The organism is Gilliamella sp. Nev6-6 (assembly GCF_001690605.1).
Classification (GTDB): domain Bacteria; phylum Pseudomonadota; class Gammaproteobacteria; order Enterobacterales; family Orbaceae; genus Gilliamella; species Gilliamella apicola_C.
In genome coordinates this window covers 1-115,343 of sequence record NZ_LZHP01000018.1, presented here as the reverse complement: position 1 = coordinate 115,343, position 115,343 = coordinate 1, and the positions used below count along the sequence as shown (strand labels likewise).

95 protein-coding genes and 2 pseudogenes are annotated in these 115,343 nt (G+C 36.7%); 62 read left to right on the top strand and 35 right to left on the bottom strand.

The annotated features are described in order from the left end of the window. Positions 1 to 126 precede the first annotated feature (126 nt). From A9G42_RS03060 to A9G42_RS14625, 8 genes are all read left to right on the top strand, one after another. Complete coding sequence (locus tag A9G42_RS03060) at positions 127 to 594, top strand: hypothetical protein (RefSeq protein ID WP_065652615.1); 468 nt, start codon at positions 127 to 129, stop codon at positions 592 to 594. Then, complete coding sequence (locus A9G42_RS03055) at positions 591 to 1,118, top strand: DUF2247 family protein (RefSeq protein WP_065652614.1); 528 nt, start codon at positions 591 to 593, stop codon at positions 1,116 to 1,118. Before A9G42_RS03060 ends, A9G42_RS03055 begins: the two co-directional genes overlap by 4 nt. A gap of 40 nt (positions 1,119 to 1,158) precedes the next feature. Beyond that, a complete protein-coding gene (locus tag A9G42_RS03050; RefSeq protein WP_065652613.1) occupies positions 1,159 to 1,677 on the top strand; it encodes a hypothetical protein in 519 nt (172 codons plus the stop codon). 2 nt (positions 1,678 to 1,679) lie between these two features. Further along, positions 1,680 to 1,868: a hypothetical protein gene (locus tag A9G42_RS03045; protein WP_065652612.1), complete on the top strand. Its 189-nt coding sequence runs from the start codon at positions 1,680 to 1,682 to the stop codon at positions 1,866 to 1,868. A gap of 10 nt (positions 1,869 to 1,878) precedes the next feature. Beyond that, entirely contained in the window at positions 1,879 to 2,241 is a 363-nt protein-coding gene (locus A9G42_RS03040) for a hypothetical protein (RefSeq protein ID WP_065652611.1), read from the top strand. 10 nt (positions 2,242 to 2,251) lie between these two features. Further along, a complete protein-coding gene (locus A9G42_RS14630; protein WP_176700883.1) occupies positions 2,252 to 2,359 on the top strand; it encodes a hypothetical protein in 108 nt (35 codons plus the stop codon). A 111-nt stretch (positions 2,360 to 2,470) separates the two neighbouring features. Next, positions 2,471 to 2,719, top strand: coding sequence for a hypothetical protein (locus A9G42_RS03035; protein ID WP_179854590.1), 249 nt, complete (start codon positions 2,471 to 2,473; stop codon positions 2,717 to 2,719). Positions 2,720 to 2,734: 15 nt separating this feature from the next. Beyond that, positions 2,735 to 2,848 (top strand): DUF6911 family protein, encoded by a 114-nt coding sequence (locus A9G42_RS14625; RefSeq protein WP_442903187.1) that lies wholly within the window; start codon positions 2,735 to 2,737, stop codon positions 2,846 to 2,848. Positions 2,849 to 2,999: 151 nt separating this feature from the next. Here the strand turns inward: A9G42_RS14625 and A9G42_RS03030 are convergent, their stop codons facing one another. Next, complete coding sequence (locus A9G42_RS03030; protein ID WP_065642530.1) at positions 3,000 to 3,269, bottom strand: IS3 family transposase; 270 nt, start codon at positions 3,267 to 3,269, stop codon at positions 3,000 to 3,002. Between the two features lie 560 nt (positions 3,270 to 3,829). Between A9G42_RS03030 and A9G42_RS03025 the strand changes: the two genes are divergently transcribed. The 9 genes and pseudogenes from A9G42_RS03025 (at position 3,830) to A9G42_RS02985 (ending at position 13,878) form a co-directional block, all read left to right on the top strand. Further along, entirely contained in the window at positions 3,830 to 4,843 is a 1,014-nt protein-coding gene (locus A9G42_RS03025; RefSeq protein ID WP_218057818.1) for a 3-oxoacyl-[acyl-carrier-protein] synthase III C-terminal domain-containing protein, read from the top strand. After that, complete coding sequence (locus tag A9G42_RS03020) at positions 4,840 to 5,847, top strand: NAD-dependent epimerase/dehydratase family protein (protein WP_065652608.1); 1,008 nt, start codon at positions 4,840 to 4,842, stop codon at positions 5,845 to 5,847. The genes A9G42_RS03025 and A9G42_RS03020 overlap by 4 nt, the downstream gene beginning before the upstream one ends. 1 nt (position 5,848) lies before the next feature. After that, complete coding sequence (locus tag A9G42_RS03015) at positions 5,849 to 6,655, top strand: MBL fold metallo-hydrolase (protein WP_065652607.1); 807 nt, start codon at positions 5,849 to 5,851, stop codon at positions 6,653 to 6,655. Next, positions 6,652 to 7,941: a F390 synthetase-related protein gene (locus A9G42_RS03010; RefSeq protein WP_065652606.1), complete on the top strand. Its 1,290-nt coding sequence runs from the start codon at positions 6,652 to 6,654 to the stop codon at positions 7,939 to 7,941. The genes A9G42_RS03015 and A9G42_RS03010 overlap by 4 nt, the downstream gene beginning before the upstream one ends. Continuing rightward, complete coding sequence (locus A9G42_RS03005; protein ID WP_218057820.1) at positions 7,938 to 8,558, top strand: phosphatase PAP2 family protein; 621 nt, start codon at positions 7,938 to 7,940, stop codon at positions 8,556 to 8,558. Before A9G42_RS03010 ends, A9G42_RS03005 begins: the two co-directional genes overlap by 4 nt. Before the next feature lie 10 nt (positions 8,559 to 8,568). Further along, positions 8,569 to 9,674: pseudogene (locus A9G42_RS03000) on the top strand (sterol desaturase family protein). After that, entirely contained in the window at positions 9,664 to 10,788 is a 1,125-nt protein-coding gene (locus tag A9G42_RS02995) for a fatty acid desaturase family protein (protein ID WP_065652605.1), read from the top strand. The pseudogene A9G42_RS03000 and the gene A9G42_RS02995 overlap by 11 nt, the downstream one beginning before the upstream one ends. Further along, positions 10,788 to 11,909: a fatty acid desaturase family protein gene (locus A9G42_RS02990; protein ID WP_065582084.1), complete on the top strand. Its 1,122-nt coding sequence runs from the start codon at positions 10,788 to 10,790 to the stop codon at positions 11,907 to 11,909. The genes A9G42_RS02995 and A9G42_RS02990 overlap by 1 nt, the downstream gene beginning before the upstream one ends. Before the next feature lie 391 nt (positions 11,910 to 12,300). Beyond that, entirely contained in the window at positions 12,301 to 13,878 is a 1,578-nt protein-coding gene (locus tag A9G42_RS02985; RefSeq protein WP_065652604.1) for a hypothetical protein, read from the top strand. 679 nt (positions 13,879 to 14,557) lie between these two features. Here the strand turns inward: A9G42_RS02985 and tuf are convergent. From tuf to parE, 10 genes are all read right to left on the bottom strand, one after another. Further along, complete coding sequence (tuf, locus tag A9G42_RS02980; protein WP_065582082.1) at positions 14,558 to 15,742, bottom strand: elongation factor Tu; 1,185 nt, start codon at positions 15,740 to 15,742, stop codon at positions 14,558 to 14,560. 70 nt (positions 15,743 to 15,812) lie between these two features. Continuing rightward, positions 15,813 to 17,915, bottom strand: a complete 2,103-nt coding sequence (fusA, locus tag A9G42_RS02975; protein WP_065566565.1) for an elongation factor G — start codon at positions 17,913 to 17,915, stop codon at positions 15,813 to 15,815. Between the two features lie 108 nt (positions 17,916 to 18,023). Next, complete coding sequence (gene rpsG, locus A9G42_RS02970) at positions 18,024 to 18,494, bottom strand: 30S ribosomal protein S7 (RefSeq protein ID WP_034915550.1); 471 nt, start codon at positions 18,492 to 18,494, stop codon at positions 18,024 to 18,026. Between the two features lie 100 nt (positions 18,495 to 18,594). Next, positions 18,595 to 18,969 (bottom strand): 30S ribosomal protein S12, encoded by a 375-nt coding sequence (gene rpsL, locus A9G42_RS02965; RefSeq protein ID WP_034883792.1) that lies wholly within the window; start codon positions 18,967 to 18,969, stop codon positions 18,595 to 18,597. 310 nt (positions 18,970 to 19,279) lie between these two features. Beyond that, entirely contained in the window at positions 19,280 to 20,590 is a 1,311-nt protein-coding gene (locus tag A9G42_RS02960; protein ID WP_065652603.1) for an NCS2 family permease, read from the bottom strand. A 179-nt stretch (positions 20,591 to 20,769) separates the two neighbouring features. Continuing rightward, positions 20,770 to 22,344: a TerC family protein gene (locus A9G42_RS02955; protein ID WP_065582218.1), complete on the bottom strand. Its 1,575-nt coding sequence runs from the start codon at positions 22,342 to 22,344 to the stop codon at positions 20,770 to 20,772. 141 nt (positions 22,345 to 22,485) lie between these two features. Then, positions 22,486 to 23,931, bottom strand: coding sequence for a TrkH family potassium uptake protein (locus A9G42_RS02950; protein WP_065652691.1), 1,446 nt, complete (start codon positions 23,929 to 23,931; stop codon positions 22,486 to 22,488). Positions 23,932 to 23,945: 14 nt separating this feature from the next. After that, positions 23,946 to 24,809 (bottom strand): co-chaperone DjlA, encoded by an 864-nt coding sequence (gene djlA / locus A9G42_RS02945; RefSeq protein ID WP_065652602.1) that lies wholly within the window; start codon positions 24,807 to 24,809, stop codon positions 23,946 to 23,948. Next, entirely contained in the window at positions 24,809 to 27,037 is a 2,229-nt protein-coding gene (gene parC / locus A9G42_RS02940; protein WP_065652601.1) for a DNA topoisomerase IV subunit A, read from the bottom strand. Before parC ends, djlA begins: the two co-directional genes overlap by 1 nt. Positions 27,038 to 27,064: 27 nt before the next feature. Beyond that, positions 27,065 to 28,954, bottom strand: a complete 1,890-nt coding sequence (gene parE, locus A9G42_RS02935) for a DNA topoisomerase IV subunit B (protein ID WP_065652600.1) — start codon at positions 28,952 to 28,954, stop codon at positions 27,065 to 27,067. A 289-nt stretch (positions 28,955 to 29,243) separates the two neighbouring features. Between parE and A9G42_RS02930 the strand changes: the two genes are divergently transcribed. From A9G42_RS02930 to ubiA, 5 genes are all read left to right on the top strand, one after another. Then, entirely contained in the window at positions 29,244 to 30,746 is a 1,503-nt protein-coding gene (locus A9G42_RS02930) for a hypothetical protein (RefSeq protein WP_065652599.1), read from the top strand. 268 nt (positions 30,747 to 31,014) lie between these two features. After that, positions 31,015 to 33,471 carry a DMSO/selenate family reductase complex A subunit gene (locus A9G42_RS02925; RefSeq protein ID WP_065652598.1) on the top strand — a complete coding sequence of 819 codons (2,457 nt, stop codon included), beginning with the start codon at positions 31,015 to 31,017 and terminating at the stop codon, positions 33,469 to 33,471. A gap of 21 nt (positions 33,472 to 33,492) precedes the next feature. Then, a complete protein-coding gene (locus tag A9G42_RS02920) occupies positions 33,493 to 34,107 on the top strand; it encodes a DMSO/selenate family reductase complex B subunit (protein WP_065652597.1) in 615 nt (204 codons plus the stop codon). A gap of 83 nt (positions 34,108 to 34,190) precedes the next feature. Further along, the gene (locus tag A9G42_RS02915) at positions 34,191 to 34,748 is read left to right on the top strand and encodes a TorD/DmsD family molecular chaperone (RefSeq protein ID WP_082211794.1); all 558 of its coding nucleotides are present in this window, start codon (positions 34,191 to 34,193) and stop codon (positions 34,746 to 34,748) included. Positions 34,749 to 34,906: 158 nt separating this feature from the next. Next, a complete protein-coding gene (ubiA, locus tag A9G42_RS02910) occupies positions 34,907 to 35,734 on the top strand; it encodes a 4-hydroxybenzoate octaprenyltransferase (RefSeq protein ID WP_065652596.1) in 828 nt (275 codons plus the stop codon). Between the two features lie 254 nt (positions 35,735 to 35,988). Here ubiA and A9G42_RS02905 read toward each other — a convergent pair whose 3' ends face one another. Beyond that, entirely contained in the window at positions 35,989 to 37,866 is a 1,878-nt protein-coding gene (locus tag A9G42_RS02905) for an SLC13 family permease (RefSeq protein WP_082211791.1), read from the bottom strand. Positions 37,867 to 38,126: 260 nt separating this feature from the next. Between A9G42_RS02905 and A9G42_RS02900 the strand changes: the two genes are divergently transcribed. Next, positions 38,127 to 39,848 (top strand): thiamine pyrophosphate-dependent enzyme, encoded by a 1,722-nt coding sequence (locus A9G42_RS02900; protein ID WP_065652595.1) that lies wholly within the window; start codon positions 38,127 to 38,129, stop codon positions 39,846 to 39,848. Between the two features lie 105 nt (positions 39,849 to 39,953). Here A9G42_RS02900 and edd read toward each other — a convergent pair whose 3' ends face one another. Together edd and A9G42_RS02890 are read right to left on the bottom strand one after the other, a co-directional pair. Continuing rightward, a complete protein-coding gene (gene edd, locus A9G42_RS02895; RefSeq protein ID WP_065652594.1) occupies positions 39,954 to 41,759 on the bottom strand; it encodes a phosphogluconate dehydratase in 1,806 nt (601 codons plus the stop codon). Between the two features lie 46 nt (positions 41,760 to 41,805). Continuing rightward, positions 41,806 to 42,336 carry a gluconokinase, GntK/IdnK-type gene (locus A9G42_RS02890; protein ID WP_065652593.1) on the bottom strand — a complete coding sequence of 177 codons (531 nt, stop codon included), beginning with the start codon at positions 42,334 to 42,336 and terminating at the stop codon, positions 41,806 to 41,808. A gap of 586 nt (positions 42,337 to 42,922) precedes the next feature. On the opposite strand from A9G42_RS02890, the gene purL reads away from it, so the two are divergent. Continuing rightward, on the top strand, positions 42,923 to 46,825 hold the full coding sequence (gene purL / locus A9G42_RS02885; RefSeq protein WP_065652592.1) for a phosphoribosylformylglycinamidine synthase: 3,903 nt from the start codon (positions 42,923 to 42,925) through the stop codon (positions 46,823 to 46,825). Positions 46,826 to 46,898: 73 nt separating this feature from the next. Here the strand turns inward: purL and A9G42_RS02880 are convergent, their stop codons facing one another. After that, entirely contained in the window at positions 46,899 to 47,984 is a 1,086-nt protein-coding gene (locus A9G42_RS02880) for a 3-deoxy-7-phosphoheptulonate synthase (protein WP_065588156.1), read from the bottom strand. 460 nt (positions 47,985 to 48,444) lie between these two features. Beyond that, the gene (gene aroB, locus A9G42_RS02875) at positions 48,445 to 49,524 is read right to left on the bottom strand and encodes a 3-dehydroquinate synthase (RefSeq protein ID WP_065652591.1); all 1,080 of its coding nucleotides are present in this window, start codon (positions 49,522 to 49,524) and stop codon (positions 48,445 to 48,447) included. Between the two features lie 120 nt (positions 49,525 to 49,644). On the opposite strand from aroB, the gene A9G42_RS02870 reads away from it, so the two are divergent. Together A9G42_RS02870 and glnB are read left to right on the top strand one after the other, a co-directional pair. After that, positions 49,645 to 51,249, top strand: coding sequence for an NAD+ synthase (locus A9G42_RS02870; RefSeq protein ID WP_065652590.1), 1,605 nt, complete (start codon positions 49,645 to 49,647; stop codon positions 51,247 to 51,249). A 23-nt stretch (positions 51,250 to 51,272) separates the two neighbouring features. After that, positions 51,273 to 51,611, top strand: coding sequence for a nitrogen regulatory protein P-II (gene glnB, locus A9G42_RS02865; RefSeq protein ID WP_065583287.1), 339 nt, complete (start codon positions 51,273 to 51,275; stop codon positions 51,609 to 51,611). Positions 51,612 to 51,617: 6 nt separating this feature from the next. On the opposite strand, the gene A9G42_RS02860 is transcribed toward glnB, so the two are convergent. Further along, entirely contained in the window at positions 51,618 to 52,241 is a 624-nt protein-coding gene (locus A9G42_RS02860; RefSeq protein ID WP_065588578.1) for a hypothetical protein, read from the bottom strand. A 317-nt stretch (positions 52,242 to 52,558) separates the two neighbouring features. Here A9G42_RS02860 and A9G42_RS02855 point away from each other — a divergent pair, with 317 nt between their 5' ends. Together A9G42_RS02855 and A9G42_RS02845 are read left to right on the top strand one after the other, a co-directional pair. Next, complete coding sequence (locus tag A9G42_RS02855) at positions 52,559 to 53,185, top strand: TfoX/Sxy family DNA transformation protein (protein ID WP_065567133.1); 627 nt, start codon at positions 52,559 to 52,561, stop codon at positions 53,183 to 53,185. A 520-nt stretch (positions 53,186 to 53,705) separates the two neighbouring features. Beyond that, a pseudogene (locus tag A9G42_RS02845) lies at positions 53,706 to 54,245 on the top strand (ketose-bisphosphate aldolase); the annotation flags it as partial. A 209-nt stretch (positions 54,246 to 54,454) separates the two neighbouring features. Here the strand turns inward: A9G42_RS02845 and agp are convergent. From agp to A9G42_RS02790, 11 genes are all read right to left on the bottom strand, one after another. Then, positions 54,455 to 55,720 (bottom strand): bifunctional glucose-1-phosphatase/inositol phosphatase, encoded by a 1,266-nt coding sequence (gene agp / locus A9G42_RS02840; protein WP_082211785.1) that lies wholly within the window; start codon positions 55,718 to 55,720, stop codon positions 54,455 to 54,457. A 104-nt stretch (positions 55,721 to 55,824) separates the two neighbouring features. After that, entirely contained in the window at positions 55,825 to 56,991 is a 1,167-nt protein-coding gene (gene nagA / locus A9G42_RS02835) for an N-acetylglucosamine-6-phosphate deacetylase (protein WP_065652589.1), read from the bottom strand. Further along, complete coding sequence (gene agaF, locus A9G42_RS02830) at positions 56,981 to 57,418, bottom strand: PTS galactosamine/N-acetylgalactosamine transporter subunit IIA (RefSeq protein ID WP_065652588.1); 438 nt, start codon at positions 57,416 to 57,418, stop codon at positions 56,981 to 56,983. The genes nagA and agaF overlap by 11 nt, the downstream gene beginning before the upstream one ends. Positions 57,419 to 57,428: 10 nt before the next feature. Then, on the bottom strand, positions 57,429 to 58,322 hold the full coding sequence (locus tag A9G42_RS02825) for a PTS system mannose/fructose/sorbose family transporter subunit IID (protein ID WP_065652587.1): 894 nt from the start codon (positions 58,320 to 58,322) through the stop codon (positions 57,429 to 57,431). Further along, positions 58,312 to 59,097 carry a PTS N-acetylgalactosamine transporter subunit IIC gene (gene agaW, locus A9G42_RS02820; protein ID WP_065652586.1) on the bottom strand — a complete coding sequence of 262 codons (786 nt, stop codon included), beginning with the start codon at positions 59,095 to 59,097 and terminating at the stop codon, positions 58,312 to 58,314. The genes A9G42_RS02825 and agaW overlap by 11 nt, the downstream gene beginning before the upstream one ends. 13 nt (positions 59,098 to 59,110) lie before the next feature. After that, a complete protein-coding gene (gene agaV / locus A9G42_RS02815; RefSeq protein ID WP_065652585.1) occupies positions 59,111 to 59,599 on the bottom strand; it encodes a PTS N-acetylgalactosamine transporter subunit IIB in 489 nt (162 codons plus the stop codon). 46 nt (positions 59,600 to 59,645) lie between these two features. After that, positions 59,646 to 60,812 (bottom strand): SIS domain-containing protein, encoded by a 1,167-nt coding sequence (locus tag A9G42_RS02810; RefSeq protein WP_065652584.1) that lies wholly within the window; start codon positions 60,810 to 60,812, stop codon positions 59,646 to 59,648. A gap of 48 nt (positions 60,813 to 60,860) precedes the next feature. Continuing rightward, a complete protein-coding gene (gene agaR / locus A9G42_RS02805) occupies positions 60,861 to 61,643 on the bottom strand; it encodes a transcriptional repressor AgaR (RefSeq protein ID WP_065652583.1) in 783 nt (260 codons plus the stop codon). Between the two features lie 658 nt (positions 61,644 to 62,301). Then, a complete protein-coding gene (locus A9G42_RS02800; RefSeq protein WP_218837745.1) occupies positions 62,302 to 63,459 on the bottom strand; it encodes an ABC transporter permease in 1,158 nt (385 codons plus the stop codon). Further along, positions 63,456 to 64,595, bottom strand: coding sequence for an HlyD family secretion protein (locus A9G42_RS02795; RefSeq protein WP_065652582.1), 1,140 nt, complete (start codon positions 64,593 to 64,595; stop codon positions 63,456 to 63,458). Before A9G42_RS02795 ends, A9G42_RS02800 begins: the two co-directional genes overlap by 4 nt. A gap of 58 nt (positions 64,596 to 64,653) precedes the next feature. Further along, entirely contained in the window at positions 64,654 to 65,151 is a 498-nt protein-coding gene (locus A9G42_RS02790; protein ID WP_065652581.1) for a MarR family winged helix-turn-helix transcriptional regulator, read from the bottom strand. Between the two features lie 283 nt (positions 65,152 to 65,434). Here A9G42_RS02790 and nirB point away from each other — a divergent pair, with 283 nt between their 5' ends. The 4 genes from nirB to cysG all read left to right on the top strand — a co-directional run bounded on the left by nirB (position 65,435) and on the right by cysG (position 70,688). Then, complete coding sequence (gene nirB / locus A9G42_RS02785) at positions 65,435 to 67,963, top strand: nitrite reductase large subunit NirB (RefSeq protein WP_065652580.1); 2,529 nt, start codon at positions 65,435 to 65,437, stop codon at positions 67,961 to 67,963. Continuing rightward, positions 67,960 to 68,292: a nitrite reductase small subunit NirD gene (nirD, locus tag A9G42_RS02780; protein WP_065568425.1), complete on the top strand. Its 333-nt coding sequence runs from the start codon at positions 67,960 to 67,962 to the stop codon at positions 68,290 to 68,292. Before nirB ends, nirD begins: the two co-directional genes overlap by 4 nt. 24 nt (positions 68,293 to 68,316) lie before the next feature. Beyond that, positions 68,317 to 69,084 carry a nitrite transporter NirC gene (nirC, locus tag A9G42_RS02775; RefSeq protein ID WP_065652579.1) on the top strand — a complete coding sequence of 256 codons (768 nt, stop codon included), beginning with the start codon at positions 68,317 to 68,319 and terminating at the stop codon, positions 69,082 to 69,084. Positions 69,085 to 69,314: 230 nt separating this feature from the next. After that, positions 69,315 to 70,688 (top strand): siroheme synthase CysG, encoded by a 1,374-nt coding sequence (gene cysG / locus A9G42_RS02770; RefSeq protein WP_065652578.1) that lies wholly within the window; start codon positions 69,315 to 69,317, stop codon positions 70,686 to 70,688. Positions 70,689 to 70,867: 179 nt separating this feature from the next. Here cysG and A9G42_RS02765 read toward each other — a convergent pair whose 3' ends face one another. From A9G42_RS02765 to narX, 3 genes are all read right to left on the bottom strand, one after another. Next, entirely contained in the window at positions 70,868 to 71,890 is a 1,023-nt protein-coding gene (locus A9G42_RS02765) for a DUF4272 domain-containing protein (protein WP_065652577.1), read from the bottom strand. 261 nt (positions 71,891 to 72,151) lie between these two features. Continuing rightward, complete coding sequence (narL, locus tag A9G42_RS02760) at positions 72,152 to 72,805, bottom strand: two-component system response regulator NarL (protein WP_065568421.1); 654 nt, start codon at positions 72,803 to 72,805, stop codon at positions 72,152 to 72,154. A gap of 3 nt (positions 72,806 to 72,808) precedes the next feature. Next, positions 72,809 to 74,629: a nitrate/nitrite two-component system sensor histidine kinase NarX gene (gene narX, locus A9G42_RS02755; RefSeq protein WP_179854589.1), complete on the bottom strand. Its 1,821-nt coding sequence runs from the start codon at positions 74,627 to 74,629 to the stop codon at positions 72,809 to 72,811. Positions 74,630 to 74,848: 219 nt separating this feature from the next. On the opposite strand from narX, the gene rplU reads away from it, so the two are divergent. The 4 genes from rplU (at position 74,849) to cgtA (ending at position 77,653) form a co-directional block, all read left to right on the top strand. Continuing rightward, positions 74,849 to 75,157 carry a 50S ribosomal protein L21 gene (gene rplU, locus A9G42_RS02750; protein ID WP_034948580.1) on the top strand — a complete coding sequence of 103 codons (309 nt, stop codon included), beginning with the start codon at positions 74,849 to 74,851 and terminating at the stop codon, positions 75,155 to 75,157. 15 nt (positions 75,158 to 75,172) lie between these two features. Beyond that, positions 75,173 to 75,433, top strand: a complete 261-nt coding sequence (rpmA, locus tag A9G42_RS02745; protein ID WP_034915250.1) for a 50S ribosomal protein L27 — start codon at positions 75,173 to 75,175, stop codon at positions 75,431 to 75,433. 88 nt (positions 75,434 to 75,521) lie between these two features. Then, complete coding sequence (locus A9G42_RS02740; RefSeq protein ID WP_065652575.1) at positions 75,522 to 76,487, top strand: DMT family transporter; 966 nt, start codon at positions 75,522 to 75,524, stop codon at positions 76,485 to 76,487. Beyond that, entirely contained in the window at positions 76,487 to 77,653 is a 1,167-nt protein-coding gene (cgtA, locus tag A9G42_RS02735; RefSeq protein ID WP_065652574.1) for an Obg family GTPase CgtA, read from the top strand. Before A9G42_RS02740 ends, cgtA begins: the two co-directional genes overlap by 1 nt. 670 nt (positions 77,654 to 78,323) lie before the next feature. Here the strand turns inward: cgtA and smrB are convergent. Together smrB and nth are read right to left on the bottom strand one after the other, a co-directional pair. Continuing rightward, the gene (gene smrB / locus A9G42_RS02730) at positions 78,324 to 78,863 is read right to left on the bottom strand and encodes an endonuclease SmrB (protein ID WP_065583299.1); all 540 of its coding nucleotides are present in this window, start codon (positions 78,861 to 78,863) and stop codon (positions 78,324 to 78,326) included. 5 nt (positions 78,864 to 78,868) lie between these two features. Beyond that, positions 78,869 to 79,507, bottom strand: a complete 639-nt coding sequence (gene nth, locus A9G42_RS02725; RefSeq protein WP_065583300.1) for an endonuclease III — start codon at positions 79,505 to 79,507, stop codon at positions 78,869 to 78,871. 281 nt (positions 79,508 to 79,788) lie between these two features. Here nth and putP point away from each other — a divergent pair, with 281 nt between their 5' ends. The 11 genes from putP to adk all read left to right on the top strand — a co-directional run bounded on the left by putP (position 79,789) and on the right by adk (position 90,831). Then, positions 79,789 to 81,276, top strand: a complete 1,488-nt coding sequence (gene putP, locus A9G42_RS02720; protein WP_176700498.1) for a sodium/proline symporter PutP — start codon at positions 79,789 to 79,791, stop codon at positions 81,274 to 81,276. Positions 81,277 to 81,328: 52 nt separating this feature from the next. Continuing rightward, a complete protein-coding gene (gene tyrS, locus A9G42_RS02715) occupies positions 81,329 to 82,600 on the top strand; it encodes a tyrosine--tRNA ligase (RefSeq protein WP_218058022.1) in 1,272 nt (423 codons plus the stop codon). 4 nt (positions 82,601 to 82,604) lie between these two features. Continuing rightward, positions 82,605 to 83,471, top strand: a complete 867-nt coding sequence (gene pdxY / locus A9G42_RS02710; protein ID WP_065652573.1) for a pyridoxal kinase PdxY — start codon at positions 82,605 to 82,607, stop codon at positions 83,469 to 83,471. A 59-nt stretch (positions 83,472 to 83,530) separates the two neighbouring features. Beyond that, on the top strand, positions 83,531 to 83,971 hold the full coding sequence (locus tag A9G42_RS02705; protein WP_065583304.1) for a helix-turn-helix domain-containing protein: 441 nt from the start codon (positions 83,531 to 83,533) through the stop codon (positions 83,969 to 83,971). Positions 83,972 to 84,056: 85 nt separating this feature from the next. Continuing rightward, positions 84,057 to 85,166: a flavodoxin-dependent (E)-4-hydroxy-3-methylbut-2-enyl-diphosphate synthase gene (gene ispG / locus A9G42_RS02700; protein ID WP_065583305.1), complete on the top strand. Its 1,110-nt coding sequence runs from the start codon at positions 84,057 to 84,059 to the stop codon at positions 85,164 to 85,166. Positions 85,167 to 85,190: 24 nt separating this feature from the next. Beyond that, positions 85,191 to 86,468: a histidine--tRNA ligase gene (gene hisS / locus A9G42_RS02695; protein WP_065652572.1), complete on the top strand. Its 1,278-nt coding sequence runs from the start codon at positions 85,191 to 85,193 to the stop codon at positions 86,466 to 86,468. Positions 86,469 to 86,484: 16 nt separating this feature from the next. Next, positions 86,485 to 87,210, top strand: coding sequence for a YfgM family protein (locus tag A9G42_RS02690; protein WP_065588879.1), 726 nt, complete (start codon positions 86,485 to 86,487; stop codon positions 87,208 to 87,210). A gap of 25 nt (positions 87,211 to 87,235) precedes the next feature. Then, positions 87,236 to 88,408: an outer membrane protein assembly factor BamB gene (gene bamB, locus A9G42_RS02685; RefSeq protein WP_065588878.1), complete on the top strand. Its 1,173-nt coding sequence runs from the start codon at positions 87,236 to 87,238 to the stop codon at positions 88,406 to 88,408. A gap of 17 nt (positions 88,409 to 88,425) precedes the next feature. Continuing rightward, positions 88,426 to 89,892 carry a ribosome biogenesis GTPase Der gene (gene der / locus A9G42_RS02680; RefSeq protein ID WP_065652571.1) on the top strand — a complete coding sequence of 489 codons (1,467 nt, stop codon included), beginning with the start codon at positions 88,426 to 88,428 and terminating at the stop codon, positions 89,890 to 89,892. Positions 89,893 to 89,895: 3 nt separating this feature from the next. Beyond that, positions 89,896 to 90,147, top strand: a complete 252-nt coding sequence (locus tag A9G42_RS13130; protein WP_082211779.1) for a YfgJ family double zinc ribbon protein — start codon at positions 89,896 to 89,898, stop codon at positions 90,145 to 90,147. 39 nt (positions 90,148 to 90,186) lie between these two features. Next, complete coding sequence (adk, locus tag A9G42_RS02675) at positions 90,187 to 90,831, top strand: adenylate kinase (protein ID WP_065652570.1); 645 nt, start codon at positions 90,187 to 90,189, stop codon at positions 90,829 to 90,831. A 289-nt stretch (positions 90,832 to 91,120) separates the two neighbouring features. Here adk and ybeD read toward each other — a convergent pair whose 3' ends face one another. After that, complete coding sequence (gene ybeD, locus A9G42_RS02670; RefSeq protein ID WP_065568404.1) at positions 91,121 to 91,387, bottom strand: DUF493 family protein YbeD; 267 nt, start codon at positions 91,385 to 91,387, stop codon at positions 91,121 to 91,123. Between the two features lie 201 nt (positions 91,388 to 91,588). On the opposite strand from ybeD, the gene gss reads away from it, so the two are divergent. The 15 genes from gss to A9G42_RS02595 all read left to right on the top strand — a co-directional run bounded on the left by gss (position 91,589) and on the right by A9G42_RS02595 (position 114,734). After that, complete coding sequence (gene gss, locus A9G42_RS02665; protein WP_065652569.1) at positions 91,589 to 93,463, top strand: bifunctional glutathionylspermidine amidase/synthase; 1,875 nt, start codon at positions 91,589 to 91,591, stop codon at positions 93,461 to 93,463. A gap of 285 nt (positions 93,464 to 93,748) precedes the next feature. Next, entirely contained in the window at positions 93,749 to 95,314 is a 1,566-nt protein-coding gene (locus tag A9G42_RS02660) for an SrfA family protein (protein ID WP_065652568.1), read from the top strand. Between the two features lie 9 nt (positions 95,315 to 95,323). Next, a complete protein-coding gene (locus tag A9G42_RS02655; protein WP_065652567.1) occupies positions 95,324 to 98,350 on the top strand; it encodes a virulence factor SrfB in 3,027 nt (1,008 codons plus the stop codon). Next, a complete protein-coding gene (locus A9G42_RS02650) occupies positions 98,347 to 101,019 on the top strand; it encodes a putative virulence factor (protein WP_065652566.1) in 2,673 nt (890 codons plus the stop codon). Before A9G42_RS02655 ends, A9G42_RS02650 begins: the two co-directional genes overlap by 4 nt. Before the next feature lie 113 nt (positions 101,020 to 101,132). Then, positions 101,133 to 102,146, top strand: a complete 1,014-nt coding sequence (locus tag A9G42_RS02645) for a hypothetical protein (RefSeq protein ID WP_065652565.1) — start codon at positions 101,133 to 101,135, stop codon at positions 102,144 to 102,146. 12 nt (positions 102,147 to 102,158) lie between these two features. Continuing rightward, positions 102,159 to 104,123, top strand: coding sequence for a vWA domain-containing protein (locus tag A9G42_RS02640; protein ID WP_065652564.1), 1,965 nt, complete (start codon positions 102,159 to 102,161; stop codon positions 104,121 to 104,123). Positions 104,124 to 104,127: 4 nt separating this feature from the next. Continuing rightward, positions 104,128 to 104,844 carry an ABC transporter ATP-binding protein gene (locus tag A9G42_RS02635; RefSeq protein ID WP_065652563.1) on the top strand — a complete coding sequence of 239 codons (717 nt, stop codon included), beginning with the start codon at positions 104,128 to 104,130 and terminating at the stop codon, positions 104,842 to 104,844. A 3-nt stretch (positions 104,845 to 104,847) separates the two neighbouring features. Then, positions 104,848 to 106,071 (top strand): ABC transporter permease, encoded by a 1,224-nt coding sequence (locus A9G42_RS02630; protein WP_065652562.1) that lies wholly within the window; start codon positions 104,848 to 104,850, stop codon positions 106,069 to 106,071. Further along, the gene (locus A9G42_RS02625; RefSeq protein ID WP_218837744.1) at positions 106,028 to 107,653 is read left to right on the top strand and encodes an SUMF1/EgtB/PvdO family nonheme iron enzyme; all 1,626 of its coding nucleotides are present in this window, start codon (positions 106,028 to 106,030) and stop codon (positions 107,651 to 107,653) included. Before A9G42_RS02630 ends, A9G42_RS02625 begins: the two co-directional genes overlap by 44 nt. After that, a complete protein-coding gene (locus tag A9G42_RS02620) occupies positions 107,653 to 108,342 on the top strand; it encodes a hypothetical protein (protein ID WP_065568395.1) in 690 nt (229 codons plus the stop codon). The genes A9G42_RS02625 and A9G42_RS02620 overlap by 1 nt, the downstream gene beginning before the upstream one ends. Before the next feature lie 2 nt (positions 108,343 to 108,344). Next, entirely contained in the window at positions 108,345 to 108,827 is a 483-nt protein-coding gene (locus A9G42_RS02615) for a hypothetical protein (RefSeq protein WP_065652561.1), read from the top strand. Positions 108,828 to 108,885: 58 nt separating this feature from the next. Beyond that, positions 108,886 to 110,292, top strand: coding sequence for a VWA domain-containing protein (locus tag A9G42_RS02610; RefSeq protein WP_065652560.1), 1,407 nt, complete (start codon positions 108,886 to 108,888; stop codon positions 110,290 to 110,292). Between the two features lie 119 nt (positions 110,293 to 110,411). Then, the gene (locus A9G42_RS02605) at positions 110,412 to 111,797 is read left to right on the top strand and encodes a VWA domain-containing protein (protein WP_065652559.1); all 1,386 of its coding nucleotides are present in this window, start codon (positions 110,412 to 110,414) and stop codon (positions 111,795 to 111,797) included. Between the two features lie 119 nt (positions 111,798 to 111,916). Continuing rightward, on the top strand, positions 111,917 to 113,368 hold the full coding sequence (locus tag A9G42_RS02600; RefSeq protein WP_065652558.1) for a VWA domain-containing protein: 1,452 nt from the start codon (positions 111,917 to 111,919) through the stop codon (positions 113,366 to 113,368). 427 nt (positions 113,369 to 113,795) lie between these two features. After that, entirely contained in the window at positions 113,796 to 114,734 is a 939-nt protein-coding gene (locus tag A9G42_RS02595; protein WP_065652557.1) for a hypothetical protein, read from the top strand. 16 nt (positions 114,735 to 114,750) lie between these two features. On the opposite strand, the gene A9G42_RS02590 is transcribed toward A9G42_RS02595, so the two are convergent. Then, positions 114,751 to 115,343, bottom strand: a 593-nt coding sequence (locus A9G42_RS02590) for an IS3 family transposase (protein ID WP_065652556.1), incomplete at its 5' end; no start/stop codon positions are given.

The following is a 115,343-nucleotide window of genomic DNA, read 5'->3' as shown; positions in this document are numbered from 1 at the left end:
CCATCCCGAGTGGCTCAATCAAGGCGCCCTCCGCGATTAGTTGGAAACTCGGCTTGATATATCCACCATTAGATATATAACACACACGGTGTAAAACCGATATGTGTTAATGCTGATCCATTAGGGTTGATTAAGATTGAAAATAATGGGTTTGAGGGCATTGCCGGAAAAGGGGCTGCAAGCAAAAGTGCTGGGAATCAAACAATATCTAATGATATTTTAAATAATCCAAGAGTTGGTTATGGTGAAAAAGGTACGGGAAGTGGTAATAAAATAGATCAAATTCCTAATAAACCAGTACTAGATGTTGATGGAAAACAAATAACTGTTTATTCAGAAAAACCAAAACCAGTGGCTGTTCAAGAATTTCCACCCACTGCTAAATCGCATGGATTTAATGACATTATCGATAATTATGCAGGTCAAGCTACAAAAATAAACTTGAATAAAGGGGCAACACTATATCAATTAGAAGGAAGTCTGAATGGTGTTTCAGGTAGATTTGAATGGATAGTAGATCTTAAGTTAGGAGGTGTAAGCCATCGTATGTTTGTGCCAAATGGAAAAATTAATGGGAAACCGTCTAAACCATGATAAATAAAATTTTTAATGAACTTAAAAAGTTTAATATAGTTGACTGGGGAGTACTTTATTTAGGATGTAAAGGTCTCCCTATAGGCATGTTATCCCCTAAAGATATTAGTGATTTTGCAAGCGAGCAGTTAGCTACTATAGAATTGGGTGACGCTTCATTTATGCTTGTTTCTGAATTGTCTTTTTGTACAGAAATAAACGATGAAATCATTGATATAATTAGTAAACTTTGTGATTTGAATAATGTTGATTTAACCCTTTCTAAGAAAAAATGGGTTGTATTTGCCATAAAAGAATGCATGAATCATTTACCTAAAGATAGTTTATACGGGTTATTAGAGCTAAATGATTTTTGGAATGAATGGGGTGAACCAAATAATAGCCCAAATATAATTCAAGGTGTTAACAATAGCATGACTCCAAATGAATATTATTCTGATAAAAACTATCTAACAATTATATCAAATTATAATTTATGGATAAAAAAAGAATTAAATGAATTAGGAATTTATTCCTTGCGTTAATCCGCAAGGGAATCTTAATGAATATGATACTATCGGTCGCTTGATAGCGGTAAAAGATAACGAGAATGTGTTAGGTTGGGAATATAACAAAAGTAATCAACTCACAGCCGAGCACCAAAACTGGGCGACTATTCGCCATCGCTACGATGAAAACACCGGCTTACTCAATGGCACTAAACTGCCCGATGGGCAATGGTTAGAATATCATTACAATCAGGGTCAGCTAATGGGGATGACACTCGACCACCAGCCATTAGCCACTTTTCGTTGGGATAAACAAAGGCGAGAGTGTGAACGCCGTCAGGGTAATGGACTAGTTAACCGCTATGATTATGATAATTTAAGCCGATTAACTCACCATCAAATTTTTCATGGTTTTGATTTTGATTCACAGCGTAGCCCAACGCCTCTGTGGCAACAAGATTATGGTTATCAGGCGGATAATCAACTTAGCCAAATTCGGGGAAATGCAGCCAGAGAATATCAATACGATGCCATAGGCCAGTTAACTTCGGTGGGTAAGCCTGAACATCATCAAACGCTCACGCTCGGCTCTTAGCGATGTTACACTATGATGCTACGGGCAAATTGCTGAGTGACACCAAAACCTATATTGCCAAAGGCAATCGCCTAACGTTTTTTGGTGATAAACACTTTGAATATGACCGCTTTGGTAACCTAATTGCGGAAAAAGGGTTAGATAAAATAATTGTTATAAATAAATCAGGAAGTATAACTAGAATGAAGTGAGATAAATATAATGGCAATCGATATAACATGTTATACAAAACTAGATAAAGAATTTTTGAATAAAAAAATTAATAAGATAAAAACAAAATATAATAATATTTTTGATAGATCATATGTGATTTATTTGGCTTTACCCGTTTTAGAACGAGAACAATTAGAGCTTATTAGTGATGAGCAGAAAAGATACAGTCAAGAAAGTAAGTTATTAATTGCTGAAGAATTTGGTTTAAAAGGTGCTAGATCATATTTTATGGTATCAGTAAATGATAAATCCTTTCCTGAAATGAATACATCAGAAATTGCAGATCTATTACGCTCAGAGCTAGGAAATGAAAATATCATTGTATTGCTTAATGGTGAAGAATTAATTTAATATTTTTCTCGTGCCTGTTGATTTTAGAGTATTAACGCCAGCTAACCAAAAAATTCTTATAAATTATGCAAAAACACTACCAAAATCACTGCAAGATAAAATTATTATTATGAGGTAATGACATGGGAGCTAGTATTTTTTTAGTAAAGATGAATCTATTGAAAAACCTGAGGATAGATTCACCTCTGCATTTATTCATAGTAGCTATTGGGATTCATTTGGCGATCTGTTGGATAAGGTCTTTTTGCCAAGTTACCCTAAATTACACAAAGTAATTAAATCTGAAGAAGGTGAGTATTTAAAGTTTTATTCATTTGCTGAATTAGATAAAGAGCAATTTAACCAAGCAGTTAAATTAATAAGGGAATATATTGCCAAACAAAAGAACCCAACGGAATGGCAAAAGGTGGCACAAGTTGTGTGGGTAGAAATAGCAGAACCATACATTATCCAAGATAAGCGTTACCAAAAGACTTAAGGGAGGTTTATTCTAATGTTGGATAAACCTTTTGCCCTCGCTTCTATAACTAAAGATTTTTCTTTAGTTGTTAAGGCGTTTAGTGAGTTTTTACAAACAGGGAATGTTAGTGGAGATCTACAGTGTTAATTTGCTCCCCCACTAAATGAGGATCCTCTTATTATTTTTTAGATCTGCATCGCAAGTTTAATAATGGAATAGCAGCACATTTTTAAACGAAAAATTAAGGGGTAAGTGTTTTTTTTAATTAGACGGGAGGCAAGTAGCCTAACGAAGAATGTCATCGTTGATTATTATACCAACAGGCATAAGCCGAAAAAGCGCACTGTAACTGAGTCATGGCGTTGAAACGTTGGCCTTTTACAAACTCTGTTTTAATTGTTTTCAATGTCGCATCGGCTACTGTATTGCCATCAGGACTTCCTTTCTTGTTTAATGAATGTGTGATATTAAATACCTTAAAACAATCCTCTAATAACCAGTTATCAAACTCTGCCGTTTTATGTTTACCAACATGATAACCGATAATTTGTCTATCGGGTAAATTCACCAAAAACACATAAATAATGCCAACGTTGATTAATGCGTATATAAGTTAAATTTGCAACAACAATTTGCTTTTTATCATCTACGTCAAATTGCCGTTGTCAATGATTCTTTTTGGCTGTTTGATTCACTTCTGTATTATGAGGTTTATAACGTTTAATGATGTTATTTTGATACGCACAATAAGGATTTTATTACCCGAGCAATAACTTTTGTTCTTATGGACTGTGATTATCTTTTGTTTTAAATAAGCCACTTTAACGGGCTTACATTATCCAACGGTCCCATGCTGATGGTGTCAAATTATATTCTGCAACGATTTCACAACGTGATTTACCGTGTTGATAAAGATTGATGATTTGGTATTTAAAATCATCATTGAATGTTCACTTTTTTCGTTTAATCTTATTCATATTAGTTTCTTTTTTAATTGTGGTAAGTTTACCTTATCTCTTATAAAAAGTGTGGGCCGACCCACTAATAACCTGTAGTTTAAAAAAAGTTTATTAGAATTAAATAGAGTACTATAATAATTGGCAAAAGATAGTTTTTGGAGTATATCTTTTGTTAAAAAACAATGAAGTGCTAAACAAAACGGTAATCCCTATTAAAATTATTTCAACCGGTATTGCTTTACCGCCAAATAAACTTGATGCGGACGAATTAGATAAAAGGCTGAATAAACCTGCTGGTTATTCGCTTAAGCGTTCAGGTATCCTTTATCGCTATCACGCTGATCAGCAATTGAGTCAAGCCGATTTAGCCGCCCAAGCGATTAATGATGCTATAATGCGTTGTGATATAGACGCAAAATCGATTGACTTATTAATTTCAGCTTGTGCACTTCCTATCCAAGCCCTACCATATACCGCAACCCATATTCTAAAAGCCAGTTCACTTTCCAAAAATATTACCTGCTTTGATGTTAATGGCAGTTGTGTGAGCTTTATTTGTGCGTTACAAGTTGCTGCTGGGCTATTAAATTCTGGTGCTTATAAGCGAATCGCTATTGTTTCGGCAGATTTGGCTTCACGAGGGTTAGATTGGCAAGATGAAGAATCTTCATTTATCTTTGGTGATGGAGCTGCTTGTGCTATTGTCGAACAAGGTGATGGTCGCAGTGGTATTCTTTCTTGTTTGTTAGAGACTTATACCGATGGTATTGATCTATGTGAAATTCGCGGTGGAGGTAGCCGCCGAAATCTTAGAACAGGGATGGATGAAACTGATTGCCTTTTCCATATGCAGGGTAAGCCGTTATTTAAACTGGTATCATCGTTAATTGAGCCATATTTAGCTCGCTTATTAAATCGAGCTGGTTTAACTCTTGCCGATATTGCTACGGTTATTCCTCATCAAGCTAGCCATTTGTCTTTGGAACATATGCGTAAACGACTTAATGTTTCAAGTGACGTGCTAATTGATATCTACCGCTTTCGCGGTAATCAAGTGGCCGCTTCGATACCTAGTGCATTGCATGAAGCAATAATAACTAAACGATTTAATTCTGGTAAACCTGCCATGTTAATAGGTACTGCTGCTGGGGTTACTTTAGGGGGAATGATTTTATTGCCATGAGATTTTTAGTTACTGGTGCGACCAGTGGTTTAGGTCGTAATGCAGTTGAGTGGTTGCTTAAACAAGGTCATCAAGTGCATGCAACAGGGCGCAATAATGAGGTGGGGAAGCAACTTGTTGCGCTAGGTGCTACGTTTACTCAGCTTGATTTAGTCACGGCGAGCAAAATGGATTATCACCAATTATTGAGAAATTGTGATATAGTTTGGCATTGTGCTGCGTTATCATCCCCTTGGGGTAACTATGAATGGTTTTATCAGGCTAATGTTTTAGTGACCTCACAATTAGCCGATATTGCAGGTCAACTTGGGATTAAGCGCTTTATTCATGTATCCACACCATCGATCTATTTTGATTTTAAATCCCAACATCATATTTCTGAAGAATATCGAGCTAAACGCTTTGCTAATCATTATGCTGATACCAAATATCAAGCCGAACAGCATATTCAAACATGTGTTACACGCTATCTTGAAACCATTTACCTAATATTAAGACCAAGAGGTATATTTGGGCCACATGATCGTGTGATTATTCCTCGTATGCTCGCGTTATTAAAACGTACTGATGGTATATTATATTTACCAGCAGGAGGGCAAGCTTATTTGGATCTCACCTTTGTGTTAAATGTAGTTTATGCTTTATTTTTGGCCTCAACTCAACAGAAAATATTGTCGGGTGAAGCCTTTAATATTACTAATCAACAACCATGTCAGCTTAATCAATTATTAAAGGCGTTGTTAACTGATCAATTGCAACTCGATTATAAAATTCGCTCACTCCCTTATCCACTACTTTACGGTATCGCTACTGTGCTTGAGGGGGTATCGGCTTTAACTCATAAAGAACCACTACTAACGCGTTATAGCGTTGGTACATTATATTTTGATATGACTTTAAGCCAACAGCAGGCGATTAAACGTCTAGGTTATCAACCTTTATATGATCTTAATGAAAGCATTGTGCTGACAGCGCGCTGGTTGCAGGAAAGTGGAATGGTATAAGATGGCTAAAATAATCCCATTTAAAGCTGGATACTGTACTCATATTGCGTGTATGGTTATGCGGGGGGCTGGATTTCATGTTTGCCAGTTTCCGGCACGTGCTTGGCTAATTGAGGTTGATGGCTATCGCTGGTTGTGGGATACTGGATATGCTGATTATTTTCAACAATATACCCAATCTGGCATATTCAAACTTTATCAAAAAACCACCCCAGTTTATCTAAAGCAAGACGAATCATTAAAAGCGCAATTTGTGACTTTGGGTATTGATCTTGCCAGTATACAAAATGTGATTATCTCACATTTTCATGGTGATCATATTGCGGGATTGAAAGATTTTATTCACAGTCGTTTTATTTGTTCCCAAAAAGGTTGGCAAACGGTCAAACCGCTACATGGCTTTTTTGCCCTTAAGCAAGGTTTTGTTCCCGATCTTGTTCCTGATGATTTTGAACAGCGTGTTAGTTTTTTAGAACAATTTGAGTGTTGCACTTTAGCACCTGAATTATCTCCTTTTACGCATGGCTATATTTTACCTAATAGCAAAAGGCAGGTAATTTTAGTGCCTTTACCTGGTCATGCAGTTGGTCACATTGGCGCATTTATTTTGACTGATGAGGGGTGGACACTTTTGGCTAGCGATGCTGCATGGGTTAAAGCTAATTATAAAGAGTTAAAAAAGCCGTCTCGTTTGGCGCAACTCATTATGGACGATCCACGTGCCTATCATCAAACCCTTAATCAACTACACCAACTTTCTTATCAACCTAATGTTACCATTTATTTAAGCCATGAGGATGAACAATGAGGCTACTAAAAATACTTTGGTATTATTGGCGCACCAAACGCTTAACATTTAGCTGCCGAGCTGATCTTGAAGCATATCAACGTAAACAATTAGAAAAATTTAAACAGCGTGTATTAAGCAAAAGCCCTTACTTTAGTCGATTTATTGAACAACCTTTTGATACTTGGCCACTGATGAACAAACAATTGATGATGGCGAATTTTGATCAAATGAATACCGCAAATCTTAATAGCCAAGCGTTATTGGCATTAGCCCAACAAAGCGAGCAAAAGCGCGATTTTAGCGCCAAAATGGGTAAGTTTAGTGTGGGATTATCTTCAGGAACTTCAGGGCAACGAGGGATTTTTGTGGTTAGTCCAAAAGAACAACAAATTTGGGCTGGAGGCATACTGGCAAAAATGTTGCCACGCGGGCTATGGAAAGAAGAACGTGTTGCACTGTTTTTAAGAGCTGATAATCATCTTTATCATAGTACTAACAGTCATCGATTGACCTTTCGTTTTTACGGGTTGTTTGATAATTTTCAACAACAGATCCAATCGCTGGATGACTATCAACCAACTATTATTATTGCCCCTGCACAGGTACTGCGCGCTCTTGCAACTGAAAAACTCAACGACAAGTTAACTGTCAATCCTATTTTAGTCATATCTGTCGCAGAAGTGCTCGAAGAACAAGATAAAAAACTTATCAAACAAGCGTTTAATCAGCTCGCTGAAGTTTATCAAGCCACCGAAGGATTTCTTGCTGCAACCTGTCCACTAGGCACTTTGCATTTAAATGAAGAGTTTATCTATATTGAACCTCATTGGTTAGATGAAGATCGTTTTATGCCAATTATCACCGATTTTACTCGTCAAACGCAGCCTATCGTACGTTATCAATTAGATGATATTTTAGTTCGTAGCCAAACGCCATGCCAATGTGGCTGGCAAGGAATGGCGATTTCACATATTGAAGGACGATGTGATGATCAGCTTGTATTAACAGATCAACATGGGAAACCATTAACCATTTTTGCTGATTATTGCAGTCGAGTAATAGCCAATACCTTACCGCTAACCTGTGATTACCGCCTGATTCAGCACAACGATCAATGTATTGAACTCATTGGCAGTTGCTCAAAAGAACAGTTAAGCCAGTGTCAGCAGGCATTAACGGCTCATTTTATTCAACAAGGTGCCAAGGTTGACGCGCTAATCTGGAAGCTTACGCCAGTTGTTACACTACCCAAAGCCTTTGCACAAAAAAGACGGCGGATCATTCGTGAGCGAGGTAGCCAATGAAGTTAATGAAGTCTTGTCTTATACGATTAGCTTATTTATTGCTCGGATGGCTTAGTGTGGGGGTATTTTACCGTAGTGCGGGTGAGCTACAAGGCGAGCCGACACTACTTACCCCTTCGATAATTGACCAATCGATTGCCTTTACACCTCATGCTATTTGGTTTTATCTTTCGTTCTTTTTGATCATCCCAATTTGTTTTTTAGTCGCTCCTTATCATCGCTTACTTTGGATGTCTATCTGTTTTATATTAAGTGGCTTTCTTGCAGGGATTTGTTACCTTATTTTTCCGACCTCGATGGATTTTCCTGTCGATACTGGTACTTCAATCAGTTCTTGGCTATTAGCTAAACTGATTGATATTGATGTTCCTGTTAACTGCTTTCCTTCGTTACATATTACTTTAACCTTGCTTGCAATTTGGGGGAGTTTAGATAAGTGTCATCCTCAGCGTAATATATTATTGGTATTGTGGGGCATTGCAATTGCTTTTTCAATTATCCAACTTAGGCGGCACTTGTTTGTTGATTTTCTTGGTGGGATCGCATTAGCGTTGATGGTGGGATATGGTGTGCGTTACGGATCTTCTTATTTAATTAAACAAAATTTAGAACAATAGGAATCTTATTATGTTGGATTTAGTTTTACCTTTTGTGATAATGTTAATCTTGATTGTTGCAGAAGCTTTCGTTTTACAATATATAAAAAAAGTAACCGTTAACTGGTCTGATATTATTTTTAATTTAAACTCAGGGCATTTAATGCTTTGGTTGTTTCGTGGGCTTGAATTAGTCTGCTACCATTTTTTTATACGCATTTTAGTTTTAATCTGTTTATCCATGTGCCGATCATTTTAACTTGGATATTTACCTTATTGGCTTGGGATTTTGGTTTTTATTGGGAACACCGTTTACATCATAAAATACCACTATTGTGGGCAATTCACATGGTGCATCATCAAGGCGAACATTTTAATTTATCTTTAGCTATCCGTAATTCGTGGTATTCATCGCTTACTTCAATCCCATTTTTTGCCTTATTGGCTATTGCAGGTGTTCCAACACCAATTTTTATTGCCGTGTCGATCTTTCATTATTCGATTCAATTTTTTAATCACAATGCTGTTACCCCACAATTAGGTATATTAGAAAAGATTTTGGTTACTCCAACGCATCATAAAGTCCATCATCTTAAAGACTATTATTATGCTAATCATAATTTTTCAGGGTCATTTATATTCTGGGATAAGTTTTTCGGTACGTTTGAAACAACGCCTGTCGATAAAACGATTACCTATGGTAGCCATGGCATTATGTCACAAAACCCTTTTTGGGCTAGCATGTTACCTTTTATGGCATTATTCAACATTCCTTATTCCCCTAGTTTATCCCGTTATCGCTTACCGCATGGTTTATTAGTGAGTGGTGGCTTATTTCTATTTGGCTTGGTATTAAGCTACGTCTATGATTATGGCTACGGTTACCATAATGTTACCATGACGCAGTATCTATTATTTGGCTGTTTGGTATTGGGTAGTATTGCCTTAGGAGGCATGGCGGAAGGCAAACATTGGGGAATAGTTAGTTGGTTTGTCTTGTGCTGGTTAATCCCTCTATTTTTTGCCATCTTTTGGCAATGGCCACCATTTTACTGGCTATTATTTGCAGGCTTGATGACAATACATGGCTCAATCACTTATGTTATGTGGCTTATAGGAAAATATCATGCCAACTAAACCATCACCTAAGTTGCACTACACCAATAATGATGAACCATTTCATCAAGAATTAATGGCAGAAGCTGAAGCTTATTTGGCTCAAAAAGGCGATCATCGTTTTGCTAATAGCTCATTATTGTTTAAGAATTTCTTATTATTATTCCTTTGTGCTGTATGTTATTTCTTCAGCTTACATCAAGTGACTATCGGGTTATTTGCGCTTTATTATTTTGGTTTTGTTATGTCAGTCATGCTAGCCAATATTAATGCACAACATGATGCTTGCCATAATGTTTTTTTTCGAACTCGACTAGCAAATCACATTTTTGGGCGATTGGTGACATTACCTTTGGGTATTGATCCACATTATTGGCAAGTTAGGCATGTTGATTATCATCATATTTATCCTAATATCGACAAATACGATCTTGATATGGAAGAGAATGGTGTCTTTCGCCAATCGCCATTTCAAAAATGGTACCCACACATGCGATTTCAGTCGTTTTATTGGCCTTTTATTGCTGGGTTATCATTACCTTATATTGCATGGGTATTTGATTGGTCTGATCAATTAGGTAAAACTGCGCTAGCATCAGACAAAAAAAACTTAACCAGTCTAACAGGATGGGGGGTATTTTTAGGTAGCAAAATTTTGCATTTCATCATAGCCCTAATGCTACCGATACTTATTTTATCTTCGGCGGATATTAGCTGGTATGGTGTAATATCGGTTTATCTTATCACACAAATGCTTTCATCTTTAATTGTTGTATGCTTACTCTTAGGGACACATTGGGTCGATCCAGCATTTTATACAGCACCCAAAGATGGCAAAATAGAGCATGGTTGGTATTACCAGCAATTTACTACCTGTTGTGACTGGTACCCATCCCCCAAAATATTTAACGAATTATTAGGTGGGGTAAATTTACATCTTACTCATCATCTGTTTCCTGGGTGGAGCCATCGCCACTATCCAGCATTAATGCTAATTGTTGAACGATTAGCACAAAAGTATCAATTACCTTATCGCAGGTTAGGCTATCTTGAGTTACTCACTCAACAGCAACAATTTATCCGTAAAATGGCACAAAATCCGAATAAACAAACTTCCTATTCAGAGTCAGACTAATGCAAAAGCCACAATCACAGCCGCAACCACAATCACAACATCCCACACTACGGTTTAGTAATGAGCAAGATATATTATTGCGAGAAGCATTAAATACGGCAGCAAAAGATTATTTACTTTCCCAAAATGATCATCGTTATGCAAATAGTGGCATGTATTTAAAGTTAGGTTTACTCTTAGTTCTGTGTATAGGATTTTACTGTTGCGCGCTTTTTCAACAATCAGCATATCTATTCTCTCTTTGCTATTTTATGTTTAGTTCGCTCGCCCTACTATTAGCGGTTAATGTGGTGCATGACGCATCACATAATGTATTTTTTAAATCAAGCAACGCAAATACTTGGCTTAATCGACTAATTACCATTCCACTTGGGATTGATCCAGAATGCTGGCGTATTCGTCATGTTGTGCAGCATCATCCTTTTACTAATATTGAACATTATGATCTAGATATTGAGTATAATGGCGTGCTTAGGCAAACACCTTTCCAAGTGCACCATTGGTTTATGCGTTATCAGCATTATTACTGGCCATTAGTGGCAGGAATGACCTTTCCTGCAATTATTTGGTGGTTTGATTGGCAAGATCGGTTAGGCTTAAATTTTAATAAAAACAAATTTACCCATCATGGCATAGTTGGTTGGTTTGCCTTTTTGGTTATTAAGGCTTTACATGTTAGTTTGGCTATTGTTATTCCAATATATATTTGTCCTCAATTTAGTTTATGGTTTATTCTCATTGTCTATGGTTTAAGTCAATTTTTTGCTTCACTGATTTTTGTCATACTGATTCTTGGCACCCACTGGGCAAAAGCGACTTTTTATCAAGCGCCCGAACTTGGTCTTATGCCACATGGTTCGATACAACATGTATTTAATACTACGCTTAATTGGCGATTAAAGTTTCCCATTTTAGAATATTGGTTAGGTGGATTAAATTTACATCTAACTCACCATATATATCCTGGTTTCAGCCATCGTCACTATCAACACCTGACGAAAATTATTCAACAAATTGCCAAGCAACATCAGATTGATTATCACGAAATTACTTTGTATGAACTATTTGTACAACAGCAAGTCTTTTTAAAAAAAATGGGAAAAGCACAGCGGATGGATTGATTGTAACTTTACATAAACATTTGATTTTATTATTAAAATGCCAAAATAAAAACTTCAATAAAATCAATGGGTTTTCTGACTGATTTTTAAACGGAAAATAAACTTATTTTGTAAATTATGTTGTTTTAGGTGTTTTAGCATTTGTTGTTATCAATAACTTTTTTTAACAGCAAAATTTAAAATACTCAAAATACAGCTATTTTAACCTATCCTAATACTAGAAAAATCACGAAAATACAAAAGAACAAATCGGCTTCTTTTTTCTATTTTTTTACAAAAAAGCACCCAAAGCACTAGCCAAGATTTTTTTTTGCAGTTATACTCTTATCGATTAAAAAGTTCATCAAGTGAGCAGATGATTATAAAAAAGTTAAAGAAAACAAAAAGTTAATTGACTGGTGGTACAAAATGCAGTATCATCTTTGGCATCAGGCATCAGGCATCAGGCATCAGGCATCAGGCATCAGGCATCAGGCATCAGGCATGTCAGTTTTATGTCTTAAATCTCTCAAATAACAACAAAATCCGAGTTTTTAAACCTAACTCATTTGGGTTACCAAACCTTACGACTAAAGCGACGTCGTTTTTCACAAGCTTAAAGCCTAAGCTAACTAAAAAAATAACATTGGTTTTATTTTCACAATTGGCAATTTCTAGCTATGCTCATTCGGCACTTAGTGCGACCACAACTCATGTTATTATAGGCAATGCGCCTGAGGTTATCGCGTTATCCAGTGCAGATAAGCAAGGTTTTACGGTGAATGGTATTTTTTATAGTGAAGCCAGTGGTAATATAAAAGCGAGTGAAATTAAAGAGTTTGACGGCAATTTAACGTTTAATGATTTTACTATTTCAAAATATGATTCCAAGAATTTGGATAAAGTGAAAAATTACCGTGATATTGATGGCGATAATGCCGATCCGAGCGTTCCGTTTAAATTAGAAACGACCTATTATTGGTGGTATGACAATACAGGAAAACGGATAGAGGGTGATGATAAGAAAAAAATCATAGGTTGTGGCAGTGGTTATGCAATGCCATTAAAACTCATCATTAAAACTAATGTCAAAACGTATTCAGCGTATGGGATCCCAAAAGAAAGTGAACCTATTGCTCTAGCCAAAACGTATCAGATAGCGCCCATATCACAAATTTGTTATGCAAAACCAAATTCCACAATTGTTCACCCAGAATATCAATGGATTGGAATGGATTTAGCAACTGGCGCCTATTATTTTAATCGGCCCGAATATTCCAGTAGACATCCACTTGTGGGTGGTGGTTATACTCAGGATTATGTACCAAATTATGGTTTTAAAGCAAAACCTACAGTTTCATTAAGCACTTTCCCAACAACAGGGTTTCCAGGTGCAAAATTTCAGTTAGTTATGACGGGGGCTCAAACCGACTATCGTTACCAAGTGGTGAGTAATTCAGGTGGAGCCGTTTCTATTGATCAAGATGGTATAGTAAAACTGAATAATAAGCCTTCGGGGCGTGTTACAGTAAGAGCGATCTTAAAAAGAGATACATCAGTCATTCATGATTATCATTTTAGTCCAACTTCTATTTGGGGGGTGCCACAAAATTTTAGCGGAGAATTTGAGGCTGTGAAACAACACTGTGGAGGATTACAAAATATGTTGAGTCGTGCTCAATTAACTAATTCTCCTCGATATGATGGTGATACCGCAAAATTAGGTTTTGATGAACTTACTCGTTCTAATAGTTATACCCGAGCAATAGGTGATTCAATTTTTAGTGAGTGGGGATGGACGACAAAATCATCTTATCCTGATTCAGAATGGCAAGAATATTATGCACCGCCTAATTTTACCTCTAGATACTGGACCTCTGATTCACAGGTAGTTGACGGAAAGCTAATTTCCCATGTTGTACATAATCATGATGGTTTTATTGCTATGCTTGAGGATTATTGGAAAGGTTATGCCGTTTGTAAAGAATAAAAGCATTTTGAATGTGATATAAATAAAATGATATGTAGAATGTTTCGCTAACAGTGAAAGTGAAAGAAAAGCTAAAATTCCAACGCAATTATGGCGGTGTGCTGTTGTTCCATGAAGAGTTTTTTTGCACGCTAATAATCAATCAACATATATTTTAACGTAAATACTTAGGCACAAATAAAAACTAAAATTTTATGATGCTAAGGAGGCGCTAAAAATAGGTAGATTTTGGTGTATGCATTTCTTTATGCGAGTATAAGCAAGCGTTTGTTAGAAGAGTTGAAAAAACGGTTTGGGCTATTAGCTTGTTGGCAATTTTAACTTAATAATTTATGAAAAATAGTTATATCGACATACCACGAAGGATGCTTAGCGAACGCAGTGGAAAAATGAGGTAATGAGCTTGTTGGTAGCGCACGATCATTCGAAGTTAATAAAGAATACTAGAAAAGCAACTAATGTTTATTTATGATTGATTATAAATATAGCTAATCTTGGTAATAGGGGATCTTTTCGAAAAGAACTGATTTTGGCTTTATCGGAAGTTGAAACAATAGGTTACATCGGGCTTGATATTTTTTTATAAAATAAATAGCGGTTATCCAAAAAGTGCACACTGTGCACTTTTTGATTGATGGTAAAGAGTAACAGTTGGTTACTCTTTATAGTAGCAGGCAGATTACTTAATAACTTTAGCAACCACACCAGCACCAACAGTACGACCACCTTCACGAATCGCAAAACGTAAACCTTCAGCCATCGCGATAGGGTGAATTAATGATACTGTCATTTTGATGTTATCACCAGGCATTACCATTTCTACGCCTTCTGGTAATTCAATCGTACCCGTTACGTCAGTTGTACGGAAGTAGAACTGTGGACGGTAACCTTTGAAGAATGGCGTATGACGACCACCTTCATCTTTACTTAAGATATACACTTCTGATTCAAAATCAGTATGTGGAGTGATTGAACCTGGTTTTGCAAGTACTTGACCACGTTCGATTTCTTCACGTTTTGTACCACGTAGTAATACACCAACGTTTTCACCCGCACGACCTTCGTCAAGTAATTTACGGAACATTTCAACACCAGTACAAGTGGTTTTAGTTGTTGGTTTGATACCCACGATTTCAACTTCTTCACCCACTTTGATTACACCGCGTTCAACACGACCAGTTACTACTGTACCACGACCTGAAATTGAGAATACGTCTTCAATTGGTAATAGGAATGGTTTATCAATATCACGCTCTGGCTCTGGAATATAGCTGTCTAATGCTTCAGCTAATTCAACAATTTTGTCTTCCCATGCTGCTTCGCCTTCTAATGCTTTAAGCGCTGAACCACGGATTACTGGTGTGTCATCACCTGGGAAATCGTATTGAGATAGAAGTTCACGGACTTCCATTTCAACTAATTCTAATAACTCTTCGTCATCAACCATATCACATTTGTTTAAAAATACGATGATGTAAGGAACACCTACTTGACGACCTAAAAGGATGTGCTCACGAGTTTGTGGCATAGGACCATCAGTTGCCGCTACGACTAAGATAGCACCATCCATTTGTGCCGCACCAGTGATCATGTTTTTAACATAGTCAGCATGGCCTGGGCAGTCTACGTGCGCATAGTGGCGAGTTGGTGTATCGTATTCAACGTGTGAAGTATTGATGGTGATACCACGTGCTTTTTCTTCTGGTGCGTTATCGATTTGATCGAATGCACGAGCTTGACCGCCGTATTTTTTAGCAAGAACAGAAGTAATTGCTGCAGTTAAAGTTGTTTTACCATGGTCAACGTGGCCGATTGTACCAACGTTAACGTGGGGTTTTGTACGTTCAAATTTTTCTTTAGACATCTTAATGTTCCTTTATTAAATCACTTCCCTTATGTTATTAAGGGAAGCGTTACTTTATTTAGATAAATAATTATTTCGCTTTACGAGCTTCAATAATTGCTGTTGCAATATTTGTTGGTGCTTCATTGTACTTCAAGAACTCCATAGAGTAAGAAGCACGACCTTGTGTTTGTGAACGTAGGTCTGTTGCATAACCAAACATTTCTGAAAGTGGAACTTGTGCTTTTACTGTTTTACCAGTTGCAGTATCTTCCATGCCTTCGATCATACCGCGACGACGGTTTAAGTCACCGATAACATCACCCATATAATCTTCAGGAGTTTCAACTTCTACTTTCATAATCGGTTCTAAAAGCACTGGTTTTGCTTTCATAAAGCCGTCTTTAAATGCCATTGAACCAGCAATTTTAAATGCCATTTCTGATGAGTCGACATCATGGTAAGAACCATCAAAGATAGTGACTTCAACATCAACAATTGGGTAACCAGCAAGAACACCGTTTTTCATTTGTTCTTGACAGCCTTTATCAACTGCGGGGATGTATTCTTTAGGAACCACACCACCAACAATTTCGTTGTTGAATTTGTAGCCTTCGCCGCCTGCTTCTAATGGCTTGATTTTTAACCATACATGACCATATTGACCACGACCACCAGATTGGCGAACAAATTTACCTTCTTGTTCTACTTCATTGCGAATTGTTTCACGGTAAGCAACTTGTGGTTTACCAACATTTGCTTCCACTTTAAATTCACGTTTCATACGGTCAACGATGATTTCTAAGTGAAGCTCACCCATACCAGAAATAATAGTTTGACCTGATTCTTCGTCAGTGTGAACACGGAATGAAGGATCTTCTTGCGCTAATCGACCTAAAGCAAGTCCCATTTTTTCTTGGTCAGCTTTTGTTTTTGGTTCAACAGCAACCGAGATTACTGGCTCTGGGAACTCCATTCTTTCAAGAATGATTGGTGCGCTTTCAGCACAAAGTGTATCACCAGTAGTCACATCTTTAAGACCGATAGCCGCTGCAATGTCACCTGCGCGAACTTCTTTGATTTCTTCACGTTTGTTAGCGTGCATCTGAACGATACGACCAAAACGTTCTTTTTTATCTTTAACTGAGTTAAGAACGGTATCACCAGAGTTAACAACGCCTGAGTACACACGGAAGAATGTTAAGTTACCAACAAATGGGTCAGTTGCAATTTTGAATGCTAATGATGAGAATGGTTCATCATCACTTGAATGACGTTCCGCTGCTTCACCATTTTGTAATTCACCTTTGATTGCTGGTACATCGGTTGGTGCTGGTAGATATTCAATAACGGCATCAAGCATAAATTGAACACCTTTATTTTTAAAGGCACTACCACAAGTTACTAAGATGATTTCGTTAGCAAGCACGCGCTCACGTAGTGCTGCTTTGACTTCTTCTTCAGTTAACTCTTCACCACCAAGGTATTTTTCCATTAACTCTTCACTTGCTTCAGCAGCAGTTTCTATTAAGAATGAGCGCCATTCTTCAACTTGCTCAACCATATCTGCTGGTACATCTTCGTAAGTGAATGTTACGCCTTGGTCGGCATCATTCCAGTTGATTGCTTTACGTTTAAGTAAATCAACCACACCAGTAAATGCTTCTTCTGCACCGATTGGTAAAACTAAAGGAACAGGAACGGCGGCTAAACGGGTTTTGATTTGATCAACAACACGTAAGAAATTAGCACCCATACGGTCCATTTTGTTTACAAATGCGATACGTGGAACTTTATATTTATTTGCTTGGCGCCATACTGTTTCTGATTGTGGTTGAACACCGCCTACAGCACAATAAACCATAACTGCACCATCAAGTACACGCATAGAACGCTCAACTTCGATTGTGAAGTCAACGTGTCCCGGGGTGTCGATAATGTTGATGCGGTGTGGTTCAAATTGTTGACCCATACCAGACCAGAATGCAGTTGTTGCTGCAGATGTGATAGTAATACCACGTTCTTGTTCTTGTTCCATCCAGTCCATGGTCGCTGCGCCATCATGAACTTCACCAATTTTGTGACTTACGCCAGTGTAAAACAAAATACGTTCAGTTGTTGTTGTTTTACCTGCGTCAATATGCGCACTGATACCAATATTACGGTAACGTGCTATGGGGGTTGTACGAGCCATATTAATCCTCTATTTAGAATCGTTTGCTTAACAAAATATCATTTAAGTAGACTGAAAGCAGATAAGGACAATCAGTCTTAATTCAAGTTATTTGTGTAAATAACTTGATTACCAACGATAGTGTGCAAACGCTCTATTAGCTTCAGCCATACGATGAACATCTTCGCGTTTTTTCACAGCGGTACCTTTGTTTTCAAAAGCATCCATAAGTTCATTCGCAAGGCGTAGAGCCATTGATTTATCGCCACGTTTACGTGCAGCATCTACAATCCAACGCATTGCAAGTGCATTACGACGAACAGGGCGCACTTCAACAGGAACTTGGTATGTAGAACCACCAACGCGACGAGACTTAACTTCTACAGTTGGTCTTACGTTATCTAATGCAACTTCGAAAGCTGCTAAGTGGTCTTTTCCACTACGCTCAGCTAATTTATCAAGAGCCGAATATACGATTGATTCTGCGATAGATTTTTTACCATCTATCATTAAAATATTTACAAATTTCGCCAGTAACTCTGAACCGAACTTCGGATCAGGAAGAATTTTTCTTTGACCGACAACATGACGACGTGGCATTGGAATACTCCGTTTATATGTTATAAATTTTTCAGGTTTACCCAAAACTCAAATGAGTTAAATGGAATTATATAGTTTGGCCTTACTTAACGGAGTTCCATTAAGCTTTAGGTCGTTTAACACCGTATTTAGAACGGCTTTGTTTGCGATCTTTAACACCTGCGCAGTCTAATGCACCGCGAACAGTGTGGTAACGCACACCTGGTAAGTCTTTAACACGACCACCACGGATTAAAATTACACTGTGCTCTTGTAAGTTGTGACCTTCACCACCGATATAAGAAGTTACTTCAAAACCGTTAGTTAAACGTACACGACACACTTTACGTAATGCTGAGTTTGGTTTTTTCGGTGTAGTTGTGTAAACACGAGTACAAACACCGCGTTTTTGCGGGCATGCTTCAAGGGCAGGGACGTTACTTTTCGCTTCCTTTAGTGCTCTTGGTTTGCGTACCAGCTGATTAATTGTTGCCATTAATAAGCTCCTGATTAATTAAAATAAATTTAAAATTGCTTTTTAGATACGTAATTAATAACTGTAGACCAAAACCTATGTATATAAGTTTTGGGTCGCAAGATTCTAGACCCCAGGGGAAATAATGTCAAGTTTTTGCTAATATTAAGTGTTTGATCTAGAGTTTAATTCTTATTGAAGGTCATCATTTTTTTAATGAAAAGAGGGTAGGTTTTTATACTGATATTCATAAGCAAAAATAGATCAATATCTGTATTAGCCGTTTTGACAAATGCTTATTCCCCATTGCAAGTCACAATGGGGAGTTGTTTTAATGATGATCGATAAAGATAAATTTTAAAGCAAATAGTAACGCAAAAATAATTACGCAAAGATTGAGCTCTTTAAATTTACCTGTAAAGGTTTTTAGCACTACGTAAGAGATAAAGCCTAGTGCAACACCTTCTGTAATAGCAAAGGCAAAAGGCATCATGATTGCGGTGATAAATGCTGGTGTTGCCTCGGTTAAATCAGGCCACTTAACTTTAACCAAGCTTGAAACCATTAAAATGCCAACAAAGATAAGGGCGCCTGAAGTTGCATAACTTGGTACTAAATGGGCTAGTGGCGATAAAAAGGCCACGGCTAAGAATAATATACCGACTACCACAGCTGTTAAGCCTGTGCGACCACCGACTGAAATACCAGCCGAACTTTCGATATAGGTTAATACTGATGATGTACCAAATAATCCCCCTAAAGAAGAGCTAAAGCTATCAATTAATAGCGCTTGACGCATTTTAGGGAATCGGCCTTTTTCGTCGCTAATTCCGGCTTTATCGGTTAATGCTAAAATGGTGCCCGATGAGTCGAATAGGCTGACAATCATCACAGAAAAAATAACACCCATAATGCCGATATTAAGCGAACCTGCTAGATCAACATGACCAACAACGCTGGTCACACTTGGTGGCATAGATACAATACCTTGGTAACTGATATTAGGATCTAGCCATAGTGCCAGTAATGTCACAACTAAAATCGAAATTAATACCGCAGCATGAAAGTTGCGAGCCGCTAAAATAACAATGATGAAAAAACCTAGTGATCCTAATAGGACTTTAAGCGATAAGATATTCCCCATCGTTAAGAGTGTGGAAGGTGAAGCAACCACAATACCCATGTTTTGAAAGCCCATAAAAGCAATAAATAGTCCAATACCGGCACTAATACCTATACGTAAACATTGTGGAATATGTTCAATTAACCAGTGGCGGACTTTAAAGAGTGACAACATAAAAAAGATTAAAGAACCCCAAAATATGGCGCCCATACCAATTTGCCAAGAATAGCCCATTGCACCACACATGCCATAGGCAAAAAAGACGTTAAGCCCCATTGCTGGTGCAAGTGCTATTGGTAAGTTAGCAAATAGGCCCATTAAAATCGTCGCCAACGCAGTAATTACACAAGTTAGTACAAATACCGCAGATTTATCCATACCGGTTGCTGATAAAATGGATGGATTAACGAAGATGATATACACCATAGTAAGAAAGGTTGTACATCCTGCAATTATTTCCGTACCGATAGTTGTTTTTTTTTCTTTCAATTGAAACAGTTTTTCGAATATTGAATTCATAAGTTAAGGCCTAATTGGATTGATAAGTAATCATAAATGTTGATAAACAGTGCTAGCTTTTTTACCAAAAAGTAAAAATAAAAAAGATGAGGAGTTATTGCTCCACATCTTCAGAGGTGTTGCCACATTATTATTGCCAGTTATTTATTTTGGTCAAGCGTTATTCTGGCTATACTGTATTACAATGCGCCAGAATCGAGTTTATTTAACGTAATTTTTACTTTCAGAATTCTGTGGCTTTCTATTTCGGCTACTTCAAATAGATAATCGCCAATTTGAATGGTTTCGCCAACATTGAGTAAATGCTGCGCTTTTTCCATTAACAGTCCTGCCAAGGTATGATATTCGCGCTTATCATCAATCGGTATTGGTACAAAACGAATGAGTTCCTCAACTGGAATATAACCATTCGCAATCCAGCTATTATCATCTAAGCATTGAATATCATGTTTAGCATCAATTTCCTCTTCTTCTGTTGGGAAATCGCCTGCAATGGTTTCAATAATGTCTGTCACCGAGACAACCCCTTGCATTGAACCAAATTCATCAACCACGAAAGCAAAATGGGTTTTAGCCTTTTTAAATTGTTCTAGTGCAACCAGTAACGATACCGTTTCTGGAAAGATTAAAGGTTGTTTGATAAGTGAGTGAATATCGATTGGTGCTTTACTTTGTAGCACATCTTTTAAAAGATCATTAACTTGGATAATGCCTAATGGTTCATCAATCGAGTCATTATCCGTGACTACTAAGCGTGAATGAGGATTATCAAAAATTTCTTTTATGATGACATCTCGATTATCATTGATATTAACCATATCAACATCAAGCCTAGATGTCATGATACTACTGACGGAACGTTGCGCTAGGCCAAGCACTCGCTCAACCATGCTCAGTTCTTGATGATTAAATACCGAGACTTTTTTATTGGCATCTGACACCACATCAATGGTGTGGGTATCGGGATCTTCTTCTGCATCACCTTTTAATAAGTGTAAAATTGCTTCGGCAGTGCGTTCACGTAATGGTTTTTTATTTAATGCTTTGCGGCGGTTAAAAATGGCTAATTGGTTGAAAAACTCAATCATAATTGAGAATCCAATTGCGGCATACAAATAACCTTTTGGAATCATAAAACCAAAACCTTCGGCAACTAGGCTAAAGCCAATCATTAATAAGAAGCTCAAGCAGAGAATGACAATCGTTGGGTGAGCGTTGACAAAATAAGCCAATGGTTTACTTGCCACCATCATAATGCCAATGGCGATGCAAACAGCAATAATCATCACAGGAATATGTTCAACCATTCCCACAGCGGTAATCACCGAATCAAGTGAGAACACCGCATCAAGTACGACTATTTGGGCTACAACAGTCCAAAAGTGAGAGGTTTTTTTCGGTTTTCCGTCTTCGTGTGACGCACCTTCAAGGCGCTCATTGAGCTCCATTGTGGCTTTAAATAGTAAAAATATCCCCCCGATTAACATAATCAGTTGGCGTGCATTAAAGTTGATTCCAGATATTGAAAATAATGGTGTAGTGAGTGTAACTAACCAACCCGTGAACATTAATAATAACACTCGGGTAATTAATGCAAAGGCAAGGCCTGTAATGCGGGCTTTGTCTCGTTGATGGGGTGGAAGTTTCTCGGCAAGAATGGCAATAAAAACAATGTTATCAATACCAAGGACGATTTCAAGTACAACCAGAGTGGATAAGCCAATCCAGATTGTAGGATCCATGATCCATTCCATATGTCAGGTGATTACCTCTAATAAATACAGCACATGCTGCCCAGTAATTCTGTCTGTAATTGGCTAAATAATCAATAAAATATTTGTAAATTTGTGTATTTTGTCAAAAATTTTCAGGAAAGCATGTGTTTTAGTATAAAATCAGCTTCGCCAAAACGTTGGGGTGAATAAAACTAATAAAGTAAATATTTCTAATCGGCCAAATAACATATCAACCACCATCACCCATTTAACGATATTACTGACGTTAGCAAAGTTATCACTGACACTACCGAGACCAACACCTAAGTTATTGAGTGATGAGGCCACAATATAAAAAGAGTCAGTGGCATCAATACTTGTTGCCATAATAATAAATAGGCTAACTAAAAACACTAAGGTATAGGCCGAAAAAAAGCCCCAAACTGCTTCGATAATTCGTTCTGGAACCACTCGATTATTTAATTTTAAAGTATAGATGGCATTGGGGTGAATTAAGCGTTTAAGTTCGCGGGATCCTTGCATAAATAAAAGTAGTACGCGAACCACTTTTAAACCACCACCTGTTGAACCTGCACAGCCACCAATAAATGATGCGCATAACAAAAAGATGGGTAATGATGATGGCCATGTATTGATATCATCCACAGTAAAACCAACGGTGGCAACTATCGATACAACTTGTAATACTATCTTATCTATACTGAGTTTTCGCTCTGATTGGTAAAAATAAATACCAAATGCACAGATTGCAATTAGCACAATGAGAATAAAGATGAACGTTCTAAATTCTTGATCTCGCCAGTAAACCTTAATAGAAAATCCGTTTAATGCGGCAAAATGTAGAGCAAAGTTACAACCTGATAAGATTAAAAACAGGGTGATAATGTAATTGATTGTAGCACTATTAAAATAAGCAAGGTTATTGTCATGCGTTGAAAATCCACCCATCGATATTGTTGAAAAGCTATGTGAAATGGCATCAAAGGCATTCATTCCAGCTGCCCATAAACAAACAGCACAAAGCGTGGTCAGTAAAATATAAATTGACCAAAGTGTTTTAGCCGTTTCGGCAATACGAGGGCGCATTTTGCTATCTTTTTGTGGACCGGGAATCTCTGCTCGGTAAAGTTGCATTCCCCCAACACCCAATAATGGTAAAATGGCGACAGCTAAAACGATAATCCCCATACCACCAAGCCATTGTAGTAATTGCCGATAAAAAAGCAGGGCTTTAGGTAGGTGATCTAATTTAACAATGGTTGTTGCGCCAGTTGTTGTTAGGCTTGAGAATGATTCAAAAAAGGCGTTAGTTAAATTTAAATTAATATGTGTGTCAAAAATAAACGGAAATGCGCCGATTGTACCTAACACCACCCAAAATAGTACGACGATAAAAAAGCCTTCACGCGTGCTCAGTTCATGGCGATGGTGGCGATTTGGTAGCCATAATAAACAGCCTAATATCAATGCGGCAAAAAACGATCGCACAAAGATTGCGCCAGCACCATCACGATAGATTAAAGCAACAAGTGCTGGTAGCAACATAAATACCGATAACAGGGCAATTAATAACCCGATAATTCGCAGGATTGAGCGCCAATGCATCATGATAAACGTCTCTATTTAAAACCACGAGACGTTTTGATAAGATCATAAGCGGCTTGGATTTCTTGCGCACGTTTTTTAGCTGCTTCTAGCATCTCTTTAGGTAAGCCCTTTGAAACTAATTTATCGGGATGATGTTCATTCATTAATTTTCGATAAGCCCTTTTGATTTCGGGAATTTCGGCGGTAGATTTAACGCCTAATATTTTGTAAGCATTTTGTAGATCTGATTGTGATGAGCGATTTTGGTAACCGCCATAGTTATTATTATTGCGTTGATATTGATCATATTGGTGCTGGCTACGTTGATTTTGTTGGTAGCTGTAATTATTTTGGTGGAAATGGTAACTGCCCATCATCATTTGGATATATAGTGCCATTTTTTGATGAGAAATATTTAATTCATCTGCCACTATCAACAGGATTTGTTGTTCTTTATCATCCAACACACCATCGACTAATGCTGCTTGAATCAACTGTTCACAAAAAATATTTAATACGTTGCGTCTAAAACGGTATTGAGTATAAAGCTCTTGAAGGCGTGATCGTAGCGGGTAATTACTGGCCTTGCCACGATTAAATGAGTCTTGGGCAAGTTTTCGGCTGCTACTATTAAGTTGTAGTCTATCCATAAATTGGCTTGCAAGATTTATATCATCTTGTGTGACAACGCCTTTCGCTTTACTTAAATGGCCTAGCACTTCAAAAACCACCGTTAAGTAAAGTTCTGGATTTGCTTTGGTTTTTTGTTCGGTCAATTTATTACAAAAAGTTTGGTAAAGCATTGGTCCAACAAATAGCCCTAGTATAAAGCCCCACCCCGTTTTTAATATAAGGCTTAATACAAAGCCGGTGATCATTGTCCAGATAAAAGACATTATTTGTTTACCTCAATTCGATCTATTTTTTGTAAACCCCGTGGTAAGGTGCTTCCTTTACGTGCGCGTTCTGCCCTAAATTTTTGTAAATCAACAGGGTTTAACGTAAGTTTGCGTTTACCGACATATAAGGTTATCGATGTTTCTGGTGTAATTAATAGTAGATAAGCAAGGCTATCATCAGCACCTGCAAGAGATACAATTTTATTCCCTTTGCCTTTAGCAAGTTCAGGTAGATCTTTTACAGGAAAGATGAGCATTCGCCCAGCTTGAGTAATAGATAGTAGTAAGCTATCTTCAGATGTAATTTCAATTGGTGCAAGTATTTTTGCCTCTTTCGGTAAATTGATAATCGCCTTACCATTACGATTACGAGCAACTAAATCACTAAATTTACAAATAAAGCCATACCCAGCGCTTGAAGCAAGTAACAATTTTTGATTATCCTCTTGGCTCATCACTATATGTTCAACCGTTGCGTTAGCGGGGAGCGCTAATTTTCCCGTTAATGGTTCACCTTGACTTCTAGCCGATGGTAATGTGTTTGGCTCGATAGCATAACTGCGACCAGTTGAATCGAAAAAGATAACGGGTTGATTGCTTTTACCTTTAGCGGCTGCTTTAAAATTATCACCTGCTTTATAGCTTAAACCAGCAGGATCGATATCGTGACCTTTTGCCGTTCTTACCCAGCCCATTTCGGATAAAATCACGGTAACAGGCTCTGATGGTGTTAATTCTTGCTCACTCATTGCTTTTGCTTCACTACGTTGAACCATGGGTGAGCGACGTTTGTCACCATATTTTTCGGCATCTTCTTGTAACTCTTTTTTAATCAGGTTACTCAGTTTTTTAGGCGAAGATAACAAGGCTTGCAAGTGATCGCGCTCTTTTGCAAGATCACTCTGTTCGCCTTTAATGCGCACTTCTTCAAGTTTGGCTAATTGGCGTAGTTTTAGTTCTAAAATTGCCTCGGCTTGAATGTCGGTTAAGGCAAAACGGTTAATCAGCTCTTTTTTAGGCTCATCTTCATGGCGAATAATTTCAATCACTTCGTCAATATTCAAAAATGCAATCAATAAACCATCAAGAATGTGCAGTCTTTTTAATATTTTATCTAAACGATAATTTAAGCGACGCGTAACAGTATTTTTACGATACTCTAGCCATTCAGTAAGAATCTCAATCAAGCCTTTGACTGACGGGCGGTTATCAAGCCCAATCATATTCATATTAACGCGGTAACTTTTTTCGAGATCGGTGGTTGCAAATAGATGATTCATCACTTGTTCTAAATCGACTCGATTTGAACGTGGCACAATCACTAAACGAGTTGGATTTTCGTGATCCGACTCATCGCGTAAATCTTCAATTAAAGGTAGCTTTTTAGCTCGCATTTGAGAAGCAATTTGTTCTAGGATTTTAGCGCCTGACACTTGATGAGGGAGATCTGTAATCACAATATCTCCATCCTCTTTTTTCCAAACCGCACGCATACGAATTGAGCCACGCCCTGTTTTATAGATTTTCGCGATATCATCAGGTGGCGTAATAATCTCAGCTTCGGTCGGAAAATCAGGCCCTTGTATGTGAGCCATTACTTCGCTTAAAGTTGCATTTGGATTGTCTGCCAGCATAATTGCCGCATTTGCCACCTCACGAATATTATGTGGAGGAATATCGGTTGCCATACCAACGGCAATACCCGTTGTACCATTTAATAAAATATTCGGTAGTCTGGCTGGCAACATTTTTGGCTCTTGTAAAGTACCATCAAAGTTTGGTGTATAATCAACCGTTCCTTGCCCTAACTCACCTAATAATAATTCAGCATATTTCGATAAGCGAGATTCGGTATAACGCATAGCGGCAAATGATTTAGGATCATCTGGCGCCCCCCAGTTACCTTGTCCATCAACTAATGGATAGCGATATGAAAATGGTTGTGCCATCAGTACCATAGCTTCATAACAGGCACTATCACCATGCGGATGATATTTACCAAGCACATCACCTACGGTACGTGCTGATTTTTTAAATTTTGCTTGAGCATTTAGACCTAGCTCTGACATGGCATAGACAATGCGTCGTTGCACGGGTTTAAGGCCGTCACCAATAAACGGTAGTGCGCGATCCATAATGACATACATTGAGTAGTTTAAATAGGCGCTTTCGGTAAAGGTACGTAGCGACTGGACTTCTACTCCGTCATGAGTTATCTCACTCATTATTGTTCCTCTAAATCATTCTGTTTGTTAGACATCAAGTTCAACTTGATCGCCTTTTTCTTGTAGCCATTCGCGGCGATCTTCTGCGCGTTTTTTGGCAAGTAACATATCCATTAATGCCATCGTTTGCTCACTATCATCAAGCGATAGCTGTACTAAACGGCGCGTATTGGGATCCATTGTCGTTTCTCGTAGTTGCAGAGGGTTCATTTCCCCTAAACCTTTAAAACGTTGTACATTTGGCTTACCTTTTTTGCGTTTAAGTTGCTCTAAAATACCTTCTTTTTCTTCTTCATCAAGCGCGTAATAAACTTCTTTACCCAAATCAATACGATAAAGTGGTGGCATCGCAACAAAGACATGCCCATGTTCAATCATGGTGCGGAAATGACGAACAAATAACGCACAAAGTAAAGTGGCAATATGTAGTCCATCAGAATCGGCATCGGCTAAAATACAGATTTTGCCATAACGTAACTGGCTCAAATCATCACTATCTGGATCGATACCGATAGCAACCGAAATATCATGAATTTCTTGTGATCCAAGCACCTCGTCAGATGACACTTCCCAAGTATTTAAAATCTTACCTTTAAGTGGCATAATGGCTTGAAACTCACGGTCTCGCGCTTGTTTGGCTGAACCACCGGCAGAATCCCCTTCCACTAAAAAAAGCTCAGTACGGCTTAAATCTTGCGATGAACAATCCGCCAATTTACCCGGTAAAGCAGGTCCACTGGTTAATTTTTTGCGGATAACTTTTTTAGACGCCTTTAAGCGTTTTTGCGCACTCGAAATGACCATTTCGGCTAGTAATTCGGCTAATTGTACATTTTGATTTAGCCAAAGACTAAATGCATCTTTCACAATAGCCGAAACAAAAGCTGCACATTGCCGTGAAGATAAGCGCTCTTTAGTTTGACCTGCAAATTGCGGCTCTTGCATTTTGACCGAAATCACATAAGCACAGCGTTCCCAAATATCATCGGCAGTTAATTTTAAGCCTCGTGGTAATAAATTGCGGAATTCACAAAACTCACGCATAGCATCTAACAATCCTTGGCGTAAACCATTAACATGTGTACCGCCTTGAACGGTTGGGATTAAGTTAACGTAACTTTCGGTCAATAGATCTCCACCTTCGGGTAACCAAAGTAGCGCCCATTCTACCGCTTCCGTTTCACCAATATGGTTGCCAGTAAAGGGGGTATCGGGTAATAGTGAGTAACCACTAACAGATTCCATTAAATAGTCTTTTAGACCGTCTTGATAACACCAACGTTGCTCAGTATTGTTAATTTTATCTTTAAAGATAATTTCAAGCCCTGGGCACAGCACTGCTTTGGCTTTTAATAAATGAGACAATCGAGGAACAGAAAATCTTGGTGAATCAAAATATTTTTCGTCTGGCCAAAAATGGACTTTGGTGCCTGTATTGCGGCGCCCACAAGTGCCAGTAACGTGTAGATCCTCAACTTTGTTGCCATTTTCAAACGCGATTTCATACACTTGCCCGTCACGATGAACAGTAACATCAACGCGTTTTGATAATGCATTGACAACTGAAATGCCGACACCGTGTAAACCGCCCGAAAATTGGTAATTCTTGTTAGAAAATTTACCACCAGCGTGTAAACGACAAAGTAATAGCTCAACGGCTGGCACGCCTTCTTCTGGGTGAATATCAACAGGCATACCTCGACCATCGTCGATAACTTCTAATGAGTTATCTTCATAAAGTGTCACTTTGATTTTACGAGCATGGCCAGCGATCGCTTCATCAACACTATTATCAATGACTTCTTGCCCTAAATGATTTGGACGACTTGTGTCAGTGTACATTCCAGGGCGATGGCGAACAGGATCAAGGCCTTTTAATACTTCAATATCAACGGCGTTATAAGTGGGTTGTGGCATAATGTTTCTATTTATCCGAATAAATGGGCTTATTATAACAACCTTTCATAAATAAGACCAAGGTCAATGGTAAAGGTAGTTAATCAAATCATCATCAAATCTAATAAACTTAAATAGACAACGTTAAGTTATAAAATTTATTAATAAATAAGAAAAATATTGCTAATAAAATAGACAAAAGCATTTATAATCCAATTTAACTATCATTATTTAATGGCACAAGTTTGAGGCGTTAATATCAATGATTGTTAATAAAATACTAATATGAATATATGGGAAGGAAATAAAAATGTTAAAAATAATCACTTACCAGCGGTGGCAGTCAAGCTATAATTATCAGTATCTTGTTATTTTATTTTTTGTTTCAACATTTTCTTCTGTATGTGTTTTACTTAAATCGTATTGTTATAACGTAAAGGCGATATTGCGTCATTTTATATTAAGCCTATTTTTAATTACGTGCCATATTCATTATGCCAGTGCATTATCAGCCACAACAACACAAGTGATACATGGGAGCGCTCCCTATCTTACTTTTGATGGTGGTGTCACCAAAGGCAATATTCAAGCGCTATTAGGCATCAGACTATCCGATGGGCGTGAGTATGTGCCTAAAAATGGGGAGTCAAATTTCTATCCAAATGCTACGGTTGTGGATAATTATTATACAATTGAATTGCCGAGTAATGCAGATTCGTTTGATGGTATTCAAACATTAGTCCCCATTCCCAAGATGGACAATTATTCAGTTATTGAATTAAGCAAGATAATCGGTGGCAATAATTTGTTGGATGATGATGGGGATAGTTATGGCAATATAACAGGTACTTTAGATGCTTTTTTGTATGATCGAAATAGTGATTATCTTACCCGTATCGTTAAGAGCCATTCTACAGATAAATTAGACCTTTGCTCTTTGTATGTGTTAACACTTTCCATAGATGATGCTCAACTGTCAACTCAATATGGCATACCAAAGGCAAGGGATTTCGATCATGTGAGTCAAACTTACTATTTAAAAGCGAAAAATGGAGTGCGCACTTGTTATGCAAGCCCACCAGCTAGATATGGTGGTGGGGAGGGGCCAAACTGGGTGCGAGGGTTAGGTTTTCTGGTGGTAAATAGCCATATTCCAGAGGAAAACTTTCCGACAACGGGTTCAAATGGGCTCAGTTTTCATTTAGGGTTAGGCGGTGTCACGCCAGAACAGGTCATTGATGCTAATGGCACAACCGTTTCAGCCGTCAGTGGTAGTAACTCAGCGACATTATTATTAAGCACTGAAAACAGTGAGTTAAAAATAACGTTAAAGGGGCCAAGTAAAGCCTCGGATAAAAAGAAATTTAGTCCCTCATTATTTAAACTTTACGCCGACAGTAACCACAGCCAGTTATTGTATAGCTTTAAGATAGAACGTTGGTATCTAGCAAATCCAGATGATTCTGGTGACGGCTCTTATGATGAAGCTCAAATATTCTGCGATAGTTTAGGAAGTCGTTATCGTATACCGAGTGTTGGGGATTACACCAATGCGAATAGCTCTGATTGGCATTGGGGGGTGCCAGGGCAAGGAAATTATAACCTTCGCCAAGTTAGCTACAAAAGTGGTGAAAGGTGGATAGGGGGGTTATTTAATGAGTGGGGTGATTTTACTTATGGGTCGGGTAGAGGCGACGATTGGCTCGATGATGAATATTGGGCTGCTGATAAGTTTGGTGTTGATGCATCTGGAGGTGTTCGTTTAAATAATGGCCCTTATGCTTACGCTATAACGGCATGTGTAACGCCTTAAAAAGAGGGGGTTACGTTGCTGAAATTAACATCACTATTGACGGCGTGAGCCGTCAAGTTTAGTAAACTACACATAAGATCTGTTATTTTATAAAGGAATAATAAAAGTCTTTCATATTAATGGATTATATTTAAAAAAACTGTTGAGAAAGATGGACAGTGACCTCGATACTAGTAAACATTAGTGGCTAATTTATTTCCGTTTTAGTTTATTTATTCACCTTTTAGTATTATTATCAACTGATCCCATATAAATATCAGGGAAACATGTGAGTAAATTAAAAAATAAAATAAGTCGATACACTTTTTCACAAAAAACAATAACAATCAGTGACGTAGTAGCAATAACCAGTAAAATACAACTGCCCTTTACCGACGCCAAATCTGACATCGTAGTTACTCATAGCCCAGTTTTTCATCCTCACCCTATTCATAAAGAAAAGATTATTTATAGTGCGTGTTTAGTTAACTGCGGTAGCCGTTGTCCTTTAAAAGTCCATGTAAAAAACGATATTATTACTAAAATAGCGTCAGAAGATGGGGTAAATGATTCCGTCTTTGGGTTGCACCAAATTCGTCCTTGCCTTCGAGGCAGAGCGGTTCGTTGGCGAACTTATGATCCTGCTCGCTTAAAGTACCCAATGTTACGAATTGGTAAACGTGGTGAAGGTAAATTTAAACGTATTTCGTGGCATGAAGCAATTAATTTACTTGCAAATAAACTTAAATATACGATTAATCAATATGGCAATGAAGCAATTTATTACCAATATGGCTCAGGAACAACCGGCGCTAATCTTTCAGGGCGTAATGCATGTCAGCGTTTTTTAAGTATCATTGGTGGCCATTTAAATTACCATGGTGATTATTCTAGCGGCCAGATTTCAGCTATTCGGCCTTATTTGTTTGGTCATGCTAAAGAATCTTTACTGGATCAGATCAAGCATTCTGATTTAGTGGTTATGTTTGGACATAACATTGCCGAAACTCGAATGTCAGGCGGTGGGCAAGTTACCGAGCTTTTTCATGCATTAGCGCAAAGTCATGCAAGGGTGATTATTATTGATCCTCGTCGTAGCGAAAGCGTGGTGGCGTATAATGCTGAGTGGATCCCGATTATTCCCGGTACTGATGCGGCATTAGTTGCGGCAATAGGCTATACATTACTTGAGCAAGATCGTATTGATGAGGATATGCTTAATCAATACTGTATTGGGTGGAATGCCGATTCTTTGCCTGATAGTGCACCGCCTTATAGTGATTATAAGTCTTACCTTTTAGGTTTAGGCTATGACAGAACACCTAAAACACCAGAATGGGCAGCTAAAAAAACAGGTATTTCAGCAACACAAATTCGTAAGCTCGCTATGGATATTGTTGATGCTAAAGCTGCTTGGATTTCGCAAGGTTATGGTGTGCAACGTTGGCAAAATGGTGAACATACCGCGCGAGCCATTATGATCTTACCAATTATTACGGGGCAATTTGGTAAACCAGGCACTAACATTGGAACTTGGGGTGGGAGCGTTGTTTATCCTATACCTAACTTTAATTTACCGAATCCAATAAAAACCAGTATTCCTTTCTTTTTGTGGACGAAAGCGATTGAAGATGGACCAAGCATGACTGCTAAAAATGCCTACCTTAAAGGTAAAGATAAATTGGATGTGGGAATCAAATTTATCTGGAATTATGCGGGTAATGTACTGGGAAATCAACATTCAGATCTCAATCGTACTCACCAGATTTTGCAAGATGAGTTAAAATGTGAATTTATTCTTGTTTGGGATACACATATGACGGCATCAGCTAAGTATGCTGATTTATTATTACCTGATGTGTCATCGGTTGAGAATAATGATTTGATTAATAATTCTTATTCATCTGGGGCATATTGTTACCTTATCCGTATGCAAAGTGCTATTAAACCGCTTTGGGAAAGCCGCCCTGTTTATGATGTATTAAGCGAATTGTCTGAGAAAATGGGGGTAAAAGACAAATTTACCGAAGGTCGTACTCAAGAGCAGTGGATAGCACATTGTTATGAACAATTGCGAAAACGTGATCCGCATTTACCGCCTTTTGCTGATACCGATGGCATGGGGATTATCGATCGCAAACTTGTCGATAGTGATAGCCAAATTGGATTAAAAGCTTTTAGAGATGATCCCATTAAAAATCCATTAACTACCCCGTCAGGAAAAATAGAAATCTATTCAGAAACGTTAGCGAACATTGCCAATGAATGGGAACTTGATGTGCAAGATGTGCTGTATCCTATTCCTGCCTATTTACCAGCGATTGAAGGCAGTGAAGATAAATCTAAACGTCAACAATACCCGTTGCAACTTATTGGATTTCATACCAAAGGGCAATGCCATTCTACTTACAGTAATTTACCACAATTGCGTGAAGCTGTCGCTAACCGTATTTGGATTAATCCATTTGATGCTGAACAACGGCAAATAAAACATGGACAATTAGTTGAAGTTTATAACGATCGCGGTCGGTTGCATATTGTTGCTAAAGTTACGCCAAGGATATTACCAGGTGTTGTTGCGATTCCCCAAGGAATGTGGGCAAAAAATAATGCTGAAGGGGTTGATATTGGCGGTTGCATTAATCGTTTAACATCATTGCGTCCAACGGTGCTTGCTAAAGCAAATCCACAGCATACCAACTTGGTTGATGTCAAACCAGTATCAGATACGTGTTTAGCGTTATAAATAAAAGGACGGATAATAAAAATGCAATATGGATTTTATATTGATTCTTCAAAATGTACGGGTTGTAAAACTTGCCAAGTGAGTTGTAAAGATGAAAAAGATAATGCTTTAGGCGTCCGTTTTCGCCGTGTTTATGAATATGGTGGTGGTCGTTGGCAGCAAGTTGATAATCTTTGGCAAAATGATACTTTTACCTATTATTTGTCTATCGCATGTAATCATTGCGAACAACCTGCTTGTGTGCAGAGTTGCCCAACGGGGGCAATGCATAAACGTTCACAAGATGGCTTAGTGGTTGTTAATCAAGACATTTGCATGGGGTGCCGAAATTGTGAAACCCACTGTCCATATGGAGCACCACAATTTGATTATCAAAAAAAGGTCATGTCAAAATGTGATGGTTGTTATGAACGTGTTGCCGAGGGATTAAAGCCTGTTTGTGTTGAGTCATGCCCACAGCGAGCTTTAGATTTTGATGAAATTGAAACGCTACGCCAGCACTATGGCGAACAATGCGATATTGCACCACTACCAAGCTCACAGCTCACTAAGCCCAATATTGTAATAAAACCCCATGCACAAGCTAAGATGTCTGGCGATACCTTAGGTAAAATACTTAATCCTGAAGAAGTATAAGTAATATGTCATAATTACCACGGGTTTTTTTGGGGGGGTATCAGTGTAACTAACTGATAGAATCGTTCTAAGGAGATATTTATTTGGATAAGTTAGTTTCTATCACATTAGCCAAACTACTTGGTATGTTTCTTTATTATCCACCCAATAGTAAAGTTACTACATCATTAACGCAGGCCTTATTACATATTAACCATTTAGCCCCATGGAAAGATTCTATCCTTATTTATGAGCAGTGCCATATATTAGCTAATCAAATTGATAATCCAGATCTTAATTACCAATTTTCATTATTATTTGAAGGACAGGGAACAATGCCTGTACCCCCGTGGGGTTCATTTTATTTGGATAAAGAAAACCTATTGCTAGGAAAATCACTAGAAAGCTATCGTCAATTTCTGCAACAACATGGGGTAAAACTCAATACAGGAATAAACGAGCCAGAAGATCAATTTGGATTAATGCTTATGGCATACGCTATGTTGTTGGAAAATAATCACCATGTAACGGCAAAACAATTAATTGATGAACATTTGTTAAGTTGGTCATCAGCCTATTTAAAAAAGCTACAGAAAAGCCAGATTAGCCCATTTTATCAAGCGTTAGCGGTAATTGCTGAGCAATATTTACACATGCTGTGATTAACATCTTACGCAAACCGATTCAATCTAATGTGGTTATTTTGGGCAAATATTCATTGGCATCACTCATTGGGTATAACTTGCCATACCATAACATTGCAGCTTTTAGCGTAATCGGTATAATCGCTATTATGATTTATTTAAAATAGATATTATTAATGTTAGCTTATTTACAACTCATGCGATTGGATAAGCCAATTGGATCATTGCTTTTACTCTGGCCCACACTTTGGGCTATTTGGCTTACGGGTCATCCATCTACTTATATTACTATTATTTTTGTGCTTGGCGTGTTTGTTATGCGCTCGGCAGGTTGTGTCGTGAATGATTATGCCGATCGCCACTTTGATGCACACGTTGAGCGAACAAAAAACCGCCCCCTTGCTCGAGGTGCATTAACCGAAAAAAACGCACTATGGACGCTATTGGTCTTATTACTGATAGCGCTTTGTTTATTATTAAATTTAAATAAGCTGTCATGGCTAATTGCTTGCTTTGCGTTACTTACCGCACTCATTTACCCTTTCATGAAGCGTTACACCCATTTACCACAAGTCACCTTAGGCCTCGCATTTAGTTGGAGTATTCCGATGGTATATGCAGCAACCATTGAACAGTTCCCCTTAACGTGCTGGATACTTTTCTTGACTAATATCTGTTGGACAATTGCTTACGATACCCAATATGCGATGGTTGATCGTAATGATGATATAAAAATTGGCATCAAATCCACAGCTATTTTATTTGGCAATTATGATAAATTAATTATTGGATTATTACAGATAATATCTGTTATTGGCTTGTTATTTATTGGTTTAATCAATCAGTTATCGCTGATGTTTTATATGGCTTTATTATTGGTTATAGGACTACTTATTTACCAACAATGGCTAATAAAAAATCGAGATAGAAACAAATGTTTTAGTGCCTTTATGAATAATAATTATGTTGGTTTTATTATTTTTTTAGGCTTGTTGTTTGCTTGACAATGAGCCGTAAACTAGATCGCTCGTGAACAGAGGTTAACAAGTGCAGTATAAATCACTTAAAAAACTTAATAAAATCAATGTTTTTTCTGACTTTTTTTGAGGGTAAAAATGCTTTATTTTAAAAGCTAGTATGGTTTCTGAAGCCCTCATCAATATCTTATTATATCAGCAAATCTCAAAATACTCGAAACAAAGCAACACTAAATACTCTCCATATATCACATTTGCTTTTAATAAAAAATCGTTCAGTTTTAAAATGGCAAGAATATTGGCACTAGTGCAATATCAACTGCCATCACCAAAAACGTTAATGGCACGCCAATTTTGACAAAATCTCCAAAGCTATAGCCTCCAGGTGCTACTACCATGGTTTTAATTGGTGAAGACACTGGCGTAATAAATGACGCTGATGTTGCAATGGCTACCGTCATAGCAAATGGGTATGGCGAATAGCCAAATTTTAATGCTAAATCAATAGCAATTGGTGCAATTAAAATGGCTGTTGCGGTATTGGATATAAATAAGCCAATTGTTGAGCATAATAAAAAAATAAATGTTAGTACCATATAAGGACCAAAATGGCGCAGGTGGATTTCGAGCCATGCGGATATAAGTGATATCCCTCCTGTTTTATTGAGTGCTAGTGCAAAGGGCATCATACCAATGATTAAAATTAATGTTGGCCAGTGGATTGCTCGGTAAGCGCTGGCCATGTCAATGCACCGTGTTGCACCCATTAATAAGCAGGCAATGAGTGCAGCTACGACATTTGGTACAATACCTGTAACCATTAATAGAATCATTATGGCTAAATTAATTAATGCTGCATATGCCTGTGAACTTGCTGGTGCGACATCATCAATATCTGATGGGTAATCTAATACAACAAAATCGCTTGTTCGTGTTTGTAGTTTTTGGATCGATCCCCAGTCACCACACACTAATAATGTATCGCTCATTTCTAGGCGCTCTTGGAATAAGTTGTTGGTTTCAACAGGGGCATGATTGCGCCAGATGCCAATGACAGTTAAGAAATATTTTCCCCTAAAATTAATTTCATTGAGTGTTTTACCACATAATGTTGATTCTGGTAATAGTGCAACTTCGGCCATGCCGACTTCTTTAACTTGTTCTGAAAAATATTCGCCACGTAATATTTTCGGTTCAAGGTTATTGGTGGTTAAAAAAGTGCGGTAGTCGGCTTCAGAATGCGACATGTCAAGTAATAGAATGTCATTTTCACGAAATTCAGTTGAGCCATTAACGGGGATTAGTACTTTTTGGAATTTTCGCCAGCGCTCAATACCAATCACATTTACGCCGTGTTCACTACGTAGATGTAAACCATCGATAGTGCGCCCCACAAAAGGTGAGCCAGCGAGTATTTGTGCTCGGTGTGCACGGCCAATTAATTTATAGTCTCGAATTAAATCGGTTATTTTTCGCCTTTGTGGCTGGGTATTGGTGGGGGAGGCTTGTTCCGCTGAGAGTAACCAATTTCGAGTTAATACACAGTAAATGATCCCAACTGCTAAAACACCTAAACCAATTGGTGTAATTGAAAAAAAACCAAATTCAGTTAGTTTAAAGTGGCTCAGTTCACTGTTGACAACTAGGTTGGGGGCTGTGGCCACTAAAGTCATCATGCCACTAATTAAAGCAGCAATACAAAGTGGCATCATTAATTTTTTTACATGAATGCCAGTGTGATTAGCAATGCTGATAGCAACAGGGATGAAAATAGCAACAACGCCTGTTGAGCTCATTACTGAGCCGAGCAAGGCAACGCCTAACATGATATAGATAATAATACGGATATCGTTTTTGCCTGCTATTTTAAGAATATACTCGCTCATTTTGTATGAGATACCTGTTCTTACAAGGCTTTCTCCAATTATAAATAATAATGCAATTAGGATTATGTTGGGATCACTAAAGCCTGCTAATGCTTCTGATGGCGTGAGTACGCCAGTGATGGTAATGGCTGTAATTGTCAGTAATGCAATAATGTCCATTCTTAATTTGCTCAATGAGAATAGCATAATTGCAATAAACAATAATAAGCAGACAGTAATCAGTGGCGAATATTGGGAAAAAGAGCTCGGTAAAAAGGCTGTAATCGATGACATTAAATTATGTCCAGATGGCGATTGTTCCACGGAATATCACTCTATTGTTTCGAGAAGATTTTCGACATAATACCTTGGTTTATTGCAATAGGGAATATCTTCACACAAAGTTTGTTATGCAATAAGCAGATAAGCGTTCTGTTCATTGCTTGTTTTTAGCATTTCTTGCTGTTTATTTTAAAGGCTATTCGCGTTATTTCAAAGTGGGTGTAATTTATACGGATGAGGTAAGTCATTGAGCGAACTTTTGAGGAGAGAGTATGTCATCAAAAAAAACAGTAGCACAAATTATAGTTGATATTTTAGCTGAGGCGGGTGTTAAACATTGCTATGGTATTGTGGGTGATACGTTAAATCACATCACCTCAGCCATTAAAAGAAGTGATATTCAGTGGGTGCATGTTCGTCATGAAGAAGTTGGTGCTTTTGCTGCAGGAGCTGAAGCTTATTTGACCGATCAAATCACTGCTTGTGCTGGCTCTTGTGGGCCAGGCAGTTTGCATTTTATTAATGGTATTTATGAAGCACAACGCAATCGAGTTCCTGTTATTTTGTTAGCAAGCCAGCTTGTTACTTCACAGCAAGGAACAGATTTCCCACAAGAAGTTGATTTTGAAACGTTATATAAAAATTGTTCTGTATTTTGCCGGCAAATCAATGATCCTACTCAAGTAAGAGAAATCACTACAGCAGCCATTCAAACAGCAATTAACCAACGAGGAGTAGCCGTTTTAGTTATTCCGTATAATGTGAGTTTAGAGAAAGTGGAGGATAATAGCCACCGTAAAATTTATCATCCTCACCCTATTATTCGTCCATCAGATCAAGAACTTAGCAAAATTGCCAGTATGCTAAATAAAAATAATAAAGTGACTATTTTTGCAGGTCAAGGTGTCTATGAAGCTCATGATGAGCTCATTGCTTTAGCTCATAAATTAAAATCGCCTATTGTACATACTTCGAGAGCTAAAGATTTTGTTGAATATGATAACCCTTACAATGTTGGCATGACAGGAATGTTTGGCGTTGAGTCAGGAACCACCGCAATAAAAGAGTGTGATGTACTTTTAATGTTAGGTGCTGATTTTGCATGGTCACAATTCTACCCAGATAAGGCTGCTATTATTCAAGTTGATATTGATGCAACTCACCTTGGACGGCGGCATCCTGTTGATATCGGTGTAGTTGGGAGTTGTAAACCGACTTTGGCAACACTGCTACCTTTAGTTGATGAGAAACAAGATGATGAGTTTTTAGGGTTATGCCAAAAATTGTACACCAAATCAATGAAAAAATTGAATAAAAAAACGATTCCTTCTCGCTCAACCATTCATCCTCAATATTTAACTGAACTTATTGATAAATATGCAACTGATGATGCTGTACTTTGTGCTGATGTCGGTTCGGCAATGGTTTGGGCTTGTCGCCATTTTAATACCAATGGCAAAAGACGCACCGTAATCAGTTTAAAACATGGCACAATGGCTAATGCGATGCCACAAGCTTTAGGGGTACAAAAAGCATTTCCAAATCGGCAAGTGCTCTCCTTGTCAGGCGATGGCGGTATAAGTATGTTGCTGGGCGATTTATTAACCACAATTCAAGAACAGTTACCTATAAAAATTATTGTACTAAATAATAGCTCGCTTAACTTTGTTGAATTAGAGCAAAAATCGGAAGGGTTAGTTGATCACTATACTGACTTACAAAATCCTGATTTTGCAAAACTTGCTGATTCAATTGGCCTTTTTTCTATCAGGGTGGATGATTCTGATTTACTTGAGTCTGCTGTGCAATCATTTTTAGCTCACTCTGGTCCAGCGTTATTAGATGTTAAAACCAGTGCTAATGAACTTGTTATGCCCCCTGAAATCCACGCATCGCAAGTAATGGGAATGGCACTTTATGGTGTCAAAGCCTCATTACATGGAAAAATGGGGGACGTGGTAAATTTATTGGTAGATAATTTTATTAAGAAATAATTTATTTATACCGATAAATTTATTTATAAAGAAGTTTCAGCTAATACCTAATTTTTAGTCTATTTTCTTAAGATTTCTGCCACTGTATGTGGCAGATTAAGCATATTAAAAGCTAACCGCACCTTCTTCTGCGGTAGTTAAATTTTCTCTGATAATGGTAAATAGTTCTCTTCCATAACCAAGATGCGAATCGGTTAATTCGAAAGGATAAGGTGTACGTTTAGCTAATTCAGCTTCGTCAACTAATAGAGTTATTTCACCTGTTTGCCCATTTACACGGATCATGTCGCCATTTTGTACTTTACTAAGTAAACCGCCATCATAAGCTTCAGGGGTAACATGGATCGCTGCTGGAACTTTTCCTGATGCGCCCGATAATCGACCGTCAGTTAATAATGCAACTTTGTAACCTTTATCTTGTAGCACACCTAGCGGTGTTATCAATTTGTGCAATTCTGGCATACCAATAGCTTTGGGTCCTTGATAACGTACAACAACCACACAGTCTTTATCTAACTTACCGGCCTTATATTCAGCATCTAAATCATATTGGCTATTAAAAATGACCGCAGGTGCTTCAATAATTTGATGTTCAGGCGCAACTGCTGATGTTTTCATTATTGCACGGCCAAGATTGCCAGACATCACTTTTAATCCGCCATGTGAATTAAACGGTTTTTGGATTGAGGCAATCACGCTATCATCTAATGATTTTGTTGGGCCGTTGCGAAAAATGAGTTGACCATTTTCTAAAATAGGCTCTTGGGTATAACGGCTAAGTCCATGCCCTACCACGGTTTGTACATTTTCGTGTAATAAACCTCCTGCCAATAATTCTCTAACCAATAAAGATGTGCCTCCAGCAGCTTGAAAATAGTTGATATCAGCAGGTCCATTTGGGTAAATTCGACAAATTAAGGGGACTACGGTGGATAGATCTGAAATATCATCCCAGTTAATGATAATTCCCGCAGCTTTAGCCATGGCTACAATGTGCATAGTTAAATTGGTTGATCCCCCAGTGGCAAGTAATGCCACTAAACCATTAATAATCACTTTTTCGTCAACCATTTTACCAACGGGCATATAATTACCCGATTGGTTCGTTAGGCGAGTGATCTGTTTAGCAGCAGCATTGGTTAACTCAAAACGCAATGCTGTTTCAGGATGAACAAATGCCGCGCCTGGTAAATGTAACCCCATTAATTCCATTACCATTTGGTTGCTATTGGCTGTACCATAAAAGGTGCAAGTGCCACTAGTATGGTAAGAGGCTGATTCAGACTCAAGCAAATCTTCACGCGAAGCTTTACCTTCCGAATAAAGTTGGCGGATACGCACTTTTTCTTTATTTGATAGTCCTGATGGCATTGGTCCTGCAGGAACAAAAATGGCAGGTAAATGCCCAAAAGTTAATGCACCAACCAATAAGCCAGGCACGATTTTATCGCAAATGCCAAGGTATAGTGCGCCATCAAACATATTATGTGAAAGCCCAATTGCTACCGACATGGCTATGACATCACGACTCATTAATGATAATTCCATTCCAGGTTCGCCTTGAGTTACCCCATCGCACATGGCCGGCACGCCGCCAGCCATTTGACCAACAGCGCCAACTTCGTGAAGTACTTTGCGTATTTGTTCAGGATAGCATTCGTAAGGCTTGTGCGCTGAAAGCATATCATTGTAGGAATTAATAATGCCAATATTACTTTTTAAGATGTTTTTTAGATCGTTTTTATCATCAATACAACAAGCCGCAAAACCATGGGCTAAATTACTGCATGGCAAACTAGAGCGGGTGACTTTTTTACTCGTCGCGTGTTCTATTTTTTGTAAATAAGCTTGGCGAGTCGCTTTAGATCGCTCAATAATACGTTGAGTTACAGCTTGAATGATGCGATTCACATTAACCTCTTAAATTATCATTGTTATCTTTTCAATTTTATTTATATTATTCACAGTTACATATTGAACGTATGACTTGCTCTGTATCATTGACAACATCAGTTAATGGTTGCTCAATGTTAACCGTATAGACACTTTTTTCATGAATCGTTGGCTCTTCTAGCGTGTCAAATTGTGATTGTAGCATTCCGCTTTTTTGGTAATGGCCTTTACGTTTAGCTAATCGCTTAGCAATGACATCATAGCTTCCTTTTAGATAAATAAAGTGAATGTTTTTATTTTCACCACGAATAATATCTCGGTATTTTCGTTTTAACGCTGAGCAGATAATAATTGAAACATCATTAACATTGCGCATTGCAAATGCGGCATTGCTAATTAGGTTAAGCCAAGGCATTCGATCTTCATCGTTTAATGGTGTGCCATTTCGCATTTTTAAAATATTGGCTTTAGGGTGCAAAAAATCGCCATCTAAAAAAGACGCATCAAGGTTATAAGCTACTTGCTTGGCAACCGTTGATTTACCACAACCTGACACACCCATTAATACAAAAATTGGTTTATCTTGTGTTGTCATAGTAAACTCTTCCACCTATTTTGTTACTGGTAACATGTTACAAATTAAGATTTTTTTTGCAATTTAAAAAAGTTTATTTTGTGATCTGGATCGAGTTTTTCTTTTTATTTTTAAATAGATAGACCTTTTGCTGTTTCAGAGGCTATCAAATAATATGTATGACAATCTAGGATTGATTGTTTAGTCAAAATTAAAAGAAACTAAGATAAATATCTCTGTTAAATCGCCTTGCTGTTAATCGAGCTGCAAAGTTCAAAACAATGGGGGGTTTTACTTATTTTTTGTAAAAAATATTCAGGATACTATACCATTTTACCGGTGGAGATAATGTATTACATCAACTTCAAATTAACAACTTATAACGAGCAAGGAAAGTAATTGCACAATGGCTAACCATTTATTACATCCTAAAGTGGTTGTGCTTATTTAGACTTGAGATACACCAGTAACTCCTCTTTTTATACTTAACCATCTATTTGTCTGAGTCTTTTTGGTAAAATCAATGTTTTAAATAGCCACGCTGTTCACTTTCTTTTATAATGTTGTTCTATTTTTGCCTATGTTTAGCTTAAAAAGAGTAATTAGCATGAAAATTTTAGCTGGTTCTTCTGCTTTATCTGCATTTCGTATAAGTAAAATCCTATCTGTTTGCCGTGAAAAATCCATCCCCGTTATTAATATTGACGCGCAATATATTCATTTTATTGATCTGTTTAAAGATTTAACGAGTGATGACCAGTTGACGCTTGATAAGTTATTGCAATATGGCCCTAAATCAACGCAAGTAAATGGTGAGCATAAAACCCAAAGACAACTCTTTTTAGTGGCGCCTCGTGCCGGAACGATTTCACCTTGGTCATCAAAAGCAACCGATATCGCGCATAATTGTGGGTTAACGCAGGTTCATCGAATTGAGCGGGGTATTGCGTATTATGTTGAAATGGGTAGCCCTTTTACTCAAGTACAGCAAGTCGCTTTTGAAAGCTTGATTCATGATCGCATGATGGAAACGGTATTTACGGATTTTGCTCAAGCAGAAAAATTATTTAAAGCCGATAAACCAGCACCAGTAACGGTAATTGATTTATTAGGACAAGGTCACCAAGCATTAAACGAAGCAAATCTTAAATTAGGATTAGCATTAGCCCATGATGAAATTGATTATTTGGTTGAGAATTTCCAAAAATTAAACCGTAATCCAACGGATATTGAACTTTATATGTTTGCTCAAGCAAACTCTGAACATTGTCGTCATAAGATTTTTAATGCTGACTGGATTATTGATGGTGTGAAGCAACCCAAATCATTGTTTAAGATGATAAAGAATACTTTTGAACATACGCCAGATTATGTGTCATCCGCTTATAAAGATAATGCCGCGGTTATGGACGGATCTAAAGTCGGGCGTTTTTTTGCTGATAATGACAATCAAACTTATCGATATCATCAAGAATTTGCTGATATTTTAATGAAAGTTGAAACGCATAATCACCCAACAGCCATATCTCCTTGGCCAGGAGCTGCAACGGGAAGTGGTGGTGAAATTCGTGATGAAGGGGCAACGGGAAGAGGTGCTAAGCCCAAAGCAGGATTAGTCGGATTTTCCGTTTCTAACTTACGCATTCCTCATTTTGAACAGCCTTGGGAACAAGATTTTGGTAAGCCTGATCGTATTGTTAGCGCGTTTGATATTATGATGGAAGGTCCGCTTGGTGGTGCTGCTTTCAATAATGAATTTGGGCGACCAGCTCTATTAGGGTATTTTCGTACCTATGAAGAAAAGGTTAATAGCCATAATGGTGAAGAGCTTCGCGGTTATCATAAGCCTATTATGCTAGCAGGCGGTATTGGTAATATTCGCCATGAACATATTCAAAAAGGTGAGTTTCCTGCAGGCTCTAAATTGATTGTTTTAGGTGGCCCAGCTATGAATATTGGGCTTGGTGGTGGCGCGGCTTCATCAATGACATCTGGTCAGTCGGATGCGGATCTTGATTTTGCTTCTGTTCAGCGAGATAACCCAGAAATGGAACGTCGTTGTCAGGAAGTTATCGATCGTTGTTGGCAACTTGGCGAAGATAACCCTATCTTATTTATTCATGATGTGGGCGCAGGTGGTTTATCTAATGCGATGCCCGAACTGGTTAGTGATGGTGGCTGTGGGGGGCAATTTGAACTCCGCAAAATACTTAGCGATGAACCCAGCATGTCACCGCTAGAAATTTGGTGTAATGAATCACAAGAGCGTTATGTTCTTGCTATTCATCCCGATAAATTAGCGCTGTTTGATGAACTCTGTCAGCGTGAACGAGCACCTTATGCCGTTATTGGTGAGGCAACCGTCAATAAAGCTGTGATTTTACATGACGAACATTTTAATAATAACCCGATAGCTTTGCCGTTAGATGTTTTATTGGGAAAAACACCAAAAATGTTACGTGAGGTGAAATCTAGGCAAGCCGAAGGCGATCGTTTTTCCACATCGGATATTAATTTATATGATGCCGTAAAGCGTGTGCTACATTTGCCCGTTGTAGCGGAAAAAACATTTTTAATTACGATTGGTGACCGTTCTGTAAGCGGTATGGTTGCTCGAGATCAAATGGTTGGACCTTGGCAAGTACCCGTGGCCGATTGTGCTGTTACAACAGCAAGCTTTGATAGCTATTATGGTGAAGCCATGTCAATGGGTGAGCGAGCGCCAGTAGCCTTACTTAATTATGCCGCGTCAGCACGTTTAGCTGTTGGTGAGGCAATTACCAATATTGCGGCGACCAATATTGGTGATATTAAGCGTATTAAGCTTTCGGCTAACTGGATGGCAGCAGCTGGGCATCCAGGCGAAGATGCTGGTCTTTACCAAGCAGTTAAAGCTATTGGTGAAGAGTTATGCCCTGCATTAGGCTTAGCCATTCCAGTTGGTAAAGATTCCATGTCAATGAAAACCACATGGCAACAAGATGGTGAGCAGAAAACGGTAACCTCACCATTGTCGTTAGTGATTTCTGCATTTGCTCGCGTGGAAGATGTGCGCAAAACCGTCACACCACAACTTGATACAGATGAAGATAATTTATTATTATTTGTTGATTTATCAAAAGGTCATCAAGCATTAGGTGCAACCGCATTAGCACAAGTTTATCGTCACCTAGGGCAAAGAACGGCTGATGTTCACGATGCCAAAGAATTAGCTTCTTTTTATCAAGCTATCCAAACGTTAATAGCTAAAAAATCTTTACTTGCTTACCATGATCGTTCCGATGGTGGTTTATTGGTTACTTTGGCAGAAATGGCATTTGCTGGGCATTGTGGTATTGATGTTGATATTTATTCCCTTGGTCGTGATGTGATTGCTTCTTTATTTAATGAGGAGCTAGGCGCAGTTATTCAAATTCGAGGCAGTGATTTAGATGAAGTCATGAATTGCTTTAAGCAGTTTGGGCTTTCTCATGCTATTCATCAGTTAGGATCGGCTAAAGCTGGTCAGCAATTCATTGTGCGTAATAATACCTCGATGGTATACAGCGAATCACGTTCAACTTTAAGAACATGGTGGGCAGAAACGACATGGCAGATGCAACGCTTACGAGATAATCCTGAATGTGCAGATCAAGAACATCAAGCTAAACAGAATGAAGACGATCCGGGCTTGAATGTGAAGCTTACCTTTGATCCAATGCAAGATATTGCCGCGCCTTATATAGCCAAAGGGAGCAAACCGAAAGTGGCAATTTTACGTGAGCAAGGTGTTAATTCTCATGTTGAAATGGCTGCTGCATTTGATAGGGCTGGCTTTGAAGCAGTCGATGTGCATATGACAGATTTACTTTCAGGTCGCATTACGCTTAGCCAATTTAATACACTGGTGGCTTGTGGCGGTTTTTCTTATGGTGATGTTTTAGGGGCTGGTGAAGGCTGGGCTAAATCAATTTTATTTAACGAAAAAGTACGTGATGAATTTGAGCAATTCTTCCATCGTCAAGATACCCTATCACTAGGGGTTTGTAACGGTTGTCAGATGATGTCGAATTTAAAGGATTTAATTCCGGGCGCTGATTTGTGGCCTCGTTTTGTACGCAATTTATCCGAGCGTTTCGAAGCGCGCTTTAGCTTAGTGCAAATTCAACCTAGCCCTTCATTATTCTTTACTGATATGAATGGCTCACATATGCCAATTGCGGTTTCACACGGGGAAGGGCGTGTTGAGGTCTGCGATGATAGTCATCTTCACAAATTAGAAACCTCTGGATTAATTGCAGTACGCTATATTGACCACTTTGGCAAAGTAACTCAACAATACCCTGCCAATCCAAATGGCTCGCCAAATGGTATTACTGCCGTAACATCCAAAGATGGACGTGTAACCATTATGATGCCACATCCCGAGCGAGTATTTAGGACTGTGACCAATTCATGGCATCCTGATAACTGGGGCGAAGATAGTCCTTGGATGCGAATGTTCTGTAATGTGCGTAAGCAACTTGGGTAAGTTCAGTTCACACTAAAAACAATATCGCCGATGATAACATCGGCGATTTTTTTATGATTGTTGTTTACAAAGATTAAGCTTGCGCTGATTGTTTTTGTCTTTGAGTTAATGACTTAGCTAACCGGTTATTCATTTTTTGTAATAATTGTTCAGTTGTTTCCCAACTAATACAAGCATCAGTAACAGACACACCATATTTCAAGTTTTCTTGTGGTTGCTCTGATGGTTGATTCCCTTCAAATAAATTACTTTCAATCATCACACCAATAATGGAATTATTACCTTTTTCGATTTGATCAATAATAGTATCAGCAACAATCGGTTGGTTACGATAATCTTTATTAGAATTGGCATGGCTACAGTCAATCATTAAATTAGGTAATAAACCTGCCTTTTGCATTTGTGTTTCACACACTGCGACATTTTCAGCATCAAAATTAGGTGTTTTACCGCCACGTAAAATAACATGTCCATGCGGATTACCCATAGTTTGTAATATTGTAACCTGCCCTTGTTGATTAATACCAACAAAGCGGTGCGCCATAGATGCAGATTTCATTGCATTAATTGCCACATCTAAGCTACCATCGGTTCCATTTTTAAAACCAACCGGCATGGATAGCCCTGAAGCCATTTCTCGATGCGTTTGGGATTCAGTTGTTCTTGCTCCGATTGCTGACCAACTAATTAAATCACCAATATATTGCGGAGTATTAGGATCTAACGCTTCGGTTGCAATTGGTAAACCAATTTTAGTGATATCCAGTAGTAATTTACGTGCTTTTTTTAATCCATGTTCAATATCAAATGAACTATCCATATGAGGATCGTTAATCATACCTTTCCAACCCACGGTTGTTCTAGGTTTTTCAAAATAGACACGCATGACGATAAATAAATTATCTTTCACTTCGTCCGATAGCTTTTTTAATTTATGTGCATATTCAAGTGCTGCCTCAGTATCATGAATAGAGCAAGGACCACATACGATAAGCAATCGATGATCTCGACGCTCTAAAATATCAACGATAGTTTGTCTTGATAAGGCAATTTGGTTTTCTAGATCGTGGGATAACGGGTAAAGCTGTTTTATTTCTTCAGGTGTGATTAACATGTGTTCATCTTTAATTCGGACATTATTTAGCGTATCTTTTAACATTTTGCTTTCCTTGTTAAAACCATTTAAATATTTTATATGTAAAATATTAATTACATAGACGACTAGTATGTAAACACAAAATTACATAATAGTAAATAAAATTCTTATTGTTTGCTTAGAATAAAGGAAATTTATTGTGGTTATATTATGTAAAGTAAAATAAAAAATAGTTTATATGAAATCAATCAAATAAAAGTAAGTGTAATTGTAAACTTATTTTTACATCTGATGGGGTTGTTCATTTTTGTTTATCTAATTTTTTCAAGGAATAGTTTATTATCGCTATTTAGCATTACATAGGGTAGTGATAATCATGTATTGAATGTAACACCTGTTAGTAATATTAAAGTCTGTTCATCAACACAACTAAATAATTGCTTATTTAGTTGTGTAAAGCAATTTCAGGTAATGACTATGTTTCAGTAAAAAATTAATACGTATTCAATTAATCAGTATAAGGCTAGCTGCTCGAAATAGAATCTAAAACTAGGTTTTTACCAATTCCATCGATTACTTCAGCATGGCCAATCTTAGTTGGTATAACTAGCCTTAACTGTCCCGAGATCACTTTTTTATCGCGCATCATATGTGGAAAGTAGGACTCAATAGACATTTGTGATGGTCTTACGACAGGAAGTTTTGCTCTTATTAAAAGGTTTTTAATGCGAGCTATTTCAGCATCTGTTAATTTACCTAATCTTTTGGCTGTTTGCGCTGCCATTAACATGCCAACACTGACTGCTTCACCATGTAGCCAGTTTCCATACCCTAGTTCTGCTTCAATAGCGTGACCATATGTGTGACCAAGGTTTAACAGTGCGCGCATACCTTGTTCTGTCTCGTCGGCAGCGACCACTTGCGCTTTAAGTTCGCAACAACGATAAATACAGTAACTTGTAGCATCAACATCTAAGTTTAGCACATCGTTGATATGGGTTTCTAACCAAGAAAAAAATTGAGCATCTAAAATAATACCGTATTTAATCACCTCAGCCAGCCCTGAGGAAAGCTCTCGTTGAGGCAATGTTTTTAAACAATTAATATCAATGACAACCGATTGTGGTTGATAAAATGCGCCTATCATATTTTTACCCAGTGGGTGGTTAATGGCTGTTTTGCCCCCAACCGATGAATCAACCTGTGATAGCAAGGTGGTTGGTACTTGGATAAACTTAATGCCTCGTTGGTAAGCAGAGGCTGCAAAGCCAGTAACATCACCAATGACACCTCCGCCTAGTGCAATAACAATACTGCTACGAGTGTGATTATTGGCTAGCAACGCTGTTAAAATGGTATTCCAAGTTTCCATGGTTTTATATTTTTCACCATCAGGCACAATTACTGAACTGGTCTTTACACCATGCTTTTCAAGCATGTTAATTAATGTTTGTAAATAAAGTGGGGCGATTGTTTCGTTGGTCGCAATAAGTACGCGTTGACCAGTCTGAAGTTTAAAATGCTCAAATTCATTAAGTAGATTTTCACCAATAGTAATAGGGTAGCTGCGTTTAGTTAATGCTACATTTAGAATTTTTTGCATAATAATATCCAGAAAAATGAAAGCCAATTTATTGTTGCATGTTAGCGATAAAAATGTGGCAGCGCAACTTAGAATCATTTAAACTTATCAACAATTTTGATTTGTGGTATTTAATTTTGTATGTCTTTATCTATTGTTTTAGCGCAAAAAAATTGGCGTGTGGGTGATATAGAGGGAAACACCCAACAGATTATTGAATTAATAAATAGCCATTCATCTGATGATTTGATCATCTTTTCAGAACTTGCTCTCTGTGGCTATCCACCCGAAGATTTAATGTTTCGTTCTGATTTTAAAGATCGCTGCCGAAAAGCATTATCACTAATTCAACAAGCGAGCACACAGTGTGCGGTTGTTGTTGGCCATCCTCATTGGCAAGATCAACATGTTTATAACGCCCTTTCGTTTTTTTACGAGGGAAAATTGTTAGTCCGTTATCACAAACAACGACTACCTAATTATGATGTGTTTGATGAAAAGCGTTACTTTACCGCTGATAATAAAACGTGTGTCGTTGATTTTAAAGGACAAAAAATTGGGTTATTAATCTGTGAAGATCTTTGGCAAAATGAGCCTGTTGATTATATTCAACAGGCTCAAGCTGACTTTGTGGTTGCAATTAATGCTTCTCCTTATGATTTTGAAAAACAAAAACACCGACATGATTTAGTTAAAACGCATGCAAAACGAACAAGATTGCCAATTATTTATGTCAACCAAGTAGGAGGGCAAGATGAGTTGGTTTTTGACGGTGGATCTTTTGTTTGTAATGAACTTGGTCAAATTGTTTGTCAACTCAAATCGTTTGAAGAACAAGTTGTTCCTTTTACATTTGGTGTCAGTGCTGAAACTATAATTTATGAAAATCAAAATAATCAATTAGCATCAGTTTATGATGCATTGGTACTTGCCACTCGTGATTATATTACCAAAAATGGCTTTCAAGGCGCCGTATTAGGGCTGTCAGGCGGTATCGATTCTGCTTTAACGCTTGCTATTGCGGTTGACGCTTTAGGTAAAGATAAGGTTCAAGCTGTGATGATGCCATTTCATTATACTGCCGATATAAGTATTGCCGATGCCAAAGAAGAAGCTGAAATATTAGGCGTTGAGTTTGATATTGTTTCAATTGAACCGATGTTTGATGCATTTATGTCATCGTTAAGCCCAATGTTTTTAGGCTCACCACAAGATACCACGGAAGAAAACCTGCAAGCACGTTGTCGCGGAGTTATCTTAATGGCGCTATCCAATAAACGGCGCAGGTTAGTGCTTACAACTGGCAATAAAAGCGAAATGTCGGTAGGCTATGCAACACTTTATGGCGATATGGCTGGCGGTTTTGATGTGCTTAAAGATGTGCCGAAAATGATGGTGTTTGCATTATCAAAATATCGCAACACCCGCTCTTATGTTATTCCAGAAAGAGTAATTACTCGCCCTCCATCAGCAGAATTAGCGCCTGATCAGAAAGACGAAGATAGTTTGCCTCCTTATGATATTTTAGATGGCATTTTGAAAGGGTATGTTGAGCACGATCTTTCCATTGAACAACTTATTGAGCAAGGTTATGATGAAACAACAATAAGGCGAGTGATTAAATTGGTTGATATTAATGAGTATAAACGTCGTCAATCAGCCATTGGCCCGAAAATTACAGCTCGTAATTTTGGTAAAGGGCGACGCTATCCAATCACTTGTGCTTTTGGGTTTAAAAATTGGTAATCTCGAATTAAGGGAAAATAGATATGAAAAAGATTGAAGCTATTATTAAACCATTCAAATTAGATGATATTCGTGAGGCTCTAGCAGATCAAGGCATTACCGGTATGACAGTTACTGAGGTTAAAGGTTTTGGTCGTCAAAAAGGGCATACTGAACTTTATCGTGGTGCGGAATATATGGTTGATTTTTTGCCAAAAGTAAAAATAGAACTTATTGTGCCAGATGATATTTTAGAGATGTGCATTGAAACTATTATGAAAACAGCGCAAACAGGCAAAATCGGAGATGGCAAAATTTTTATTTATAATGTTGAGCAAGTCATTCGGATTCGAACTGGTGAAATGGATGAATCAGCCATTTAGTTTTAATTATTGAATATCAGGTCGCTCTTGTTTAAGTAATTCAGAAGTTACAATACCTTGAATAGAACAAATAAGAAGCGTCATATTCGGTGCTTTTTCAAGCAATAATAACTTTTCGGTTGTATCTGGTGCTGGAATAGTTTTCACACCAACGACGGTGCCAGTGTTTTTATGCCAGACTTGGATGTCATCATTAATACTACGAATCATTGGGTTTCCAATATAGAGAACATCTTCTTCCATCTTTTTCCAATCTATAAAATTTAATGTCTCTTTGATTTGGCTAATCTCATTATTGATGATAAATCCCCAGAAATAATATTTTCCTATTTTTCCAAGATCCATAGCACTATCGTAATAGCCTGTGATTATTAAATTTTTATAAGTCATGGGTGTTTTGAAATAAACAAAGTTTTTAGCTATATCAGAGCGATTTTCGACGGGAATATAAGCTTGATTTTGCTTAAAAAGTGTAATGTCCGTATATTTTTCTAATTCATCTTTGCTAGCATAAATCTGTTGAAAAAAATCAGGAGTGCAGGGGGTGAATGAATCAATTAATGGTAATTTATCGGCAAGGGCGACAAAAGAGTGAAACATAAAAAATAAAGCAATGATGTTTTTTATCATGTTGATTCGATTTGACAAAAATTGAATACCATTCAGTTAACTGGCTTTGATTGTATAATTATTACAACAGAATAACAATGTTAAAGCGATTTTTCTTTTTTTAAGAATTGTTATTTCTTAATTACTTTTAACAAAAATTAACTTAATTTTATAAAAATATAATTTATCAAGTAATAAAGCATTTAATATTTATATATGGAATACAGATCGCATAATTATGAATTTATTTAGAAATCATTTGAATATAAAGTAGCTATAAATTAGATTAATTAGTAAGTCATTTCAGTTACTTGATAAAGTTTGGATGGGAATTAATTATGTGCTCAACATTTGCTAATCGAATTTTAACAGAACTTTCTGACGTTGAAGATATTTCGCTCAAAACATTTTTTGGCGGATTTAGTGTTAATAGTAAAAATATCATGTTTGGTTGGATTACTCGAAAAGAATTTTATTTAAGGGGGCATTCCAATTACCGCTCATTTTTTATCGATTTAGGTATGCAACCGTTGAGCATAACAACAGGAATGTCAATAAAATTACTTGATTATTATAAAGTTAGTGATGAGTTATTTAAAGATCAAGATAAATTGTTAGCTATGGTAAAAATGGTGATCACCTATACTAAAAAAGAACAATATGAAAAAAATGAAATTAAGGCAAAAAGAATAAAAGAGTTACCAAACATGACTTTGTCATTGGAAAGATTATTGTGTAGTGTAGGAATTACAGATGTTGAGACACTGAAAAAAGTAGGGTATTTAGATGCTTATTTTAAGATAAAACAAAAAAAAGCCTCCATCTCAATTAATATATTATTTGCCTTGTATAGTTCATTACATCGATTTCATGTGGCTACTTTATCTCAAGAAGCCAAAAAAGAAATTGAGCTTGAATATCAATGTTTTTTAAAGCAGATAAATGAAAACCTATGTAAAGAATGATTTTGAGTTTCTATGTTAATCAAAGTTTATAGAATGGTAGTACCACTATATATAGCTATATATAACTACCTCCTAAAATAGGGTAACTATCGCCTATTTTAGTACAGCCACAAAAATAGAAAATTCTCTATGATAAAAATAAAAGAGGATTTAACCATAAAAAAATGGCTGAACAATCAAATCGTATCCATTTTGAAATAAGCAGAAGTCAGCGTTTCTGTTAAAGAATTTTGCTATAAATCAGGCATAGGCCATTCAACTTTTTATCAATTGCGGAAAAAATACAGGGAATGGAAACTTCAGACATCAAACGTTTAAAGGAGCTTGAGGCTGAAAACCGTAAGCTTAAACAAATTGTTGCTGAGCTGATATTAAAATCTCCGCTTTAGGAGGAAACCATAAAAAAGCGCTATATCTTGCTCAAACATGTAAAACTTGGGCATAGCAACTATAAAAAAATCATTTTGTTACTATCACAATTTCCTATGTGAGTTGTGTGTACTAACTTTGGGCTATTTACACTCATTATCCATTTGAAGAAAATATTGATATTGTTAGCAAAATGGTTGCTTTTAGCCACAAATACAATGCGAGTGTTGAAGCAGAATTGGGTCGATTAGGCGGGCAAGAAGACGATCTTATTGTTGATGCTAAAGACAGTGCTTTTACTGATCCCGATGCGGCCAAAGAGTATGTTGAGAGAACAAAGATTGATTCTTTAGCGGTCGCCATTGGTTCTGCTCATGGCTTATATAAAGGTGAACCCAAACTGGATTTTGAACGTTTAGCAAAAATTCGTGATAAAGTCGATATTCCACTGGTTTTACATGGCGCTTCTGGCATACCTGAGCAGACGGTGAAACAGTCAATTTCATTAGGAATTTGTAAAGTTAATGTAGCAACAGAGTTAAAAATTGCTTTTTCAGATGCTTTAAAACAAGATTTTAAACAACATCCTGATGCCAACGATCCAAGGCATTACATGCAACCAGCAAAAACCGCGATGAAAAAAATTGTCGCAGATAAAATCCGCATTTGTGGTAGCGAAGGCAAATTATAATATGAAATCTAAAATAATTATTTTTTTATTTAGGTAGCCTTTTTATAAATTCATAACCAGTAGTTGATACTGCTGGTTAAAATTTATCAACCAATAATAATTTATAAAAAACTTAGAAAATAATATATAAATTTATAAAGGTAATATTATTATGTGTTGATTATATTCATAATAAGCAATAAAGACGTGCTTATTATGAATAGTACTAATTAATTAGTGATATTACTCATCACGTGTTTAAATGTTGAAAAAGAGCAGAACCCCATTGCATTCGTTGGGCAATTTGTCATAGTCAACGTGACTTTTTGTGGTGGATTATTACGATTTAATGGTGATAAATCACGAATTTGTTTAGTTGATTGATAAAAATACTCAATTTTCATCAATTTGTCACCACTGCGATTATCACGCCATTTTTGGAATACAATTTTACCGCCAATCGGCGTTGTTTCAAATTGGTTCGGTAAGTGATAAGGCTGGATTTGCATAGCTGAAAATAACGAAGCAACGTTTGAATCATGTCCGACTAAAAGAGTAAATTTGGTTGTTTCTTTATTATCATTATCAGAAAAAGCCGAATTAATATAATTAACTAAATTTGCCGCAACATGTTTCGCAATGACTGGAGAACCAAATAATACTGTATTATAATTTTCTTTAATTGTAACAAGTTGTTTAAATTGTTGTTCGTCTTTTATTTTACCCCAAGCAACTTTGTTTAACGGTGCTCCTTCATAATATTGTAAAATAAAGGCATCGGCAATTGATGTACCTACACGCAGTGGACCAGTGATACCTGGTTCTTTACCTTTTTCTATTATCAATTCTGTTGGTGAGGAAAAAAAATCACATTGTTTATCAGTAATGCAATTTTTTGATTTTTGGTAATCAATTATATTTGCCATATCTTGATATATGCTTTTTAGATTTTTGTTTAAACCAGTAATACCATTTATATCCGCGTTCTTATTAATTGAAGTAATAGCAGCTTGTTTAAATTCAATGCTATCATCTTTAATTACAGGAAAAAACAACGGATCCATTTTACCTAATTCTTCTTTATGTATGATTGGCAAAATACAGCCAGGAAATGCACCAACGGTAAAATATTGTCCTGTGGCAATAGTTCTTTGTAGGCTATTAGTATAAATATAGACATCTTTTTCGCTAGGACAGCTGTCAGCAGGTAACAGTTTATTATCAGTTAACCATTCACTAAAATAATGACCAAAATAGTTTTCTAATATGCCGCCACGGATTGTTAAATAACTGGCAGGGGTATCCCATTGTGGCCATTGATTGGGGGTGATTTTACCAAGAGTACTCGTTGGGCTGGCTAACGGAGCACGTAAACCATGGCGACTAAAAACAACCACTTGTTCTAAAGTGTAGTCATCATGATTATCTATTGCATACGTTGGAAATGATAAAATACATGCAAAACTTAACATTGCATTTAATATTGTTTTTTTCATATGTGTTCCTTTTACGTTACTTATTGCATTACTTATTACATCATTTAGTAAGTAATTTTTAAAAATTTATTTTATGCCATTTTACTTAATATGACACAAAATCATTATCTATCTGATAAATATTGTTCCTTGAATTTTTTTGATTTGTAAACGACATTTCCATTAACAATGGTAGCAATTAAATCATTCTCGTTATCAAGTAATACCAAGTTAGCGCGTTTATTTGGGGTAACACTGCCTAACTCGTGATCCATTCCTAATGCTTTGGCTGGGTAATAGCTACCATGTAACCAAGCCGATTCAAAACAAATATTAGTAAACTTAGCTAAGTTATATACAGCGCGGTCTAACGTTAAAACACTACCTGATAAACCACCAGCTTCGGTTTGCACTACATTATCATGCTTATGTACTAATAATTTTCCTAAATGGTAATCACCATTAGGCATTCCTGTTGCTCGCATTGCGTCAGTGATAAGCAATAGATTTTCACCACAACAATGGTGGGCGATAGCTACCGCGGCGGGATGAACATGATATCCATCTACGATTATTTCTGTTTGGCAATTATTCATGGACAAAGCCGCACCGACAACACCCGGTTGGCGATGATTTAATCCAGACATACCGTTATAACAATGAACTATACCACTAGCCCCTGCTAAGAGTGCCAATTTAGTTGTTTGATAGTCCGCATTAGTATGCCCAAGCATAACACGAACTTTTTGGGCGCATAGCCATTGAATTATTGATAGTGACTCAGGATATTCTGGCGCTAAAGCAATGCTTTTTAAGGTTCCTTCTGATAGTTTTAACCATTTTTTTATTAATGTAAGTTCGGGGTTGTGTAATAACTCCTCTGGATGAGCTCCTTTGTGGGTCGCTGTAAAAAAGGGACCTTCTAAATATGAGCCTAATAAGGTTGCGCCATCTACTCCTTGTTTTATACTGTTTTTAACTTGTATTAATGCGGCTTCAATTTTTTCATGGCTTTCAGTTACAGTTGTTGCTAAAAAGGCACCAACACCATGTTTAGCTAAAAAACAGCTCATTGTATTTAATGAGTTGTGCGTTGCATCCATGGTATCTGCGCCCATGACCCCATGGATATGGGTATCAATGAGCGCAGGCAATACTTTAATATCGGTTGAGCATGGCTTATCACTTACATCAATATCACTAATTTTATCACCTTCAATGCGGATGACCGCATTTTCTATCCAGCCTATTGAAGTTAATAGTTGTTTGGCATAAATTGTTTTAGATCCCATCGGCAAACTCCTTATTGATAGATGACTTTTTTTGCTGTTCATGCCATAGACTACTGATACTATTTTTAGCGTTTTTGATGGTTTCTAAACGCAAAGTTTGTATATCTAATACATCTCGTTGTAATAAAATTTCAAGTAAAAGTGGCATATTAATGCCACTAATTACTTCAATATGCTTAAATTGAAAACTTAGCATTGCAGAGACTTTAAACGGTGTACCTCCAACGATATCCGTCAAAAAAATAACACCGTCACCTTTATTACACTGTTCTAATAATGTGACTAATTGTTGTTCAAATGATCCACTACTCATACCATCAGGAAAATCAATCGCATCAAATTGTGCTTGTGCGCCCACAATTTGGGTTGCCGCTTGGTAAAGGCCAGTAGCAAAGCTACCGTGGCCTGTTAAAATTACTCCGACCATTATGTTTCCTCTATAAAAAGCCTACTAATTTGCCCAAAACGCCAATTACAACGGTTAAACCAATTAATTTAACTGGGGAAAAATTACGTCGCATCAAGAAATAAACAATGAGCGTAAATCCTAGTGGTAATAAGTTAGGCATTAATTTATCAAAAACATCAGCTTGTAAAGCGATGTGTGTTTGACCTATATGGATTTCTAGTGGCGTTGTTAAATGTACATACGAGGCAATTAGCGCGCCAATGACAGTCATTCCGACAATGGATGCCGCATGTGAAATCCGCTTTGTATGGGTTTTTAATAAAGGTAATGCGCTGGTACCTGCACGATAACCGTAATGAGCCAGTCCAAAACGTAAACCGAAGTGGGAAATATTAAATAACAATAAAAAGATAATAGGACCAAACAAACTGCCATCGAGAGCTAATGATGCGCCAATACCTGCACATATTGGTAATAAAGTTAACCAAAATAATGCATCACCAATGCCGCCTAATGGCCCCATTAAAGCAACCTTAACACTTCGGATCGTTGAAATATTTTCCTTTCCTCTTTCCATCGCTAACACTAAGCCGGATAAAAAGGTCGCATCAAAAGGGTGTAGGTTGATAAATTCCATATGCATGTGCATAGAGTTTTTCAAATCATCCTTGTTTTTATGAATCTTACATAAGGCTGGTAAAATAGTAAAAAGCCAACCGCCAGCTTGCATTCGTTCATAGTTGAATGAAGCCTGTAGTGCAAGTGATCGAAATGCCATACGATTAATATCACTTTTAGTTAAAGTGACATCTTGACTTTGGTCATAATAAGTATCGGCTGTTGTTTTACTGGTGGCTAATGCTTGTTCCATTCGTTGTTCAGCTTTTGCTGCCATTTTAGTCTCATCATCATTAAATCCCATCTTCCACCTCCATTGAATCCACTGAACTTGTTGGTTTATCTTTGTCGCTGTTATCTCGGTTATAATTAAAGAAATTGATCATCGCGATAGCTAATGCGCCCAATGCAATAGCTAAAATTGGGAGTTTAAGGTAAGTAACACCAAGAAAACCAAGAATAAAATAAGCAACATAAGTTTTCTTAATCATGATTTTCATTAACATGGCAAAGCCAATAGCAGGCATCATACCACCAGCAACACTAAGTCCATCAAGCAACCATTGAGGTGATTTTTTTACTAGCGCCGTTGCTGTATCCGCCCCCAAATAAATAGGTAAAAATGCAACAATAAAATAAAAACAAAATAAAATAACCATACCCAAATAGTTAATCCATTCAATACCTCTGAAATTGAGCTGATCAATAAAACGATCGCACTTATGCATCATAGGTGAATAGATCGTAAATAAAATAGTGATACAGCCTTGTACTGCGATGGCAAAAGGCACAGCAATACCAATAGCAATTTTAGGATCAGCGTGAGTTAAAATGGCAAATGTTGTGCCAATTATTCCTCCAATAACTACATTTGGTGGTTGAGCACCAGCTAAAGGCACCATTCCCATCCATACAAGTTCTAGTGAACCACCAACAAACAACCCTGTTTTTACATCACCTAAAATTAGTCCAACTAAAGGGCCAATTACCACCGGCCTGTGCAGGTGAGTGAGTCCATCAAATAGATCCACTCCGGCTATACCTGCCAGAATGCCAATCAATAATGCATCCATTAACATACCACATCCCTCATTAAGATAAATTGAGTAAATCTGTGATTTTTTCGCCGACTTCGTCAGGTACGCGACGCATTTCACAAGTGACACCTAATTGATTAAGTTCTTTAAACGCCGCAATATCACTGTCATCAACGGATACGGTTTTATGTATTTGCTTTTTACCTTCTGAAAAATGCATATTGCCTACATTGACAAATTTAATTGGTACACCACCTTTTACTAAAGTTAAAACATCTTGTGGTGTTTTACATACAATGAAAATTTTTTGGTGAGTAGCGGCTCTGCCAATAACATTAATGGTTTTTTCAAGGGTAAAATAACGAGTTTGAATTCCTTCAGAAATAACCATATCCATTAAATTTTGTTGTACAGGATCTTGTGCTGCATTGTCATTGGCGACTAATAATAAATTAGCTCCAAGCGCATTAACCCAAGTTACGCCAACTTGACCATGAACTAAACGATTATCAATACGTGTCATAAGAATATTGGGTGTACTCATATTCATTGCTCCTTTTTGAGTTTATTAATTTTGAATAACTATCTATTTAAACTTTATTAAAAGGGTAAATAGTCACACCTTTTACCACTCTATTGACTTCTCCTGTTGGACAAGGGTTATCTGGAGTTAATCCACAGCTTAATGATTTCTCAAAAGCAAGCATTTGGGCAAAAATAAGGTAAGGGAACATAAGCCAGCAATCATCAAGATCGCAGTCAACTGATAATATATTCTGGTTATTATATTCTTGACCACTTAGTGCTAATACATCGGAGGCAATATGATCATTAACAAGCTCATCAAATAGATCGGTGTCATATTTATGTATATACGCATTGTTAGAAAAAAAGCAAACAATTAAACTTTGCTTATCCACCATAAATTTAGGTCCGTGACGTAATCCTAATATTGAATCAAATCGACTGGCTATTTTACCTGCGGTGAGTTCTAAGATCTTTAATGCTGATTCTTGAGAGATACCAGTAAAACAACCGCTGCCAACGTAAACAACACGGCGATGTGATTTTGTGGCTAATTGCTTGGTAAGTGTTTGCCAACTTGTTAATTTTTCTTCACTAATATTTGCGATTTTGGTTACCGCATCATGGGCTTTTTTCTCATCAAAATTGCCGAAAATTAATAACGTTGCTAGCATCATACTGCTAATACTTGATGTCATGGCAAAACCTAAATCATTTGTACCTTTAGGCATAATTAATTCAAAAATACGGCTTTTATTATTGGCTTTAGAGGCATACTCGGTTAACGTGCTATTTGGGTTGCAGGTCAAAAATAGATGATAACAATCTGGAACTAATTGATCGGCAAGTTTAACCGCCGCAACGCTTTCAGGACTATTCCCTGAACGAGCGAACGATACCAACAAGTTTTTTTTATTTGTACGAAAATATTGTAACGGTGTTGCCACAATTTCAGTTGTGCCATAGGCAAAAACATTGCGATGAATACGTTCTCGAAGCCAAGGAGCAAGAGCCACACCACCAAAAGCCGATGATCCTGCTCCTGTCAAAATGATATCTAAATCAGGATCATTAAGTAATGGTTGTAGAAATTGTTGTAATTCAGCTTGTTTTTGCGTAACTAATTTAAGCACTTCACGCCAAATCTGTGGTTGTTGATAAATTTCTTTAGCCGTATGTTGTGCATTACGTTGTTCTAACCAGTCTAATGAATAATTTAAATATTTTTGCATAATATATTCCCTTTTTATTAAATAATTGTATTGTTAAGACAATAATCTTTATGAATGAGCAATAATGACGTTAATACCTAATTCATCTAATTGATTTAAATAATCTTGTTTTATATTTGAATCAGTGATTAACGTATTAATAAGATTAATTTTTTCTATCATACAGAAACTTTTACGACCAAATTTTGTAGAATCGGTGATAGCAATAGTCTGCTCAGATACTTGGCACATTATTCGATTAATTGAAGCTTCGCCAAAATTGGGAGTGGTGATCCCTGCGTTTAGATCAAAACCATCTACACCTAAAAAGAGCTTATCAAAGTGATACATCTTCAATTGTTGTTCAACGGTTGACCCTGAAATGGAATACGCTTTTTTTCTAATATTTCCGCCAGCAACAATGACCTCAATTTCAGTATTCTTTGATAATTCATAAGCTATGTTAATGGCATTTGTAAATACAATAAGATTTTTCTTTTGGAGTAAATATGGAACCATGGCCGCGGTAGTCGATCCTGAATCAAGAATAATATGATCGCCGTTATTGACCAGCTTAGTGGCTTTTTGGGCAATTTTATTTTTTATGTCTGAATTGATACGACTTTTATCAAGTAGTGGTTTATCAAGCACAAAAGCTTTATTGATCATTGCCCCACCATATGAACGAAACGCGCATCCTTTTTTTTCTAAGTATCGCAAATCATTACGGATGGTGACGGTTGAAACTTTGAACAGTTTACTCAAATTATTTACTAATACGGTATTTTCTTTCTCAAGCAAATGTATGATCTTTTCTCTGCGTTGTAATGTATTGATTATTTCTTGGCTCATGATAGACCATTCTTTTTATTACGCTATTTTATAAAATTTAATCATAAGGAAGAGAATGAAAATGTTAGGTGGGTCACAAAAATAATTTAATAAAAAAAAGTAAAAAAACCTTTTTATTTGAAGCGAAACGAAAGGATATTAGAATGTAATTAGTAATATGAAAATAATAATAATGCTGTTAATTATGCAATTATATTAAAAATAATCATTAGCAAGAGAAGATCTTTAACAAAATTGTCCATAATCAAATTTCGTTTAGCGATGTGATTATGATCACAAATTTTACAATTGATTATTAAATTAATCTGTATTGCTTGCTTTTTATTCACGAACTTAATTCTGATAGTATAGAAACCAATCATATTATTCGATATTATTGGTAATAAATTTTGAAATAACTATTTGGATAATAAGGAAAATATCAAGTTTACAACAAGTGATATTGAGGATGAAAATAATCCTCAACCTTACGATAATTTACCACTTTATCCAGATGATTTTATTCGCCGAATCTTTAACAAATTTTTAGGATAAATAAACGGGTATTTGTAAGAAACCAGTTTAAATATAAAATGTAAATTTAGTAATAAGTGTAAAGATAACAGGTATATGTAAACCATTTTTAGTGGTAGAACATACCTGCATATTCTATACAAAATTACTCTTGAGCTGTTTTTTTCATTCTCTCAACAAACATCATCACAACAAAAGCAATAACCGTTAAATAGATGATAAAGATCCCATAGGTTGAAAGCATATCAATAAACGAGCGCCCACGCATAGCGCAGTCACGGAAAAATCGGAATAACCAAACTAACGGAAAGGCATGACTGGCATAATAGGCCCAAATAGGCATAATCCCGACCGCCATGGTTGAGCCGCCCATGATGAATCCCGGTGGCACTAAAAATATCATCCGGCTTGCTCCTTCACCAGGATGGCTGGTGTTCCAAGAAAGTAAAAATCCTAACCAACCAAACGCAAGTCCTGTCATAAATACGCTAGGTACGAATGCAAAATAGTTACCATCAAAGCGCAGTTGTCCAAAAATGACCAATATTGTGGTAATTAACGTTAGCGCGGTGGTGTAAAATAGGGCATAAGGCACGGTTCGCGCCAATAATGGTAAAAATCCACGCTCGATAACGGTATTCCACATTCCTGTGCTTTTTAAGCGGCCGATAATCATTAACGATGTTAGTCCATAAGTCAGCGACGAGAAGAAGTAGACAAAATAGATAATCGTCGATATTGTTGATGAGCTCGCCGGGTTAAACATGTAGCGTGTTTTTAATTGCATTGGTGATAAAGTAGCTTCGGTTGCTTCTCTTCCTTGCCCTAATGCAGCAACTTTACCAACGCTTAATTCTACCCCTAGCTCAGGAATGATTTCGTTAAGACTTTGCATGACTTTAGCGTTTTGTGCATCATTCGTATCATCAACAAAGTAACCTAATTTAACCGTTTGATCACCTTTCTTTAATGACTTTTCCAGCCCTTTAGGGATATATAGCACCCCTAAATTACGATCGTGTGAAACTAAGGTAATTGGATTTATTGGTGAGTGAATGACCTCAGATATTTCAATAAAAGGCGAGGTATTCACTTTGCTGATTAGTTCAGTGGAATAATTCGAACTATCTAAATCAATAACCGCAATTTTTCCTTCAAAAACAGAGCCATGGCTCAATACAATTGAAAAGATAAGCGACACGATAGCGGCTAAGCCCAAACACACTTTATAATAAGGGATGAAGTGGCCTGATAGCATCGCATCAAGCTCTTCAAGCATAGATTTAATGATGTTTTGCATCATTGATTAACCTCAAGTGTCATTCCAGTTAATAATTTAGGAATGGATTCTATATAAATTCTGACTTGGTAAGATGTTAAATCGGCTTGGCCGCGTTCGCGAGTCATGCGTAAATCAGCAAACGAAGGCGCCGCGGTTGCAAAACGTACGGTGCCTTTTACTGTTTTGTCGAGTGCAATAACATTCGCTTTTACCTGAGTACCTGGCTGATAATCATTAACCATTTTTTCGTTAACATAAATATCAACATATTTGCGATCAGTTTCTAACAATACCGCAGGCGCACCAGCCGGCACCATTTCACCATCTTCAAACATCAGCTTTAGTACTTTGCCATCCTCTGGTGCAACCAATGTAAGGCGGTTGTAATTGACTTTGAGCTGTTTTAAATCGGTTTCAGCTTGTGCTAATTGAGCTCGGATCTGAGCAAGTTGATTTTGACGATTTTGCAATTTTTGTTTAGCAATTGTGATTGATTGCAATGTCATACCGGTCGCATTTCGGGTTTGTTCAAATTGCGTCATTTGTTCAGGGGTTGCGCCAATCATTAATGTTGACAATTGACTTTCAATCTGGACAACTTGCATTTTTGTGTTGATGTAGGCATTGCGTGCTGCGTCGAGTTGCGATTGTGAAGATCCACCGGCTTTTCTTAATTGAGTATGGCGTTGAAATTCAGTATTAGCCAAATCTCGAGCTGATTTTGCTGCCTCTAAGCCTGCTTTGACTTCTTCTATTTTGCGCCATGTTGATAGTTCATTAAGATTGATTTCGTTTTCAGTGATTTCGATTGCTGCTTGTTCTTGATTGACCGCAGCGGTTTGGCTATCGACCAATGCTTGTAAGCGATCAATAGATAGTTGGGTATCAATATCTTCAAGTTGCATTAAAGGATCGCCTTTTTTTACGAATTGTGATTCTTGAACAAATCGTTTTATGACCTTTCCACCAACATTTTGAAATGCAATATTGATTTCATCAGCAGTTAATACCCCTGATTTGATACTTTTTGCCACAGTGACAGCATCGTTTCTGGAACCAAGACAAATTAGTATTGAGCCAAAAAGAAGTAGCAATAAAAAGATAACAGGGATTTTAATGTTTTTAGGTAAGTTATTGAAGTTTAATTTATTTTTCATTTATTTAGTCAGCTAAGTATATGGTTAAAATATTACGATTATTAATAAATACTAGCAATTATTTCCGCAATAATTTGCGCAACATTGCAATTAAAGATTCTTGCTCTTGTGGATTTAAGACTTGAGCAAAAGCGCGAATCGATTTTAAGTGATCAGGTAGTGCTTTTTGAATAAGATTCACTCCCGTCGTGGTGAGCGTGATGAGTCGGGAGCGGCCATCTTGTCCACTTTTCGTCATTGATATTAAAGGATCTTGGGTAGCTAACATTCGTTTTACCATTACCGAAACGGTTGCCGGTGTAACGCCGACTCTTAATGCGAGCTCGCTAGCACAAGTTTCCCCTTCACTATACAAGGACATTAACAACGCAAATTTTCCTTCAGATACATCATAATCTTTTGCCAGTTGCGCATAAATATTTGAACGAATTAAATCGGCGGTAGTGATTAAACTAAGGACAAGATCGACACCAGAAACCTCAATGATTTCATCAGTAAATCTTTGCGCTTTTGCTAAAGTTTCGCGTGAAGGAAGTTTTCTTGAATTGTAATTCAATTATCATTACTCAATTTATTTAGTCGGCTAATTATATAAAGTTAATTATAATTGGCAACTTTTTTAACGGTTTTTTATGGGTTGGTTATGGCAGTTGAGTCGATATTGTTTTATAACTAATTGTCATTGTTGCTTATTTTCAAATAAACTTTTTTTAAAATAGCCTTATCTTTACCACTAAAGTAGTAATCCTTGAGGGTAGTTATATTCTGTACAAAGTTTCATACAATGTGAACAAAATAAAAATTAAATGATTAAATTAAAATAAATTTGGAGTTGTTGTATGAGTAAAACCAACCTCGTTATCATTGGTAATGGGATGGTTGGGCATCGTTTTGTTGAAGAGTTAATTGATAAAATGTCGCCTAATCAATTTAATATTACTATTTTTTGTGAGGAGCCTCGCCTTGCTTATGATCGTGTTCATCTTTCCTCTTATTTTTCCGGTCATACTGCCGAAGCACTTTCTTTAGTTCGTGAGGGGCTATATGAAGAAAATGGCATTAACATATTACTTAATGAACGCGCTATTTTAATCAATCGTCAGCGTAAAGAAGTTCATTCACAGACGGGGCGAATTGTTAGCTATGATAAATTGATCATTGCAACAGGATCTTATGCATGGGTTCCACCGATTAAAGGCGCTAATGGTTTAAATTGTTTTGTTTACCGAACCATTGAAGACCTTGATGCTATTGCTGAATGTGCTAGTCACTGTAAAACGGGGGCTGTTGTTGGTGGTGGCTTATTGGGGCTTGAAGCAGCTGGTGCATTAAAAAACTTGGGAATACAAACACATGTTGTTGAATTCGCACCAGTATTAATGGCAGAGCAACTTGATGTAATGGGAGGCGAGCAGTTACGCCGAAAAATTGAAAGTATGGGCGTTAGCGTTCACACTAGCAAAAATACCCAAGAAATTATTCACACACCATCGGGTAAAATTATGCAATTTGCTGATGGCACATCACTTGAAATTGATTTTATTGTTTTCTCAACAGGTATTCGCCCGAATGATCAGCTTGCCAAAGCATGTCAGCTTGAAATTGGCCAACGTGGTGGAATTGTGGTTAATGACTATTGCCAAACTTCTGATCCTGATATTTACGCTATTGGTGAATGTGCTTGTTGGCAAGGCAGAGTATTTGGTTTAGTTGCACCAGGATATAAAATGGCGCAGGTTGCCTTGGCGCATTTAATGGGTGAGCAAACCCCATTTGAAGGCGCAGATATGAGTGCTAAATTAAAATTAATGGGGGTAGATGTTGGCAGTATTGGTGATGCTAAAGCGAAAACAATCGGTAGCCGTAGCTATGTTTATTTAGATGAAACTGTTCCTGTTTATAAAAAATTAGTTGTCTCTCAAGATAATAACAAGTTATTGGGCGCAGTGCTTGTTGGTGATACTTCAGACTATAGTAATTTATTACAATTAATGCTTAATGATATGGATCTGCCCGAGCACCCAGATACTTTGATATTGCCTGCTCATGCAGGAGCAAAACCTACGATGGGCGTTGAAGCGCTTCCTGATTCTGCTCAAATTTGTTCTTGTTTTGATGTAACGAAAGAAAAAATTGTTAATGCAATTAATGCGGGTTGCCATACCGTTGCAGCAATAAAAGCCGAAACGAAAGCGGGCACTGGGTGTGGGGGGTGTATTCCCTTAGTGACCCAAATCCTTAATATGGAATTAGCTAAACAAGGGATCGAGGTTAGTCACGCATTATGTGAGCACTTTAAATATTCTCGTCAGGAGTTATACCATTTGATTCGTGTTGAGGGTTTAACGTCATTTGATCAAGTGATTAAAAAACATGGTCATGGCTATGGTTGTGAGGTTTGTAAACCCACCGTTGGATCGTTATTAGCATCAAGTTGGAATGATTATATTCTTAAAGATGATTTGATCCCTTTGCAAGATAGTAATGATATTTTCTTGGGAAATATTCAAAAAAATGGTACTTATTCGGTGATTCCGCGTAGCGCGGGTGGTGAAATTACGCCAGAAGGGTTAATTGCTGTTGGTCAAATAGCTAAAAAATATCACCTCTATTCTAAAATTACTGGTTCACAACGTATTGGCTTATTTGGTGCGCAAAAAGATGATCTTCCAGCTATTTGGAAGGAGCTTATTGATGCCGGTTTTGAAAGTGGTTATGCGTATGCTAAAGCATTAAGAATGGCAAAAACTTGTGTTGGTAGCACATGGTGCCGATATGGTGTGGGTGATAGTGTGGGTTTTGGGGTTGAGTTAGAAAACCGCTATAAAGGTATTCGGGCACCGCATAAATTTAAGTTAGGTGTATCAGGTTGTACGCGTGAATGTGCCGAAGCCCAAGGTAAAGATATTGGTGTGATTGCCACAGAGAAAGGGTGGAATCTTTACGTTTGTGGTAATGGTGGTATGAAGCCTCGTCATGCTGATTTACTTGCGGCTGATCTAGATAAAAATACGCTAATTCAATACATTGACCGTTTTCTTATGTTCTATATTCGTACCGCTGATAAGTTACAACGTACATCCGTCTGGCTTGAAAATCTAGACGGGGGTATTGATTATTTGCGTAGTGTCATTGTTGACGATAAGTTAGGTATTAATGCTGAACTAGAAAGCGAAATGGCGCGCTTACGTAAATTAATGGTGTGTGAGTGGAAAAAGACGGTTGAGAATCCTGAAAATCAAGTTCGATTTTCTCACTTTATTAATAGTAATCAGCGTGATGAAAATGTGCAAATTGTAGCGGAGCGCGATCAGCATCGACCTGCTACAGCAGAAGAACGTAAAATAATGTTAGGGGAAATAGTATGAGTCAATGGATAACGGTTTGTAAGCTTGATGATATTTTGCCAGGCACTGGAGTTTGTGCGCTTGTTGGTCATGATCACGTTGCTATTTTTCGGCCATATAATAATGCCGATCTTTATGCGATTAGTAATATCGATCCTTTTGCTAAGGCCAGTGTGTTATCGCGAGGCATTATTGGACAGCATGAAAATGAGCTATATGTTGCCAGCCCACTAAAAAAACAGCGTTTTCGTTTAAAAGACGGTTATTGTTTGGATGATGAACAATATTCTATCGCCTATTATCAAGTGAATGTTAATGATGATGGTACTGTGCAGGTTAAATCAAATTAAATATCTTTTTAAGAGGGTAAAAATATGTATACAGAGACAATCAATAAATGTGCTGCTAATGCAGCGCGTATTGTTCGCTTGGCAAAAAACAATCCATTGGGATTTTGGGTAAGTTCAGCCATGGCGGGCGCTTATGTAGGTTTTGGTATTATTTTAATTTTTACTTTGGGTAATCTGGTTGAACCTTCAATAAGACCTTTAGTTATGGGGGCGACATTTGGGATCGCATTAACGTTAGTGGTAATTGCTGGATCAGAATTATTTACTGGGCATACCATGCTTTTAACGCTTGGGGTGAAATGCAAACAAATTACACACACGCAGATGTGGTTAGTATTGCCACAAACATGGCTGGGGAATTTAATCGGTTCAATTTTTGTTGCGGCACTGTATTTTTATGCTGCAACGCCTTTATTATCTACCGATACTAGCCTTGTGCATACCGCAGCTTTAGCAAAAACATCGGCTGCGGCTTGCCCATTATTTTTTAGAGGTGTGTTATGTAACTGGCTAGTTTGTTTAGCAATTTGGATGGCTAATCGTGTTGAAGGGTCTGCAAAATTTATTGCAATTTGGTGGTGCTTGTTAGCATTTATCGCTTGTGGTTATGAGCACTCAATCGCCAATATGACGCTTTTTTCGCTTTCTTGGTTTGGTAACCATAGTGATGCTTACACGCTAACTGGAATTGGTCATAATCTATTATGGGTATCATTAGGAAATATTGTTTCTGGTGCGTTATTTATGGGGCTCGGATACTGGTATTCAACGCCTAGAGCTGAGCGACCTTAATTACTGCTGAATAAAAATTTGGTTATTCAACTCATTAGCTTAAATCGGAGGGGCGATATAGCGAATTTCCCCTCTTTCAATAAAGAATATTTAATTAGCATTGCGTTTGGCGTTGATTGTTACAAGTCATACAAAATAGCAAGGTAATTAAACACAGAATAATGCATAGAGTGCTATTGTTAGATTGATTATCAGTAAATTGTTAAAAAGATGTTTTATTTTGAGGTGTTATGGATTATTTCCCCTTATTTTGTAAGTTAGAAAACCGTGATTGTTTGTTAGTCGGTGGTGGTGAAGTTGCTGAACGTAAAGCGCGACTATTACTTGAAGCGGGCGCACGTCTTACGGTTAATTCTCAATCGTTTAATGAGCAATTTATGTGTTGGCATGAACAACAGCAACTTACCCTAGTTCAAGGGGAATTTAATGCACAATTACTTGATAATAAGTGGCTGGTTATTGCTGCCACAGATTGCCAAGATATTAACCAAAAAGTGAGCCTTGAGGCTGAAAAACGGTGTGTTTTTTGTAATGTGGTTGATTCTCCTAAGGAGGCTAGTTTTATTATGCCTTCAATTATCGATCGCTCGCCTATTATGGTAGCCGTGTCTTCAGAGGGGCATGCTCCTGTTTTGGCTAGATTATTGCGTGAGAAATTAGAATCTATTTTGCCCGAACATTTAGGAAAACTGGCTAAATATTCAGGTTATTTGCGCAATAAAGTTAAAAAAACCTATCAAACAATCACTGAGCGCCGTCGTTTTTGGGAAAGGTTGTTTTCTCATGACAGGTTGGCTCAAGCAATTGCAAATAATGATTCTGAGCGTGTTGAAAAGCTCACTAATGAGTTATTTGATGCCTCGCTTGATTCTCGAGGTGAGGTTGTGTTAGTCGGAGCGGGTCCTGGTGATGCTGGGTTATTGACTTTAAAAGGATTACAACAGATCCAGCAGGCAGATATTATTGTCTATGATAGGTTAGTTTCAGGTGAAATTATGAATCTTGCACGCCGAGATGCTAAACGTATTTTTGTTGGTAAACGAGCTGGGTTTCATTGTGTACCTCAAGAACAAATCAATCAAATTCTTTTAGAACAAGCTAAAAAAGGTAAACGTGTCGTGCGTTTAAAAGGTGGCGATCCGTTTATTTTTGGTCGAGGTGGTGAAGAGTTAGAAACATTATTTGACGCTGATATTCCTTTTTCGGTTGTACCAGGCATTACGGCAGCGTCGGGGTGTTCTGCTTATAGTGGCATTCCATTAACGCATCGAAGTTACGCGCATAGTGTACGGTTAATTACAGGGCATTTGAAAGATGGTAGCCACCTTGATTGGCAAAGTTTAGCAGCCGAAAAACAAACACTTGTTTTTTATATGGGATTGTCTCAAGCTGCAAACATCGAAAAACAGTTAATTAAGCAGGGTATGGATGCTAATACGCCGGTTGCCATTGTTGAAGAAGGTACAACAACGAAGCAAAAAGTTATATCGGGTTTGTTATGTCATTTAACGCAACTATCATTACAAGCTTGCAGTCCGAGTTTAATTATTATTGGCCCTGTTGTTGCATTACGTGAAAAACTGAGTTGGTTTTCTGAACATTAATGAAAATAGATAGATCAGTTTTAGTTGTGCGCAATGCTACGACTGTATTTTTTCACCACTTATAAAAGGTTCAGTTATTCACTTTAAAAAATGGCTAATGAGATGAATCATTAGCCAATGAATAAAGTATCTACTAATTTAATACAGGCATGGTGCCTGCTAAATAATAAAACAAAATATCAGGTCGGTGTATCGATATCATCCCAATCCGCATTTTCAAAGCAAGTTAACCAATTTAATGCATAATGGCGCTCTTGAATAACGTCACTTATCATCGAGGCGGGTGGTTGCTTATCTTTCATTTGACAATCTGTGGTTATCCAATGTAAGCGGTAATGTAAATCTAAAGCATCTAACAATTCACTAACTGGTCTTAAGGTTACAGTAGAGCTATCTTGCTCACAGTGTTGCATTCCTTCGTCAACTAACGATGAAACATTACAGATGGTATCAGCAAAAGGAAGCTCAGATTGCCACTTGATTGCCCATTGTAAAGGTAATAATGCTTCGTATTTCCAAGACATATCTATTACATCTTGCTCTGTTGGTTGCTCGCTATAGATAAAGTCACGTTCATTATTTGATAAAGCCGCAAACCCCGTTGGGCAACGTTCTTTAAATTCCATCGGATTAATCGGATCATTTTCTCGAAAACTTTCGGCTTGAATACCTGTTAACATTATCGCTAAAGCACGTGTAGCGACTTCTTCAGGTGTTCTAAGTATGACTTCTGATTCAGCAATAACCGGTGGTAAATGTGTCGGTGTATGTAATCCTAATTTAGCTAAATACTGTTCCGTTTTTGCTTTGCGCTTTAATGCTTCTGGTGGGTAAGGCATAACTGCATCTAAATCAATATCACCATCAGGAGCTTGTAAGACATCGCCATCAGGATTTCGAATCGTTCCATCTGGCATAAATATAATGGCATTTACCTGCCACCCCCAAGTGGTAAATTCATTGAAATTATCTTCTTCAATCTCAAAGGTCCATTGGTGTTTAACTCGCTGGATATGCCGATACAAAGCATAACGACGTGAATTCATCTGCCCATCGCCTGCCTGCATGACATAACCGATAAAACCATCAAGGTGTTTCATCAATTCAGGATCATCTAATCCACGATGACATAAACGTTCACAAGGGAAATCAATGGCTGGTGGGTGAGTGACTGTAGAATAAGCATTAATCAATATTGGCATTTCAAACATTCCTATTGTAGATTTTGTGTATATGGCTATAAATAGCAGCTATTTTTGTTTGCACAATTCTATTCTAAGTTATCATATGTTTCTAGTTTTCAATGCTTTGTTTGATTTTTGTGATGTTTGTTATTTTGTTAAATGAATAATGTTATTTACTAATTCGCCGAACAGGAAGTTTTTATGTTATAAATCGTTTTACCCTATTAAACAAAGATAACGCATAACGATTTATCTATTTTTATTTTTCAATGGATAAGATTATTCCTTACTTTGTAGATACCATACGGTCATTTCCATTCGTGATTTAAAATTAAGTTTTTTGAATATGCTTTTGATGTGTACTTTTACAGTACTTTCTACGATACCTAGCTCTTTTGCAATTAATTTATTCGGCAGGCCTTGAACTAATAAATTAAAAATTTCATTTTCTCTTGGTGTCAATAGGCTCACATCGTGAGTTTGATTAGTAAGCTGTTCTTCACCATGACGCATATAATTGAGGATAATATGTGAAATAGCATCATCCATAATTAACTTTCCAAGCGAGATTTCTTTGAGTGATTTTAGAAAATCTTCTGGTTCCATATCTTTTAATAAATACCCATCAGCACCTGTTTTTAGTGCCGTGATAATATCTTCTTTTGCGTCCGATACGGTGAACATAATAATGCGACTTGCGATGTTTTTCTCCCGTAAATAGCGCAATATTTCTAGCCCATTGACATCTTGCATATTGATATCGAGCAGAATAATATCAGGATCGAGCTCTTGGGCTAATTTAACCCCTTCGATACCTGAGCCAGCTTCTCCCACAATTTCAAAATGGTTTACTGTGTTTATTAATTGTTTCACGCCATTTCTTAACATTGGGTGATCATCAATAAGAAGAATTGAACTATTTATTTGTTCCATTTTTTACTCATCTATTTTTTTTAATGGAATGGTTTTGTTTGCTTTAAATGCTACCACAATTTGTGTTCCTACATGAGGTTTGCTCTTTATTGATAAATTGCCATTTAGTATTTCAACTCTATCACGCATAATAATTAGTCCATAACGATTATCCTGTTTAATATTGTTTTGTAAACCAATACCATTATCTTCAATACAAACAGAAACAATTTGATCATCATCCATTTTTAAATTGACAGCGACTTGTGTGGCTTTTGCATGTTTGTATATATTATTTAGCCCTTCTCGAATAATCTGTAATAAATGAAATGCATATTTACTATTAATAATATTAAGTGGTAATTGGTATTCAAATTGAATATTGAATTGTAATTTCTGGTTAAACTCTTCAATGAGTTCGATTAAACTTGCATAAAAGCCTGTGCGATTGAGACGTAAACGGAAAGAGGTAATGAGTTCTCTTAATTGTGAATAGGTAAGATTGATTTCTTTACGCATGGTTGCTAATAAATCAATACTGCTTTGCGATGTGAGATCTGATTGCATTTGTAAGCAACTAAGGTGTATTTTTAAACAAGAAAGTGATTGTGCTATCGAATCATGCAGTTCTCTTGCCATAGCAGAGCGTTCTTTCATTAATAAATATTGTTTTTGTTGCTCTATTTTTCTCTCTAGTTTCATTGCTGTAGTCATTTGCTCAATGAGCCCCATAATTAAGCTTTCTTGCTCATCGGTTAATATTAATTTCGTTGGTTGCAAAGCAAATAATATCCCATATTTTTCTCCGTTTTCTTGAAGATACCAATGGCGTTGGAGGTTTTTTTCGGAACCATGCTTGGACGAGATTAAACATGCATTGCATTTAGGATTTTGGCAATAAGGTAATTTTTGCTCGTTATCGTAACTGGCTTGTTGATAATACTCAGGATCATCAGATTCATAAAAGCGAATTTGAAAGTGAGTTAATGGCACTAACTCTTCTAATTGACGTAGGATTTTTAAAAAACGGGCACATAATGGCTCTGAAGTATGTAGTTGTTTTGTTGCTTGGTATTGAAATGAAACGATTTTATTGGTTTGTTGTAACTTGGCTGTTTTTTCAGCAACTTGTTGTCCTAGCAATAAATATTGTGATTCGATCTGCTCTGACATCCGATTAAAAGCCAGCCCTAATAGATCAAACTCATTTTTTGGGGTTCTAATATTAAAACGTTCTTTAAAATTGTGATTTGTAATAGCTTCCGCCATATCTAGTAGCTTTTGCCATGGTGCAAGCAGGTAATAACGCAAGTAATAAATTTGAACAATTAAAAAACAGACAATAATGGCAATAAATAATTGTTGTAATTGAGAAATATAATAAATTTTACTTTCGGTTTTTTGATCAATCTTATGCACCAAATGGTTGATACGAGTTACATAGTTTTCAATTTCAGTTTTTATCTCATTCAATTTTTTTGCTTGCTGTATTTTAGTGGCAATGTGAGTATTCCAATCAAGTTGTAATTGATTAAATTCATTCATTAAGTCATAACGTTTTAAAAGCATTAAATGCGGTTGTGATGAAGAAATATCACTAAATATGTTTAAACGGTCATAGTCTTTTTCGTTCAGTGGAATCATAGTAAGCAATTGGTAGTTTTTCATTCTCAGTAGCCCCAATTGATTTACCATATATGCGCCACCTTTGGCATCGTTAGCTACTTGAATTGAAAACGATAATGCGACTAAAGCAATCATCCCTAAAAAAAACAGTAATAGCGTTAAACGGTTAATAATTGATGCGGTGTGGCTAATTTTTCTTTTCGGTATATAAGCACTCATCATTATTTTATAATTTGTTTTGGGTAACTAGTAATTTATGATTATTGTAGCTTGAAAAAAGTGTATCGCTGATCTTTTTTGTCACTTTTTGCGATCTTTTGGTAAACAGCGCTTGCAACAAGCATAAATTTTGCGTAAAATTCACGCCCTATAAGATTAATCAATGCAGACATATATGTTTAATCAAGTAATCGTCTGCTTTTTATTGCGGAGTTAAGTATGTACGCAGTTTTCCAAAGTGGTGGTAAGCAACACCGAGTTAGCGAAGGTCAAGTCGTTCGCTTGGAAAAAATTGAAGTCGAAACAGGCTCAGAAGTTGTTTTCGATAAAGTTTTAATGGTAGCAAATGGTGAAGACATCAAAGTTGGTGCTCCGTTTGTTGAAGGTGCAACAATTAAAGCAGAAATTGTTGAGCACGGTCGTGGTGACAAAGTGAAAATTGTTAAATTCCGTCGTCGTAAACACTATCGTAAACAACAAGGTCACCGTCAGTGGTTCACTGATGTGAAGATCACTGCAATCGCTTAATAGGAGTATCGCACAATGGCACATAAGAAGGCTGGTGGTTCATCACGTAATGGTCGTGATTCCCAAAGTAAACGTTTAGGTGTTAAACGTTATGGTAGTCAAGAAGTTCTTGCTGGTAATATTTTAGTTCGTCAACGTGGAACTCAATTTCACCCAGGTACCAATGTAGGTTGTGGTCGCGATCATACTCTATTTGCCTTAATTGATGGGCAAGTAAAATTTGAAGTTAAAGGACCTAAAAACCGTCGTTATGTTAGTGTAGTTGCAAATAGCTAACTTAACAGCGGGTCAAAAGTTATAAAAGCCTCACAGTTATTGTGGGGCTTTTTTCTTTTCTTTAAACGCATATAAAATCGATAGCGATATGATAAAACAGCAAAATGTTAAATTAGGTTTTGCACTTGCCATGTTAACTGCGGTGATGTGGGGCATTGTGCCAGTTGTAATGAAATATGCACTAGTGGTTGTTGATCCCTTGACATTAGCCTGGTCTAGGTTAGCTATTTCAGCGCTTGGGATTACCATTTGGTTGGCTTATAAAAAGCAATTTCCTAGTTTAATGATGTTTAAAAAACGCCGTCGCTTTATTTTATTGATGATTGCTGGATTTGGATTGCTGGGTAATTTTGCATTATTTGCTAGTGCAGTTCAATACCTTTCAGCCACAACAGCCCAAGTTGTTGGGCAAACTGGCATTGTGATATTTATGGTGTCAAGCGCTTTAATTTTTAAAGAGCGACTAAGACCGACTCAGATCATTGGTATTTTAGTCTTACTAATTGGGTTAGGGCTATTTTTTAATAAAAATATTGCAGATCTGTTTTCTAATATGTCTTCATATGGTATAGGGGTTTGGCTTGGTTTACTTGCTTCGGTCTCATGGGCTTGCTATGCACTTGCTCAAAAGGTGTTATTACGTAAATTACGTGCAGAACAGCTACTTTGGTTAATTTACCTTATTTGTACCGTGTTTTTGATGCCATTTACTTCACCAAGCAGGATTGCAAATGCTGATGCAATGCAACTTTTTGCAATTATATTTTGTGGTTTAAATACTATCATTGCATATGGTGCGTTAGTGATGGCAATGGAGCGGTGGCAAGCGGCACAAGTTAGTGCTATAACAACCCTAACGCCATTATTTGCACTTGTCTTTTCAGATCTGTTTGCATTAATTTGGCCTGAAAAGTTTGCTATGCAATATTTAAATATTTTAGGTTATATTGGCGCAGTGTCTGTTGTTGCGGGCGCAATGTTTGCGACCATTGGGCATTATATTTGGCATCCAAGAAAAGGCTGGCTAATTAACCGCAATAAAGGGGAAGAATAATGAAATTTGTAGATGAAGCTTCAATTCGAGTCGAAGCTGGAGATGGTGGAAATGGTTGTGTCGGTTTTCGCCGAGAAAAATATATACCTAAAGGTGGCCCTGACGGTGGTGATGGTGGTGATGGTGGTGATGTATTTTTTATCGCTGATGAGAATTTGAATACACTTGTTGATTTTCAGTTTGAAAAAAATTACCGTGCTGAACGTGGTCAAAATGGGCAAGGTTCTGATTGTACCGGTAAACGAGGTCGAGATATCACGGTTAAAGTGCCTGTAGGAACGCGAATTACGGATAAATATACTGGTGAAGTTATTGGCGATTTAACGCATCACCAACAAAAAGTATTGGTTGCTAAAGGTGGCTTTCATGGCCTAGGAAATGCACGTTTTAAATCATCAGTAAATCGTGCGCCAAGGCAAAAAACGGATGGTACACCAGGCGAAAAACGCGATGTGTTATTAGAGTTATTATTACTTGCTGATGTGGGGATGTTAGGCTTACCTAATGCGGGTAAATCAACGTTTATTCGTGCTGTTTCAGCAGCCAAGCCAAAGGTAGCGGATTACCCATTTACAACATTAGTACCTAGCTTGGGTGTGGTTAGAATGGATAACGAACAGAGTTTTGTTGTTGCTGACATTCCCGGATTGATAGAAGGTGCATCTGATGGAGCAGGGCTTGGTATTCGTTTCTTAAAGCATCTTGAACGTTGCCGAGTGTTAGTACATTTAATTGATATCGCACCAATTGATGGCTCTGATCCGATCGAGAATGCAAAAGTCATTATCCAAGAACTACATCAGTATAGTGAAAAACTAGCTAATAAACCGCGTTGGTTAGTGTTTAATAAAATGGATGTATTAGGTGCTGAAGAGGGGACTGAGAGAGCGGCTGAAATTGCTAAGGCACTTGGTTGGCAAGATAAATATTATACTATTTCTGCAATTAACCACGAAGGTGTAAAGGCTTTATGCTGGAATTTAATGGAATATATTAATGCACATCCACGTGAAACCGAGCAGGCAGAATCATCGCCAGAAAAAGTGGAGTTTATGTGGGATGATTATCATCAACAAGTAATGGATGAAGCTTTTGATGATGATGAAGAATTTGAGGGTTGGGACGAAAGCGATGAAGAGGGTGTTGAGTTTATTTATCAAAAATAATAAGGATGATTGTCTTAATCTAAAATAATTTATTCATTGCGTGAAATCGTATTATAAAAGCAGAAGGGAAAGCTTCTGCTTTATTTTTTTGTATTGAGCAAATGTAAATTTATTATTTATAAAATAAGAGAATAATAAATTTATTGCTATGTAACTAGAAGAAGTCAAAAAAAAGCTTGATTTTAATAATGATAATCATTATCATTGGTGCGTACTTTGTTAGAGCGTAGAAAGGCTTCTGGAAAGTATGACATTGCTCACATTGCTTCCAATGTTTGCCAGCTTAATTAAGCTGGCTTTTTTATTTTACAGATAGCAGTTTAGTGGTAATCAATCCAATATTAAAATTAGTTTTCTTTTCTAATTTATTGCTAAATAATTTTGGGTATTGCACTTTAATATTTTTCCTAACCTCTCTACACCTATTTAGCTCTATCATAAGATTTTTTTGTTTTTCCATTATGTTGAATATTTAGTCATCCATTTTATACGGATATTTTTTGATATCAAAAATGAGTGTAACAACGATATATTTTATGTGACAACGTCAATATTTTGTTCGACAACAATGATTGCTTTGTTAGCTATATGTTGTGAATCGTATAACAATAAATATTATGAAATAATATGATTGAATATTTTTGAATATATCGATGAGATATATGTTATTTTAAATATCTATTAATTCATTAATATCAAATAAAATCAATAATGCAGCACTACCACCAAACTCTTTGGGGGCTTGATGAAAACAAATAATACGTGGATGTTGTGCAAGCCACAGTGGTGTTTGTTTTTTTAATATATTTTTACCATGACCATACATAATACACGCACAATGCGCTCTTTCTCTTAAACATGCAGCGATAAGGGCTGCAATTTCTTTTTTAGCTTCTTGTTGAGTAAGCCCGTGCAAGTCTAAAAAGAATTCTGGATTATAAAATCCACGGCGCAATTTTTTTACTTCGTAAGGATCAGCATTTTCTCTGCTATAGCGGATAGGATCTTCTTGCAATAATGGTTGGTAATTATCGGAAAAGTAAAATTCAGCATGATCTTTTTCATGTTGTAATTTTTTTGTTTCTACCGTTTTTTGTGAGCGTTTTATCGGTTTATGAATAACGGTATCTTGCTTAATCTTTTTGATATTACCAATACTGTTTTTAAATAAGTCGATATCTTCATGATCTAATTTAAATTTATTTAGCATGATTCTCACTCTGGGTAAATTTTTTCTTTAAATTCGCATAAATCTTCAATCACACAAGAACCGCACCGAGGCTTACGCGCAATACAGGTATAACGGCCATGCAAAATTAGCCAATGGTGGCAATTGATTTTGTACTCTTTAGGTACAACTTTCAGCAATTTTTCTTCAACAGCCTCAACTGTTTTTCCAGGTGCAAAACCAGTGCGGTTGCTGACTCGAAATATATGAGTATCAACGGCAATAGTTGGCCAACCAAAGGCTGTATTTAAGACAACGTTAGCCGTTTTTCGTCCAACGCCAGGCAGTTCAATAAGCGAATTAAAATCTTCTGGCACTTCGCCTTGATATTTATTAACTAAAATTTGGCATGTTTTTATAATATTCTCAGCCTTACTATTATATAGCCCAATAGTGCGAATATAACTTTTTAATTTATCAATACCAAGCGCCAAAATTTGCTCAGCAGTATTGGCAATAGCAAACAAGGGTTTAGTGGCTTTGTTTACACTCACATCAGTTGCTTGTGCTGAAAGCACAACGGCGATTAGTAGCTCAAAAGGTGTTTGATAAATTAGCTCTGTTGTTGGATCTTTAATATGATCCTTTAGTCTTTCTAAAATTTGGATTCGGGTTAATTGTTTCACGAAATAATGATATTAAAAGTTATTTAGACATATTATATACTTTTATTTATTGTTTATCTGTAGGTAATTGTTAGTTTTTCTAGAGTTATAAACAATAAAATTGATAGTGTACTAATTGATTGTGTACGAAATTACAGATTGTGAGTTGAATTTATTTGAAACATTATATCGGTTTTATTTATTTGCGTATTTACATTCATCATCACTGTCTTTTTAGCATGCTGATTTTATGGTAAGCTAACCAACTCTTTTTAATTTCATCAAATAAGGTTTTTTTTAATATGTCCTTACCCATGATTGTTACCTTTGCTGTGTACATTTTAGGAATGATTGCGATTGGCTATTTTGCGTTTCGATCAACGCAGAATTTTGGTGACTATATTTTAGGTGGGCGTCGTATTGGTAGTGTTGTGACTGCGCTTTCGGCGGGTGCATCTGATATGAGCGGCTGGTTGCTGATGGGGTTACCAGGTGCGGTTTTTTTGTTTGGCATTTCTCAAAGTTGGATTGCCATTGGACTTATCATTGGCGCATACCTCAATTGGTTATTGATTGCTGGGCGATTGCGTGTTTTTACTGAAGTCAATCATAACTCTTTAACATTACCTGATTATTTTGCGCGGCGATTTGATGATAAAAGTTCTTTGCTTCGCATTATTTCAGCTTTGATTATTCTTATCTTTTTTACCATTTATTGTGCTTCGGGTGTGGTTGCCGGTGCAAAGTTATTTGAAAGTACATTTGGTATGAGTTATGGTTGGGCTATGTTAGCCGGTGCTGGTGCAACAATTATCTATACCTTTATTGGCGGTTTTTTAGCAGTAAGTTGGACGGATACTATTCAGGCTAGTTTGATGATGTTCGCCCTTATCTTAACGCCAATTATGGTTATGGTAAATGCAGGTGGTTTTTCTGATGCAATGGTATATATTGAATCACTTAACCCTGATTATACCAATTTATTGGCTCATATGGATTTTATTTCTGTTATTTCCTTATTAGGTTGGGGGCTTGGTTATTTTGGTCAACCTCATATTTTAGCTAGATTTATGGCGGCTGATTCTCATGAAGTTATGAGAAACGCGCGTAGAATTAGTATGACTTGGATGGTTTTATGCTTAGGGGGCGCAATTACAGTTGGCTTTTTTGGTATTGCCTTTTTTGCTCATCATCCAGATTTAGGTTATTTGATTAATAATGGCAAACATGAACGTATTTTTATTGAGCTATCTAAGTTGCTTTTTAATCCTTGGGTTGCCGGTATTTTGCTTGCGGCTATTTTAGCGGCAGTAATGAGTACATTAAGTTGCCAATTGCTTGTTTGTTCAAGTGCACTAACAGAAGATTTTTATCGTGCATTTTTTAGACCGGAAGCAAAACAAAAAGAGCTTGTTTGGGTTGGCCGTATTATGGTGTTGTTAGTTTCAGTTATTGCTATTTTATTAGCCATTAATCCAAATAATAGCGTACTTGATTTAGTGAGCCACGCTTGGGCCGGATTTGGTGCGGCATTTGGACCTATAATCATATTTTCTGTTTTTTGGTCTCGTATGACTCGTAATGGTGCTTTAGCTGGAATGATAACAGGTGCTGTAACGGTATTGCTATGGCTTAATTTTAATTGGTTTAATCTTTATTCACTTATCCCTGGGTTTGTTTTTTCTTCTATAGCGATTATTATTGTTAGCCTTATTGATGAAAGGCCTAACAATATAGTGGAAGATCATTTTAAACAAGCGTATAAACGTTATCATAACAAAACAGAATAACATTTTATTTAAACTAGAATATAAACGTAATAAATTTAATAGGTAAAATATCATGACAAAAAATGTGATCAAACAACTACAGGAACGTGGGCTGATTGCTCAACTTACCGATGAAAAAGCGCTAGTAGAACAAATTGAGCAAAATTCAATTGCGCTTTATTGTGGTTTTGATCCAACTGCAGATAGTTTACACCTCGGTCATTTAGTCCCATTACTTTGTTTAAAACGATTTCAGTTAGCTGGCCATAAGCCTGTAGCTTTAGTCGGTGGGGCAACAGGATTAATTGGTGATCCAAGTTTTAAAGCGGTTGAACGTAAACTTAATACTGAAGAAACAGTGGTTGAATGGAGTGAAAAAATTAAACAGCAAGTTTCTCCATTTCTTGATTTTAATTGTGGTGAAAATGCAGCCATTGTTGCCAATAACTATGATTGGTTTAGTGGTATGAATGTACTGACCTTTTTACGTGACATTGGCAAGTACTTCTCGGTTAATGCGATGATCAATAAAGAATCAGTTAAACAACGTATTGATCGCGATGAGGCGGGGATCTCATTTACTGAGTTTTCTTATAGTTTATTACAATCTTATGATTTTGCTTGTTTGAATAAATCGCATGATGTTGTTTTACAAATTGGTGGTTCTGATCAGTGGGGGAATATTACTGCCGGTATCGATTTAACCCGTCGTTTACATCAAAAACAGGTTTATGGTTTGACTGTACCGCTAATCACTAAATCAGATGGTACCAAATTTGGTAAAACAGAAAGTGGTGCTGTATGGTTAGATCCGAAAAAGACAAGCCCTTATAAATTCTATCAGTTCTGGATCAATACGGCAGACGCTGATGTGTATCGATTCTTAAAATTCTTTACATTTATGCCATTAAGTGAAATTGATGCATTGGAAGAAGAAGATAAAAATAGTGGTGTTGCGCCAAGAGCTCAATATGTGCTTGCTGAACAAGTTACGCGTCTTGTTCATGGTGAAGAGGGTCTGGTTGCGGCAAAACGTATTACAGACAGTTTATTTTCTGGTAAATTAGCTGACCTATCAGAGGCTGATTTTGAACAATTAGCTCAAGACGGTATGCCAACGCTAGCCGTTGGTTCGGATGTTGATTTACAACAAGCGATCGTTAATGCACAGTTTGCACCTTCAAGAGGGCAGGCAAGAACGATGATTGAATCTAATGCTATTTCTATTAATGGTGAACGTAATACAACAACAGATTACCGTTTTGCTGATAGCGATAAGCTCTTTAATCGTTATACTTTACTTCGTCGTGGTAAAAAATATTACTGCTTGTTAATTTGGAGCTAATTTCATGAAAAATATTTTATCGATTCAGTCTCATGTGGTATTTGGTCATGCTGGAAATAGTGCAGCTGAGTTTCCTATTCGTCGATTAGGTGTCAATGTTTGGCCTTTAAACACCGTACAATTTTCTAATCATACTCAATATCGCCAATGGACTGGAACGGTAATGTCGGCGTCTCATTTAACCGAGATTGCCGATGGGATCAATGAGATTGATGAATTAAAACGTTGTAATGCGGTGTTAAGTGGTTATATGGGCTCGTCAGAGCAAGGTAATGCCATTATTGAAATAGTTAAAAAAGTAAAGGCTGTCAACCCTGATGCCATCTATCTTTGCGATCCTGTAATGGGACATCCAGAAAAAGGATGCTTTGTTGCTCCTGGGGTATCTGAATTTTTATGCAATACAGCACTGCCTATGGCAGATATGATGGCACCAAATATCTTAGAACTTGAAGAGCTAAATGGTAAACAACGGATTAATAATGTTGACGAAGCGATTTTAGCTTGCCGTGAGCTATGCAAAAAAGGACCTAAAGCTATTTTAGTTAAACATTTAAGCAGAGCTGGCTATAAAAATGATCGTTTTGAAATGTTGCTTGTAACTAAAGACGAAGCATGGCATATTGATCGTCCATTAGTTGATTTTGGCGTAAGGCAACCAGTTGGTGTTGGCGATATGACTAGCGGGTTATTTTTAGCTAATATTTTACTGGGAAAATCATTGGTCGAAGCCTTAGAACATACTACTTCAGCTGTCTATGCTGTTATGCTTGAAACGTTAAGACAAGATGAGTATGAGTTACAATTAGTGGCAGCACAACATGAAATTGAAAAACCAACACAATGGTTTAATGCAAAAAAAATTGATTAGTTGTAGAATATGTAAAGAAGGTGTTTTACAACGGTTAGTATTAAGTTTATGAGGGGATAATGGACAATATTTCACTAGGAGTGATGCTCACTGATTTACGAGAACAAATGGGATTAACTCAAGATGATATTGCCAATAAAATTCATGTGCGGAAAACGGTAGTTGCTGATATCGAAAAAGACCAATTGCCTCACGCTCCTCTTGTTTTTGTAAAAGGTTATATTCGATCTTATGCCGATATTGTCGGTTTACCTGTTGATCAGTATCAACCTTATATTGATGAGTTAACCCAACAATCTAAATCTCAGCAAAAGAAATACCAAACGCAAGCATTTATAACTAAAAAGCCAGGGAAGCTCCCCTTTATTTTTATTGGATTATTTATTCTTTTTTGTGCTCTCGGTATAACGTTATATTATGTGAATAAAGAAAGTAAAAATAACCTTATTGAAGTAAGCCATTATATTTCACCATCCTCATCTACTCGTGTTAATAGTTAGCAAATTTTCTTATTCTCATACAGACATTTGTCTTAAATCTTGTTAAGATTGCTGGCTAGTTATTTTGTAATATAGTTAAGAGTGTATGAGCCATCAAGATTCGCCAATTTTTAGACGAGAATCTACCCGAATTTATGTCGGTAATGTCCCTATTGGTTGCGGAGCGCCAATTGCGGTTCAATCGATGACAAATACTCGCACCACTGATGTAGAAAAAACCGTAGCCCAAATTCAAGCGCTTGAGCGTGTTGGTGTGGATATTGTGCGTGTTTCCATTCCAACGATGGATGCAGCAGAGGCATTTAAATTTATTAAACAACAATCTAAAGTTCCGCTCATTGCTGATATTCATTTTGATTATCGTATAGCTTTGAAAGTGGCGGAATATGGTGTTGATTGTTTGAGAATTAACCCTGGTAATATTGGTAATGAGTCAAGAATTAGGGCTGTTGTTGATTGTGCCAAAGATAAAAATATTCCTATACGCATTGGTGTTAATTCGGGCTCGCTGGAAAAAGATATCCAAGAGAAATATGGGGAGCCAACCCCAAAAGCGATTGTTGAATCAGCAATGCGCCATGTTGATATACTTGATAGGTTTAATTTTGATCAGTTTAAGGTGAGTGTAAAAGCCTCAGATGTATTTACTGCAGTGGATGCTTATCGATTGTTAGCTAAGCAAATTAAGCAACCATTACATTTAGGTATAACTGAAGCAGGTGGCGTGCGTAGTGGTGCTATTAAATCGGCGATTGGATTAGGGTTGTTGTTATCAGAAGGCATCGGCGATACGCTCCGAGTATCTTTAGCCGCAGATCCTGTTGAGGAAGTTAAAGTCGGTTTTGATATATTAAAATCACTGCGTATACGGTCTCGGGGTATTAATTTTATTGCATGCCCAACCTGTTCTCGCCAAGAGTTTGACGTGATTAATACAGTCAATATACTAGAACAGCGATTGGAAGACATTATTACACCAATGGATGTATCTATTATTGGTTGTGTGGTCAATGGTCCAGGGGAAGCATTAGCTTCAACTATGGGAGTTGCTGGCGGTCATAACAAAAGTGGTTTTTATGAAGATGGTGTGCGTATTGGCCGTATCGATAATGAACAGATGATTGATGAATTAGAAGCTAAAATTCGTGCTAAAGCATCCATGTTGAAAAATAGAATTGCAGCAACTGAATTATAATTTTATTAGATAGCGAATAAATAAATGACTGAGAAAAAGATCCAATCAATACGAGGAATGAACGACTTACTTCCAACAGATAGTGCAAGTTGGCAACAGATTGAAAAAATTGTCAAAGGCGTATTAAATAGCTATGGTTATAACGAAATTAGAACACCGATTGTTGAAGATACTGCACTATTTAAGCGAGCTGTTGGTGAAGTCACTGATATTGTTGAAAAAGAGATGTATACTTTTAACGATCGTAATGATGAAAGTATAACGCTGCGCCCAGAACTTACCGCAGGTTGTGTTCGTGCTGGGATTGAACATGGTCTTTTTTACAACCAAGAGCAACGCCTTTGGTATTTAGGACCAGCTTTTCGTTATGAAAAACCTCAAAAAGGCCGTTATCGCCAATTTCATCAATTTGGTGTGGAAGTATTTGGACTAGAGGGTCCAAACATTGATGCAGAGCTTATTTTATTAACAGCTCGTTTTTGGAAAGCGCTTGGTATTGAACAATATACCTCTCTTGAGCTTAACTCAATTGGTTCGTTAGAAGCCAGAGCCAATTATCGAAATGCACTCGTTGCTTTTCTTGAACAATATAAAGATAAATTGGATGAAGACTGTGTGCGTAGAATGTATACTAATCCATTACGCGTACTTGATTCAAAAAAACCAGTTGTACAAGAGCTACTAAATCAAGCTCCTCAACTATTTGATTATATAGATGAAGAGTCAAAAATTCACTTTGAAGGTTTATGTCGATTATTGGATAATGCTGGAATCAAATACAATATTAATCAAAGATTAGTTCGTGGGTTAGATTATTATAATCGTACTGTTTTTGAGTGGGTCACAAGCAGTTTAGGTGCTCAAGGTACCGTTTGTGGTGGTGGTCGTTATGATGGTCTGGTTAGTCAACTGGGTGGTCAACCAACACCAGCTGTTGGTTTTGCAATGGGCGTTGAGCGTTTAGTGTTATTAGTTCAGGCGGTTAATCCAACATTAAATTGCGATAATTCGATTGATATTTATATGATATCATCTGGTGATGAGAAGACAATTGCAGCCACACAGAGTGTTGCTGAGCTGTTGCGTGATGGTCTACCTGATTGGCGAATTATGACAAATTACGGTAGTAGTAATTTTAAGAAACAATTTGCTAAAGCCGATAGGTTAGGTGCTAAAATAGCTGTTATCATTGGTGAAAATGAACTAGCTAATCATTCAGTAATGATTAAAAATTTACAAACAGGCGAACAAGTTGAAGTTGCACAAAAAGACGTAGTTCAAACTTGCTTGTCAATTAAGTAAAAAATAGGAGAAAAACGTGAGTCATCAATTATCGAGTGAAGAACAACTTGAAGAGATAAAGGGCTTTTTTGCTAAAACATGGAAAATTATGGTTGCGGTTCTTGTGATCGGATTATTCGCTTTTTATGGCTGGCGTTATTGGCAATCTTGTAAAGCTGAAAAAGCGATAGAATCATCAGATAAATATGAGCAATTACTTACTCAATTAGATGATAATAAGCCAGATTCAGTTAATGAATTGGTTTCTTTTGCGAAAGATGACGATACTATTTATAGTGTGTTTGCGAATTTACGCGCTGCAAAATTTTATGTTGAAGTATTAAAAGATTACCCTGGTGCACAAGCATTATTATCTGATGTATTAAAGAAAACCGATTCAGAGCCGGTCAGAACCATTACCCATATTCGTATTGCACGCTTACAGTACCAACAAGGTCAATATCAAGACAGTTTAACATCGTTAAGCAATGTAACGAGCGAAAGTTGGGGAGCTGTTGTTAATGATATCCGTGGTGATGTGTTATTTAAAATGATGCGTTATGCAGACGCAGTTAACGCTTATAACGTTGCTCTAACTTCTAATCCAACCAAAGATTTAGAAGGAAATATTAAAATGAAGTTGAATCAAACTGAATATTTGCAATCAAAACAACAAGTTGAACAAGAAGCCCAAGCAGCTAAAGAAAAGGCAGAACAAGAAGCTAAGGCAAAACAAGCTGTAACTGACGAAAATAAAAATTAATTATCCTGCGATAAGGGGCTATACAATGAAGTTATCAAAATATCTTTTTACTGGTGTTTTAATGTTTTCACTTGCTGGGTGCTCTTTATTCGGTGGGGAAGAAGAAATTGTTCAAATTTCACCTTCACCGAAAGTGGATAACCAATTTTCTATCCAACAAGTGTGGAAAAATAGTACGGCTGGCAATACTCATATTTACTCATTATTAGGACCAAGTAATTATGATAATGCTATTTACGTCGCCAGTCGTAGTGGACAAGTTAAAGCCATTGATTTAGCTAGCGGTAATACTATATGGGATGTAAATTTATCTCAAAGCACCCTTTTTAGTAGTAAAACCGCACTATTTTCAGGGGGCGTAAGTGCCGATGATAAATATGTCTATGTAGGTAGTGAGCGCGCTGTTGTATATGCATTAGATCGCTTAGATGGGAAAGTGGTCTGGGAAAAACCTGTAAAAGGTGAAGTGCTTGCTCGCCCTGTATCTTCTCAAGACAAATTAATCATTCATACAGCAAGTGGTATTTTGCAAGGTCTTAATCGCGATACCGGTGATAATTTATGGGATGTTTCTTTCGAAGTCCCTGCACTGTCGTTAAGAGGTAACTCTACACCAACGATTGCCCATGGTGCAGCCATTGTTGGCGATGATAATGGTCGAGTAAATGCTTACTATATTAACGACGGTCAATTAATTTGGCAGCAACGTATTTCTCAGCCATCAGGCTCTACTGAAATTGCTAAATTAAATGATGTTGACTCTAGTCCTGTAGTTGAAGGTAATTTAGTCTATACTGTTGGTTATAATGGTAGTGTTGTTGCACTTGATTTAAGTAATGGTCAGCCTGTTTGGCACAAAGAACTTGGCTCTATTCATAACTTTGCGGTTGATACACATCAATTATTTGTTATTGATCAAAATGATAATGTTCAAGCGATTGCTAAGAACAGTGGAGCTGAGCTTTGGACTCAAACAAGCCTTTTACATCGCCAGTTAACAGATCCTGTTATCTACCAGAATTATGTTGTATTTGGTGATTTTGAAGGTTATTTATATTGGTTGAATGCTGAAAATGGCGAAATTGTTGCTAAAACAAAAGTCAGTAGTAGTGGATTAATTTCGAAACCATTAGTTGTGGATAATAAAATTATTGTTCAGGCTAAAAATGGTGATATTTACGCATTCACAAAAAAATAAAGTAATTGAGAATAAATATGATACCTGTTGTCGCACTAGTTGGTCGTCCGAATGTTGGAAAGTCGACTTTATTTAATCGATTAACTCGAACTCGAGATGCCTTAGTAGCTGATTTCCCTGGATTAACGCGTGACCGTAAGTATGGGTGCGCAGAGATCAAAGGGCATGAATATATCGTCATTGATACTGGTGGTATTGATGGCACCGAGGATGGGGTTGAAAGCTTTATGGCTGAACAATCCTTACAAGCAATAGAAGAAGCAGATATTGTGCTTTTTTTAGTTGATGCAAGAGCTGGTGCTATGCCTGCTGATCATGCCATTGCTAAACATCTTCGTTCTCGTCAAAAAGCAACATTTTTAGTTGCTAATAAAATTGATGGTATTGATGCTGATAGCGCTATTTCTGATTTTTATAGTTTAGGATTAGGTAACATTCATCCGATTGCAGCAAGTCATGGTCGTGGTGTTAATGTGTTAATCGAAACGGTATTAGATCCTATTTTTCATTTTGAAAATGATCAGCATGAGGTTTTGTCTGATGAGCCTACCGATGATGAGCTTCTTGATGCTTATGATGATGTTGAAGATGATGCTGAGTCACTGATTAACCAGCCAATCAAAGTTGCTATTGTTGGTAGACCGAACGTTGGTAAGTCAACACTCACTAATCGAGTTTTAGGTGAAGAACGCGTCGTTGTCTATGATATGCCGGGTACGACGCGTGACAGTATTTATATACCTATGACACGTGATGATCGTGAATATGTCATGATTGATACCGCAGGTGTTCGTAAACGCGGAAAGGTTACCGAAACTGTCGAAAAGTTTTCAGTTATTAAAACATTACAAGCAATTGAAGATGCTAACGTTGTTATTTTGGTTATAGATGCCAGAGAAGGTATATCTGATCAGGATTTATCATTACTTGGTTTTATTATTAATAGTGGGCGATCACTTGTGATAGCCGTTAATAAGTGGGATGGTTTATCTCAAGATATTAAAGAGCAAGTAAAGTCAACGTTAGATGATCGGTTAGATTTTATTGATTTTGCACGTGTACACTTTATTTCGGCACTTCATGGCAGTGGCGTTGGTAATTTATTTGATTCCATTCAAGAAGCCTATGATTGTGCAACACGTCGAGTTAATACCGCTTTATTAACCAAAATTATGCAAATGGCGCAGGACGATCATCAGCCACCTTTGGTACGGGGACGCCGCGTTAAATTAAAATATGCACATGCGGGCGGTTATAACCCACCAATTGTGGTGATTCATGGTAATCAAGTTGAAGATTTACCCGATTCTTATAAGCGCTATTTAATGAACTACTTTAGAAGATCGTTAAAAATTATGGGTTCACCAATTCGAATTCAATTTAAAGAAGGTGCCAACCCATTTGAAGGGCGTAAGAATAGTTTGACGGCTTCTCAACAACGTAAACGTCGCCGTTTAATGAAACATGTACGAGGTCGTAAATAGCTGATGACAACAAAAAAGAGCGTTGATAGCGGGCAAGAAGGTATTTGTCCAAAATGCCATAATAAAATGAATACTGTGTCGCCACAACATTACGACTGTCCTCATTGCAAACAGCATTACCTAGAACAGTATGTCTGCCCGATTTGCCAGCAGAGTGCTCAAATGGTTAAAGGTTGTGGCGCTATAAACTATATTTGTCACACTGATGGCTTAATCTCCAGCAGTAAAGTGATATTTCATTATTTACCAGAATAGAAAATTGTATCTATATTTAAAGCCATAAGAGGTTATTTTATGCGAATTATTTTATTAGGCGCACCAGGAGCAGGAAAGGGAACTCAAGCACAATTTATTATGCAAAAATACGGTATTCCCCAAATTTCAACGGGTGATATGTTACGTGCAGCAGTAAAATCAGGTAGCCCATTAGGTTTACAAGCAAAAGAGTTAATGGATAGTGGTAAGCTTGTTACTGATGAGCTAGTTATTGCTTTAGTCAAAGAACGCATTGCTGAAAGTGATTGTAAAAATGGCTTTTTGTTAGATGGTTTTCCTCGTACGATTCCACAAGCGGATGCAATGAAAGATGCTGGAATCAATGTTGATTATGTGCTTGAATTTGATGTGCCTGATGAGGTGATTATTGATCGTATGAGCGGTCGTCGAATTCATGCTGGTTCAGGACGTGTATATCATATTCGCCATAATCCGCCAAAGGTTGAAAACATTGATGATGTGACAGGTGAGCCCCTCACCATTCGCAAAGATGATAATGAAGAGATCGTTCGTAAACGCCTTGTTGAATATCATGATTTAACTAAACCACTTATTAATTATTATCAGCATGAAGCAAAAGAAGGACGCACAAAGTATTTCCGTGTTGATGGAACACAGCCTGTCGCTCAAGTAACCGAAGAATTAGCAACAATTTTGGGATAATTCGTTATCAATTAAAAGTGCAAGTGGGTTAACATTATCTTGCGCTTTTTTAATTCATTAGGTTAATTTTTCTATTTATACAACAATAAACTAAAAGCCAATATATCATAAACTTTACTAAAAAAACATTCAGAAAAGCCATTGATTTTATTGAAGTTTTTGTTTTTGGTGAAATATCGATTTTACTCAATTTTTTAGCTATCATATTGATTCAACTAAACCTATTTTATAATCAATAGAGAGCCTTATTTGTGGAAATAAGACTCTATTTTTAATAAAAAATAAAATATTATAAAACCATTCTAACAATATCGATTTCGCTTAATTCTTTATAAAGATTTTCAACCTGATCAATATGAGTGGCATTAATAGTAATTGACACAGAATGATAATTACCTTTGCTACTTGGTTTAATTGATGGCGTATAATCACCAGGAGCGTGGCGTTGAATCACTGATACCACTTTATCTACCAGCTCTGGCTTTGCTTCTCCCATGACTTTATAGGTAAAAGAACAAGGAAACTCTAATAATTCATTTAATTTTGTTTTTTGCATAATTGTATTTTTCTCACTTAATTGGAGCAATGTATCAGTAAGACTACTAAGAATAGTCACTATATATAGGCAATTTAGTCTTCTTCAAGTAATGAAATATAAACATTGCTTTTTAAAGGCTATAATTTGATCTATGATAAGAAAATTCTAACAGCTTGATAAATGTATCTTGCTATTCATTCTCTATAAGGTTAATACAATATGTTATCTCAGCTCAGCGATAAAGAACCTTTCGGAACATTATTAGGTTATGCGCCAGGTGGCGTTGCCATTTATTCTTCTGATTATGAAACATTGGATCGAACCCAATACCCGACTGATGCATCATTTCGTAGCTATTCTGGGTATGAGTATATGGGATATAAATGGCAATGTGTTGAATTTGCAAGGCGATTTTTATTCTTAAATTACGGTATTGTATTTACTGATGTGGGTATGGCTCACGAAATTTTTTCACTACGCTTTTTAAGGCAAGTTGTTAACGAAGCCATTTTACCTTTACAGGCGTATGCTAATGGCAGTAAAAAAATACCAGAAGCAGGATCTTTATTGATATGGGATGATGGCGGTGTATTTGATAGAACAGGTCATGTCGCTGTTATTACTGAAGTGTTTGAAGATAAAATTAGGATAGCTGAGCAAAATGTAATACATACCCGCTTACCCATTGGGCAACAATGGACGCGCGAACTTAAAATGACAGTGAGCAATGAGGGCTATCAATTACATGATACGTTTGATGACACGAAAATCTTAGGTTGGATGATTCAAACTGACAAAACCGAATATACTTTACCACAACCAACAATTCCTAAGCCTTTACTGGAAATCCACAGTGCTCATATTAAAAATGAAAGCCAATTTGCTAAAAAATGGTTAAATGAATCAGACCCATTAGAAAATGCGTATGTATTAGCAGCAGGTCATGCGATTAGCCATGATGATCAATATCGTTATTTCACCATTTCAGAAAGTGCGGAACAAGAGTTAATTCGGGCAACAAACGAGTTACATTTAATGTATTTACATGCTACCGACAAGGTGTTAAAGGATAATAATTTATTAATTAATTTTAATGTTCCTGAAATATTATGGCCAAGATTACGTCTTTCTTGGCAGCAACGCCGTTATCAAATGATTACTGGACGATTAGATTTCTGTATGGATGAGCGTGGCTTTAAAGTTTATGAATATAATGCCGATTCGGCCTCTTGCCATACGGAAGCGGGGCATATTTTACAAAAATGGGCAATCCAAGCGGGATTAAACCGAGGAGCTGATCCTAGTTGTGGCCTACTTAATTCTTTAGCTAACTGTTGGGTGCATAGTGATGCCGAACCTTTTGTTCATATCATGCAAGACAATGATAGTGAAGAAAATTATCATGCACTATTTATGCAAAGTGCCCTTACTCAAGCTGGATTTAGTAGTAAGATTTTACGGGGTCTTAATGGGCTATGTTGGGATAAACGTGGGCGGCTTGTGGATGATGAAGGCCATCAAGTAACTTGTGTCTGGAAAACATGGGCTTGGGAAACGGTTTTAGAACAGCTTCGAGAAGAAAGTGAAGCACAAGTTGCTGGATTACCTATTCGTACAGGGCATCCAGAAAATGCTGTAAGATTAATTGATGTATTGTTACGGCCAGAAGTGTCTGTTTTTGAGCCATTATGGACGGTTATTCCAAGTAATAAAGCTATTTTACCTGTGTTATGGTCATTATTCCCTAACCACCGTTACTTATTAGAATCGACTTTTGAACTTAATGAAAACCTAATTAAAAAAGGTTATGCTATTAAACCGATTGCAGGACGGCGGGGTAGCAATATTGAATTAGTCAATAGTAAAGAACAAGTGCTTGATAAAACACAGGGTAAATTTGCAAAACAAGAAAACATCTATCAAGAATTATGGTGTTTACCTAAGGTCGATGATCGGTATCTACAGTTATGTACTTTTACTGTTGGTGGGCATTATGGCGGTGCTTGTTTACGGTCAGATCCTACATTGGTTATAAAAGGTGAAAGTGATATGCAACCATTACGCGTTTTAACGGATGATGAGTTTATAAAGTGAATTTTTGTAGAGAGGTTTCGGATAATTCATACGTTTTAGTATAAAACAGAAATAATAGCAATTGCGCTTATTGGATAAAATTAACCGGATAATCGCGTGGCTTTTTAAAATAATTTTTATATAACCTATTATTTTTTATAATGAATTGTTTATGTTTTGATTCAAAAAACAGACGAAAAGCTCATAATATCGGTTAGCAAACCAATTACAACATTCAAGTTTTTCTGTTAGAATTGATATAATCCTATAAAAAGATAAATAAAATTAAGGAATAAAAAGGAATATATGGCAAATACATTACTTCGAAGTGGTGATATCAAAGATTTCAAAATGTTAGGACATGATGGTAAGGCTGCCTATCTCGTTGCAACTCAAATCCGCGAAATGTTTAGAGTTAAATTAGGTAAGCAATATGCTGATTGTTTAGCTATTCCCCAACGTAATGATCAAGGCAATATTATTGATTGGTATATTCCTTTTGACTCAGACCAGCCTGATGGCCAATATTATATCGTACCTTGGAGCTCTGCTAGCGAGTCTGAGCAAGAATCAGCACTAACATTGCTTAGAGAATTTGAACATAAAGTGATGAATTTCGGTAAGCAACTAGCGAGTAATCCTAATTTAGAGGGAGATCAACTCCTTTTTAGCCGCCTTATTTATGACCCCAAAAATAATGCCGACAGCGCTGAGCCTAATTTGATGGCGATACGTTTTCCAAGTAATCAATTTGTTTATATCGTTAATGACAAACCTGTCATTACTTTTTGGGGATTTGTTTATCCGCAAACGCCTCAAGTTAAGTCTCCATTCTATTGTTTAGAGCCCGCAAAAAAAGTTACATCAACAGCAACGGTGCCTCCAGCTCAGACACCTATTAATAATAAACCATGGTGGAAGCGTTGGTGGATATGGTTACTGGGATTATTACCTTTATTGTTACTTTTGCTAGCATTGTTTTTACTACGTGGTTGTTGGTTAAAACCTGAAATATCGATTAATCCAAATTTGTCTTTAGAAAATGCTCCAATTAATCAAGCAGAAAAAAATGAACAACAAGATGAGAAAAAGCCTAACGTTGCATTAAAAACTGAGCCAAAAGATGTGGTTGTAGACAATCAGTTAGGCGCGATCAATAACGTTATACCAAATGACACAACTTTAGGCGATACAAATAATGTTAATCGTGTTCCTACTAATGCTGATGCAACTGGCGATTCGGTTGATCATCCTGTACCAGTTGATAGCACAAATGATGATAAGAATACTCCAAAACCAGATGCTAAAGATAATGAAAATGGGACGGTACCATCTCCAGATCTGGATAAAACTGATGGAAAGGATGAAAAATCCAATGTTCCCGATCCGGATCAAAAAGATAATATTGAAGAGAAAAATAGCCAAGATGGCACTGACCAAACGACTTCTCCAACCGATAAAAATAATAAATCAGATTCGACTTCAGCTGCTGATCAGGCTGACCATTTAGCTTTGCCTACTGATGCAATCAAGCAAGGAACCACCGATTTCTTAAATGGTCAATGGTCTGCAAACGGGGGGATCCAAGATAAAGCTACTGGTAAGCCATTGCAATTAAGTTATAACTTTAATGATGGCAATGGTGAAGTGACTATAACACGTAGTGATGGTGTAAAATGTACAGGTAATGTTAGCACTGGCATTAAAAACGCTAATTTAGATATAACAGGTAACACTGAGGCTGTTTGTAGTGACAATACCAAATATCAATTACCAAAAATTCAATGTACACAAGGCAAGGATAATAAAGCCAATTGCCAAGGAATTTATAATAATGGGACTGCATTCCCAATAACGATGAAAAAACAATAAAGGTTGTATATGCTTCCAGAATTACGCAATTATGGTCAAGAAGTGACACTTATTATGAATAGCGGTATTCAGTTTCTTGACTTTGCTCTTAAAATTGATTGGAAAGATAACTATTGGCGCAATAGAGTTAATGGTAACTTTATTGATCCCTCCGAAAGTGGCGCACTGATTAGATTGATTGAAGATGTGGATAATGGTCAATTTTTTTCGCCAGATAATCCGACATTTGCCGTTAATCCAACACAAGAAATAAGTGTTGAGCAATCGTTAAAATTATACGACGGTATTTGGTTACCTGTGCCTGTTTTACGCTCAATACCGCCTGAACGCTTTGATAAAGGTCCTCATAACTGGAGCCGAGTTCGAATTGTTAGTATTCCTGAGGGGGAAGATCCCGATGGTAATACACATCGAATCACTTTTGCTTTTGATACAAAAGTGTTTGCTAATTTACAAGATGTGGCTTACCTTGCACCAACCGAAAATGATGTAATGACTGGCGCCGTATTTAGTTTAGCACATCGTTCAGATCACATTTCCTGGTATTTAGAACTAAAATGGATCACCAATTGGTTAATTGATCTTTTTCAAGAGTTGGCGGGAGATCCCCAGCGCTTAAAAATTCACAGAGATGATCTTAATATAGAGATGAAAAACAAAGCTTATTATGGTCATTATCTTAATATCATCCATTTACTTGCCGACTCATTACATTTACCAACAATTAAAATTGTCTCAAATACTAAAAATGATTTGGTGAAATCAATTCCTGTTGACATGATTTTAGATGTAGGAAACTCTCGCACTTGTGGGATTTTAATTGAAGATCATGTTCAAGATAAAGATAGTTTAAACCATCGTTATGAGCTTGAAATTCGGGATTTAACGCAACCAGAGCATATTTATAATGAACCATTTGAAAGCCGAGTAGAATTTTCCCAAACCTTTTTTGGTAAAGAGCATTTTTCTTTGCAAAGTGGGCGACGAGATACGTTTCGTTGGCCAAGTATTGTTCGTGTTGGTCAAGAAGCAAGCCGGCTTGCCAGTAGGCGGGAAGGTAATGAGGGGGCCACCGGGCTTTCAAGTCCAAAACGTTATTTGTGGGATCAAGATAAATACGAACAAGGTTGGCGTTTTAACTCTCATTATGTCAAAAGCGATCATGAACCGTTTGCAACCGCAGAGCCTTTTTCAAGTTTAATTAATGAATATGGGGAAGCGTTACACATTCTTAGCAATGATATTCAAGAAGAATATGATCGCAAAATGCCCGTTTTCCACCCAAAATATTCTCGCAGTTCTTTGATGACATTTATGCTCTGCGAAGTATTAATGCACGCATTAATGCAAATCAATAGTGTTGCCCAACGTAATAAACTTGAACATGCTAAAACATCGCGTAATTTACGTTCAATTATTTTAACGATTCCTCCAGCGATGCCTAAGCCTGAACAAGCAATATTCAAAAGCTGTGTATACCAAGCAATCGGCTTAGTTTGGAAAAGCCTTGGTTGGGATAGTTCAGATGATAATATTGACTTCAATAATCCAGAGCAATTAAAAAGTGTTTGGCCAAATATTCCTGAAGTTTATATTCAATGGGATGAAGCAACGTGCGGTCAAGTTGTGTACCTTTTTAATGAGACACAAAATAATTATAATGGACGTAGTGAAGAATTTATTGCTTCCATGATTCGCCCAGACAAAGAAAATAAACAAAAACTGACCATTGCAACGGTTGATATCGGCGGTGGTACAACCGATTTAGTCATTAATGATTATCAATTAGACTACGGCGTCAGTGCGCAAACCAATAGCAGTAATGCCTATATCGTACCCACACAACGTTTTCGTGATGGATTTAAAGTTGCTGGCGATGATATCTTGCTTGATATTATCCAAGATACCGTGTTAACGGCTTTAACAAATGGCTTAAAACAAGCGGGCATTGCTGACCCGAATCCAATTTTATCCACAATTATTGGTTCGCAACAACTATCTATACAAGATGCAGTATTGCGTCAGCAACTTACTTTACAGTTATTTACGCCTGTTGGCTTACAAATATTAAAAGCGTATGAGCTTTACGATCCGTTACACGCAGAACAACATGTGTATCGCTCTACCTTTAGGGAATTATTACACCATAACATTATGACGGATAACGTGCTTAGTTTTATTAATGATCCAATTAAGCGAGCATTAAACAATCCTGATTTTTCGGTACTTGATTTAACTATCGAAATTAACTTAAAACGTATTCATTATTTGTTTATTCGTGGTGATTATTACAATATTTGTAAAACCTTTGATGCACTATCGGAAATTATTAGCTGTTATCAATGTGATGTGCTTTTATTAACTGGTCGCCCTTCGCGTTTACCGGGTATTCAAAGTTATTTTCGATCACGGTTATCAATACCCGCTGGGCGAATTTTACCATTACATGGATATCACACTGGTAGTTGGTACCCATTCCATAAACAAGAACGTATTGATGATCCTAAAACGACAGCCGCAGTGGGAGCTATGCTGTGCTTTTTAAGCAAGAATTTACGATTACCTAATTTCTATTTTAGATCATCTAATATGGATTTATATTCAACTGTTAAATACATTGGGCTGCTAGATAATCTGAATATGATTAAAAAGGAAAATGTCTATTACCAAGATATTGACTTGGATAATCCTGATTATGATTTTCCTGAACTATCATTTGAAATTAGAGGAACCACAAGGCTTGGATTTAGGCAGCTTGAAGTTGACCGTTGGCCTGCATCGCCTATCTATATTTTGACAATTGAAAATAGTGACGTGGCTAAACGATTGAGTGCTGAAGGTGTGGTGTTACAAGTGACTTTAGGTATAAAGAACAAACAAAAAATGGTCGAAAATTTTTATATTAAAGATTTAAAAGCCTCTGATGGGCGGGCTTGTAATAAAAATCAGGATATTAAACTCAGCTTAAACACAATGGTTAACTCTGGTTTAATTAGTGCACAATATTGGCTTGATAGTGGAATGATAAAACGATGAATAACTTAAATGAACAACTTCCTAAATCTTGGGATCAGGTCTATCAAGCGTCCGCAAAGGCTATTGAATGGGTGCATCAAACCCGTCATTCATCCAAACGTTTAAATAGTGAAGCCGATAATTTAATTCTGGATTTGCGTCGTTTGCGTAATAGTGCAAAACGATTAGGTGATGTCTCTGCCAAATCTGTTGCAGTTGGTTTTTTTGGGTTATCACAAGCGGGCAAATCTTATCTTATTTCAGCATTAGCCGCTGGTGAAAATGGTAAACTTGAAACCATTGTGGATAATGAAGTTCTCGATTTTATCGATCACGTTAACCCAGTCGGAAGTGGCAAAGAGGCAACAGGCCTTGTTACCCGCTTTAGCCGTATTGCCAAAGGTGGCATACCTAACTATCCATTAGAATTGAAATTATTTAAAGAGATAGAAATTGTCAAAATCTTGATAAATGCTTACTTTAAGGATTTTGATCAACAAAAAGTCTCCAATAAAATTGAGTTAGTACAGCTAAATCAGTTGATTCAACGTTTAGAAACTAAAAAACAGACCAGTTATGTAGGCGGTGTTAACGAAGACGATATTGTTGATCTTTATGATTACTTATCTGAAAACTTTGGTAATTCCCTTGATGAGTTGAAAGGGGGATATTGGGAAAAAGTCATCCTCTTGCTCCCTTACTTACCAGTAGCTGAGCGAGGGGAGTTATTGGCTATTTTGTGGGGTGGGCTTGCTGAGCTCACTACAATTTATACTCAATTAGCCACAACACTATCGAGTTTAGGTCATGTTGAAACTGTGTATGCGCCACTTTCTGTATTAGTTAAAGATAATAATGGCACTAAATCACAAATTGACAGTATTATGAATGTTGATATTCTTGAACGATTGAACACTAATAAAGATTCATCAGTGACCATAACGCCGTTCAATGGAGTGCCGACAGATATCTCTTTAGCTCAACTGGCTTTTCTAACCGCTGAATTACTCTTCCCTTTAGTTAATAAAACCAGAGTGCCAACCTTTGAAAACGTCGATTTGCTCGATTTTCCTGGATATCGTGGTCGCTTAAACTTGGTTTCAGTTTCAGATGTTAAAGAAGGTAACCCTATTGCTCAGCTTTTATTGCGAGGCAAAGTTGCTTATCTTTTCGAAAAATACACAGATAGCCAAGAAATGAACGTGCTAGTTGTTTGCACACCGTCAGATAAACAATCTGATGTTAATGATGTGGGTCCCGTTCTTGAGCGTTGGATTGATAAAACTCAAGGTGAAACTGCTGAAAAAAGAGCCACTAAAAAAGCTGGTTTATTATGGGCGATCACTATGTTTGATAAACGCATTGGTACCTCATTAACACTATCAGAAGATAATCTTAAAAATAGTTGGGGTAAAGGTGGTTTGCTACAACAAACTATTTTAGAACGCTTTGGTAGTTATGATTGGCTAAGTAACTGGTCCAACGAGCATAAATTTAATAATGTCTTTTTAGTTCGCAAACCTGGATTTGATGTGCCATTTTTAAATGTCGATTCAAAAACTTGCCAAGAACAAGCTTATAATGAAAATTATCAAGATAAAATGAATGTATTAAGAAGCACATTTATTCAAAATAGTGATATTAAAGAATATGTTTTTCAGCCAGAGGAAGCGTGGGATGCTATGCTAAAACTCAATGATGGCGGTATAGGGCGAATTAGTCAATACTTAGAACAAGTTGCTATAACTGAAGTTAAACAACAGCGGATTGTTGAACAGCTTAATGAAAAAATTGATTACATTATTAATATGCGTTTTGATACTTGGTATCAAGCAGATAGTAATGAAGAGCTCGTTAAGAAAAAACAAGTTATCGCTAATGTTGTTAAAGAACTACAAAATAAAGCATTATTATTGGGCGAACTACTTAAAACGTTTGAATTACCTGATCAAACAATTCGAGCACTTTATCATTCTAATACGATAGAAAATGAAACACAGCAAGATAGTAATGATAATTTGTTAGATAATTTATCAAATGATTTCGGATTAAATGCGGATTTTGAACTATTTTCTGATGTGAATTCATCGTTAACTACCAAACAAGCAACTATATTAACAACAGAATCAAAGTTTGCAAAAACGGTTTTTTCGGCATGGTTAGAGCATTTAAGAAATATCGTTTTAGATAAACATATTTTACAGTTTTTTGGAATTACTCAAAAATCACTTTCTTTTATTATAGAAGAACTTATTACTGCTGCGAATCGCATGAAACTTGAAGCAAGTTTAAGTGAGCATATTTTGAATAATGAAAATATGGGTAGTAAACGTGATGATCTTGAGTCTAGGCAAATCAGTACTATTCATAATTTACTGGCAGACTTTATTGCTTGGTTAGGTTTTATTCAAGGTCAAGTAACTGATATACCAATGAGCAAAGTTAATCAAGGTAAGCCAATATTTTCTTCACCATTAAGTGAATTTAATGTTCAATCATCGCATTCATTACCAAAGCTAGACGATAATACTAAAAATTATTCTCAGTATGCGATCTTTGATTGGTTTATTGCATTTGCGGTGCTTGCGCAAGAAAATGTAGGCCACCATGCAGGGCGAGAAATTAGTCAAGAACAAAATAGTCGATTAGGCGAAATTCTTGGCTTTTTCAAGCAATCGCAGATTAATTAAAAATAAATAATAACGTATTGAATAAATATAGTAAATGAGCCTTTTTGAATAAAAGTCTTATCACTCGATAGAGTGAATGATGCTCAAAATTTGGGTGTAAAATAGAGGATATCATGGCATTAAGAATTGAATTAGATGGTTATAAACCCGGTGTTGCGAAGTTTTTAGCTCAAAAATGGAAAGGCAGTTCTGAAATTGATATGCTTATACAACGTAATCAGGATGGGTACTATTTATCTGATTTGAATCAGTGGGCTCCTGAAAAAAGCTGGCATACAGTTGAAAATATGTCTGTAGATAATGAACAGCTAACAGGGCAAGTCAGTGAATGGTTGGTTGACACTTTGTTGTCACAAGGAAATCAGGTTCGTTTTCTTATACAAATTCGTGATAAACAAAATGAGAATTATATTGATGGCGGGGTTGTTAGTATTGCTGACACCGTGTTTGCATCAACGGCATTAAATGTGCAGGTAGCATTACCTAATGACGAACAAGTTATAGCAAAACCTGAATTAGCAAACGAATCTACTGTTGAAGAAGAGACGCCATTAATTGAAGAGTCCAGCATGGATACTGAGAAGACAATGCTGGCTGAACCTGTTGAAGCGGAAACAATATCAGAGCCTGAACCTGAAATACCGCTTGAATCGGTTAAATCGAAAAGTCGCTTAGGATTAATCGTTGCTATTATAATTGGTTTTATGATGTTAATCGGGATTGCTCTTGCTACTTGGTATTTTTTCTTTTTCAAAAAGCAATCACAACCAATAACACCGGTGCAAATTAGTGCCCAATGTAGTTTAAATAATGGTTTTACCAATGACTTAACTTTTATTCAACAATGTTTACAAACCAAGCCAGAAGTTGATGCAATTATTCAGATAATAACTGAAGCTAAAAAAGCTGAAAAATGTAATATTGCTCAACGATTATATGCAAATCAAGCTCAGCAAAATGCGAAGATTGCTATACTTTATGCTAAAGAGTACGACGAGAAGTTTTATGAAAATAATAGTTGCTTTAAAGCAGATAAAGAAACCGCTATTTATTGGTATGAAACATCTTTGAATCATGATCCTGATAATACCTTAGCCAAAAATCGCTTAGCTGAATTGCAAAAATAGTGAGGAAAGGATATGAAAAAAATAGCAATTTCAAAACTCGTTATTGGTCTAAGCCTCGCTTGTGTACCTTGGATAGCTTCGGCAGCTGAACCGCTCAAACAAGAAGGTAAAAAAACCTTATATCAGCGTGTATTAAGCACACCAACGTGTGAATTAAAAAATAATATTACGGATCCTACCGGCAAATCTGTGCCAGCATTTTCACGCTATTATGTTTATGAACGTAAAAACGACAATAATCAGCAATGGCTTAAAGTTGGGCCTGATTCTTATGGAAAAGCGATAGGTTGGATTAATAATTCATGTGCAGTTGCTTGGAATATGCAAATGGCATTAGTTTTTACAAACCCTGTTGATCGTGATCCTTTGTTATTTTTCAAAGATAAGGCTGCATTAACCGCTATTGTTGATGCTGATAAGCCAGAGGTTTTATTAAAGCCTATTCGTGACAAGTTAAAAGCCAATAAGCCAGCTTCAGATGTGGTTGCTCAAGAGCCTAAAGAGTTTGTTGATTTTAAAAGTAACTTCTATTTATTACCTATTTTACAAGGTGAAGAGGTTATGAATGGGCAAGGTTTTTATGAGCGAGTGCTAGAAGTAGCATCAGTAAGTAAACAGGATTCATTGGTAAAAAATAATACAAAACCAGCTAATGGCCAAACTACTGATGATAGCACTAATCAAGTTGCTCCATTTAAAGCCGCCATTGTGTTTGTTATTGATTCCACTATTTCAATGGATCCTTATATTTCAAGAACTAAAGAAGCGGTAACGCGAGTTTATCAGCACATTGAAAAAGAAAATTTACAAGATCAAGTTAAATTTGGATTGGTTTCATTTCGATCGAGTTTAAAGGCCTCGGATAAACTTGAATTTGTTTCTAAACTTTTTGCCGATCCCAATAAAGTAAAAGATAAAGAGGATTTTAAACAGCTAAGCGCTTCGCTTAAACAAGCTTCTGTATCAACCGCATATTTTGCCGAAGATTCTTATGCTGGGGTCGCTCAAGCATTAAATGATATTAATTGGAATAGCTTTGGCGCGCGTTACATGATTTTGATAACAGATGCTAGTGCAATTCCCGGTGATGATAAACTTTCTAGTACAGGAATGGATGCTGCGCAATTAAGACTTGAAGCTCAGCATAAGGGCGTAGCTATTTACGCACTACATTTAAAAACGCCAAGTGGTGAAAAAGATCATCAGATTGCTGCAACGCAATATTCGGATCTAACTTATAATGATTTCATTCATAAATCGCTTTATTATCCTGTTAATGCGGGAGATGTACATCAGTTTGGCCAAAAAGTTGACTTGCTGGCAAAAGCCTTATCAGAACAAGTTAAGCTTGCGTATAAAGGCGAGGCTTCTGTCGGCAATGCACTTAATGCAAAAGATGATAATTCTGACATGTTAAAAGATGCATTGCTACTCAGTAAGGCCATGCAGTTAGCTTATTTAGGCGATACCAAGGGGACTAAAGCGCCAACCGTTTTTAAAGCCTGGATTGCAGATAAAGATTTCGCTAAACCGACGATTCCAACAGCGGAGCCTCGTATATTATTAACTAAATCGCAACTTAGTGATTTGAGTGATATTGTCAGCAAAATTGCTAATGCGGCTAATGATGGGTTAATTTCAGCCGATGATATGTTTTCCCAGCTTCGCTCTGTTGCTGCTGCGATGGGGCAAGATCCAAGTAAATTAAAATCAGATTCGGTGACCAAAATTGCTGACTTAGGTCTGCTTGGTGAATATCTAGATAACATTCCATATAAAAGTGATGTGACAGGGCTTGATCAAGATACTTGGAAAAGCATGAGCGGACTTGAGCAAGAAAAATTTATCCGTAATTTAAATAGTAAAATTCGTTACTATAAAAAATGCAATGCCGATGTCGATCGTTGGATTTCATTAGCCGAAGGTAGCGACCCTCGCGAAAATGTTTATCCTATCCCATTAGAAATGTTGCCTTAGACATATGTTAACTATTAAGCAGTTATCTATTTTACGCTCAACAGGTAAATCCTTTTTTAGTGTTTGCCTGCCTGAGCTAACCGTCAAAGCTGGTGAAGTTGTTGTTATTCAGGGCGATAGTGGTGCAGGCAAAAGCACATTACTTGAAATGGTAGGAATGATTTTAAAACCAGATGAAATTAGCCACTATAAATTGATTGTTGATAATTATGCAATCGACATTGCAACGCTAATCGAGCAAAACCAGCTTGATAAGCTGGCTGATATTCGAGCTCAGTATTTGGGTTTTATGTTACAAACAGGTGGATTACTGCCTTTTTTGACTGTTCGTGATAACATTTTATTATCATTGAAGTTATTACAAAAAAAAGTGGATAACAGCCGGTTTGATTATTTAGTGCAAAAACTTAAAATTGACCATTTGCTAAATAAATATCCTAAACAGTTATCTATTGGTGAAAGGCAACGTGCTTCTTTTATTCGTTCCATTATTCATAAACCGGCGTTATTACTTGCCGATGAGCCAACCTCGGCATTGGATCCCTATAATGCAAGTTTACTTTTTGATTTAATTATTGAGCAAGCTCAGCAAGACAATATTGCTGTGATGATTGTAACGCACGATTGGCAACGCATTGCAAGCAAAGGGTTATTTACTTTATCAGCTAACTTAATTTCCCCTCAATCCTCAGTATTTTTACCATTACAAGATAAGGTGTAAAAAATGACTAAAGCAATATTAAAATGGTTACTTGTTACTCGCTTATCTTTAGCTGACTTATGGTATGACAAAAAAGTTTCGTTTTGTATTATCGCCTCGGTGATCTCAGTGATTACGCCATTATTATTGTTATTTAGCTTAAAATATGGTGTGGTTTCTCAACTTAGAGAACAATTACTTAATGATCCACAAAATTTAGAAGTCAAAATCGTTGGTAATTTACAATTCACGAGTGAAATGTTTGAGTGGATAAAAAAACAGCCTGAAACGGCTTTTGTTATTTCTCTAACACGCTCATTAAATACACAAGCTGATTTAATGAAAGATGCGAGTCATTTTGTGAATAATGCCGAAATTATTCCTACGGCTACAGGTGATCCAATAACAGAAGCTACGCCTTTGCTTAATAATAAAAATCAAATTATATTAAGTGCATTATCGGCAGAAAAAATGCAAGCAACTATCGGTAGTCGTGTGAAAATGGTGATAACAAGGCAGCTTGATGGAAAACTGGAAAAAGGCATAACCACATTAGATGTGGTAGGTATTATTCCCGAGAGTCGTTATAGTCGAGCAGCTGCTTTTGTTTCTTTAGATTTACTTATTGCCATGGAAGATTTTTATGATGGCTACCAAAGTGATATTTTTTTAACGTCTACTGGGCAATCAAATCCACCAAAACATACTTCATTTGCGCGAGCCCGTATTTATGCCAATTCACTAGATAATGTCGCCCCATTAGCGTTTAAATTACGAGAAAAAAATATAGAAACGCGTACACAAGCTAACGCGATTGAAAACATGCAAGCAATCGATCGAGTGCTCAATTTTATTTTTAGTGTCATTGCAATTACAGCTGTTTTAGGGTGTATTTTGTCATTTACAGGGGCATTTTTATCGAATATTGAACGTAAACGTAAAGATATTGCCTTTATGCGATTACTTGGATTTCGTTCAAAAAGCATTATGCTTTATTTAATCAATCAAGCAATGATTTTAAGTTGTTTAGCTTTTGTTATCTCTTGTGTGCTTTTTGGATTAGGAAATAGTGCCTTTAATTTAGTTTTAGGTAAAAATTTGATTTCACAATCCGTGGTGAGTCAATTACAATTTTATCATCTTATCGTTGCTTTTTTACTGACTTTATTTATATCAAGCGGCGTTGTGGTTATAGGAGGGCGACGTGCTATTAAAATTCAACCAGCAGAAAGCTTACGTGAAGCATAGTTATCCCCAATGTATTCGATTGGCTTATTGGGGATTGGCTACAATAAGCTTACTTCCCTCATTAAGCTTTGCTGAGCCTTGGGACAGTAAATTTTATAATCCCAAACCAGCCAAAGATGATGTCATTTTACCCATGCCGTGTGATGGTAGTTTAGTGATGAAAAAGGTATTTACTCCTACCAATAAATCGTTAGATGATGTCAAAGTTATTTTAGGAAGTAATCAAAAAGAGCTTGGTTTTGCTGAATATGCGACACCCAACTATATAGCAGGAAGTTTTTCTGATGCAGGTAAAGAACGGTACTATTTGATAGGTAAATATGAAATTACCGTATTGCAATATCAATCTGTAATGAATGACACCTGCCCAATACCTAAAGTGAACCTCTCTTTTCCTATCACTGATATTAGTTGGTTTGATGCTATAGCTTTTACAAATAAATATAATCGTTGGTTAATTGAAAATCGGTCAAAGCTAAAATCAATTAGTTTGCCTAATGGTTATGTCCGTTTACCGAATAATACCGAATGGGAATATGCTGCACGAGGTGGTTCGAAAGTAACCGAATCAGAATTTCGTGAATCACGGTTCCCAATGACGGGTAATCTTGAAAATTACGCGTGGTTTTCTGGTGCCAAGTCAGCTAATGGAAAATTACAACTTATTGGACGGCTTGAACCTAATCCGTTAGATTTGTTTGATATCTTAGGTAACGCAAGCGAAATGATGTTTGATTCGTTTCGAATGAATAAACTCGATCGCTATCATGGCCAACAAGGCGGTATGACGGTTCGTGGTGGTAGTTATTTGACACCTGAATCATCAACTACCAGTGCTTTTCGTACCGAAAAACCTTTTTATGATGATAAAGGTGCTTATAAGAGTAAAGATGTTGGGTTTCGTTTGGTTTATACAACAGAAGTGATTAATTCTAGTGATAAAATCAAAGAGTTAGAAAAAGAATGGAACCAATTAGGTAGCGAAACGGAAAGCTCAGAAAATGCTAATGTTGTTAGTGAGCTTGAAAAAATCACCAAACAAGTGGAAGACGAGAAAACAAAAAAAGAATTAAATCAACTTAATACACTGTTACGTAGTGCTAACCAAGCTCGTGATGAACAACGAGATCGATCCATTCAGTCAGCATTACAGTTAGGTGCATTTTTGTGTGCGAATGTTTCAGATTTAAGCAGTAAATTTGAGTATAATGACAATTTATATAGAACAATGGCTAATGAAGTTTGTGATCCAAAAGAAAGCGATACTTTAGATGATGACAATATGTGTTCAAAAGTGAAGCTAGATAATTTGAAACAAGTTGTTGATGAGTCTAAAAATGCTCGGGACTTTATATTGAAATATTATTCCGATACTATTGTTAATACTGCGTCAAATTACGAGAAAATTACTATTAATGATCAAGTTAACTCTACTCAATTTATTTTAGAAAATAGTGGCAAAGCTAATATGAGTGACTATTTAAAACTCTATTTCAAACATATTAATCAATATATTGAATCGGGGAAAATTGCGAGATCAGCTTGGCTACAAACATGCAATGAAATAAAAGGAAAAAAATGATGAATAAAATTATAGTAACGCTGTTTTTGTGTGTATCGCTTATTTTAACTGGCTGCCAAGGCGGAGGAGGAGTCAGCTCTAGAAATGCCGACCCTGCTTTAACAAAAAGTAACACAGCTAAGTTTTTTAGTAAATCAGCATGGCAGTCTTGTGCTGTTGGCGCGGGTTTAGGCGGTATTGGTTGTATGTTAGCAGGTGGAAAAGCTGGCGTTTGTATTGCATCAGCTGCGGTTGGTTGTGGTGTGATGATGGGCGCTAACTATTATCTTGACAGTAAACGAGCAGAATATGCTAATGCCGAAATGCGCCTTGATGTTTACATCCAAGACATTCAACAAAATACTTACGAAGTTCAAGCAGTAACCGAAACAGCTAAAGCTGTGTTGGATAAAAATTTAGCGACTCTTAAAGTGTTAAATAATCAAATCAAAAAAGATACGTTAAACAAAAGACAAGCTAAAAATGATTTAACGCAAATTGATGCTAATATTGCCTACTTAAATGATAAATTAAAACGCATGAGAAAAGTTGAAAATGACTGGGTTTTAATCTCTTCTCAAGAACAACAATCAGGCGTTAATGTATCAAAACTCGATAAACAAATAAGTCAATTACATAAACAAATTACAGTACTTGAAAATCAAATTAATCTTGTTACACAACAACGTTCAGCAGTTAAGGTTAGCTAATTATGAAAAAAACACATCTTCTATTACTTAGCCCGCTTATTTTTTTAGCTGGTTGCTCAACAACTCCCGAACAGTGCGATCCGACTAATGCTAACATTGGTATTATGGATAAAATTAGCTGTAATTATTCAGGAAATTACCAAGCTCGGATCGATCAGAAAAAGCAAATTCTGGAAAATGAAGTAAGAGCCAATCAGCAATTTAAAGAAATCTATGCGGCAATTGAAAAACAAAAAAACGATACCTCATTAAGTGTTAAACAAAAACAAGCGCAACAACAAAAATTGAAAAATGATTTAACTAAATTAACAAACGAAGTTAAACAAAAGGCTAAAGGTCGTGATGATCTACAAGCTCAAGTTAAAGACATTGAACAGCAACTAAAAAAAGCTAACAACTCAAATAATTCACAAATTGAAAAGCAAGTTGAGTTAGAAACGTTAAACAAAAAACTTCAACAGTTGCAAAAGGCATTAAATATATAAATTTTTGTTTAATCGCTTTTTTATAACAGTAGAAGAAATAAAAGGAAACAGTTACGCAATGCAGCGAATAGCAAGATTTATGTGTGATCATAATAATTCCGAAAAGATGTCTTTATTAGATCAATATAATTCTTTGTTAGCGCTGCTAGAGCCACATTTAGCCGAGCGTACTTTTTCAATTTTAGCTATACCGAGATTGATTAACGATAATCAATATATTGGTTGGTATACCCTTTTAGAAGGGCAAGCTGTCTTATTGAGTGAGATTTGTAATCAATCACAGAAAAGTAAGATAGAAAAAACATTGCAAGATCGTATTAACGATATCGAAGCAGTGGTTAAGTCAATGCCAATAACTGCTGAGCAGCAAGGATTTATTTCATCATGGTTACCTAGAATTAAAAGCTTAGGTAACCCTATTTATGTTATTAATGACGAACCCGTTATCATTAATAACTTTGAAGATCCGATTTTGCCTCCCGCGCCACCTCCTGTTATTCCACCAAAACCATTTTGGCGCTGGTGGCATTTTTTACTTTTAGCTTTATTATTGCTTGGTTTGTTTGGCCTCCTTTTGTATCTATTTTGCCCATATGAAAAACAAAAGCCTGCGGCTCAAGTTGCTGAACCAGCCATTACTCAACCAGTAGAAGAAAAGAAACCAGAACCTGTTGTGGAACCCCGCAAAGAAGAAGTTGAACCAGTTGTAAAATCAACATCAGAGTCAACTTCAGAACCAACTTCAAAGCCAACGGTCGTTGCACCTAAGAGCTGTATCGCCCGTGAAGAGATTGTCAGTAACAGTGACGCACCTAAAATGGTTATGATATTTGATAATTCAGCATCAATGATGTTTACATTGATGGAGTCTCAAGCAGCTATTAATAAATTCTTGAATACAGATGATTTAATGTCGCCAGAAGAAGCCGAGGCTTATATAAAACGCATGACACGCCTGCCTAATCGGTTATCAAGTAGTAAAAAAGTAGCATTAGCAAGCATTGATAAAATACAAGCAAACGTTGATATTGCATTAGTCACACTCTCATCTTGTCCTGTAGCACAAACTACACCGTTTTATAGTTATGACAATAGAAGTAAGTTAAAAAATAAAATTAACAGGTTAAAACCACTAGATAATAACAGCGCAACGCCATTATATAGTGGCATAAAGCAAGCCAGCAAAATGCTTGATGGTGTAAACCGTGATGATTACATATTAGTGATTAGTGATGGCCAAGACAATTGTACCAAAGCTAATATTTGTTCGTTAGCGAGCAAAATAGCCACTCAACAACCGCGTTTAAAGATAAATATTGTGGATATTGCTGGGAAGCATAAAATTGATTGTGTAGCTAATAAAACTGGCGGTAAAGTCTATGTAGCTCAAAGCCCAGCACAGATAGTTGCACAAATGAATAGCGCCGTTTCAAGTATGAATATTAGCAAACCGCTATGCGAATAATTATTTTTAAATGATGCTATATAAATGTATATAGCATCATTTGTATTTCTGTTTATGGGCCTGTTTCAAAATGAGTACAGTTTTAGTATAAAATTAAACTATAAGGGATTAAATTAATAATGCAGCGAATAACTCGGATAGCTTTTGAACACCATGATTCCGAAAAGATGTCTTTATTAGATCAATATAACTCTTTGTTAGCGCTGCTAGAGCCACATTTAACTGATCGTACTTTTTCAATTTTAGCTATACCGAGATTGATTAACGATAATCAATATATTGGTTGGTATACTCTTTTAGAAGGGCAAGCTGTCTTATTGAGTGAGATTTGTAATCAATCACAGAAAAGTAAGATAGAAAAAACATTGCAAGATCGTATTAACGATATCGAGTCAGCAGTTAAGTCAATGCCAATAACTGCTGAGCAGCAGGGATTTATTTCATCATGGTTGCCTAGAATTAAAAGCTTAGGTAACCCTATTTATGTTATTAATGATGAACCCGTTATCATTAATAGCTTTGAAGATCCGATTTTGCCTCCCGCGCCACCTCCTATTATTCCACCAAAAACATTTTGGCGCTGGTGGCATTTTTTACTTTTAGCTTTATTATTGCTTGGTTTGTTTGGGCTCCTTTGGTATTTATTTTGCCCATATGGAAAACAAAAGCCTGTGGCTCAAGTTGCTGAGCCAGCCATTACTCAACCAGTAGAAGAAAAGAAACCAGAACCTGTTGTTGAACCTCGCAAAGAAGAAGTTGAACCAGTTGTAAAATCGACATCAGAGCCAACGGCCATTGCACCTAAAAATTGTGTTGCTCGTGAAGAGATTGTCAGTAACAGTGATGCACCTAAAATGGTTATGATATTTGACAATTCAGCATCAATGTCATTGACGCTGATGGAATCTCAAGATTCTATTAATAAATATTTGAACACTGATTTCTATTCAATGTCGCTAGAAGACGCTGATGCCTATGAAAAACGCATGACACGCCTGCCTAATCGGTTATCAAGTAGCAAAGAAGTTGCATTAGCAAGCATTGATAAAATTCAAGCAAACGTTAATATAGCATTAGTTACACTCTCAGCTTGCCCTGTAGCACAAACTACACCGTTTTATAGTTATGATAATAGAAGTAACTTAAAGAATAAAATCAACAAGTTAAAACCACTAGATGATAACAGCGCAACACCATTATATAGTGGGATAAAACAAGCCAGCAAAATGCTTGATGGCGTAAACCGTGATGATTACATATTAGTTATTAGTGATGGTCAAGACAATTGTACCAAGGCTAATATTTGTTCGTTAGCGAGCAAAATCGCTACCCAACAGCCACGTTTAAAGATAAATATTGTGGATATTGCTGGGCAACATAAAATTGATTGTGTGGCAGAGCAAACTGGTGGTGAAGTTTATGTAGCTCAAAGCCCAAAACAAATAGTTGAACAAATGAACAATGCTGTTTCAAGTATGAATATTAGCAAACCGCTATGTGAATAATTATGTTGAAATAATATTATATAAATGCATATAGCATTAATTGTATTTCTGCTTATGAGCATGTTTTAAAATTAATGTAGCTTTAGTGTAAAGGTAAAATGTAAGGGATTAAATTAGTAATGCAACGAATAACTAGAACTGTCTTTGAACATAATAATTCAGAGAAGATTTCTCTACTAAACCAATATAAATCCTTACTACTATTACTAAAGTCACATTTAACTGATCGTACGTTTTCAATTTTAGCAACACCAAAGTTAATTGATAACAATAAATATATTGGCTGGTATACTAATCTTGAAGGTCAACCTGTTTTACTTGATAGTATTGCTAATGAATCACATAAAAATCAAATAGCTAAGAAATTACAAACACGTATTAATGATATTGAACAAGCTGTTAAATTGATGATCTTAAGCGATGAAGATCAGCGTTTAATTTCGTTTTGGCTTCCAAGAATTAAGAGTTTAGGTAATCAGATTTATGTTATAAATGAAGATCCTGTTATTATTAATGCCTTTGAAGAGCCTGTTATGCCCGCACCGGCTCCTGTTATTGTGCCTAAACCATTTTGGCGTTGGTGGCATTTTTTACTTTTAGCTTTATTACTGCTTGGTTTGTCTAGTTTCCTTTGGTATTTATTTTACCCCTTTGATAAAGAAAAAGCAGTTGCCCCTCAGCAGCCAGCGCCAGTTATTTCATCATCTGTTGAAACAAAACAAGTAGAACCTAAAACAGAGCCAGTTGTTGAACCACAAGATCTTTTGCCGACATCAGAACCTGCGCCAATTGTAACATCTGAGCCTAAACCAGAGACAGTGCCTGTACCTGAGCCAGCACCAAAGGTAAAAAATCCACCTAACTGTATAACCAAAGAAGAGATGAATAAAGATCCTAATCCATCTAAAATGGCAATTGTGTTTGATAATTCATTATCCATGACGGTGACATTGAATGAATCGCCATCAGAAGTGGAGCAATATTTTCAATATTTGACTTATGGTTATAGGAATATGTCCGAGCAGGAAAGAATCCAATACGAAAAGCGAATGACGCGCTTACCAACTCGTTTATCAAGTAGTAAGAGTGTGGCTACATCAAGCATTGATAAGATACAACCGAACATTGATATCTCGCTTGTGACACTAACAAATTGCCCAGCAGCATATGTTTCGCCATTTTATAATTATGCTAACCGAGGAACACTAAAGCGTAAAATTAAAAAATTAACACCAACTGCAGCAGGAGGGGGAGGGACACCTTTATATAACGGGCTAGAAAAAGCCAGCAAAATGTTAGATGGTGTAAAACGTGATGACTATATACTTATTATTAGTGACGGCGAAGATAATTGTACAAAAAATAACATTTGCACCTTAGCGAATTATATTGCTACGCAAAAGCCTAGGTTAAAAATTAATATCGTTGATATTGCCGGTGAACACAAAATAGACTGTATTGCTAATGCCACTGGTGGCAAAGTTTACATTGCTCAAAGTCCAAAAGATATGATCAAACAGATGAATAAAGCGGTTTCAAATTTGAAAATTAATAGACCAGTATGTCAATAAAAAAACACAAAAAATAGTGGATTTATTAGCTAATTTATTGATATAGATTATTGATAATTATGCTATCATCTATTTTTTATTTATAAATTATTAAGCGTTATCACAAGATCTAAGTAAAAATTTTCACAACTTGATTTAGCGTTTAATATTTAGTTTTGTCAGCTATTCATTCGGTACACTTCGTGTTTGTTCCAAATTATTCAAAAAGCATAAATATTGGCTAATACTATTTGTTCATTAGTCATTTAATTTTTTATGCGGGACCATTCTTAACAAATCCTTACAAATATTTTAATCGCAAAAGTGGTCAATTTTTTTTCAAACGTTATAATTCAGGTGATAACAAATTAATTTAACTTATTTTACTAGCAAAAAGTTATAACAGAGTTAAATAAAACAGATAAGTAATTGAGGAAAGGAGTATTTTGTGCATTACCGCGATAGAACGCAGCAGCTTTATGTTTTAAATCTATTAAATCACTATTGTAGACAGGTTTTCTCGTTCACTTCATTAATATTAGTAAAATTCCCTATAACATTATCCCTGTTATTGCTATTGCCGTTTTCGTTCGATTCTCAGGCATTATCAGCTACCACAACAAACACGATTCAAGGTAGTGCGCCTTATTTAACGTTTAATAACGGTAAAACAAAAGTGATAAATACAGAAGATTTATTAGCTATTACCTTATCAGATGGCACTACCATTACTCCAATTACTAATACTTCAGCAACAAACCCAATCGTACTTCCTCGTGTTGGAGAGACTTTTGCTGATGTTGACATGTTAGTACCATCAACAACTGATACGATAGAGTTAAAAGCACTTATTGATGCGCCTTATTATTATTGGGGTGATGATGATGGTGATGGGCAGGAGGTTAATGGCGTAACGGCTATGGGTAGCTTAACCGTTAATATTACAGATAAAAATAATCAGGTAGTTGGTCGCGCTGATACTTTAGATATTGCTAGAGCGCCTTATAAAGTAGTGTTAAGTAATACAAATAGTAGTTTAAGTACCCAGTATGGTGTACCTAATCGTAGTACTTTTAACGCTGGCACAGTGACTTACTACATCATTCCAAAATCATCACCAGCCGTTCTTTATGCTAAGCCTAATTTGAGGCTTGGCGGAAATAATGAACCAGGCTTTAATGGGTGGAAATTTGCTGGTCCAGCTAATATTTGGCAGCCAAACAGGGGCTTTCTTCCTCAATCTATAATACCGACATCATATAACCTTAACTTCCCAACCACGGGCGCAAATGGCCTATATTTTGATTTAGATATATCGGAAGGTACCCAATTGACTTGGCCTTCCATTACCTATGAGGGAATAACGTGGTATGTCCACACTTTTTAGTACCAAAAAGATAAGGTCATAGATTCATTTTATATTCAATGGGTGACTGGTAATTTAAAGATGAATGAAGCCTATTGTAATTAAACCAATCCACATAGTGATTAAATTGCAACCTGAGTTGTTCAAGTGAATCAAAAATCGTGTTTGACACAAATTCAGTTTTCACCGCTTTAAATGTTGCTTCAGCAACAGCATTATCATAAGGGCATCCCTTATGGCTTAATGAACGCTCAATGCCAAATTCCTTTAAACATTCATCAAGGAGATGATTATCAAATTCTTTTCCTCTATCTGAATGAAATAACTCAACTGAATTTAAGTTAATAGGGATTTGGCTGATAGCATCCATAACCAGTTGAGCATTTTTATGTTTTCCAGCACTTCGTCCCACGATTTCTCGATTGCTTACATCAATAATCACACAAAGGTAATGCCATTGTTGTTTTACTCTCACATAAGTTAAATCAGTCACTAACACTTTTCGTTGTTGGCCTACGGTAAACTCACGATTAAGTTGATTACTTACTGTTGATTCGTTGCTTTGTTCTGTATTAGCACGATATTTTTTACAGGTATATTTTGATACTAATCCGTTTTCTTGCATGATTC

Excerpts from the sequence above, each read along its gene's own strand:
- A9G42_RS03055 (WP_065652614.1), top strand. The coding sequence starts at position 591 with ATGATAAATAAAATTTTTAATGAACTTAAAAAGTTTAATATAGTTGAC.
- A9G42_RS03045 (WP_065652612.1), top strand. The coding sequence starts at position 1,680 with ATGTTACACTATGATGCTACGGGCAAATTGCTGAGTGACACCAAAACC.
- A9G42_RS03040 (WP_065652611.1), top strand. The coding sequence starts at position 1,879 with ATGGCAATCGATATAACATGTTATACAAAACTAGATAAAGAATTTTTG.
- A9G42_RS14625 (WP_442903187.1), top strand. The coding sequence starts at position 2,735 with ATGTTGGATAAACCTTTTGCCCTCGCTTCTATAACTAAAGATTTTTCT.
- A9G42_RS03020 (WP_065652608.1), top strand. The coding sequence starts at position 4,840 with ATGAGATTTTTAGTTACTGGTGCGACCAGTGGTTTAGGTCGTAATGCA.
- A9G42_RS03015 (WP_065652607.1), top strand. The coding sequence starts at position 5,849 with ATGGCTAAAATAATCCCATTTAAAGCTGGATACTGTACTCATATTGCG.
- A9G42_RS03010 (WP_065652606.1), top strand. The coding sequence starts at position 6,652 with ATGAGGCTACTAAAAATACTTTGGTATTATTGGCGCACCAAACGCTTA.
- A9G42_RS03005 (WP_218057820.1), top strand. The coding sequence starts at position 7,938 with ATGAAGTTAATGAAGTCTTGTCTTATACGATTAGCTTATTTATTGCTC.
- A9G42_RS02995 (WP_065652605.1), top strand. The coding sequence starts at position 9,664 with ATGCCAACTAAACCATCACCTAAGTTGCACTACACCAATAATGATGAA.
- A9G42_RS02990 (WP_065582084.1), top strand. The coding sequence starts at position 10,788 with ATGCAAAAGCCACAATCACAGCCGCAACCACAATCACAACATCCCACA.
- tuf (WP_065582082.1), bottom strand. The coding sequence starts at position 15,742 with ATGTCTAAAGAAAAATTTGAACGTACAAAACCCCACGTTAACGTTGGT.
- fusA (WP_065566565.1), bottom strand. The coding sequence starts at position 17,915 with ATGGCTCGTACAACCCCCATAGCACGTTACCGTAATATTGGTATCAGT.
- rpsG (WP_034915550.1), bottom strand. The coding sequence starts at position 18,494 with ATGCCACGTCGTCATGTTGTCGGTCAAAGAAAAATTCTTCCTGATCCG.
- rpsL (WP_034883792.1), bottom strand. The coding sequence starts at position 18,969 with ATGGCAACAATTAATCAGCTGGTACGCAAACCAAGAGCACTAAAGGAA.
- A9G42_RS02960 (WP_065652603.1), bottom strand. The coding sequence starts at position 20,590 with ATGAATTCAATATTCGAAAAACTGTTTCAATTGAAAGAAAAAAAAACA.
- A9G42_RS02955 (WP_065582218.1), bottom strand. The coding sequence starts at position 22,344 with ATGGAATGGATCATGGATCCTACAATCTGGATTGGCTTATCCACTCTG.
- A9G42_RS02950 (WP_065652691.1), bottom strand. The coding sequence starts at position 23,931 with ATGCATTGGCGCTCAATCCTGCGAATTATCGGGTTATTAATTGCCCTG.
- djlA (WP_065652602.1), bottom strand. The coding sequence starts at position 24,809 with ATGTCTTTTATCTGGACAATGATCACCGGCTTTGTATTAAGCCTTATA.
- parC (WP_065652601.1), bottom strand. The coding sequence starts at position 27,037 with ATGAGTGAGATAACTCATGACGGAGTAGAAGTCCAGTCGCTACGTACC.
- parE (WP_065652600.1), bottom strand. The coding sequence starts at position 28,954 with ATGCCACAACCCACTTATAACGCCGTTGATATTGAAGTATTAAAAGGC.
- A9G42_RS02930 (WP_065652599.1), top strand. The coding sequence starts at position 29,244 with ATGTTAAAAATAATCACTTACCAGCGGTGGCAGTCAAGCTATAATTAT.
- A9G42_RS02920 (WP_065652597.1), top strand. The coding sequence starts at position 33,493 with ATGCAATATGGATTTTATATTGATTCTTCAAAATGTACGGGTTGTAAA.
- ubiA (WP_065652596.1), top strand. The coding sequence starts at position 34,907 with ATGTTAGCTTATTTACAACTCATGCGATTGGATAAGCCAATTGGATCA.
- A9G42_RS02905 (WP_082211791.1), bottom strand. The coding sequence starts at position 37,866 with ATGTCATCGATTACAGCCTTTTTACCGAGCTCTTTTTCCCAATATTCG.
- A9G42_RS02900 (WP_065652595.1), top strand. The coding sequence starts at position 38,127 with ATGTCATCAAAAAAAACAGTAGCACAAATTATAGTTGATATTTTAGCT.
- A9G42_RS02890 (WP_065652593.1), bottom strand. The coding sequence starts at position 42,336 with ATGACAACACAAGATAAACCAATTTTTGTATTAATGGGTGTGTCAGGT.
- purL (WP_065652592.1), top strand. The coding sequence starts at position 42,923 with ATGAAAATTTTAGCTGGTTCTTCTGCTTTATCTGCATTTCGTATAAGT.
- A9G42_RS02880 (WP_065588156.1), bottom strand. The coding sequence starts at position 47,984 with ATGTTAAAAGATACGCTAAATAATGTCCGAATTAAAGATGAACACATG.
- aroB (WP_065652591.1), bottom strand. The coding sequence starts at position 49,524 with ATGCAAAAAATTCTAAATGTAGCATTAACTAAACGCAGCTACCCTATT.
- A9G42_RS02870 (WP_065652590.1), top strand. The coding sequence starts at position 49,645 with ATGTCTTTATCTATTGTTTTAGCGCAAAAAAATTGGCGTGTGGGTGAT.
- glnB (WP_065583287.1), top strand. The coding sequence starts at position 51,273 with ATGAAAAAGATTGAAGCTATTATTAAACCATTCAAATTAGATGATATT.
- A9G42_RS02860 (WP_065588578.1), bottom strand. The coding sequence starts at position 52,241 with ATGATAAAAAACATCATTGCTTTATTTTTTATGTTTCACTCTTTTGTC.
- A9G42_RS02855 (WP_065567133.1), top strand. The coding sequence starts at position 52,559 with ATGTGCTCAACATTTGCTAATCGAATTTTAACAGAACTTTCTGACGTT.
- agp (WP_082211785.1), bottom strand. The coding sequence starts at position 55,720 with ATGAAAAAAACAATATTAAATGCAATGTTAAGTTTTGCATGTATTTTA.
- nagA (WP_065652589.1), bottom strand. The coding sequence starts at position 56,991 with ATGGGATCTAAAACAATTTATGCCAAACAACTATTAACTTCAATAGGC.
- agaF (WP_065652588.1), bottom strand. The coding sequence starts at position 57,418 with ATGGTCGGAGTAATTTTAACAGGCCACGGTAGCTTTGCTACTGGCCTT.
- A9G42_RS02825 (WP_065652587.1), bottom strand. The coding sequence starts at position 58,322 with ATGGGATTTAATGATGATGAGACTAAAATGGCAGCAAAAGCTGAACAA.
- agaW (WP_065652586.1), bottom strand. The coding sequence starts at position 59,097 with ATGTTAATGGATGCATTATTGATTGGCATTCTGGCAGGTATAGCCGGA.
- agaV (WP_065652585.1), bottom strand. The coding sequence starts at position 59,599 with ATGAGTACACCCAATATTCTTATGACACGTATTGATAATCGTTTAGTT.
- A9G42_RS02810 (WP_065652584.1), bottom strand. The coding sequence starts at position 60,812 with ATGCAAAAATATTTAAATTATTCATTAGACTGGTTAGAACAACGTAAT.
- agaR (WP_065652583.1), bottom strand. The coding sequence starts at position 61,643 with ATGAGCCAAGAAATAATCAATACATTACAACGCAGAGAAAAGATCATA.
- A9G42_RS02800 (WP_218837745.1), bottom strand. The coding sequence starts at position 63,459 with ATGATGCAAAACATCATTAAATCTATGCTTGAAGAGCTTGATGCGATG.
- A9G42_RS02795 (WP_065652582.1), bottom strand. The coding sequence starts at position 64,595 with ATGAAAAATAAATTAAACTTCAATAACTTACCTAAAAACATTAAAATC.
- nirB (WP_065652580.1), top strand. The coding sequence starts at position 65,435 with ATGAGTAAAACCAACCTCGTTATCATTGGTAATGGGATGGTTGGGCAT.
- nirD (WP_065568425.1), top strand. The coding sequence starts at position 67,960 with ATGAGTCAATGGATAACGGTTTGTAAGCTTGATGATATTTTGCCAGGC.
- nirC (WP_065652579.1), top strand. The coding sequence starts at position 68,317 with ATGTATACAGAGACAATCAATAAATGTGCTGCTAATGCAGCGCGTATT.
- cysG (WP_065652578.1), top strand. The coding sequence starts at position 69,315 with ATGGATTATTTCCCCTTATTTTGTAAGTTAGAAAACCGTGATTGTTTG.
- A9G42_RS02765 (WP_065652577.1), bottom strand. The coding sequence starts at position 71,890 with ATGCCAATATTGATTAATGCTTATTCTACAGTCACTCACCCACCAGCC.
- narL (WP_065568421.1), bottom strand. The coding sequence starts at position 72,805 with ATGGAACAAATAAATAGTTCAATTCTTCTTATTGATGATCACCCAATG.
- narX (WP_179854589.1), bottom strand. The coding sequence starts at position 74,629 with ATGAGTGCTTATATACCGAAAAGAAAAATTAGCCACACCGCATCAATT.
- rplU (WP_034948580.1), top strand. The coding sequence starts at position 74,849 with ATGTACGCAGTTTTCCAAAGTGGTGGTAAGCAACACCGAGTTAGCGAA.
- rpmA (WP_034915250.1), top strand. The coding sequence starts at position 75,173 with ATGGCACATAAGAAGGCTGGTGGTTCATCACGTAATGGTCGTGATTCC.
- A9G42_RS02740 (WP_065652575.1), top strand. The coding sequence starts at position 75,522 with ATGATAAAACAGCAAAATGTTAAATTAGGTTTTGCACTTGCCATGTTA.
- cgtA (WP_065652574.1), top strand. The coding sequence starts at position 76,487 with ATGAAATTTGTAGATGAAGCTTCAATTCGAGTCGAAGCTGGAGATGGT.
- smrB (WP_065583299.1), bottom strand. The coding sequence starts at position 78,863 with ATGCTAAATAAATTTAAATTAGATCATGAAGATATCGACTTATTTAAA.
- putP (WP_176700498.1), top strand. The coding sequence starts at position 79,789 with ATGTCCTTACCCATGATTGTTACCTTTGCTGTGTACATTTTAGGAATG.
- tyrS (WP_218058022.1), top strand. The coding sequence starts at position 81,329 with ATGACAAAAAATGTGATCAAACAACTACAGGAACGTGGGCTGATTGCT.
- pdxY (WP_065652573.1), top strand. The coding sequence starts at position 82,605 with ATGAAAAATATTTTATCGATTCAGTCTCATGTGGTATTTGGTCATGCT.
- A9G42_RS02705 (WP_065583304.1), top strand. The coding sequence starts at position 83,531 with ATGGACAATATTTCACTAGGAGTGATGCTCACTGATTTACGAGAACAA.
- ispG (WP_065583305.1), top strand. The coding sequence starts at position 84,057 with ATGAGCCATCAAGATTCGCCAATTTTTAGACGAGAATCTACCCGAATT.
- hisS (WP_065652572.1), top strand. The coding sequence starts at position 85,191 with ATGACTGAGAAAAAGATCCAATCAATACGAGGAATGAACGACTTACTT.
- bamB (WP_065588878.1), top strand. The coding sequence starts at position 87,236 with ATGAAGTTATCAAAATATCTTTTTACTGGTGTTTTAATGTTTTCACTT.
- der (WP_065652571.1), top strand. The coding sequence starts at position 88,426 with ATGATACCTGTTGTCGCACTAGTTGGTCGTCCGAATGTTGGAAAGTCG.
- A9G42_RS13130 (WP_082211779.1), top strand. The coding sequence starts at position 89,896 with ATGACAACAAAAAAGAGCGTTGATAGCGGGCAAGAAGGTATTTGTCCA.
- adk (WP_065652570.1), top strand. The coding sequence starts at position 90,187 with ATGCGAATTATTTTATTAGGCGCACCAGGAGCAGGAAAGGGAACTCAA.
- ybeD (WP_065568404.1), bottom strand. The coding sequence starts at position 91,387 with ATGCAAAAAACAAAATTAAATGAATTATTAGAGTTTCCTTGTTCTTTT.
- gss (WP_065652569.1), top strand. The coding sequence starts at position 91,589 with ATGTTATCTCAGCTCAGCGATAAAGAACCTTTCGGAACATTATTAGGT.
- A9G42_RS02660 (WP_065652568.1), top strand. The coding sequence starts at position 93,749 with ATGGCAAATACATTACTTCGAAGTGGTGATATCAAAGATTTCAAAATG.
- A9G42_RS02655 (WP_065652567.1), top strand. The coding sequence starts at position 95,324 with ATGCTTCCAGAATTACGCAATTATGGTCAAGAAGTGACACTTATTATG.
- A9G42_RS02650 (WP_065652566.1), top strand. The coding sequence starts at position 98,347 with ATGAATAACTTAAATGAACAACTTCCTAAATCTTGGGATCAGGTCTAT.
- A9G42_RS02645 (WP_065652565.1), top strand. The coding sequence starts at position 101,133 with ATGGCATTAAGAATTGAATTAGATGGTTATAAACCCGGTGTTGCGAAG.
- A9G42_RS02640 (WP_065652564.1), top strand. The coding sequence starts at position 102,159 with ATGAAAAAAATAGCAATTTCAAAACTCGTTATTGGTCTAAGCCTCGCT.
- A9G42_RS02635 (WP_065652563.1), top strand. The coding sequence starts at position 104,128 with ATGTTAACTATTAAGCAGTTATCTATTTTACGCTCAACAGGTAAATCC.
- A9G42_RS02630 (WP_065652562.1), top strand. The coding sequence starts at position 104,848 with ATGACTAAAGCAATATTAAAATGGTTACTTGTTACTCGCTTATCTTTA.
- A9G42_RS02620 (WP_065568395.1), top strand. The coding sequence starts at position 107,653 with ATGAATAAAATTATAGTAACGCTGTTTTTGTGTGTATCGCTTATTTTA.
- A9G42_RS02615 (WP_065652561.1), top strand. The coding sequence starts at position 108,345 with ATGAAAAAAACACATCTTCTATTACTTAGCCCGCTTATTTTTTTAGCT.
- A9G42_RS02610 (WP_065652560.1), top strand. The coding sequence starts at position 108,886 with ATGCAGCGAATAGCAAGATTTATGTGTGATCATAATAATTCCGAAAAG.
- A9G42_RS02605 (WP_065652559.1), top strand. The coding sequence starts at position 110,412 with ATGCAGCGAATAACTCGGATAGCTTTTGAACACCATGATTCCGAAAAG.
- A9G42_RS02600 (WP_065652558.1), top strand. The coding sequence starts at position 111,917 with ATGCAACGAATAACTAGAACTGTCTTTGAACATAATAATTCAGAGAAG.